Source organism: Microbacterium sp. GbtcB4, from assembly GCF_019091465.1.
In the GTDB taxonomy this organism is placed as follows: domain Bacteria; phylum Actinomycetota; class Actinomycetes; order Actinomycetales; family Microbacteriaceae; genus Microbacterium; species Microbacterium paraoxydans.
On sequence record NZ_JAGXJJ010000001.1, the window covers coordinates 57,672 to 170,889 of the forward strand.

The 113,218-nt window shown below is 71.1% G+C and carries 101 protein-coding genes (2 of these 101 only partly in view); 38 read left to right on the forward strand and 63 right to left on the reverse strand.

Annotated elements, in window-relative coordinates; all coding sequences use genetic code 11:
• From KVS71_RS00210 to KVS71_RS00240, 7 genes are all read right to left on the reverse strand, one after another.
• Window positions 1-369, reverse strand: the 5' portion of a protein-coding gene (locus KVS71_RS00210) for a Gfo/Idh/MocA family protein (protein ID WP_217582772.1). It extends 828 nt beyond the left edge of the window; 369 of the gene's 1,197 nt are visible here — the first part of the coding sequence; its start codon is at window positions 367-369; its stop codon lies off the left edge, out of view.
• A gap of 40 nt (window positions 370-409) precedes the next feature.
• Complete coding sequence (locus KVS71_RS00215; RefSeq protein ID WP_060922309.1) at window positions 410-1,465, reverse strand: LacI family DNA-binding transcriptional regulator; 1,056 nt, start codon at window positions 1,463-1,465, stop codon at window positions 410-412.
• Between the two features lie 3 nt (window positions 1,466-1,468).
• Window positions 1,469-2,359, reverse strand: a complete 891-nt coding sequence (locus KVS71_RS00220) for a carbohydrate ABC transporter permease (RefSeq protein ID WP_025104693.1) — start codon at window positions 2,357-2,359, stop codon at window positions 1,469-1,471.
• On the reverse strand, window positions 2,352-3,314 hold the full coding sequence (locus tag KVS71_RS00225) for a carbohydrate ABC transporter permease (protein WP_060922308.1): 963 nt from the start codon (window positions 3,312-3,314) through the stop codon (window positions 2,352-2,354). Before KVS71_RS00225 ends, KVS71_RS00220 begins: the two co-directional genes overlap by 8 nt.
• A 4-nt stretch (window positions 3,315-3,318) precedes the next feature.
• Window positions 3,319-4,578, reverse strand: coding sequence for a sugar ABC transporter substrate-binding protein (locus KVS71_RS00230; protein ID WP_060922307.1), 1,260 nt, complete (start codon window positions 4,576-4,578; stop codon window positions 3,319-3,321).
• A gap of 111 nt (window positions 4,579-4,689) precedes the next feature.
• Window positions 4,690-5,049, reverse strand: coding sequence for a CrcB family protein (locus KVS71_RS00235; protein ID WP_060922306.1), 360 nt, complete (start codon window positions 5,047-5,049; stop codon window positions 4,690-4,692).
• Entirely contained in the window at window positions 5,046-5,420 is a 375-nt protein-coding gene (locus tag KVS71_RS00240) for a CrcB family protein (protein ID WP_231919565.1), read from the reverse strand. Before KVS71_RS00240 ends, KVS71_RS00235 begins: the two co-directional genes overlap by 4 nt.
• Window positions 5,421-5,507: 87 nt before the next feature.
• On the opposite strand from KVS71_RS00240, the gene KVS71_RS00245 reads away from it, so the two are divergent.
• Window positions 5,508-7,037, forward strand: coding sequence for an FAD-dependent oxidoreductase (locus tag KVS71_RS00245; RefSeq protein ID WP_217582774.1), 1,530 nt, complete (start codon window positions 5,508-5,510; stop codon window positions 7,035-7,037).
• A gap of 1 nt (window position 7,038) precedes the next feature.
• Here the strand turns inward: KVS71_RS00245 and KVS71_RS00250 are convergent, their stop codons facing one another.
• The 3 genes from KVS71_RS00250 to KVS71_RS00260 form a co-directional block, all read right to left on the reverse strand.
• Window positions 7,039-7,845, reverse strand: coding sequence for a nitroreductase family protein (locus KVS71_RS00250; protein ID WP_105949170.1), 807 nt, complete (start codon window positions 7,843-7,845; stop codon window positions 7,039-7,041).
• 4 nt (window positions 7,846-7,849) lie between these two features.
• Window positions 7,850-8,242, reverse strand: a complete 393-nt coding sequence (locus tag KVS71_RS00255; RefSeq protein ID WP_217582776.1) for a hypothetical protein — start codon at window positions 8,240-8,242, stop codon at window positions 7,850-7,852.
• Between the two features lie 113 nt (window positions 8,243-8,355).
• Entirely contained in the window at window positions 8,356-9,261 is a 906-nt protein-coding gene (locus tag KVS71_RS00260) for a MerR family transcriptional regulator (protein ID WP_217582777.1), read from the reverse strand.
• 214 nt (window positions 9,262-9,475) lie between these two features.
• Between KVS71_RS00260 and KVS71_RS00265 the strand changes: the two genes are divergently transcribed.
• Both KVS71_RS00265 and KVS71_RS00270 read left to right on the forward strand, forming a co-directional pair.
• The gene (locus KVS71_RS00265; protein WP_105949168.1) at window positions 9,476-10,315 is read left to right on the forward strand and encodes a DUF4097 family beta strand repeat-containing protein; all 840 of its coding nucleotides are present in this window, start codon (window positions 9,476-9,478) and stop codon (window positions 10,313-10,315) included.
• A complete protein-coding gene (locus tag KVS71_RS00270) occupies window positions 10,312-10,938 on the forward strand; it encodes a PadR family transcriptional regulator (protein WP_060922301.1) in 627 nt (208 codons plus the stop codon). Before KVS71_RS00265 ends, KVS71_RS00270 begins: the two co-directional genes overlap by 4 nt.
• A 63-nt stretch (window positions 10,939-11,001) precedes the next feature.
• Here KVS71_RS00270 and KVS71_RS00275 read toward each other — a convergent pair whose 3' ends face one another.
• Window positions 11,002-11,544, reverse strand: a complete 543-nt coding sequence (locus KVS71_RS00275; protein ID WP_025104704.1) for a universal stress protein — start codon at window positions 11,542-11,544, stop codon at window positions 11,002-11,004.
• Between the two features lie 149 nt (window positions 11,545-11,693).
• Here KVS71_RS00275 and KVS71_RS00280 point away from each other — a divergent pair, with 149 nt between their 5' ends.
• The 4 genes from KVS71_RS00280 to KVS71_RS00295 all read left to right on the forward strand — a co-directional run bounded on the left by KVS71_RS00280 (window position 11,694) and on the right by KVS71_RS00295 (window position 15,470).
• Complete coding sequence (locus KVS71_RS00280) at window positions 11,694-11,885, forward strand: DUF3073 domain-containing protein (protein WP_025104705.1); 192 nt, start codon at window positions 11,694-11,696, stop codon at window positions 11,883-11,885.
• A 290-nt stretch (window positions 11,886-12,175) separates the two neighbouring features.
• Window positions 12,176-13,489 carry an extracellular solute-binding protein gene (locus KVS71_RS00285; protein WP_217582778.1) on the forward strand — a complete coding sequence of 438 codons (1,314 nt, stop codon included), beginning with the start codon at window positions 12,176-12,178 and terminating at the stop codon, window positions 13,487-13,489.
• Between the two features lie 89 nt (window positions 13,490-13,578).
• Window positions 13,579-14,553, forward strand: a complete 975-nt coding sequence (locus KVS71_RS00290) for a carbohydrate ABC transporter permease (protein ID WP_217582779.1) — start codon at window positions 13,579-13,581, stop codon at window positions 14,551-14,553.
• Window positions 14,550-15,470 carry a carbohydrate ABC transporter permease gene (locus KVS71_RS00295; RefSeq protein ID WP_060922297.1) on the forward strand — a complete coding sequence of 307 codons (921 nt, stop codon included), beginning with the start codon at window positions 14,550-14,552 and terminating at the stop codon, window positions 15,468-15,470. The genes KVS71_RS00290 and KVS71_RS00295 overlap by 4 nt, the downstream gene beginning before the upstream one ends.
• Before the next feature lie 296 nt (window positions 15,471-15,766).
• Here KVS71_RS00295 and KVS71_RS00300 read toward each other — a convergent pair whose 3' ends face one another.
• Window positions 15,767-20,950, reverse strand: coding sequence for an endo-alpha-N-acetylgalactosaminidase family protein (locus KVS71_RS00300; protein ID WP_217582780.1), 5,184 nt, complete (start codon window positions 20,948-20,950; stop codon window positions 15,767-15,769).
• Between the two features lie 185 nt (window positions 20,951-21,135).
• Window positions 21,136-22,953: a beta-galactosidase family protein gene (locus KVS71_RS00305; RefSeq protein WP_217582782.1), complete on the reverse strand. Its 1,818-nt coding sequence runs from the start codon at window positions 22,951-22,953 to the stop codon at window positions 21,136-21,138.
• Between the two features lie 93 nt (window positions 22,954-23,046).
• Here KVS71_RS00305 and KVS71_RS00310 point away from each other — a divergent pair, with 93 nt between their 5' ends.
• Window positions 23,047-24,081, forward strand: a complete 1,035-nt coding sequence (locus KVS71_RS00310; RefSeq protein ID WP_025104712.1) for a LacI family DNA-binding transcriptional regulator — start codon at window positions 23,047-23,049, stop codon at window positions 24,079-24,081.
• Window positions 24,082-24,090: 9 nt separating this feature from the next.
• On the opposite strand, the gene KVS71_RS00315 is transcribed toward KVS71_RS00310, so the two are convergent.
• From KVS71_RS00315 to purM, 3 genes are read right to left on the reverse strand one after another with little or no spacing between them, the layout of a single operon-like run.
• The gene (locus KVS71_RS00315; RefSeq protein ID WP_105949162.1) at window positions 24,091-25,413 is read right to left on the reverse strand and encodes a CynX/NimT family MFS transporter; all 1,323 of its coding nucleotides are present in this window, start codon (window positions 25,411-25,413) and stop codon (window positions 24,091-24,093) included.
• Window positions 25,413-26,885 (reverse strand): amidophosphoribosyltransferase, encoded by a 1,473-nt coding sequence (gene purF, locus KVS71_RS00320; RefSeq protein ID WP_105949161.1) that lies wholly within the window; start codon window positions 26,883-26,885, stop codon window positions 25,413-25,415. Before purF ends, KVS71_RS00315 begins: the two co-directional genes overlap by 1 nt.
• A 6-nt stretch (window positions 26,886-26,891) precedes the next feature.
• Window positions 26,892-28,004, reverse strand: a complete 1,113-nt coding sequence (purM, locus tag KVS71_RS00325) for a phosphoribosylformylglycinamidine cyclo-ligase (protein WP_217582783.1) — start codon at window positions 28,002-28,004, stop codon at window positions 26,892-26,894.
• Window positions 28,005-28,238: 234 nt separating this feature from the next.
• Between purM and KVS71_RS00330 the strand changes: the two genes are divergently transcribed.
• A complete protein-coding gene (locus KVS71_RS00330; protein ID WP_217582784.1) occupies window positions 28,239-29,741 on the forward strand; it encodes a DUF5979 domain-containing protein in 1,503 nt (500 codons plus the stop codon).
• A gap of 72 nt (window positions 29,742-29,813) precedes the next feature.
• On the opposite strand, the gene KVS71_RS00335 is transcribed toward KVS71_RS00330, so the two are convergent.
• Genes KVS71_RS00335 through KVS71_RS00345 form a run of 3 tightly spaced genes read right to left on the reverse strand, consistent with a single transcriptional unit; the run spans window position 29,814 to window position 31,671 of the window.
• A complete protein-coding gene (locus tag KVS71_RS00335) occupies window positions 29,814-30,380 on the reverse strand; it encodes a DUF3618 domain-containing protein (protein WP_060923664.1) in 567 nt (188 codons plus the stop codon).
• Window positions 30,377-30,799 (reverse strand): phage holin family protein, encoded by a 423-nt coding sequence (locus KVS71_RS00340; RefSeq protein WP_060923665.1) that lies wholly within the window; start codon window positions 30,797-30,799, stop codon window positions 30,377-30,379. Before KVS71_RS00340 ends, KVS71_RS00335 begins: the two co-directional genes overlap by 4 nt.
• A complete protein-coding gene (locus KVS71_RS00345; protein ID WP_217582785.1) occupies window positions 30,796-31,671 on the reverse strand; it encodes a hypothetical protein in 876 nt (291 codons plus the stop codon). Before KVS71_RS00345 ends, KVS71_RS00340 begins: the two co-directional genes overlap by 4 nt.
• A gap of 151 nt (window positions 31,672-31,822) precedes the next feature.
• Here KVS71_RS00345 and KVS71_RS00350 point away from each other — a divergent pair, with 151 nt between their 5' ends.
• Window positions 31,823-32,428, forward strand: a complete 606-nt coding sequence (locus KVS71_RS00350) for a hypothetical protein (protein WP_060922432.1) — start codon at window positions 31,823-31,825, stop codon at window positions 32,426-32,428.
• Here KVS71_RS00350 and KVS71_RS00355 read toward each other — a convergent pair.
• Window positions 32,425-32,760 carry a hypothetical protein gene (locus KVS71_RS00355; RefSeq protein WP_060922433.1) on the reverse strand — a complete coding sequence of 112 codons (336 nt, stop codon included), beginning with the start codon at window positions 32,758-32,760 and terminating at the stop codon, window positions 32,425-32,427. The two genes, KVS71_RS00350 and KVS71_RS00355, sit on opposite strands and share 4 nt — an antisense overlap.
• A 94-nt stretch (window positions 32,761-32,854) precedes the next feature.
• Window positions 32,855-36,271, reverse strand: a complete 3,417-nt coding sequence (locus tag KVS71_RS20330; RefSeq protein WP_217582786.1) for an HtaA domain-containing protein — start codon at window positions 36,269-36,271, stop codon at window positions 32,855-32,857.
• 161 nt (window positions 36,272-36,432) lie between these two features.
• Here KVS71_RS20330 and KVS71_RS00365 point away from each other — a divergent pair, with 161 nt between their 5' ends.
• From KVS71_RS00365 to KVS71_RS00375, 3 genes are read left to right on the forward strand one after another with little or no spacing between them, the layout of a single operon-like run.
• The gene (locus KVS71_RS00365) at window positions 36,433-37,542 is read left to right on the forward strand and encodes a hemin ABC transporter substrate-binding protein (protein ID WP_217582789.1); all 1,110 of its coding nucleotides are present in this window, start codon (window positions 36,433-36,435) and stop codon (window positions 37,540-37,542) included.
• Window positions 37,539-38,612, forward strand: a complete 1,074-nt coding sequence (locus KVS71_RS00370) for an iron ABC transporter permease (protein WP_217582791.1) — start codon at window positions 37,539-37,541, stop codon at window positions 38,610-38,612. Before KVS71_RS00365 ends, KVS71_RS00370 begins: the two co-directional genes overlap by 4 nt.
• Window positions 38,609-39,382 carry a heme ABC transporter ATP-binding protein gene (locus KVS71_RS00375; protein ID WP_368874526.1) on the forward strand — a complete coding sequence of 258 codons (774 nt, stop codon included), beginning with the start codon at window positions 38,609-38,611 and terminating at the stop codon, window positions 39,380-39,382. The genes KVS71_RS00370 and KVS71_RS00375 overlap by 4 nt, the downstream gene beginning before the upstream one ends.
• Here KVS71_RS00375 and KVS71_RS00380 read toward each other — a convergent pair.
• Window positions 39,379-39,747: a sterol carrier family protein gene (locus tag KVS71_RS00380; protein ID WP_217582796.1), complete on the reverse strand. Its 369-nt coding sequence runs from the start codon at window positions 39,745-39,747 to the stop codon at window positions 39,379-39,381. The two genes, KVS71_RS00375 and KVS71_RS00380, sit on opposite strands and share 4 nt — an antisense overlap.
• Window positions 39,748-39,796: 49 nt before the next feature.
• Between KVS71_RS00380 and KVS71_RS00385 the strand changes: the two genes are divergently transcribed.
• Window positions 39,797-40,471, forward strand: a complete 675-nt coding sequence (locus KVS71_RS00385) for a CoA pyrophosphatase (protein WP_217582797.1) — start codon at window positions 39,797-39,799, stop codon at window positions 40,469-40,471.
• A gap of 147 nt (window positions 40,472-40,618) precedes the next feature.
• The gene (gene purD, locus KVS71_RS00390; RefSeq protein ID WP_217582798.1) at window positions 40,619-41,896 is read left to right on the forward strand and encodes a phosphoribosylamine--glycine ligase; all 1,278 of its coding nucleotides are present in this window, start codon (window positions 40,619-40,621) and stop codon (window positions 41,894-41,896) included.
• A 73-nt stretch (window positions 41,897-41,969) separates the two neighbouring features.
• Here the strand turns inward: purD and KVS71_RS00395 are convergent, their stop codons facing one another.
• The 4 genes from KVS71_RS00395 to KVS71_RS00410 all read right to left on the reverse strand — a co-directional run bounded on the left by KVS71_RS00395 (window position 41,970) and on the right by KVS71_RS00410 (window position 46,489).
• A complete protein-coding gene (locus KVS71_RS00395; protein ID WP_217582800.1) occupies window positions 41,970-42,698 on the reverse strand; it encodes an amino acid ABC transporter ATP-binding protein in 729 nt (242 codons plus the stop codon).
• On the reverse strand, window positions 42,695-44,179 hold the full coding sequence (locus KVS71_RS00400; protein ID WP_217582801.1) for an amino acid ABC transporter substrate-binding protein/permease: 1,485 nt from the start codon (window positions 44,177-44,179) through the stop codon (window positions 42,695-42,697). Before KVS71_RS00400 ends, KVS71_RS00395 begins: the two co-directional genes overlap by 4 nt.
• Window positions 44,180-44,327: 148 nt before the next feature.
• Window positions 44,328-45,860: a DHA2 family efflux MFS transporter permease subunit gene (locus KVS71_RS00405; protein WP_217582813.1), complete on the reverse strand. Its 1,533-nt coding sequence runs from the start codon at window positions 45,858-45,860 to the stop codon at window positions 44,328-44,330.
• Window positions 45,857-46,489 carry a PadR family transcriptional regulator gene (locus KVS71_RS00410; RefSeq protein ID WP_306304911.1) on the reverse strand — a complete coding sequence of 211 codons (633 nt, stop codon included), beginning with the start codon at window positions 46,487-46,489 and terminating at the stop codon, window positions 45,857-45,859. Before KVS71_RS00410 ends, KVS71_RS00405 begins: the two co-directional genes overlap by 4 nt.
• A gap of 184 nt (window positions 46,490-46,673) precedes the next feature.
• On the opposite strand from KVS71_RS00410, the gene KVS71_RS00415 reads away from it, so the two are divergent.
• Entirely contained in the window at window positions 46,674-47,540 is an 867-nt protein-coding gene (locus tag KVS71_RS00415; RefSeq protein ID WP_217582814.1) for a phosphoribosylaminoimidazolesuccinocarboxamide synthase, read from the forward strand.
• 100 nt (window positions 47,541-47,640) lie between these two features.
• The gene (locus KVS71_RS00420; RefSeq protein WP_062766125.1) at window positions 47,641-48,996 is read left to right on the forward strand and encodes a uracil-xanthine permease family protein; all 1,356 of its coding nucleotides are present in this window, start codon (window positions 47,641-47,643) and stop codon (window positions 48,994-48,996) included.
• 532 nt (window positions 48,997-49,528) lie between these two features.
• On the opposite strand, the gene KVS71_RS00425 is transcribed toward KVS71_RS00420, so the two are convergent.
• Genes KVS71_RS00425 through KVS71_RS00445 form a run of 5 tightly spaced genes read right to left on the reverse strand, consistent with a single transcriptional unit; the run spans window position 49,529 to window position 55,636 of the window.
• Entirely contained in the window at window positions 49,529-51,244 is a 1,716-nt protein-coding gene (locus KVS71_RS00425; RefSeq protein WP_217582817.1) for a biotin carboxylase N-terminal domain-containing protein, read from the reverse strand.
• The gene (locus tag KVS71_RS00430) at window positions 51,241-52,791 is read right to left on the reverse strand and encodes an urea amidolyase family protein (RefSeq protein ID WP_083370990.1); all 1,551 of its coding nucleotides are present in this window, start codon (window positions 52,789-52,791) and stop codon (window positions 51,241-51,243) included. The genes KVS71_RS00425 and KVS71_RS00430 overlap by 4 nt, the downstream gene beginning before the upstream one ends.
• Window positions 52,791-53,591 carry a putative hydro-lyase gene (locus KVS71_RS00435; protein ID WP_217582819.1) on the reverse strand — a complete coding sequence of 267 codons (801 nt, stop codon included), beginning with the start codon at window positions 53,589-53,591 and terminating at the stop codon, window positions 52,791-52,793. Before KVS71_RS00435 ends, KVS71_RS00430 begins: the two co-directional genes overlap by 1 nt.
• 1 nt (window position 53,592) lies before the next feature.
• Window positions 53,593-54,357, reverse strand: coding sequence for a LamB/YcsF family protein (locus KVS71_RS00440; protein WP_060922869.1), 765 nt, complete (start codon window positions 54,355-54,357; stop codon window positions 53,593-53,595).
• Window position 54,358: 1 nt separating this feature from the next.
• Window positions 54,359-55,636: an NRAMP family divalent metal transporter gene (locus tag KVS71_RS00445; RefSeq protein WP_060922868.1), complete on the reverse strand. Its 1,278-nt coding sequence runs from the start codon at window positions 55,634-55,636 to the stop codon at window positions 54,359-54,361.
• A gap of 148 nt (window positions 55,637-55,784) precedes the next feature.
• Between KVS71_RS00445 and KVS71_RS00450 the strand changes: the two genes are divergently transcribed.
• Window positions 55,785-56,441, forward strand: coding sequence for a GntR family transcriptional regulator (locus KVS71_RS00450; protein WP_082750116.1), 657 nt, complete (start codon window positions 55,785-55,787; stop codon window positions 56,439-56,441).
• Between the two features lie 10 nt (window positions 56,442-56,451).
• Here the strand turns inward: KVS71_RS00450 and KVS71_RS00455 are convergent, their stop codons facing one another.
• A complete protein-coding gene (locus KVS71_RS00455; protein ID WP_060922867.1) occupies window positions 56,452-57,120 on the reverse strand; it encodes a TetR/AcrR family transcriptional regulator in 669 nt (222 codons plus the stop codon).
• A 475-nt stretch (window positions 57,121-57,595) separates the two neighbouring features.
• Between KVS71_RS00455 and KVS71_RS00460 the strand changes: the two genes are divergently transcribed.
• Window positions 57,596-58,405 (forward strand): M57 family metalloprotease, encoded by an 810-nt coding sequence (locus KVS71_RS00460; RefSeq protein WP_217582820.1) that lies wholly within the window; start codon window positions 57,596-57,598, stop codon window positions 58,403-58,405.
• Between the two features lie 83 nt (window positions 58,406-58,488).
• On the opposite strand, the gene KVS71_RS00465 is transcribed toward KVS71_RS00460, so the two are convergent.
• From KVS71_RS00465 to KVS71_RS00485, 5 genes are all read right to left on the reverse strand, one after another.
• Window positions 58,489-59,487 (reverse strand): LacI family DNA-binding transcriptional regulator, encoded by a 999-nt coding sequence (locus KVS71_RS00465; RefSeq protein ID WP_302676007.1) that lies wholly within the window; start codon window positions 59,485-59,487, stop codon window positions 58,489-58,491.
• 125 nt (window positions 59,488-59,612) lie between these two features.
• Window positions 59,613-61,043 carry a GH1 family beta-glucosidase gene (locus tag KVS71_RS00470; RefSeq protein WP_217582822.1) on the reverse strand — a complete coding sequence of 477 codons (1,431 nt, stop codon included), beginning with the start codon at window positions 61,041-61,043 and terminating at the stop codon, window positions 59,613-59,615.
• A gap of 5 nt (window positions 61,044-61,048) precedes the next feature.
• Window positions 61,049-61,939: a carbohydrate ABC transporter permease gene (locus tag KVS71_RS00475; protein WP_025103981.1), complete on the reverse strand. Its 891-nt coding sequence runs from the start codon at window positions 61,937-61,939 to the stop codon at window positions 61,049-61,051.
• The gene (locus KVS71_RS00480) at window positions 61,936-62,976 is read right to left on the reverse strand and encodes a carbohydrate ABC transporter permease (protein WP_025103982.1); all 1,041 of its coding nucleotides are present in this window, start codon (window positions 62,974-62,976) and stop codon (window positions 61,936-61,938) included. The genes KVS71_RS00475 and KVS71_RS00480 overlap by 4 nt, the downstream gene beginning before the upstream one ends.
• A gap of 178 nt (window positions 62,977-63,154) precedes the next feature.
• Window positions 63,155-64,471 carry an ABC transporter substrate-binding protein gene (locus KVS71_RS00485; RefSeq protein ID WP_060922864.1) on the reverse strand — a complete coding sequence of 439 codons (1,317 nt, stop codon included), beginning with the start codon at window positions 64,469-64,471 and terminating at the stop codon, window positions 63,155-63,157.
• Window positions 64,472-64,703: 232 nt separating this feature from the next.
• Between KVS71_RS00485 and KVS71_RS00490 the strand changes: the two genes are divergently transcribed.
• The 3 genes from KVS71_RS00490 (at window position 64,704) to purQ (ending at window position 66,328) form a co-directional block, all read left to right on the forward strand.
• Entirely contained in the window at window positions 64,704-65,234 is a 531-nt protein-coding gene (locus KVS71_RS00490; protein WP_105949140.1) for an adenine phosphoribosyltransferase, read from the forward strand.
• A gap of 141 nt (window positions 65,235-65,375) precedes the next feature.
• The gene (gene purS, locus KVS71_RS00495) at window positions 65,376-65,624 is read left to right on the forward strand and encodes a phosphoribosylformylglycinamidine synthase subunit PurS (RefSeq protein ID WP_025103985.1); all 249 of its coding nucleotides are present in this window, start codon (window positions 65,376-65,378) and stop codon (window positions 65,622-65,624) included.
• Window positions 65,621-66,328, forward strand: a complete 708-nt coding sequence (gene purQ, locus KVS71_RS00500) for a phosphoribosylformylglycinamidine synthase subunit PurQ (protein ID WP_060922862.1) — start codon at window positions 65,621-65,623, stop codon at window positions 66,326-66,328. Before purS ends, purQ begins: the two co-directional genes overlap by 4 nt.
• 97 nt (window positions 66,329-66,425) lie before the next feature.
• Here the strand turns inward: purQ and KVS71_RS00505 are convergent, their stop codons facing one another.
• Window positions 66,426-67,682 (reverse strand): hypothetical protein, encoded by a 1,257-nt coding sequence (locus KVS71_RS00505; RefSeq protein WP_217582823.1) that lies wholly within the window; start codon window positions 67,680-67,682, stop codon window positions 66,426-66,428.
• Window positions 67,683-67,896: 214 nt separating this feature from the next.
• Between KVS71_RS00505 and KVS71_RS00510 the strand changes: the two genes are divergently transcribed.
• From KVS71_RS00510 to KVS71_RS00520, 3 genes are all read left to right on the forward strand, one after another.
• The gene (locus KVS71_RS00510; RefSeq protein ID WP_105949138.1) at window positions 67,897-68,793 is read left to right on the forward strand and encodes an SDR family oxidoreductase; all 897 of its coding nucleotides are present in this window, start codon (window positions 67,897-67,899) and stop codon (window positions 68,791-68,793) included.
• Window positions 68,794-68,966: 173 nt separating this feature from the next.
• On the forward strand, window positions 68,967-70,628 hold the full coding sequence (locus KVS71_RS00515; RefSeq protein ID WP_217582828.1) for a glycoside hydrolase family 13 protein: 1,662 nt from the start codon (window positions 68,967-68,969) through the stop codon (window positions 70,626-70,628).
• A 69-nt stretch (window positions 70,629-70,697) separates the two neighbouring features.
• Window positions 70,698-71,705 carry a LacI family DNA-binding transcriptional regulator gene (locus KVS71_RS00520; RefSeq protein WP_217582834.1) on the forward strand — a complete coding sequence of 336 codons (1,008 nt, stop codon included), beginning with the start codon at window positions 70,698-70,700 and terminating at the stop codon, window positions 71,703-71,705.
• A 104-nt stretch (window positions 71,706-71,809) separates the two neighbouring features.
• On the opposite strand, the gene KVS71_RS00525 is transcribed toward KVS71_RS00520, so the two are convergent.
• Both KVS71_RS00525 and KVS71_RS00530 read right to left on the reverse strand, forming a co-directional pair.
• A complete protein-coding gene (locus tag KVS71_RS00525; RefSeq protein ID WP_217582836.1) occupies window positions 71,810-73,444 on the reverse strand; it encodes an FAD-dependent oxidoreductase in 1,635 nt (544 codons plus the stop codon).
• Window positions 73,441-73,605: a hypothetical protein gene (locus KVS71_RS00530; protein ID WP_217582838.1), complete on the reverse strand. Its 165-nt coding sequence runs from the start codon at window positions 73,603-73,605 to the stop codon at window positions 73,441-73,443. The genes KVS71_RS00525 and KVS71_RS00530 overlap by 4 nt, the downstream gene beginning before the upstream one ends.
• Before the next feature lie 93 nt (window positions 73,606-73,698).
• On the opposite strand from KVS71_RS00530, the gene KVS71_RS00535 reads away from it, so the two are divergent.
• Entirely contained in the window at window positions 73,699-73,965 is a 267-nt protein-coding gene (locus KVS71_RS00535; RefSeq protein ID WP_025103992.1) for a metal-sensitive transcriptional regulator, read from the forward strand.
• A gap of 98 nt (window positions 73,966-74,063) precedes the next feature.
• Here KVS71_RS00535 and KVS71_RS00540 read toward each other — a convergent pair whose 3' ends face one another.
• From KVS71_RS00540 to KVS71_RS00585, 10 genes are all read right to left on the reverse strand, one after another.
• Window positions 74,064-74,690, reverse strand: coding sequence for a superoxide dismutase (locus KVS71_RS00540; protein ID WP_217582840.1), 627 nt, complete (start codon window positions 74,688-74,690; stop codon window positions 74,064-74,066).
• A 22-nt stretch (window positions 74,691-74,712) separates the two neighbouring features.
• Window positions 74,713-75,249: a flavin reductase family protein gene (locus KVS71_RS00545; RefSeq protein ID WP_217582841.1), complete on the reverse strand. Its 537-nt coding sequence runs from the start codon at window positions 75,247-75,249 to the stop codon at window positions 74,713-74,715.
• Window positions 75,246-76,595, reverse strand: coding sequence for an FAD-dependent oxidoreductase (locus KVS71_RS00550; RefSeq protein WP_217582842.1), 1,350 nt, complete (start codon window positions 76,593-76,595; stop codon window positions 75,246-75,248). Before KVS71_RS00550 ends, KVS71_RS00545 begins: the two co-directional genes overlap by 4 nt.
• Window positions 76,592-76,918 (reverse strand): ferredoxin, encoded by a 327-nt coding sequence (fdxA, locus tag KVS71_RS00555; protein ID WP_025103996.1) that lies wholly within the window; start codon window positions 76,916-76,918, stop codon window positions 76,592-76,594. The genes KVS71_RS00550 and fdxA overlap by 4 nt, the downstream gene beginning before the upstream one ends.
• 155 nt (window positions 76,919-77,073) lie before the next feature.
• Window positions 77,074-79,326 (reverse strand): glycoside hydrolase family 3 N-terminal domain-containing protein, encoded by a 2,253-nt coding sequence (locus KVS71_RS00560; protein WP_217582843.1) that lies wholly within the window; start codon window positions 79,324-79,326, stop codon window positions 77,074-77,076.
• Window positions 79,326-80,474, reverse strand: a complete 1,149-nt coding sequence (locus KVS71_RS00565; protein WP_217582844.1) for an ABC transporter permease — start codon at window positions 80,472-80,474, stop codon at window positions 79,326-79,328. Before KVS71_RS00565 ends, KVS71_RS00560 begins: the two co-directional genes overlap by 1 nt.
• A 1-nt stretch (window position 80,475) precedes the next feature.
• The gene (locus KVS71_RS00570; protein WP_217582845.1) at window positions 80,476-81,564 is read right to left on the reverse strand and encodes an ABC transporter permease; all 1,089 of its coding nucleotides are present in this window, start codon (window positions 81,562-81,564) and stop codon (window positions 80,476-80,478) included.
• Window positions 81,561-82,367 (reverse strand): ATP-binding cassette domain-containing protein, encoded by an 807-nt coding sequence (locus KVS71_RS00575; RefSeq protein WP_217582847.1) that lies wholly within the window; start codon window positions 82,365-82,367, stop codon window positions 81,561-81,563. Before KVS71_RS00575 ends, KVS71_RS00570 begins: the two co-directional genes overlap by 4 nt.
• A complete protein-coding gene (locus KVS71_RS00580; protein WP_217582848.1) occupies window positions 82,364-83,188 on the reverse strand; it encodes an ABC transporter ATP-binding protein in 825 nt (274 codons plus the stop codon). Before KVS71_RS00580 ends, KVS71_RS00575 begins: the two co-directional genes overlap by 4 nt.
• Before the next feature lie 138 nt (window positions 83,189-83,326).
• Window positions 83,327-84,988 carry an ABC transporter substrate-binding protein gene (locus tag KVS71_RS00585; protein ID WP_060923336.1) on the reverse strand — a complete coding sequence of 554 codons (1,662 nt, stop codon included), beginning with the start codon at window positions 84,986-84,988 and terminating at the stop codon, window positions 83,327-83,329.
• Window positions 84,989-85,142: 154 nt separating this feature from the next.
• Here KVS71_RS00585 and KVS71_RS00590 point away from each other — a divergent pair, with 154 nt between their 5' ends.
• Both KVS71_RS00590 and KVS71_RS00595 read left to right on the forward strand, forming a co-directional pair.
• A complete protein-coding gene (locus tag KVS71_RS00590) occupies window positions 85,143-85,784 on the forward strand; it encodes a TetR/AcrR family transcriptional regulator (RefSeq protein ID WP_217582850.1) in 642 nt (213 codons plus the stop codon).
• A gap of 109 nt (window positions 85,785-85,893) precedes the next feature.
• Window positions 85,894-87,141, forward strand: coding sequence for an amidohydrolase (locus KVS71_RS00595; RefSeq protein ID WP_217582852.1), 1,248 nt, complete (start codon window positions 85,894-85,896; stop codon window positions 87,139-87,141).
• Between the two features lie 15 nt (window positions 87,142-87,156).
• Here the strand turns inward: KVS71_RS00595 and KVS71_RS00600 are convergent, their stop codons facing one another.
• Window positions 87,157-87,861 carry a GTP pyrophosphokinase family protein gene (locus KVS71_RS00600; protein WP_025104005.1) on the reverse strand — a complete coding sequence of 235 codons (705 nt, stop codon included), beginning with the start codon at window positions 87,859-87,861 and terminating at the stop codon, window positions 87,157-87,159.
• 10 nt (window positions 87,862-87,871) lie between these two features.
• A complete protein-coding gene (locus tag KVS71_RS00605; protein ID WP_060923334.1) occupies window positions 87,872-88,960 on the reverse strand; it encodes a VanZ family protein in 1,089 nt (362 codons plus the stop codon).
• 101 nt (window positions 88,961-89,061) lie between these two features.
• Here KVS71_RS00605 and KVS71_RS00610 point away from each other — a divergent pair, with 101 nt between their 5' ends.
• A complete protein-coding gene (locus KVS71_RS00610) occupies window positions 89,062-91,134 on the forward strand; it encodes an APC family permease (protein ID WP_217583879.1) in 2,073 nt (690 codons plus the stop codon).
• A 9-nt stretch (window positions 91,135-91,143) separates the two neighbouring features.
• Here KVS71_RS00610 and KVS71_RS00615 read toward each other — a convergent pair whose 3' ends face one another.
• Window positions 91,144-92,550: a PLP-dependent aminotransferase family protein gene (locus KVS71_RS00615; RefSeq protein ID WP_217582853.1), complete on the reverse strand. Its 1,407-nt coding sequence runs from the start codon at window positions 92,548-92,550 to the stop codon at window positions 91,144-91,146.
• Between KVS71_RS00615 and KVS71_RS00620 the strand changes: the two genes are divergently transcribed.
• Both KVS71_RS00620 and KVS71_RS00625 read left to right on the forward strand, forming a co-directional pair.
• Window positions 92,549-93,523, forward strand: a complete 975-nt coding sequence (locus KVS71_RS00620) for a DMT family transporter (protein WP_217582855.1) — start codon at window positions 92,549-92,551, stop codon at window positions 93,521-93,523. The genes KVS71_RS00615 and KVS71_RS00620 overlap by 2 nt on opposite strands.
• Window positions 93,496-94,089, forward strand: a complete 594-nt coding sequence (locus KVS71_RS00625) for an FMN-binding negative transcriptional regulator (protein ID WP_217582857.1) — start codon at window positions 93,496-93,498, stop codon at window positions 94,087-94,089. Before KVS71_RS00620 ends, KVS71_RS00625 begins: the two co-directional genes overlap by 28 nt.
• Window positions 94,090-94,160: 71 nt before the next feature.
• Here KVS71_RS00625 and KVS71_RS00630 read toward each other — a convergent pair whose 3' ends face one another.
• Window positions 94,161-95,309 (reverse strand): SLC13 family permease, encoded by a 1,149-nt coding sequence (locus KVS71_RS00630; RefSeq protein ID WP_217582858.1) that lies wholly within the window; start codon window positions 95,307-95,309, stop codon window positions 94,161-94,163.
• Between the two features lie 281 nt (window positions 95,310-95,590).
• Here KVS71_RS00630 and KVS71_RS00635 point away from each other — a divergent pair, with 281 nt between their 5' ends.
• Genes KVS71_RS00635 through KVS71_RS00665 form a run of 6 tightly spaced genes read left to right on the forward strand, consistent with a single transcriptional unit; the run spans window position 95,591 to window position 103,586 of the window.
• Entirely contained in the window at window positions 95,591-95,680 is a 90-nt protein-coding gene (locus KVS71_RS00635) for a potassium-transporting ATPase subunit F (protein WP_036292752.1), read from the forward strand.
• Window positions 95,680-97,356, forward strand: coding sequence for a potassium-transporting ATPase subunit KdpA (gene kdpA / locus KVS71_RS00640; RefSeq protein WP_144881477.1), 1,677 nt, complete (start codon window positions 95,680-95,682; stop codon window positions 97,354-97,356). The genes KVS71_RS00635 and kdpA overlap by 1 nt, the downstream gene beginning before the upstream one ends.
• 2 nt (window positions 97,357-97,358) lie before the next feature.
• Window positions 97,359-99,734 carry a potassium-transporting ATPase subunit KdpB gene (gene kdpB / locus KVS71_RS00650; RefSeq protein ID WP_254635338.1) on the forward strand — a complete coding sequence of 792 codons (2,376 nt, stop codon included), beginning with the start codon at window positions 97,359-97,361 and terminating at the stop codon, window positions 99,732-99,734.
• 20 nt (window positions 99,735-99,754) lie between these two features.
• Complete coding sequence (kdpC, locus tag KVS71_RS00655) at window positions 99,755-100,360, forward strand: potassium-transporting ATPase subunit KdpC (RefSeq protein WP_105949121.1); 606 nt, start codon at window positions 99,755-99,757, stop codon at window positions 100,358-100,360.
• Complete coding sequence (locus KVS71_RS00660; protein WP_217582859.1) at window positions 100,357-102,918, forward strand: ATP-binding protein; 2,562 nt, start codon at window positions 100,357-100,359, stop codon at window positions 102,916-102,918. Before kdpC ends, KVS71_RS00660 begins: the two co-directional genes overlap by 4 nt.
• Window positions 102,915-103,586, forward strand: a complete 672-nt coding sequence (locus KVS71_RS00665) for a response regulator (RefSeq protein ID WP_217582860.1) — start codon at window positions 102,915-102,917, stop codon at window positions 103,584-103,586. Before KVS71_RS00660 ends, KVS71_RS00665 begins: the two co-directional genes overlap by 4 nt.
• Here KVS71_RS00665 and KVS71_RS00670 read toward each other — a convergent pair.
• Both KVS71_RS00670 and KVS71_RS00675 read right to left on the reverse strand, forming a co-directional pair.
• Window positions 103,583-104,398, reverse strand: a complete 816-nt coding sequence (locus KVS71_RS00670) for a TspO/MBR family protein (protein WP_217582861.1) — start codon at window positions 104,396-104,398, stop codon at window positions 103,583-103,585. The two genes, KVS71_RS00665 and KVS71_RS00670, sit on opposite strands and share 4 nt — an antisense overlap.
• A gap of 85 nt (window positions 104,399-104,483) precedes the next feature.
• On the reverse strand, window positions 104,484-105,050 hold the full coding sequence (locus tag KVS71_RS00675) for a TetR/AcrR family transcriptional regulator (protein WP_102208639.1): 567 nt from the start codon (window positions 105,048-105,050) through the stop codon (window positions 104,484-104,486).
• Between the two features lie 95 nt (window positions 105,051-105,145).
• On the opposite strand from KVS71_RS00675, the gene KVS71_RS00680 reads away from it, so the two are divergent.
• A complete protein-coding gene (locus KVS71_RS00680; RefSeq protein WP_025104019.1) occupies window positions 105,146-105,988 on the forward strand; it encodes an alpha/beta fold hydrolase in 843 nt (280 codons plus the stop codon).
• Between the two features lie 69 nt (window positions 105,989-106,057).
• On the opposite strand, the gene KVS71_RS00685 is transcribed toward KVS71_RS00680, so the two are convergent.
• The 7 genes in view from KVS71_RS00685 to KVS71_RS00715 are tightly spaced (at most 25 nt apart) and all read right to left on the reverse strand, a layout consistent with a single transcriptional unit that may run on beyond the window.
• Window positions 106,058-108,133, reverse strand: coding sequence for an iron ABC transporter permease (locus tag KVS71_RS00685; RefSeq protein ID WP_217582862.1), 2,076 nt, complete (start codon window positions 108,131-108,133; stop codon window positions 106,058-106,060).
• A complete protein-coding gene (locus KVS71_RS00690; RefSeq protein ID WP_217582863.1) occupies window positions 108,130-109,161 on the reverse strand; it encodes an iron-siderophore ABC transporter substrate-binding protein in 1,032 nt (343 codons plus the stop codon). Before KVS71_RS00690 ends, KVS71_RS00685 begins: the two co-directional genes overlap by 4 nt.
• A 25-nt stretch (window positions 109,162-109,186) precedes the next feature.
• Window positions 109,187-110,026 (reverse strand): ABC transporter ATP-binding protein, encoded by an 840-nt coding sequence (locus KVS71_RS00695; protein ID WP_217582864.1) that lies wholly within the window; start codon window positions 110,024-110,026, stop codon window positions 109,187-109,189.
• A 1-nt stretch (window position 110,027) separates the two neighbouring features.
• Complete coding sequence (locus KVS71_RS00700) at window positions 110,028-110,981, reverse strand: siderophore-interacting protein (protein ID WP_060922835.1); 954 nt, start codon at window positions 110,979-110,981, stop codon at window positions 110,028-110,030.
• Entirely contained in the window at window positions 110,971-111,771 is an 801-nt protein-coding gene (locus tag KVS71_RS00705; RefSeq protein WP_025104024.1) for an ABC transporter ATP-binding protein, read from the reverse strand. Before KVS71_RS00705 ends, KVS71_RS00700 begins: the two co-directional genes overlap by 11 nt.
• Window positions 111,768-112,841: an iron chelate uptake ABC transporter family permease subunit gene (locus tag KVS71_RS00710; RefSeq protein ID WP_217582867.1), complete on the reverse strand. Its 1,074-nt coding sequence runs from the start codon at window positions 112,839-112,841 to the stop codon at window positions 111,768-111,770. Before KVS71_RS00710 ends, KVS71_RS00705 begins: the two co-directional genes overlap by 4 nt.
• On the reverse strand, window positions 112,838-113,218 hold the 3' portion of the coding sequence (locus KVS71_RS00715) for an iron ABC transporter permease (RefSeq protein WP_217582868.1). It continues 663 nt past the right edge of the window; 381 of the gene's 1,044 nt are visible here — the last part of the coding sequence; its start codon lies beyond the right edge, outside the window; the stop codon is at window positions 112,838-112,840. Before KVS71_RS00715 ends, KVS71_RS00710 begins: the two co-directional genes overlap by 4 nt.

Consider the following 113,218-nt stretch of genomic DNA (forward strand, 5'->3'; position numbering starts at 1 on the left):
CATGTTGTGGCCGATGTAGAGCCGGGTGCCGGTGCGTCGCGCGGTCTCCAGCATGCGGTCGGCGTCGGCCAGATCGATCGCGAGGGGCTTCTCGCAGAAGACGGGCACCCCGGCCTCCAGCGCCCGGATGGTCAGGGCGGCGTGCGTGTCGTCCGGGGTCAGCACCATGACCGCGTCGACACCGGATGCGAGCAGCTCGTCGAGGGAGTCGGTGATGAGCGCGTCGGGGACGAGCGCCCTGGCGTCCTCGCGAGCGCGCGGGGCGAGGTCGCAGACGGCCGTGATGCGGGAGCCGTGGCACGGCCGGTGCACCTCCTCCTGGAGGGTGGAGCGCGCGCCGAAGCCGATGATGCCGATGTGGAGGTCCAACAGAAGTCCTTCGTGACAGAGGGGGAGAAAGGAGGGAGGCTCAGCGGCCGCGAGAGGCCGGGGCGTCGAGGTCGGTCGACCCTCCGGGTACGAGAGCCCAGGGGAACTCGTGCAGCGCGCCGGGTGAGGGCTCGTTCTCGAGCGCCTTCTCGACGATGATGCGCGCCTGACGCTCGTAGAAGTCCGTGGGGCCGACGGTGGTGAGGGTGGGCGCGATGAGCCGCGCGTCCGGCGTGTTGCCGACGCCGATCACCGCGACGTCGTGCGGGACGCGGAGCCCGAGCATGTGCGCGGCGTTGATCGCGGCGATCGCGGCGAAGTCGGTCGTCGCGTACACGGCGTCCGGGCGGTTCTCCTGCGACAGCAGCTCGATCGCGGCGGTGAAGGCGCTGGCCTGGGTCTCCGCATAGGTCACGGTCCACGCCGGATCCGGGGAGATGCCGGCCGCCGCGAGCTTCTCGACGTACGGCGTGTAGCGCGTGACCTGGGTTCCCGCGAGGCGGACGGCACCCTCCGCGGCGATGCAGCCGATGGCCGTGTGCCGCTCCAGCAGGTGATCCATCGCGAGTTCGCACCCCGGGATCGCGTCCGAGCGGATGACGTCGAAGCCGTCCGGCTCCAGATGCTCCGAGAACACCACGAGCCGCTGGCCGCGCTTGACGAGGTCGCCCAGCCGTCGGGCGTCCTCCTCGTCCAGGCCGACGCCGTCGAGGTACGCCACGTCGCTCTCGACACGGTCGAGGGCCGCGTGCCAGTCGCCGTCGGCGAGGATCAGCGTCGTGAGTCCGTGCCGGTTCGCCTCGGCGTTCACGGCGTCCGCCACCGCCAGCGACCACGGATCGCTCAGCATGTGCAGGGAGAGCTGCACCATGCCGCTGCGGCCGGTGCGGATCGCCCTGGCCGCCGTGTTCGGCCGGTAGTTCAGCTCGTCCGCCGCCGCGAGCACCCGCGCCGCGGTGGCCTCGGCCACGCCCGCGCCACTCGCGCCTGCCCGCCCGGAGAACACGTACGAGACGGTCGCGGTCGACACTCCGGCACGTTCCGCCACCATCCGCAGGGTCGGCCGGCGGCTCGGGGCGTGCTCACGCTGTGCCATGTCTCAGCCCTTCGTCCCGCTGAACGCGATGCCCTGGATGAACTGCCGCTGCAGGATCATGAACGTCACCAGCATGGGCAGGGTCGCCAGCAGCGCACCCGCCATGAGCACCGGGTAGTCGGTGCCGTGGATGCCGACGAGCTGCGAGAGCCCGACCGACAGCGGCATCTTCGCCGGATCGGTCGTCACGATCAGCGGCCACAGCAGATCGTTCCAGGACCACAGCACGGTGAACACCACAAGTGCGATGATGCCAGGCTTCGCGAGCGGAACCATGATCCGCCAGAAGGTCTGCCACGGATTCGCCCCGTCGATGCGCGCCGCCTCCTCCAACTCGGCCGGCATCGAGAGGAAGAACTGCCGCATCAGGAAGGTCCCGAAGGCGCTGAAGATGCCGGGCACGATGAGCGCCTGCAGCGTGTTCAGCCAGCCGAGCGCCTGGATGATCTCGTACTGCGGCAGCAGGTAGAGCTGCGAGGGCACCATGAGCACTGAGAGGAACACGACGAACAGGGCGTTCCGGCCGGGGAAGGCGATGCGCGCGAACGCGTAGCCCGCCATGGTGCACAGGGCGACCTGGCCGACCGTGCGCCCGACGGTGAGGAGCACGGAGTTCAGGAACATCTGCCCGAACGGCATCGAGTCGAAGACCTCGGCGAAGTTGGTGAACACCCACTCGCGCGGGAGGAACGACGGCGGCACCTGCACCGAGTCCGACAGCGTCTTGAACGAGGTCAGCAGCTGCCAGACGAACGGGAACACCATGAGCGCGGCGCCGACGATGAGCACGACGTGCACGATCCACAGTCCGCGGTTCCGGGGGGTGCCCGCCCTCCGCGATCGTGCGGGGGCCGCACCGACGACCGCACGGGTGTCGAGGGAGACGTCACTCATAGTGCACCCACTTCTTCTGCAGCCGGAACTGCACGATCGTCAGGACGAGGATGATCAGCAGCAGGAGGAAGGCGACGGCGGCGGCGTAGCCGCGGTCGTTGTCGAGGAAACCCGCTTCGTAGAACAGGTAGACGACCGTCCGGGTGTTCGGCATCGCGGGGTTGCTGCGGCCGAGCATCATGTAGATGAGGTCGAACACCTGCAGCGCCCCGATCACGCTGATGACGCTGACGAAGAAGATCGAGGGCGACAGCAGCGGGATCGTGATGGAGAAGAACTTGCGCACGGGGCCCGCCCCGTCGAGGTCGGCCGCCTCCATGATCGTGTCCGGGATGCCCTGGAGTCCGGCGAGGAAGATGACGATGTTGGTCCCGAGGCCGGCCCAGATGCCGACGACGGCGATCGCGATCAGCGCGGTGTTCGGGTCGGTCAGCCAGCTCCGCCCCTCGATGCCGACCGCACCGAGGGCCGCGTTCAGCACACCATAGTCGCCGTTGTAGATCATGCGCCAGACGAGCGCGATCGCCGCGGGCATGGTGACGACGGGGATGAAGTAGAGGGTGCGGTAGGCGCTGCGGCCCTTCAGACCCGTGGTGTTCAGCAGCGCGGCGATCCCGACCGCGAGGGGGATGCCGATCAGCGCGATCACCGTGTAGACCGCGGTGTTGCGGAGGGCGCCGAGGAGCTCCGGGTCCTGGAACAGCCGCACGTAGTTCTCGAACCCGATCCACTCCGCACCGCCGAACGGCCCCGACTTCGTGAAGGAGATGATGAGCGTGCGCACGGTCGGCCACAGGTAGAACACGGCCAAGCCCAGGGCGGTGGGCCCGAGGAACACCAGGGCCCACCACGGCGAGGCACCGGGGGTGCGGCGTCGCCGACGGCCCCCGGAGGGCGGGGCCTCCGGGGTCCGTCCGGCGGCGGGGGCGACCGCGCGAGGCGCGAGGACGGTCATGCGGTCACTCCTGCTCGGCGTCCAGCGCGGTCTGCATCTGCGCGGCGAGGTCCTGCAGGCCGTCCTTCGGGGACACTGCTCCGGACCACACCTGGGACAGCACCTCGCTCTCGATGCTCGTCCACGCGGAGGTGTTCTTCGACACGGGGTACGGGACGGCCGTCTCCAGCGCGTCGATGTAGACCTGCAGGTCGTACTGCGGGAGGGCGTCGACCCACGCCTGCTGCGTGCCGTTGTACGCGGGGATCACGGTGCCGGTCTCGGCCTGGATCTTCGCGGCCTGCTCGCCGCTGGCGAAGGCGGCGAAGTCCTTGGCCTCCTCCACGTGCGCGCTCTTGGCGTTCGCGACGTTCCCGACGCCGTGGATCACGCTCTGGTTGCCCTCCGGACCCGCCGGCAGCGGGGCCACGTCGACGCTGCCGCCGATGTCCGCGTTGTCCGCGTAGGCGATGGCGGCCCAGGAGCCGTTCTGGAACATGGCGACCTTGCCCGACAGGAAGAAGTCCTCCGGGTTCGTGTCCGTCATCTGCTGCGCCGTGGGCGAGGAGCCGTCGGCGATGAGGTCGGTCCACAGCTCGATGCCCTCGAGAGCCTCGGGGGAGCCGTATCCGCTCTCGGTGCCGTCCGCGGAGATGACCTCGCCGCCGGCCTGCGCGATGGAGTTGTAGAAGTTCTCCTGGCCGTACTGGCTGGCGGCGACGCCGAACTGGCCCTTCGCGGGGTCGGTCAGCTTCGCGGCCGCGGAACGGAAGTCGTCCCAGGTCCAGCCCGCGCTCGGGTACTCCACCCCCGCGGCGTCGAACAGCGCCTTGTTGTACCAGAGCGCGACGGTGTCGAAGTCCTTGGGGGCGCCGTAGAGCGCGTCGTCGTAGGTGTAGAGGTCGACGAGCCCCTGAGGGTAGTCGGCGGCGTCCACGTCGTCGAGCGGGGCGAGCTGGCCGTTCGAGGCGTAGAGCTGGAAATTCGGGCCGTTCATCCAGAACACGTCGGCGGCCGAGCCGCCCGTCACCGCGGTCTGGAGCTTGGTGAAGTACTCCTTGTACGGCGTGACCTGGATCTCGATCGAGACGTTCGGGTGCTCCTCGGTGTACGCGGCGGCGATGTCCTCCATCGCGGGCTTCTGGTTCTCGTCCCAGATCGCGTAGCTGAGGGTGATGTCGCCGCCCGACTCCCCGGTGGCGGAGGAGGAGCAGGCGGAGAGTGCCAGGACGGCGGCCGCGGAGGCGGCGAGGGCGCCCAGGGCGCGGCGGGAGGTGCGGGGCATCGAGGTCTCCTTTGACGGCTGCACGAGAAGGCGGTGCGCGATGTTAACCGTTTAGCGTTAAACGATTAGCAGTGAGAGTAGCGCGCGCCGACGGCGCTGCGCAAGCGTCGGCTAGAGCGCAGCCCCCAGCGCCAGCCCCAGTCCCGCGGCGAGGAGACCGAGCACGAGCATGCCGACCGCGTCGAACACAGCGGCGCCGCGCTCGCCGTCTCGCCACAGAGCGACCGCGTCGAGCATCGCGGTGCTGAAGGTCGTGTAGCCGCCGAGCAGACCGGCCCCGAGCACGAACGCCGCCTCCGGCAGCGCCGTCGTCACGAGCCCCAGCGCGAAGGAGCCGGTGAGGTTGACGACGAGGATCCCCCACGGGAACCGACGGCCGACGAGCCGGGCGACTCCGACATCGACGAGATAGCGCAGGACGGCGCCGACGCCCCCGGCGAGCGCGGCGGCGAGGAACAGCAGCGGACTCACGCGGCCCCTCCCCGGCGCGGGCGTCCCACCCGGAGCCCCACGGCTGCCGCGAGGAGACCGAGGACGAGGCTGCCTGCGGCATACGCCGCAGCGAGGAGCGGTGCCGACCCCCACAGAGCCAGCGTGCCGGTCATGAAGGCGCTGTAGGTCGTGAAGCCGCCGAGGACGCCGGTGCCCAGCAGCAGCCGCAGCTCCGCCGAGGCCGGGAGCCGCGCCGCCACGACCCCGATGAGCAGGGCGCCCAGCACGTTGGCCAGCAGCACCGCGAGGGGGAAACCGCCGGGATCGTCCACGAGGAGTCCGAGGCCCAGCCGCGCCGCCGTCCCGAGCGTGCCGCCGAGCGCGACGAGCAGGACACGACGGAGACTCACGCTCGCCACTGTAGTCGCCGTATGACAGCGCGACCGTCGGATGTCAAGGCGTTGGGGTGGGGGCGGGGACAGGCGTTGACTGTCGGCATGAAGCCCCTCTGGAAGGTCGACCAGGACGCACCCCACGGCACTCCCTTCGATCCCGGCGCGCAGCACGACGTGCTGATCGTGGGGGCGGGCCTGACCGGGCTCTCGACCGCGGTGCTCCTGACCCGCGCCGGACTCGACGTCGTGGTCGTGGACGCGGGGGACGTGGCGGAGCTGTCGACGGGCGGCAACACGGGCAAGCTCTCGCTCCTCCAGGGGCAGCAGCTCGCCACCATCCGGAAGCACCATCCGGCGGCGCTCGTCCAGGCGTACGTCGACGCCAACCGGGCCGGCATGGAGTGGCTCACCGGTTTCGCCGACACCGCCGGCCTGAGCTACACCGAGCGGACCGACCACACCTACGCCCAGGGTCCGGACGGGCTCGAGGCGGTGAGAGCCCAACATGCCGCCGCGCGGGAGGCGGGACTGCCGACGCGGCTGCTCACCGCGGGCGAGTTGTCGACGCCGTTCCCCGTCGCGGGCGCGGTCGCCCTCGATTCGCAGGTGACGATCGACCCGGTCGCCGTCGCCGACGCGCTCGCGAAGGAGTTCCTCGCGGGCGGCGGCACGCTGCACACCGGCGTCCGCGTGACCGGCGCGCACGCCCTCCCGGAGCCCCGGGTGGAGACCACGGCGGGCCCGATGTTCGCCGAGCACATCGTCCTCGCGACGGGGACCCCGATCCTCGACCGGGGCCTGTACTTCTCCAAGGTCGCCGGGATGCGGTCGTACTGCGTCTCGTTCCGGGTCTCCGGCGGGGTGCCGGAGGGTTCGTTCATCTCGGCCGACGGCCCGACGCGGTCCATCCGGCCGGTGTCCGCCGCCGACGGCCCCGCCGACACCGCCCAGCTCGTGGTCGGCGGCAACGGGCATCCGGTCGGCCGCTCGGACGGCGAGACCGCGGCGATCGACGACCTGGTGGACTGGACCCGCCTGCACTTCCCGGATGCGGAGGAGACGCACCGCTGGTCTGCGCAGGACTACCAGTCACACAACCTCATCCCGTTCGTCGGCGCGCTGCCGCGCGGCCTCGGGCGCATCCGCATCGCCACCGGATATGCGAAATGGGGGCTGTCGAACGCGCCCGCCGCGGCGCTGCGACTCACGGAGGAGATCATCGGGACGAAGCGCAGCGAGCGTCCGTCCTGGATGCTGCGCCTCGGCACCCGACTCACCGTCCCCGCCGATCTCGCGCGCGGCGCCGTCGAGGGCGCGAAGGTGGCCGCCGCCGCCACGAAAGGCTGGGTCGAGGCCGAGACCACACCGGTCCCGGTTCCGCAGCCCGCGGAGGGCGAGGGCGTCGTGGCGAATCGCGGCGGTCGCCCGGTCGCCATCTCCACGGTCGACGGCGTGACCAGGGCCGTCAGCGCGGTGTGCCCGCACCTCGGCGGCATCCTCGACTGGAACGACGCCGAGTGCACGTGGGACTGCCCGCTGCACGCGTCGCGCTTCGCCGCGGACGGCACACGCATCGAGGGACCGGCGCTGAACGATCTCCCTGAGGTGCCGCGGACGGTCGGGGGCTCCTGACTCAGGTCCGCGGCGGCGGAGCGTCCCATCCCTGCTGCGGGCTGTCGCAGTCCTCGCGGAACACGTACTGCGACACGAGCTTACGCTGGCTGCTCGACCAGTCGATCGCCGGGCGACGCTGCTCGGGCGGCAGGTAACCGAGCCGGTACACGGCCATGAGCTCCAGGTCGTCGGGCACCCGCAGCAGCCGCACGATCTCGTCCCAGCGCCCCGGCACCTCCATCGGGAACGAGATGAACTGGATGCCCATGCCCAGCTCGACCGTGGTCAGCCAGACGTTCTCCATGGCCGCCCCCATGCTGAACACGGAGTAGAACGACGACAGCTGCCCGGGCCGGTACTCGCTGCGGTCGAGCATGACGCCCAGGAGCAGCGGCGATCCGGCGACGAGCTTGCGGTTCTCCGAGCCCAGCGTCTTCGGCACGCCGAACGTGTTCATGAGCGTCTGGCCGCGCTTGGTGAACACCTGGGATGTGAAGGGCCGAAGCGGCGCGGGGAGCTTGTCGAACAGCATGCCGCTGCGCTTCTCCTCCATCTCCTCCTGGCTGAAGCGGAAGTACGGCTTGTACCGCTCGAAGAACGTGCCGTTCGACATGGCCTCCGTCATGCTCTCGCCGGAGATGCGCGCGATCTCGTCGATCGTGTCCCTGTTCTCGATCACCACGAAGCGCCAGGGCTGGCTGTTGAGCTGCGAGGGCGCGCGCCCGGCCGCTTCCAGGAGGATGCGCTGGTGCTCCTCGGAGACGGGGTCGGGCAGGAAGGCCCCGTTCGTGGTCTTGCGGCGGCGGATGGCGTCGAGCAGTTCCATGCGGTCACTTCCGGTCGGAGGGGAGGCGCGAGACCACGAGGCCCGCGAGGACGAAGGGCGCCGCCGTGAGGGCGACGAGCGGGTGCCGCCGGGTGTGCGTCCCGGCGTAGGGGATCGCGGCCAGGGGGACGGCGGCGGGGAGGAGAGCGAGGGCGGCGCGATGGCTGCGCGGCGTGCGGGTGGCGAGACCGGCGACGACGGCGAGTCCGGTCGTCGCGCAGGTCAGGATGTAGAGGGCGTGGTGCACCCAGCGGAAACGACGCGTGTCGATGAGCCGCGCCGCCACCGCGAGCCCGAGGGCGCAGTTCGCCGCATAGGCCGTCGCCGCCGCCGCGAAGGCTCCGGACGCGGGGCGTTCGTCGCGCTCCCGTCGTGCCCGTCGCGCTTGCCCCGTCATGGCACGACCCTACGCCCTCCCCTCCTCCCCCGATCCACCCCCTTGCGTGCGAGCCACCCCCTTGAGTACGACCGCAGCGGGGTGGGTCGCACGCAAGGGGGCCGCTCGACGGATCAGAGGGAGGCTTCCGCGTAGATGCGGAGCGCGTCGCGGACGAACTCCGCGCCGCGCGTACCGCCCGCGGACGTCGCGTAGTTCGCACCGAAGCGCGGGTCTGCGACGTACATCTCGCCGAGGCCGATGACGTAGGCCTTGGCATCCGCGTCCGATCCCTGCCGGAGCGCGGCGGCGGGAGTGCCCGGGATGCCCGTGAGCCAGGCCACGTGGCGGCGCGCGAGCTCCTGCGCCTCGGCGGACGCGGGATCGATCCCGCTCTCCGCCGCGGCGATCCAGTCGCGTCCGAGGTCGGACACGCGCTGCTGCCACTCGGCACGCTCGGCGTCGCTCATCCCGCGCCACCAGCGGTCGCTGTCGGCGTAGGCCTTCTTCCCCCAGCGGTCCTCGACCTCCTGCTTGTACTGCGTGTGGTCGAAGCCGTCGAACATGTTCTCTGCCATGAGGTTCTCACCTCCTCTCAATGCCGTGATGGTGGACTCGACCGACGCGATCTGCCGCGCCAGCCTGGTCTGCTCCTCGCGCAGCAGCGCGAGATGCGTCTCGAGCGCCGACGCCTCCGCCGCCGAGCCCCCACCCTGGGTCCCTGAGCCCCCGCCCTGGGTCCCTGAGCCCCCGCCCTGGGTCCCTGAGCCCCCGCCCTGGGTCCCTGAGCCGCGGACCTGGGTCCCTGAGCCTGTCGAAGGGCCCAGCACCTCCGCGATCTGCGGCAGCCCGAGCCCGAGCTCCCGCAGCAGGAGGATCCGCTGCAACCGCACGAGCGACGCCGCGTCGTAGTGCCGATAGCCATTGGCTGCGATCCGCGACGGAGGCAGCAACCCGATGTCGTCGTAGTGCCGCAGCGTGCGGCTCGTCGTCCCCGCCAGTCGCGCGATCTCCTGGATCGACCAGTCCTTCTCGTCCATCCCGCCCACCCTTCCGTGTCGTTCCCCTCCACCGTAGAAGTTGCCGTTACGTCAAGGTCAACCCCGCTCGAATCGCTTGATTGGCTCGATTCCCGGCCGAAATGGGACCAATCAGGCGATTCGAAGCGAAGGCGGGTGTCCAGATCGAGATATATCGTGTTATCGTGACGGCAACACGATATATCGTGAATCCCTCGACACAGGAGAAGCAGACATGACCGAGAAGTGGCTCATCGCCCCCGGCGAGGAACGCGTCATCGACATCGCCTCCGCGACCCGGCTCAAGGTGGGCCTGGTCGGCGGACAGGTCGACGTCATCGCCCACGACGAACCCGGCATCAGGATCGAGGTGCACGGCGTCACCACGAAGGACCTCCGGATCGAGTCCCGCGACGGCGAGGTCGAGATCGACCACCCGCAGCTCGGCTGGGACAACTTCCTGGAGGTGTTCCGGAACTTCGGCTCCGGCGGTCCGCGCGCCGAGGTGAGCGTGGCCGTCCCGCGCGGCATCGCCCTGACCCTCGGCGTCGTGAGCGCCGGCGCCCTCGTGTCCGGCATCCGCAACGACACGCGTCTCAACACCGTGTCCGGCGACATCATCGTCGACACCCTCATCGGCGACCTCAGCGTGAACTCGGTCTCCGGCGACGTGCAGATCCGCAACCTCACCGGCTCGCTCAGCGCCAACAGCGTCTCCGGCGACGTGGCCGTCACGGGCGCCATCCGCAAGGCCACGGTCGACATCGTCTCCGGCGCGACGCTGGTGGACGCGGCGGGCGACGTCAACACGATCACCGTGAACTCGGTCTCCGGCGGCACCACGGTGCGGCTCGACGAGTCCCTCGCGGCGAACTACGTCATCCGTTCGCTCAGCGGCCGTCTCCTCATCGACGGCGTCGAGCGCAGCTCGTCCGGCCCGAGCACCTACAACGGCACCACCGGCGAGCTCGCGGGACGCTTCGTCGACCTCCGCGCCAACTCCGTGTCCGGAGGGGTGACGGTCCTCCGCCGCGCTCCGCAGACCATCGAGAACGACCCGGAGTGGGAAGCATGAGCCCCGCGGTCTTCTCCCACGGCGATCTGCGCCTGTACCTGCTGTCGCTGCTCGCGGAGTCCCCGCAGCACGGCTACGGCATCATCCAGTCCCTCACGGATCGGACCGGTGGCACGTACACCCCGAGCGCCGGCACCATCTACCCGCGCCTCGCGAAGCTCGAGGAGGAGGGGCTGGTCACCAAGACCGTCGACGGACGCACGACGATCTATGCGATCACCGAGGCCGGACGCGCCGAGCTGGCCTCGCGCCAGAGCGACCTCGCCGACATCGAGGCGGGCATCACCGACACCGTCCGCCTCATCGCGAACGAGGTGCGCCAGAGCGTGCAGGAGGCGATGAAGAGTCTTCGCGCCGACCTGGCGACAGCCACCAAGGACGACCGGGCGGCGGCGAAGAACAGGCCGCGCACCGCGGGCGACGATGCACGGCTGACCAGCCGCGAGGAGCTGCACCGCGCGGACGCCGTCGTGAACGCCTTCCGCGCCCGCATCCGCACCGACCTGCGCACCCATGTCGCCAAGGGCGGCGTCCTCCCGTCGTCGGTGGTCACCGACCTCGAGAACGCGCTGGATCAGGCCGCCCGCAGCGTGACCGTGGCGCTGAGTCAGCCGGACTCCTGAGCCCCTGGCATGACCGCACGAGGCCCCGTCGACATCCGTCGGCGGGGCCTCGTCGTGTCCGGATCACTCCGGCCAGATCTCCTTCTGCTCGTCCGGCACGGACTCCCCGAGGGGGACGACGAGCACAGAGCGGTGCTGGCGATGGGCGAGGCGCGCGGCGACGGAGCCGGTGAAGAACTCCCGGATGGACTCACCGATACCGCGCTTGCGGGTACCGACGACGATGAGCTGCGCGTCGAGCTTGTTCGCGAGCTGCTTGATGGCCAGCGCCGGGTCGCCGACAAGCTGCCGAGCGGTCCAGGTGACGCCCTTGCCGTCGAGCATCGTGGCCGCTGCCGCCTCGACGGCCTCGAACTCGGCAGCCCCCGCGTCGAAGTTGATGTCGATGGGAGCGGAGTGCACGTACCCGTCCGGATCCTCGTAGGTGACGAAGCGCGTGATGTCGACGTGGGCCACCACGAGCGGTGCGTTCAGCAGCCGGGCGAAGCGGACGGCCTCATCGAGAACGTGCGGGTCCTGGTCGAGCTGCATCCCGACGATCACGGCCTTCTGCAGAGCGGCGTTCTGCGTGGCCTCGTCGGACGGAGTGGAGGTGCTGTCGGTCATGGAGATCGCTCCCTTCGCCGGCCTGGCCGCGGCCAGGGTCTGTTCCCCGCGTGCTATCCTGAATGCTACTCTTACCGGCCTCGAGCCGGTGTCGTGAATGACTCGGGCGCCCGTCTGCCCGCAGCTTAACTCGTGAGGGGGTCTCAGGCATGGGCCGTGGCCGTCAGAAGGCGAAGCACACCAAGATCGCCCGCGAACTCAAGGCGTACAGTCCGTCGGTGAACTACTCGGCGCTGGAGCGCGAGCTCGCGCATTCGAGCGACTCCGACGAAGACGCCTACGTCGACAAGTGGGCCGACGAGTACGCGGACGAAGACGAAGACGAACTAGAGAAGGCGTAGCCCCTCGGTTCGAAACACCCGCACGGCTCGTGCGGGTGTTTCGTCGTTCCCGGGCGGCTGCGGGCGGGCGACGTCGCGCGCTGCCGTGATCACGCCTGCCGTCAGGAACCCGATGCCTCCGGCATGTCAGCGCTCCCTCGACGCGAGCCGAATGCGTCGCCAGACCGCTGATCCACGTCTTGTGAGCGCAAACATTTTCTGATTTGATGTGCATGTGATCGACGGCGCACCCTCGCCGCGTCCCCGCTTCGGGCGATCCGCAGGAACATGACCTCAAAGAGGAGAACAGCATGGCACCCACCTCACGCACCCCCCGCGTCGCCGCGGTCGTCGCCCTCGGCGCGGTGTCGGCGTTCGGACTCGCGGCCTGCGCCCCGGCCGCCTCCGGGGGCGGCGACGCCGGCGGTGAGCCCGTCACCATCGAGTACATGCACCGCCTCCCCGACGGCGAGGGCATGACCACGGTCGCGGAGATCGTCGACCGCTGGAACGAAGAGCACTCCGACATCCAGGTCAAGGCCACGAAGTTCGACGGCAAGGCCAGCGACATGATCCTCAAGCTCGAGACCGACATCAAGGCCGGGAACGGTCCCTGCCTCGCGCAGACCGGATACTCCGAGGTGCCCCAGCTCTACGTGAAGGGTCTGCTGGAGGACGTCGCCGCGGAGGCCGAGAAGTACGAGGACCACTACTCGGCCGGAGCGTTCAGCGGCATGCGGGTCGGCGACGCCATCGTGGGCCTTCCGCAGGACACCGGACCCCTCGTCTACTTCTACAACACCGCGGAGTTCGAGGCGCTCGGCCTCGACGCCCCGGCGACGCTCGACGACCTGACCGCCGCCTCCGCCACGGCCGCCGCCGCCGGCAAGTTCGTCACCGCCTTCACCCCGGACGAGGCGCAGAACTGGCTCTCCGGACAGGCTGCCGCCGCCGGAGACACCTGGTTCTCCACGGAGGGCGAGGAGTGGAAGGTGGACGCCGAGGGTGCGGGCTCCGAGCGGGTCGCCGCCTTCTGGCAGGGCCTGCTCGACGGCAAGCAGACGCTCGCGACCGAGCGCTGGGGCGAGGGCTTCACGGCGGCGCTGAACGACGGCAGCCTCATCGGCCACGTCGGCGCGGCGTGGGAGGCCGGATTCCTCCTCGACTCCCTGGACGGCACCCCGGCCGAGGGGCAGTGGCGCGTCGCCCAGCTCCCCGACTTCGGCGCCGGGGCGATGACCGGCCCCGACGGCGGCTCCGGCGTCTCGGTCATGAAGGGCTGCGAGAACCCCGAGGCCGCCATGGAGTTCAACGACTGGTTCAACACGCAGGTCGACGACCTCGCCTCCCAGGGCCTCGTCGTCGCCGCGAAGGGCGAGGTGGAGACGCCCGAGAAGATGCTGCGTCAGTTCGGCGGTCAGGATGTGCTCGCCGAGCTCGGCACCGCCACCGAGAACCTCAACGACGACTTCCCCTACGCCCCCGGCTTCTCGACGCTGGCGAACATGAACGAGACGGCCGCCGCGGCCGCCGCCGGCACCGCCACTGTCGCCGACATCTTCACGACGGCGCAGGACACGGCCGTCGCGTCGCTGAAGGACCTCGGCCTTCCGGTCGCGGAATGACCGGACCGGACGGCATCATCGGATGAACGACGGCGGAGTGCACGGGCGATCGTGCACTCCGCCGTCGTCGTGAGAGCGAGAGGCACATCATGGCCACAGTGACCGAGACGAGGGCAGCGGCGCCGCTCCCTCCCGCGCGCCGTCCCGTCGCCCCGTCGACCCGTCGATCGCGGATCCGAAGAGAGGGCCTGACCGGGTGGCTGTTCATGGCGCCGTTCGCGCTGCTGTTCGCCGTCGTCTTCCTCATCCCGATCATCGTGTCGGTCCGGTCGTCGTTCTTCGCCCAGGTACCCGCCGGCGGCGGCCTGTACGGCGGCGGTGAGCTCGTCGACACCTTCGTCGGCCTCGACAATTTCGCCGCGGCAGCGACCGACGGCGCCTTCTGGGCCGGCATGGGACGGGTCGTGCTCTACGCGGCGTTCCAGATCCCGGTGATGATCATCGCGGCCCTCGCCCTGGCCCTGCTGCTGGATTCGTTCATCGTGCGCCGCCCCGCCCTGTTCCGCCTCGCCTTCTTCCTCCCGTACGCGGTCCCCGGCATCATCGCGGCGATGATGTGGCTCTACCTCTACACGCCCGAGGTGTCGCCCTTCCTGTCCTATCTGCCGGAGGGGACCGACCTCATGTCGCCGCAGACGATCTTCTTCTCGATGGCGAACATGACGACGTGGACGTACACGGGCTACAACATGCTCATCTTCCTGAGCGCCCTGCAGGCCATCCCGCGCGACCTCTACGAGGCCGCCCGCCTGGACGGCGCGACGGGATTCCAGATCGCGACCCGCATCAAGGTGCCGCTCGTACGCGGTGCCGCGCTGCTGGCCGTGCTGCTGTCGATCATCGGCACGATCCAGCTGTTCAACGAGCCGGTCATCCTGGAGGCTGCGAACTCCTGGATGGGCAAGGACTTCACGCCGATGATGCTCACCTACAACACGATGATGGGCGAGCTGTCGCCGTCGGGCAGCGGTCCGGCGTCGGCGTACTCGCTGCTCATGGCCGGCATCGCGGGTGTGCTCGCGATCGTGTACGCACTGCTCCAGCGGCGGAAGGGCGACGCATGACCACCACACGACTCGTCACCGTGGCTCCGCCGACGAAGCGGCGCTCCCGCAGGCCGCAGGCGGCGGACGCCCCTCCTCCTTCGATCGCCCCCGGCCCCGCCGCGCGCACGTTCGGCATCATCGCCCTCGTCGTCGCCACCTTGTACTTCCTCGTACCGGTGTTCTGGCTCGTGGTCGCCTCGACGAAGAACAACACCGACCTCACGTCGACGTTCGGCTTCTGGTTCGCCGAGCCGAATCTCGCTGCCAACTACGACAGCCTCATGGGCTGGACGCAGGGGCTGTTCTGGCGCTGGGTCGGCAACTCCCTGTTCTACTCGCTCAGCGCCGGGGTCATCGGCACGCTGTTCGCCGTGATGGCCGGCTACGCGATCGCCAAGTTCGCCTTCCCCGGGAAGAAGCTCGCGGTCGGCATCATCATGGCGGGGCTCCTCCTGCCCGTCGCCCTCCTCACGGTGCCGCTGTACATCGAGTTCCAGGCGCTCGGCCTCACGAACACGGTGTGGGCGATCATCATCCCCTCGGCGGTCTCGCCGTTCGGCGTCTTCCTCGGCATGGTCTACGCGCAGTCCTCGGTGCCGACGGAGCTGCTGGAGGCCGCCCGCATCGACGGCGCCGGTGAGGCCCGGATCTTCTTCACGATCGTGCTGCGGCTGCTCGGCCCCGCGATGGTGACGATCTTCCTGTTCATCTTCGTGGCCACGTGGAACAACTTCCTCCTCCCGCTCATGATGATCTCCAGCCCCGACCTCAAGCCGGTCACGCTCGGCCTCTACGGCATGATGAGCTACTTCTCCCCCGACAAGGGCGCCGTCATGCTCGGGGCACTGCTCGGCGTGATCCCGCTCATCGCCCTGTTCTTCACGCTGCAGAAGTACTGGCGCTCCGGTCTCGCCGCCGGCGCCGTCAAGGGCTAGGCACCTCGACCGCGCACAGACCGGAGGCCGCCCGCGCGAGCCTCCGGTCGTGCGTGAGGAGCGGGCAGCAGAAACTCGTCCTCCAGCCGCGACCCCAGGACACCGGTCGACGTTCCGGTGCAGACCAGGTCGACGACGATCGAGGCGTCGACGACGGTCACCGCCCGGCGCGCCCCTCGTGCACCGGGACATGCTCTCCCGCCCCGGAACTGCGACCCGTGGAGAACCGGCAAACTCCCCGCCGCGTGCAGAAGAGGCCCGGGGCGAACCCCGGGCCTCTTTGTGCGCAGACGGACTCAGCTGCGTCGCCGCCGCCAGAGCCCCGCGCCGAGGGCGCTCAGCGCGAGAGCCCCGACAGCCACCGCCAGCCAGGTCATCCCCTCCGCGCCGGTCGTGGCCAGCGCCCCGCCCGCGGCGGTCGCGGCCGCGGTGACCGCGAGATCCGCACGGGCCAGCTCGGCGCCCTCGGCGTCCGTCGCAACGAGCGCATGGGCACCCGCGGGCGTGCCCGCCGGGATGAGGACGGTCGCGACCGCGCTGCCGTCGGCGGCGATCGTCACCTCCCCCACGCGGACCGGCTCCGAGTGGAGCCAGAGCTGCACGACCGCCTCGGGGTCGAAGCCGCGGAGCTGCACGCGGAGGGAGTCTCCTGCCGCCGCGGTGCCGACCGACGGGGTGAGGACGGCTTTCTTCGCAGGCTTCGCCTTCTTGACTGTGAGGGCGGCGCCGGCCACCTCCGCGCCGGAGGCGTCCTTGACGAGGAAGCGATGCTTCCCGACCGTCGCATCCGCGGGGATGAGCACGCGGGTGGTCAGCGCGCCGCGCGCATCGACCGTCGCCTCCGCGAGCCGCACGCCGTCGAGCCAGAACGAGACGACGCCGTCGGGCGCGAAGCCCGAGAGCACGGCCTCGACCGTCTCCCCCGCCCGCACGGAATCCGCGCCGAGCGTCAACGCCGGATCGGTCTCCGCAGCACAGGCCCCGAGGTCGTCCTCGGGCCGCTTCTCCGGGGCGTGCCCCGCCTGCGGGACGGTGGTGCCGTACACCGCCATCTCCGCCACGGCCGCGAACGGCGTGCCCGAGATCGACGAGGTCGCCGTCACCCGCACGTATCGCGCCGTGGTCGCGGCGAAGTCGACATCCTGCCACTCCGCGACGTTCTTCCACTCACCCGCCGCGACGTCGGTGAAGGTCTGCCCGTCGGCGGAGACCGCGACCTGGAAGCCCTTGATGGGGCCGTTCTGGTTCGCGCCGCGCCGCAGATAGGAGATGCCGTCGACCGTCTCCGCCGCCCCGAGATCGAACGTGAGCACGTGCGGATACCCGGGGGCGTCGCTGCTCCAGCGGCTGTGCCAGAACGTCCCGGCGTTGCCGTCGAGCATGTTCGCCGCCTCGCCGTCCTCACCAGCGGTCTCCTCGGAGCTCGCGGTCGCGGTGATCTGCGCGTTCGGGATGCGGGCACGGGAGGCGACAGCCGCCTCCTGCGCGGTCTGCACGGTCCGCACGTCGCAGTCGACGAGGTAGGTGGCTGCGATGCCGATGCTCACCGGAGAGCCCGCGGCCGACGCCGGTGCCGTCAGCAGCCAGTCCGTCGTCACGCTCTCGCCGGGGGCGACCTTCGCGAACAGGTTCGACGAGCCGTCTGCGACCTCGACGGTGTACCCCTCCGGGAGGTCGAGCTGCACACCGACGTTCTCCGCCAGGACGTCCTCGCTGTTGGTGAAGGTCGTGGTGAAGGGCGTCTGCGCCCCCGGGCTCAGGGTCACGGCCTCGCCGGAGACCGTGGCGCACGGGGTGCCACCCTCCGTCGGACCGAGGTCGGTGACCGTGAAGTCGTCGAGGACGAAGTCGACGTCCGGGCCGCCGACGCGCTCCAGACCGACCCATGTGTAGTCGCCGCACCCCACGATCACGTCCTCCTGGAACGCGGTGGTCTCCAGGGCCTGCACGACGGGGGTGCGACGCAGGGTCGTCGAAGAGATCTCCCCGTCGAGCACGGCGTCGGTGCCGGTCAGCCAGCGGTAGGCCCCGCTCGCACCGGCCTGGTAGTCGAACCCGATGCGATAGGTGTGCCCGGCCTGCAGCGGCACCAGCGTGGGGTCGGTCCGGTAGACGACGCCGGAGTTCTCGGAGTGGGACATCAGCGAGTGCTCGCCGGTGAGAGTGGTGTCCACCGCCAGCCCCGCGAGCGCTCCGCTGTCGAACGGCTTGGCCGTGTTGCGCCAGTCGCTCGTCGTGTACGGGTCGTGCCGCCGCGAGATGCTCGTGCGCGGGTCGTCGATGCCGTTGGCGTCGCCCTTCACGAACGGGCCCCAGCCGGGCTGATTGCCCTCGAAGTCGTTCGAGTACACGGTGCCGGACGCGGCGGGGGCCGTCGTATCCGCCATCACCCTGGCGTTGTCGATCCGTACCGTCGCGTCGCCGGCGACCGCCGAGACCGAGACGGTTACCTCGCCGGAGGCCGGGGCGACGAACGACACCGATCCGCGCTGGTAGTACTGTCCGGCCTTGGAGTCGGCGCGCATGTAGTTGTACGTCGGGGAGAGGTTCCAGGTGCGGCTCACGACGCCGCCCCCGGTGTCGACCGCGAGGCTCACGTCCCGCGTGGCCGTCGGATCGATCTGCACCTGCGCGGAGAACGCGTAGCGCTCCCCGGGGGTGAGGCCGGTGACGGTCTGCGAGATCGCGGAGGCGGACGAGCCGAACACCGCGATGTTGTCGCCCCGCGAGGCGTTCTTCGCCGCGCCGAGGTCCGTGCGCTCGATGGTCACGTCGCCCCGAGGGTTCCACCCGTCGAGCGCGCCCGAGTTGAACCCGGGATCGATCAGGCCCGCGTCGTGATACTCGATCGGCGCCCGCTGCGCCCCGCCCTGGGGCACGACGACGTAGGCCGTCCCCTTCTCACCGGACAGCGTCAGCTTCCCGTCGACCGCGGTGGCGGTGCGCACCTTCTCGCGGCCCTGGTCGCCGAGCGCGAACACGTCGAAGGTCGTGTTCCCGCGGAAGCCGTCCGTGAGGCCGAAGGTCTTCTCGCCGCCGGAGGCCGTGAAGAAGTACATCTTGTCCGCGTCGACGGGCGAACCCGACTCGGCACTCGACTCCAGCGACTGCCACGGCAGGAGGTAGGAGTCGCCGCGAAGAACGGTCGCGCCGTCCATCGTGACGACCCGCGTGCCGCCGTCGATCCGAACAGCCACGTCGTCGGTGAACGTCGCCTCGACCCCCGCCTCGTACGTCTGCAGGTCGAAGTGCTGCAGGAACTTCGTCGGCAGGCTCTGCGACCAGATGTTGCCGATGAAGCCGTCCCAGTTGCGATTGCCCACCCAGCCCTCGGCATCGACGAGACGCTGCTGGCCGAGCAGGACGTCGTCGTTCCAGACGTCCGCCTGCGCGTTCTGGATGAACCGGACCATGGTGGAGTTGATGCCCTTGTTGTCCTTGCCGCCGTAGGCGAGGTCGTTCGGCCAGTGCGACCAGACCGTGCTGTCGACGAACTTGTCGCCCCACTCGGTCGCGACCTCCAGGTCCATGGCGTTCAGTTCGTCCGCGAGCTCCTCGGCCACCCAGCCGTTGGAGTAGTACACGTCGATGTAGACGCCGCTGAGCCCGGGCACCTCGTCCCGCAGCTGCTGGAAGCGGTCGAGCACGCGTCCCGTGCCGAGGTCGGTCTGCTGATTGATGTAGTACGACTGGTCGAGCCAGTTCCAGCCCGGCTTGTAGGGCGGTGTGCCGTCGAGGATCGCGGCGTCGAACGCGTCCGCCTGGGGGTAGATCTCCGTGGCGTTGACGTGCACGCTCATGTCGGCGTTGAGCTTCGCCCCCTCGTCGACGAGGCGGTTGAGGTCGGCGAGGCCGCCCGCGCGCTCGTTGTAGTTCCCGCCGTAGTCGGTGTTCGCGGAGTCGTGGCCCTCGCTGCCGAAGCCCTTGTTGAGCACCCACTGCCCCAGGCCGTCGGTCTGGTTCGCGATGCGCTTGGTGTTGTCGAGCACGAGGTCGAAGTAGTTCGTGGCGCTGGAGGCGAAGTTGAACGGGATGCGGCTGACCACGCGGTCGGCCACCCGGTCGGCACCGAGGCGCGGGGCGTCGACCTCGCGGTAGCGGATCGCGGCGTCCTGCCAGTCCACGGTCTCGTCGCCGTTGCGGTCGGCGGTGAGGAGCACCGTGACCTTCGGCAGGGCGTAGGTCGTCACCCGGCTGTCGACGGCGGTGGTCGGATGGATGAGCCAGGTGTTCGAGCCGATCTCCGCGGTCCGGCCGTCGGCCGCGGTCACCCGCGTCGTGAGCCGGGTGTTCCACGAGGCGGTGCCGCCGGAGGCCTGCGTCGTCGCGTTCGTGATCACGCTGCCGGCGAGGGTCCCGTGGCCGAGGAACGCGAAGGCCGCGCCCTTCGTGCCGGTGGCTGTCGTCGCGCCCACCGCGATGTGCTCGTCGGCGTTCGTGGTGCTGTTCGGGCTGATGACGGTGCGGTCGAGGACGGCGCCGTCCGCGGCCGTCGCGGAGAGGAAGGCGTTGTCGGGGAGCCCCAGGGTGTTCACCGCAGCGGAGCCGTCGACTCCGGTCACGGTGAACTCGACCGTGCCGTTCGCCGCGACCCGGATGCTGCTGCGCACCGTGACGTCGATGCCGGTCAGGGTCGAGACGTAGTCGACGCCGGTCGCCGTCGCCGTGGAGGTGGTGGTCGACGCATAGGCGGTGCCGTTGACCGCCCAGGTGCGCGGGGAGCCCTTCTGCCCGCCGAGGCGCTCATCGCCCACGCGGTAGCCGAGGATCTGCGGGAACGCGGAGGAGACGGTGGCCGTGGTGCCGCCCGCGGCGATCTCGACGGTGTCCCCGGGCTCCGGCTGCTCCGGCGTCTCCGGCTCGGTCACGATCGGCGGGAGCTCCTCGTCGGAGAGCACCTGGATCTCACCGGCCCCGCCGCCCGTGGTGCCCTGCGCATCGATGATGAGGAGGGCGACGTACCGGCCGTCCTTCGCAGTGTCCAGCGTGATGCGCTGCTTCTCGTCGTTCGCGGTGGGCGCGTGCAGCGTCGCGGCCGCCGCGGCGGCGCCCCATCCCCCGTCGGCCGGCGAGGTGCGCGCGGCGTCGGCGTCATCCGTGACGTACACCTCGACGGTCTTCGCCGCGACGCTCTGGCCGCGCTTGACCGAGTAGTCCAGCGCCTTCACCGAGAGGGACCGCTGCAGATCGAGGGAGATCCAGTGCGGGAAAGGGGCGTTGGCCGAGTACCTCGACGTCCACTGGGTCGCGTAGTCGCCGTCGAAGGCACCGAGAGCCGTGCCGTCGAGCGAAGGCGGCGCCGGATACGGATCGGCTTCGCTGGACACCGCGTGCAGTCGGTAGTCCGCGTGCGGGACGGGGACGAGATCGGCGGCCTGCGCCGCGGTCGCGGGGAGGAGCGCTCCGCCGAGCGCGAGGGCCGTCGCCAGCAGGGAGCTGACGGCGACGGCGGTGCGCGGCGGTCGGGAAGATGTCGACACGTCTTGCCTCTCGAACGGTGCGACGGCCGGAGGAAGGGACGCCCCGGTGCGCCGCAGGTGGATCATCGATCGCAACCGATGTTTGCGCTATCACCGTAGAGCGACCTCGTCTCTTAAGACAAGAGTCGAGCGCGAAGTATGCGCAAACATTGGCCGAAGGTCACCACCCGATGCCCGAGGGAGGCTCAGGAGCCGATGAACTCCTCGGTCTCCCCGAAGGACGGCGCCTCCCGGATCTCCACCGTCGCCCCGAGGCCGTCGGTGTCGAGCACCACGATCTCGTTGCGTCCGGCACGCCACAGCGGCGCGGGGGCGTAGAGCGTCTCCTGCGGACCCACGCTCCAGTAGCGTCCGAGCAGGAATCCGTTGAGCCACACCATGCCCTTGCCGCCGCCGGGGAAGGCGAGCCACGCGTCCAGGGGTTCAGCGACATCGAACCCGGCGACGGCGAGGCCGTCCGTTCCGCCCGACCCGACGGCGTCCGAAGCCGGAGCCGTCTGCGGCAGGAGGCGATGCGTCCAGCCGTTCACAAGGCGGCGGCCGATCATCACCCCGCGCATGATGCCCTTGCCCTCGCCGGTGTACGGCCCGTAGTTGATGCGTCCGAGGCTCTCGACGACGAGCGTCAGCCGACCGGAGCCGCCGTCCACGGGGAGAGCGAGAGACGTCTCGCCGTCCCGTTCGAGCACACCGAGGCGGCGGTCGTCGAGGAAGACGACCGCGCGATCATGCAGGCCGTCGATGGTCAGTGTCGCCTCCTCGGGGAACGACACGTCGGCCTCATAGGCCACGAGACCGTCCTCCGCCCCGAGCTGCTCGAAGGTGAGTGGACGGGGCGAGAGCGCGCCCGCCGCAGGGGTCGCCCGGACCACGTCGAGTAGACCCGCCTGCCGCTCCAGGGGCGCGGACGCCGCGGACTGCCGCCGCGGCTGGTCGGGGACCGGCGGCAGCGCGTCCGCGTGGAAGGGAGCGAAGAGCGCGCGAAGCGCATGGAACTTCTCCCCGAGCGTGCCGTCCTCGCCGATCGGGGCGTCGGAGTCGTAGCTGGTCACCGTGGGCTGCAGCACGAGGTCGTGGTTCGCGCCGTTCCACAGGCCGAAGTTGGTGCCCCCGTGCGCCATGTAGAGGCTGACCGAGCCGCCCTCGTCGAGGAGCTCGCGGATCGTCCCGCCCATGCTGTCCGCCGACCGCACATGGTGCCGCTCCCCCCAGTGGTCGAACCAGCCGCCCCAGAGCTCGCTGCACATGAGCGCCTCCCCGTGCCGACGCAGCGAGGCCGCCACCGGCACCCCGGTGCCGAACGTGAACGTCGTCATCGCGCCCGGCACGCTCCCGTGCGCGATCATGTCCGGGGTGATCCCGTCCGCCGTCGTCAGCATCTCCACCATGCCCCGTCGCCGGAGCCCGTCGCGCAGGTGGGCGAGGTAGGCGGCGTCGCTGCCGAACGATCCGTACTCGTTCTCGACCTGGATCGCCACGATCGGCCCGCCGTACGCCGCCTGCAGGGGCACGAGCCTCGGGAGCAGCGCGTCGTACCAGGCGTCGACGGCGGCGAGGAATGCGGGATCGCTCGTGCGCAGGGCCGAGACCCGGCCGGTGAGCCAGAAGGGCAGCCCGCCGTTCGACCACTCCGCGCAGATATAGGGGCTCGGCCGGAGGAAGACGTCGAGGCCGGCCTCGCCGGCCAGCCGCACGAAGCGCTCGACGTCCCGCCAGCCGTCGAAACGGATGTCCCCCTCGACCCGCTCGTGGAAGTTCCAGGCGACGTAGGTGTCGACCGTGTTCGCGCCCATCGCGGCGAGCCGGCGTAGGCGGTCCTCCCACTGGTCGGGGTGCACGCGGAAGTAGTGGATCGAGCCGGACAGGATGCGATGCGGCACACCGTCGCGGAGGATCTCCCCGTCGCGCCAGGACAGGGCGGGGGCGCCGGGGGCAGCGGCGTCTGTCGGCGCGGCGACGGCCGTGGAGAAGCCGTCGGAAGCCGCGGCGAGAAGGTCGGACATTGCACTCCCAGCTGAATTGTTTGCGTTCACATTATCGCATCGCCGAGGTCCGCGCTCCGTGGTTTTCCGCCGATGGATCGCTACCATTGGGACATGTCCCCTCGCCGTCCGAAAGACGACCGCGCCCCCAGCCAGGTCGACGTCGCCCGCCTCGCCGGCGTCTCCACGCAGACCGTCTCGCGCGTGATGTCCGGGCAGGACAACGTGCGGCCGGAGACGGCGCGACGAGTGCTCGCCGCGGTCGAGGAGCTCGGCTACCGGGTGCACGCCGCCGCCGCATCACTCGCGTCGGGGCGCACCCGTGTGCTCGGGGTGATCGTCGTCTCGACCGATCGCTACTCCTCCGCCGCGCTCGGCGTCGGCATCCAGCAAGCCGCGGCGGCGAACGGCTACACCGTGACCACCGCCGCGGTGGCCGACCACGCCTCGGACGACGCGTTCCTCGAGGCCTTCGACCGCCTGGAGCGGCAGGGCGCAGAGGGCATCATCCTCGGTGTTCCGATCGCCCTGGACACCCCGGCGATGCGGGCGCGCACCGAACGGACGCCCGCCACCCGGAGTGAGCGCACCTCCCTCGAGGAGGACGCCCCGCTCGCGGTCGACCAGCGCGCGATCGCCCGCCTCGCCGTGGAGCATCTCCTCGACCTCGGCCACGAGACCGTGTGGCATGTCTCCGGCGACGACTACTGGACGGAGACGCAGCAGCGCAGCGAGGCCTGGGAGCAGACGCTCCGCGAGCGCGGCATCGTCCCGCCGCCCGTGATCCCGGCGGACTGGACCCCGGAGTCCGGGTACCGGGCAGGCCGCACGATCGCCGCGATCCCCGAGGCGACCGCGGTCTTCGTCAGCAGCGACGAGATGGCGTTCGGCCTCATCCGCGCCCTGCACGAGGCGGGGCGCAGCGTGCCGGAGGACATCTCCGTCGTGAGCGTCGACGACATCGCCCTCGCCGCCTACGCTTCCCCCGCCCTGACCACCGTCCGTCAGCCGTTCGAGGCCATGGGCCGCGCCGCCGCGCTACGGCTCATCACCCAGATCGAGGGCCACGACCCGGTCGGCGAGATGCCCTCCACCGACCCGCAGCTCATCGTGCGCTCCTCGACCGCGCCGCCTCGCGTCACGCGCTGACGGCCATCGTCACCAGCGGCCGTGACGCCGCTCCCACTCGTCCTCGATCGTGCGGCGGCGACCCGCGATGATCCCCGCCGGCACCGAGACGACCAGCACCCCCGCCACCACGAGAAGCGGCACCTGCCACCCCCCGCTGGTGTCGTGGAGGAGCCCGACGAGGAGCGGGAACACCGCCGCGATCGCGTAGCCGATGCTCTGCACGAAGCCGCTGAGGGCGACGGCGCTCTCCGGCGTACGGGCGCGGATGCTCAGGAGCACGAGGCTCAGCGGGAACATGATCGCGGTGAGCCCGAAGATCGCGACCCACAGCGGCAGCGCGACGGTCGGGAAGAGCAGCAGGCCGCCGAGCCCGACGAGACCGGCGACCACGGCCACGAAGAAGAGCGGGCGGGTGGCCTGGAACCGCACGACGAGCACCGGCACGAGCATGGAGCAGGGCAGCCCGACGAGAGCGAACAGCGAGAGCAGGAAGCCGGCGGTCGCCGGGGTCACGCCACCGAGGTCGACGAGGATGGTGGGCAGCCAGGCGAAGGCGACATAGGCCATGGTCGACGACGTGCCGAACACGAGGGCGAGCGCCCACGCCAACGGCAGCCGCCAGAGCCGGCCGAAGACGCGGGGGTTCGCCGACTGCGTCGTGATCGGCCCGGTCGAGGCGGCGACCGCGTCGCGCACATCGTCCACGCCGTCGGTGGGGTCAGGAACCAGGAGTTCCGTCGGCACCGCGCGCTCGTCGCCGCGGGAGCGCACCAGCAGCGTCACCCAGGGCACGAGCGCGAGGGCGGCCACCACACCCCACATGCCGAGCGAGATCCGCCAGCCGAGCGAGTCGGCGACGGGGACGGCGACCAGCGGCGGGAGGAAGGTCGAGACCGCGAGCGTCGTGGAGTACGCGGTCATCATGACGCCGAGCCGGTCGGCGAAGTACTTCTTGACCAGCGGTGGCAGCAGGACGTTGCCCGACCCCACGCCGGCGAACACGACCGCGGTCGCGGCGAGCAGACTCCACGAGTCGGGAGCGAGGCCGCGCAGCAGCATGCCCGCCGCCATCAGCACGATGGCCACCACTGCCATCCGCTCCAGCCCGAACCGGCGCTCGAACAGCGGGGTCAGCAGCCCGAACAGCGCGAAGCAGACGGGCGGAGCCGCACCGATCAGCCCCACGATCACGGGGGCCACCGGGAAGTCCTCGGCGACGTGGTCGAGGACCGGAGAGAGCGAGGCGACGGCCGACCGCAGCGAGAACGCGACCAGCACGATCCCGATCAACGCGAGGGTGCGCCCCTGCCAGAGGGGTCGGCCCTGCGGTGCGCTCAGGGACCCGGACATCAAGAGGTCTGCGACCCCTCCACCCAGGCGAGGTATTCGTCCGTGACGGTGCCGGTGACGTAGCGGCCATCGAAGCAGCTCATGTCGAGGTCTTCCAGTACGGAACCCTCGGTGATCGCGGCCTTCAGGTCGTCGACCTCCTGATACACGAGGTGGTCGCAGCCCAGCTCCTCCGCGATCTCGGGGATCGTGCGGCCGTGGGCGATGAGCTCGTGCCGCGACGGCATGTTGATGCCGTACACGTGCGGGTGCCGGACCGGCGGGGCGGCGGAGGCGAAGGTCACCGACGAGGCCCCGGCGTCCCGGGCCATCTGGATGATCTCCTTCGAGGTGGTGCCCCGCACGATGGAGTCGTCGATCAGCAGCACGTTCTTGCCCTGGAACTCCGTGGACATGGCGTTGAGCTTCTGACGGACGCTCTTCTTGCGCACCGCCTGCCCCGGCATGATGAAGGTGCGGCCGACGTAGCGGTTCTTGTAGAAGCCCTCGCGGTACTCGATGCCGAGCTTGCGGGCGACCTCCATGGCCGCGGGACGGGACGAGTCGGGGATCGGCATGACCACGTCGATCTTGTCCATCGGCACGTGCTTCGCGATCGTGTCGGCGAGCTTGTCCCCCATCCGCAGGCGGGACTCGTATACCGAGATGCCGTTCATGACGGAGTCGGGACGGGCGAGGTAGACGTACTCGAACGCGCAGGGCGCGAGGTGCGTCTCGGTGGCGCACTGCTTCGTGAACAGCTCGCCGTCGTTCGTGATGAACACGGCCTCGCCGGGCTCGACCTCGCGCACGACCTCGTAGTCGCCGTTCTCGAGCACGAGCGACTCGCTCGCCACGACCCACTCGTCCTTGCCCTCGGCTCCGGGGACCGTGGAAGGGCGGCGGCCCAGGATCAGCGGACGGATGCCGAACGGATCGCGGAACGCGAGCAAGCCGTAGTTGGCGATGACGGCGATCACGGCGTACGCACCCTCGATGCGGTCATGCGTGCGGGCGACGGCCTCGAAGATCCGGTCCGGGTCGAGGTCGACCGTGGAGGTCGTGGCCTGCAGCTCACCGGCGAGCACGTTGAGCAGCAGCTCGGTGTCGCTCGACGAGTTCAGGTGCCGGCGGTCGCGCTGCGCCATGTCGGCGGCGAGCTCACGCGTGTTCGTGAGGTTGCCGTTGTGGATGAGGATGATGCCGTAGGGCGCGTTCACATAGAACGGCTGCATCTCCTCTTCGCTGGACGCGGTGCCCTTGGTGGCGTAGCGGACGTGGCCGAGACCGACGTTGCCCAGCAGTCCGCGCATGTCGCGGGTGCGGAACGCCTCGCGCACCATCCCCTGGGCCTTGGCGTTGTGCATGACGCCGTTCGCCTCGGCGGTGGCGATGCCCGTCGCGTCCTGCCCGCGATGCTGCAGCAGCAGGAGGGCGTCGTAGATGTCCTGATTGACCGGGGCAGAGCCCACCATTCCGACGATGCCGCACATGGGCTCTTACTTCGCTCCGTCCGCGTAGGCGCCGACGAGGCGCACTGCTCCACCATCGACGCCCTTGGCGCCCTGTTCGAATTCGCCGGCCGGACGCGGGCCGAAGCCCACCGTGCCGACCTGCCAGGAGGGCATGCCCTCGGCGTTCAGCGCCGCGATCGCGGCGTCCTTCCTGTCCGCCGCCACCACGGCGAGGAAGCCGATGCCGAGGTTCCAGGTGCCCTCGGCGGACTCCAGCGTGGAACCGGCGATGTCGCTCAGCACGCGGAACACCGGGCTCGGCGACCAGGTGCTGCGGTCGACCTCGACCCAGCTTCCCTGGGGGAGCACGCGCGCAAGGTTGGCGGCGATGCCGCCGCCGGTGACGTGGCTCAGCGCGTGGACGCCGCCGGAGGCCTCGATCAGGCGCAGCAGCGGCAGCGTGTAGAGGCGCGTGGGCTCGAGCAGAGCCTCGCCCCACGTCGAGCCGAAGTCCTCGGCGTTGTCGCCGTAGGAGATCCCGGCACGGGTGATGATGTGCCGCACGAGCGAGTAGCCGTTGGAGTGCAGGCCGCTGGAGGCGACCGCGATGACCGCATCACCGTCCTGCACACGCTCCGCGCCGAGGATGGCATCGGCCTCGACCACACCCGTCGCCGCGCCGGCGACGTCGTAGTCGCGAGGGCCCAGGAGACCGGGGTGCTCCGCCGTCTCGCCGCCGACGAGCGCGGTGCCCGTCGCGGCGCACGCCTCGGCGATACCGCGCACGATATCCGCGATCCGCTGGGGAACGACCTTGCCGCAGGCGATGTAGTCGGTCATGAACAGCGGCTTCGCGCCCACCACGACGATGTCGTCGACGACCATGCCGACGAGGTCCTGGCCGATCGTGTCGTGCTTGTCGATGGCCTGCGCGATGGCGACCTTGGTGCCGACGCCGTCGGTGCTGGTCGCGAGCAGCGGACGCCGGAAGTCGCGCAGGGCGCTGGCGTCGAACAGACCGGCGAAACCGCCGACACCGCCGAGCACCTCGGGGCCGTGCGTCGCGCGCACGGACGACTTCATCAGTTCGACGGCGAGGTCACCCGCTGCGGTGTCGACGCCGGCTTCGGAATAGGGGTTGGTGGGGGAGGCAGCCACTCGAACAGCCTACCGCCCGCGGGCGCCCCGTCGGCTCGCGGCCCTCTTCGAGTGCAGGGTGGATCGAGCGATACCGAAACGTCCTCATCTGTAGCGTAATCATCCGCACATGTGAGAGTCTGTCGGCGAATCGGGCGGGCTCGACGACCGGGTGTCCCGGAAAGAACAGGAGAGGTGACTGTGCGCATACAGAAGAAGAGAACGGAGCGACGACGCAGGAGAAGCCGGGGCGCGGTGAGCAGCGCCGTCGCCCTCCTGGCCCTGGTCGGACTCGCGGTGCCGCCGGCGGCGCAGGCGGCGGAGCTGGATGCCATCACGGCGGTGAGGGTGGTGGAACCGACAGGCGACATCCACCTGTACGACACGCTCCGACTCGAGGCCGCCTGGGCCGTTCCGGACAGCGCGCAACCGGGGGACACCTTCTCGCTCGCCTTTCCCACGACGCCCCGCTTCGTCGGGGTCTCCTCGACGTTCCCGCTGCGGGATCCCGACGGAGCCGTCGTCGGCACCTGCACCGTCACGGCGACCGCGATCACGTGCACGCTGAGCGACTACGTCCTCACGCACGACAACGTCCGCGGGACGCTGTTCTTCCAGATGAAGGCGGAGGAGACCACCGACGTCGACACCGTGACCTTCACCACCGGGGACGGGGATCCGATCACCGTGGAGATCCCCGGTGGCGGCGTCGGCCCGCAGCGCCCCGAGCCGGTGCCGACGGACGCGACCAAGTCGGGCGTGCAGACCACCGACGGGACGATCGAGTGGTACATCTGGGTGCCCGGACGACTGCTCAGTGGAGAGCGCCCGACCCTCACCGACACCGCGACGCCCGGGCTGACCCTGCTGTCGGACACCGTGGCGATCGGATCGGTCGCCACCGACGCGTGGGCCGGCGGCCTCTTCGACCCGGCGGACTTGCACCCGCTCGCGGCGGGGTCGGACTTCGTCCTCACTCCGGGCACCGCGAGCTCGTCGTTCACCGTGGAGTTCACGGCGCCGGCTCAGGCCGACCGCCTGTATCGACTGTCGTATCAGACCCAGCTGCCGGCGGATGCGCACAACGGCCAGGTGTTCGCCAACACCGTCTCCGGATCGAGCGTCACCACCACCACGGCGACCGTGACCACGAGCGTGGCGGGCGGCGACGGCGAAGGGGACGGGCGCGGCGGGTTCTCGGTCGCGAAACGGATCGTCGGGGAGGGGGCACCCTTCGTCCCGGCCGATGCGACGTTCGCCGTCGACTACTCCTACCCCACCGCGGACGGCCCGGTGACCGGCACGCTCACGTTGCTCGCGGACGGCACCGCTCACGCCGTCGGGGGGATTCCGGCCGGAGCGGTCGTGACGCTGTCCGAGCACCGGGCCGATGCCGTCCCCGGCGTCGTGTGGGGAAGCCCGCAGTTCACCGGCGACGGGGTGACGGCGACCGACGGAGGCGCACAGCTCACGATCAGCGCGGAATCCGTCGTGGCCGTCGAGCTGCGCAACCCGACCACGCTCTCCCCGCCGTCCCCGACCACGCCGCCGACCACGGTCGAGCCGCCGTCCCCCTCGGCTCCCGCGACGCCGCCCTCTCCTCCCTCCCGGGGCCTCGCGGCCACCGGCGGCGACGCCGGCGGCCTGATCGGACTCGCCGCCGGGGCGGTGCTCGCGCTCGCGGCGGGGATCCTGCTCAGCCGGCGCGTCGGGACCCGCGCAGACTCCGCACCGGGACGCACCGGCATCGAGAGCTGACCCGGCCCCGGCAGGCGAGGGGCCCGGTCCGACGGATCGGACCGGGCCCCTCATGTGGTGGATGCGCGGGGATCAGTTCCCGCCGGTGACGTTGTCGCGAGCGTCCTGAGCGCTGCTCTTGACCTCGTCGACCGCGTGGGTCGCGTCGTCACGGACGTGGGCGGCGGCACCCGCGGCCTCGTCCTTGACGGCGGCGAAGGCCTCCTGTGCCGGCTCCTTGAGGTCCTGGCCGATGGTCTTGGCGACGTCGGTCGCCTCATCGACGAGAGGCTGGGCCTTCTCCTTGATGTCCTCGGCCAGTTCCTTCTCCTTCGAGGAGGCGGGGATGACGGCGGCCACGACGAGCCCCGCAGCGAAGGCCATGAGCCCCACCGCCAGCGGGTTGCCCTGCGCCTTGGCCACGGTGTGCCGTCCGGCGTCGGCGACCGAGGAGGAGGCATCCCCCAGTCGGTCCCCGGCGTCGTCGGCGGCGCCCATGACGCGGTCGACCGCCGAGCGCACGGCGCCCTTCATCTTCTGCGTCTGCCGGTGCACGACCTTCGAGGGGGTGACCTTGTCGGCGAGGGCATCGACATCCCTGCCGAACTCCGCTCGGGTCCGCTCGATGTCGGCGCGGATCGCGTCGGGTGAATCGCTCATTTGTTCTCCTCATTCCTCTTCACCGCATCAGGGATGCGCTTGAGGCTGTCCACGGTGCGCGGAGCCCCTTCGATGCTCTTCAACTGCTTGCGTCCCATCACGAACAGGACGAGCGCGATCACCGCCCAGATGACGGCGACGATCACGGCCGACCAGCCGAGGCCGGTGACATAGGCCCCGAGGGCCCACCAGAGGGCGACCGACAGGAAGAACACGGCCATCAGTGCGCCGTATCCCGCTCCGCCGAGCATCCCCGCCCCCCGGCCCGCACGCGTGGCCGACTGCTTGAGCTCGGCTTTGGCCAGCTCCAGCTCCTGCCGCATGAGGGTCGACAGATCGGTGGTGACCTCGCTGAGCAGATCGCCGAGTGACGTGGTCTCCGCCTTCTGCTCCGAGGGCGTGGGGGTGGCGTCGGTCATGGTCGCCCCTCTTCATCGGTGCCGCGGGAGGCGGCGTCCGTGCGGTCGTAGAGCGGGGTGTCCCCGTCGTCGACCGTCTCGCCGCGCGGCGTGACGCCCCACGGGGCGGTGCCGGCATCGATGCCGCTCATGCCGTCCGGCGCTCCGGGCACGGTGCCGTCGGTGGGAAGCGGCGGCTCACCGAGAGTGGTGTTCTCTGCGGTCCCCGCGCCTCCGACCACTCCCGCGGCGCCCGCGCTGCCGGGGACGGCGCCGGGCGTGGTCGCCGGGGCGACGACGGGACGCGGCGGGACCGCGGGTGCCGCCGCTCCCGCCCCCGACGGGGAGCCCGAGCCCGATGCCGCGCCGGACGAGGCGGACTCGGCGGCGCCCTCGGAGAGCGCCCTGGTCAGCCGGCCGGCGACGAGACCGGCGAGCGCGGCCACCGCGATGAACGTGCCGGGCTTCGCCCGCGCGTAGGACTTCACCTCGGTGAGCAGCGAACCGGGGTCGCGGTCGCCGATCCAGCCGGCGATGCCCTGGATACGCGTCGACGCCTGGCGCACGAGGTCGGCGGCGACACCGCCGTCGGAACGCTCCGCCATCGTGCCCAGCTCCCCGCCCACGGACCGGAGTCCGTCCGCGACGCGGCGCTGCTGCACCGCCGCCTGCTCCGACAGCTCCGTCTTGGTCTGGTGGTACAGGTCGCGCACCTGGTCCTTGGCCTCGTGGGCGACCGCCCCGGCTTTGGCCTTCGCCGTCTCGACGACGTCCGCGGCCTGGCCCTTCGCCGTGTCGGCGACACCCGCGGCCTCATGCGCGGCGGTCCGGACGGTGCCCGGAGACTCGGTCGTACCGCTGCCCGCGGCACCTTCTGCATTGCTCTGCGACATCGTTCTTCCTCTCGACTCCCGCCGACGGCCGCCGGCGTGTGAGCAGGTCTACCCCCGGGTGCGGCGATCACAGCGAGGGTTGACGCGGCTCGCGGAGGGCATTACCGTGCCGGGACTCCGCACGGCTGCCGCACCCGCCTACGATGGGGCCATGGCCGACAAGCCGCAGTGGCTCATCCGCGAAGACGCGAGCGTCCCCGTGCTCGTCGCGCTCGCCCTGCGCCAGCTGCTGGGCATCAGGGCGCCGCTGGACCTGCCGTCCCTCCGCGACCTGTCCGTGCGCGCGCCCGATGCCCCCGACGCCTCCCCCGAGGTCGAGGCGCAGTGGCAGGGCTACTGGGACATGACCGTGGAGCCGCGGGCCCACCACTCCGGCGTTCCGCTCGAGCTGATCGACGGTTTCGACACCCTGGTGGCCCTCCCGGCGACCGGCGCCGAAGCGCTCTCGACCGCGATCCGTCCGCATGCCGGCACCGCCCTCCGGTACGCCAACGCCGCGCACGACCGATACGTCGGGTCGATGAAGAGCCACACGGGCGGAGACGCTTATCGGGCGTACGCGAGCGCGATCGCGGAGTTCGAACGAGACATCGGACGACGCGCGCACTCGTTCGAGCTGAACGTACAGGTGCTGCCGCTGTCGCAGCGCGGGATCTGGTGGATCGGCGACCTCACGGTCGCGGTGACCGACGGCCTCCGCCGGGACGTCGTGGCGTTCGACTCCGCCATCCGTCCGGTGATCGCCGAGCTCGCCTAGGCGCGGTCGGTCGTCGTGTCGTCCTCGTCGACCACGGTCTCCCGGTCGACCCTCACGACGCGGTCGTGGCGGCGGGCGATCCGCTCGAGCACGAGACCGGCCACGCCACCGAGAGCCAGACCGATCGGCACGGTCCAGAGCAGCAGGAAGCCGAAGACCTGACCAGGCGGGTAGACGACATCGAGCGCCTGCGACTGCTCGAAGCTGCCGACCATCGTGAGGATGCCGGCGGCGATGACGCCCAGCACGACCCCGATGCCCATGAGCACGCCGTACCGCGGTACGCGGCGCACGGTCGCTTCGACGGTCTGGTGGGTGTCGTGGGAGGGCATGCCTCCATTGTCCCACCCTCTGCGGGCGTGCGCAGCCGCACGCGGAACCGCCCTCCCCGATCACCGGGGAGGGCGGTTCCGTTAGCCGCCGGACTCAGACCTCGGTCGTCGTCTCGGCCGGCTCCCCCCTCCGAGTGCGACGCACGATCAGCACCCCGCCCGTCGCGGCCAGCGCCACGACGACCAGCCCGCCCACGATCCAGGGCCACACCGGGGCTTCCTCCGTGGCGACCGGCGCGCTGATCGCGGTCACCGCCGCGTCCGCCTCGGCTTCCGGCTCAGACTCCTCCTCGGCGGGAGTGCCGCAGGCGCCGTCGACCGGGATCACGGCGGAGACCGGGTCGAGCTCCTCGCCCGCCTCATACGTGCCGAACGCGGAGGCCCCGGCCGGGGTCAGCGTCGTGGGGACCGCATCGAGGGTCAGCGCGCCGTCGACCACGGCGGCGTCCGCGAGGGCGAACTCGGCGAGACGCACACCCTCTTGCGCCACCGCCTCTCCCGCCTGAGTGGTCCCGGTCACATCGAACACGAGGTAGCCGGCGTCGCCCGTGAGCTCGACGCGCGCGTTCGCCAACGTCGTGTTCAGCGCCCCGTCGTGGCCCGTGAAGGTGATGCCGCCGCCGTAGGTGACCAGACCCGAGCCCGCCGCGTCATCCAGCGAACCGGTGCCGTTCGACCACACGAAGGCGGGATACTCGTAGGCCACGTCGGCGAGCGTCCAGCCGCCCCGGGCGATGCCCTCGATGTACGTGCGGAACGACTCCTTGTAGCCCCAGTGCAGGGTCGCCCCCTCGACCGTGCACACGCCGATCTCCGTGGTCGCTCTGGCGAGCGTGAACGCGAGACCGCGATCGACCGAGCCCTGGAAGGTGAGCGTGTGCTCGCCATCCGCGAGTGTGGCCGGGAGGGCACCCGACCACGTCGCGACCCCCGCCGCGTCCGCCGTCACCGTACCGAGCAGCACCGGGGTCGAGTACACGACCACCTTGATGTCCTCCTCGTTCGCACGGAAGCCGGAGGCGGAGACCGTAGCCGTCTTCCCGGCGGCGAGCGCGGCGAGGTTCTCCTCGTCGACCTCGATGCCGGCCGCCGTCGGGGCGGTCGTCGGGAGCGTGGACTTCGGGACGACCGCAGCCGCCGCGACCGTGCCCGTCGTGCCCGAGGGAGCGGCGGCGACGGAGCCGATCGTGAACGAGACGGGGTTGAGCGTGGTGCCGTACCCCGAGAGCACGCGGTCGCGTCCGGCGTCCGTGAGGGCGGCGGGTGCCGCCGTGTAGGTGACGGCGCCACCGGCCGCCGTGCGGACGGCGCGGGAGAGGTCGAGGGTCGCGAACGGCACCTGCGCACCCCCGCTCGTCACGGACAGCGTGGCGGAGGACGCCGAGGTGATCCGGATCGTCGGATCGGCGACCGTGACGTCGAGCACCCCGTGGTGGCCGGTGAAGCGCACGGCACCGCGGTAGACGACACTGCCGCGTCCGGAAGCCGCGTCGAAGTCGCCGCCCACGGTCTGCCCGAACTGGAACTGGCCGCCGGATCGGGTGGCGCCCCCGGAGACGGCGATCGTGCCCTGGGCGATCGGTCCGGTGATGTAGTTCGTGAACGAGGACGAGATGGCCCAGCGCAGCGACCCGCCGGGGACGGTCGCGGCCGGCTTCGTCGGAGTCACCGGGGGCTTAGGCGTGACCGGGGGCTTCGGCTCGGTCGGCTTCTCGCCGAGCAGTGCGCGCCACTGTGCGTCGGTGATCGTGACCGCTCCGCGCGCGTAGATGGTGTCGGCGGTCGGCATCGTGTGCTGCTGCCACACGATCGCCTCATACGCCTTCGACCGGTCGAGGTTCTTCGCCGCCGCGTTCAGGTCGACCGCGAAGGCTCCGAAGCCGATGTTCCGGACGTACTGCATGGCGAGGAAGCCGCCGCCTGCGGTCACGTCGGCCTCGGTCCCCGTCTCGATGAGCGCCACGTAGGCGCCGGTGACCGCGCCGAGGTCGGCGGCGGTGACCTTCACCGTCAGCCCGTCCGCGGCGGTGGCGCCGGTGACGGCGGTCGTGACCGTCGGTCCGGAGGAGGGCAGCAGGGCGTTCCACTGCGCGTCGGTGACGGTGACGGTGGAGCGTGCGTAGATGGTGTCCGCGTTCGGCATCGTGTGCTGCTGCCAGACGATCACCTCGTAGGTCTTCGACCGGTCCAGAGCACTCGCCGCCGCGGTCAGGTCGACGCTGAAGCCGCCGCCCGTGATGCCGCGCACGTACTGCATCGCGAGGAAGCCCCCTCCGGCCGTGACATCGGCCTCCGTGCCCTTCTCGATCAGCGCGGCGTAGGCACCGGTGACGGCACCGAGCTTCGTCGCCGCGGCCGTGACCGTGAGGCCGTCCTCGGCCGTCGCCGCCTTCACTGTGGTCGTCAGCCCCGAGGCGATGCGGTAGTCCAGAGCGACGCTGCGCTCCTGGTCGGCGTTGACGACACCGCCTGCCGGGTAGGTGTACACCCCGTAGGAGCCGGGCGTCGCCGGGGTGTCCTTCAGCGTCAGCGCGACCTGGAACGAGCCCTCGGGCGAGATGTCCACCCACTGCGCGCGGATCGCGCCCTGGTACTGCGTCGGGACCTGGGCCAGCACGCCTTCGGCGAGCGCCCAGGCCTGTGCGCCGACCGAACGCGCCGAGGACGGCGCCCCCTGTGAGGGCTGCCACGTGGACGCGAAGTTGCCGAAGACCACGTAGGTGCCCTGGGGCAGGTTCGACGGGATCGGGACGCCGCGTCCGCCGACGTTCGCGGTCGGGTCGTATCCGGTGCCCTTGACGATGATCTCGTCGCCGGCCTGGAGGCGAGCGCCCGCAGCGGGCGTGGTGCCGTCGGCGAGGAACACCTCGATGGCGGCTTCGGCGGGCGCCGGCTCGGTCTCTCCCGGGGCCGTCTCTCCCGGCTCCGTCTCCCCGGGCTCCGTCTCACCAGGCTCGGTCTCACCGGGCTCGGTCCCACCGGGCTCCGTCTCGCCTGGAGTCGTCTCTCCCGGCTCCGTCTCCCCCGGCTGGACGGGCGTCGTTCCGAAGACCGTGTCCCACTGCGCAGACGTCACCGTGACGTCGCCGCGGCCGTAGATCGTGGCGGCTGTCGGCGCGGTGTGCTGCTGCCAGACGAGCACCTCGTACGTCTTCGTCCGGTCCAGGGACGCCACGGGCGCCTGCAGCGTGAAGGACGTGGCCCCCTGCTGCACGCTCGGGAAGGGCAGCGCGAACGCGGCGTAGCCACCACCGGCGGAGATGCCGCTCTCGGTGCCCGACACGATCAGTGCGGCATAGACGCCCGTCACGTCCGGCAGACCCTCGACCCGCACCTGCACGGTGAGGCCGCTGGTGTCGGCGGACGAGACCGCCGCGGTGACGGTCGCCGCGGCCGCGTGGGCCGGCGAGCTGACCATCGCCCCAGCGGCGACGAGGACGAAGGAGACGAGGGCGGCGAGCAGGACACGCAGGCGTGTGCTCGCTGAGGGGGTATGTGCTGTGGCGTTCACGGTTCTCCGCGGCGCGCCGGGCGCGATCGATCGCGCGCCCTGCGGCGCCGCACGGCAGTCGGGCGAAGGTGGACTTTGGTTAGGCTTGGCTAAGCAAGCCGCCGATCCCGAGCGTAGAGGGGCGCCAGTGAGGGCGTCAAGTTTTAGGATAGCCTTGCCTAATGCGACGCACCCCTGCCCTGCTTCTCGCCGCCGCGCTGGCCCTCGGACTGGCCGCGTGCGCCGGGGCGGACTCCGGCCCCGGGGCGGCGGCACCCCCTGTCGACGACGCCTGCCCGCAGGCCTCGACTCCTCTCGCCGATCTCGACCTGGTCGCCGACGTGCGCGCAGCGACGGGCCCCTCGACCGCGTGCCTCGCGAGTCACGCGGTCGCGCCCGTCGAAGACGACACCGCCCCGGCGCTCCCGGTCACCGTGACCGACAGCGAAGGCCGCGAGGTCGAGATCACGGACACCGACCGCATCCTCCCGATCGACATCTCCGGCACGATCGCCGCCACGGTGTTCGCGCTCGGGCTCGGCGATCAGGTCGTCGGACGCGACGCGTCCACGCAGTTCCCCGGCACCGAGGATCTCCCGGTCGTCACCAAGACCGGGCACACGCTCAACCCGGAGGCCATCCTCGAACTGGCCCCGACCGTCGTGCTCACCGACACCACGATCGGCCCGAAGGAGGTCCGCCAGCAGCTGCGGGATGCGGGCATCGCGGTCGTCGTCATCTCCAGCGACCGCCGGATCGACACCACCGACGCGCTCGTGACGGAGATCGCCACGGCCCTCGGCGTCCCGACGCGCGGCACGGCACTCAGCGCCCGCCTCGACGCCGAGCTCGACGCCGCCATCGCGGAGATCGCCGACGTCACCCCGTCCGCGGAGACGGACCGCGCACGCATGCTCTTCCTGTACGTGCGCGGGAGCGCCAACGTGTACTACATCTTCGGCGAGGACTCCGGGGCGGACTCCCTCATCGATGCGGTCGGCGGTGTGGACGTCGCGGAGGAGATCGGCTGGGAGGGCATGAAGCCGATGACCGCGGAAGCACTCGTCGCCGCGCAACCCGACGTGCTCGTGATGATGACGGACGGATTGGAATCGGTCGGCGGCGTCGACGGGCTCATCGAACGCATCCCCGCCATCGCCGAGACCCCCGCAGGAGCGCATCGCCGCGTGATCGACATGGCCGACGCCGAGATCCTCAGCTTCGGGCCGCGGTCGGCCGACGTGATCAGCGCCCTCGCGCGGGCCCTGTACGCGCCGGAACCGGCCTCGTGACCGGCGAGGTCGTCACCCCGACGCCGACCCGGCATCGGGGACTGCGCTTCGCGACGGTCGTCGTCGCCCTCGTCATCGGCCTTCTCGTCACGGGCGTCGCGTCGATCACCAGCGGGCAGTACGACCTGTCCCCGACCGCGCTCCTGGACGTCCTGTTGCGCGGCCTCGGCATCGACACCGCCGGGACTCCGGCCGCGGCGACCGACGACGGCGTGATCTACAACCTCCGCCTCCCCCGACTGGTCCTCGGCCTGCTCGTCGGCGCCGCGCTCGCGGTCTCCGGCGTGCTCATGCAGGCCATCTTCGGCAACCCTCTCGCGGACGCCGGCGTCGTCGGCGTCTCCTCCGGCGCGGCGCTCGGAGCGGCGGCCAGCATCACGTTCGGCCTGGCCACCTTCGGCATGTGGACCACGCCCGCCTTCGCCTTCCTCGGCGGTCTCGCGGCCGTCTTCTCCGTCTACCTCCTGAGCCGCTCCGGCGGTCGCACCGAAGTGGTCACGCTGCTGCTCACCGGTATCGCGATCAACGCCATCGCCGGCGCCGGCATGGCCTTCCTCACCTTCCTCGGCACGACCTCGACGCGCGAGCAGATCGTGTTCTGGCAGCTCGGCTCGCTGAACGGCGCCCTCTGGTCGAACATCCAGCTCGTCGCGCCGCTCGTGGCGGTCGGGATCGTCGTCGCCCTGATCGTGGCGCCGGGTCTGGATCTCTTCGCCCTCGGCGAGCGCACCGCCCGGCATCTGGGCGTGCCGGTCGAGCTGCTGCGGATGGTCGTGATCGTCACGGTGGCACTGCTCGTCTGCGCCGCGGTCGCCTTCGCGGGGATCATCGGGTTCGCGGGTCTCGTCGTGCCCCACCTCATGCGCATGCTGATCGGCCCCGCACACCTCCCGCTCGTGATCGCCTCCGCCCTCGGCGGCGCCCTCCTCATCGCGGCCGCCGACCTCGTGGCGCGCACGGCCGTACCGCTCGCAGACCTCCCCATCGGCATGATCACGTCCCTCGTGGGCGGGCCGTTCTTCCTCTGGCTCCTCGTGCGGACGCGGCGGCGGTCGGGGGGATGGGCGTGAGTCCGCGCCTGCGGGGCCAGGGGCTCACGGTGCGCGTCGGGGACGGACGCGCCATCCTCGACGACGCGGCCATCGACATCCACGCCGGCGAGGTGCACGCCCTCGTCGGGCCGAACGGCGCAGGCAAATCGACCCTGTTCGGCGTGCTCGCGGGGGACGTCGCTCCGGCGTCCGGCACCGTCCTCCTCGACGGCCGCCCCGTCGCGGGGACGCGTCCCCGCGATCTCGCCCGGCAACGCGCCGTGCTGCTGCAGGAGAACGCCGTCACCTTCCCCTTCACGGTCGAGCAGGTTGTGCGGATGGGGCGCACGCCGTGGGCGCGGAGTCCGGCCGCCGAGGAGGACGACAGCGCCGTGGCGGCGGCGATGGCGACGACCGAGGTCACGGCGCTGCGGGAGCGCTCCGTCCCCTCGCTCTCCGGCGGTGAGCGCGCGCGGGTGGCGCTGGCCCGCGTGCTCGCCCAGGACACCGGGATCCTACTGCTCGACGAGCCGACGGCGGCGCTGGACCTCAAGCATCACGAAGACGTGATGCGCGTGGTCCGCACCCAGGCGGAGGCCGGGGTCGCGGTCGCGGTCGTGCTGCATGACCTCAACGCCGCGCTCGCGCACGCCGACCGCGTCACTCTGCTCACGGGCGGTCGGGTCGCCGCCACCGGCACGCCGGACGAGGTCCTCACGGCCGCACGGATCGAGGAGGTCTACGGACAGCCCGTCGATGTCTTCCCGCACCCGCTGACCGGGGTGCCGCTCGTCGTGGCCCGGCGCTAGGGGCGCAGCGGGAGGACCCCGGTGAGATCCGCACGCGTGCCCGAGGCGTGGATGCGCCCGGCCGTCGCGGCATCCGCCCATGCCTCCGCGCCGGTGGCGACCGCGATCCACGTGGCGGCGTCCATCTCGACCACGTTCGGCGGAGTCCCACGCGTGTGCCGCGGGCCCTGGATCACCTGCACGGCTCCGAACGGCGGGACCCGCACCTCGACGCTGTTGCCCGGCGCCTTCTCGTCGAGCAGCTGCAGCAGGTAGCGCACCGCGGTGGCGAGCTCCGGCCGCGCCGGCTTCGTCCCCGCGGCCTCGGCGTCGCGCACGGCACCGAGCGCCGCGCGTCCGTCGACGATGTCGATCTTCCTGGCCATCCCCCCACCCTAGATCCGCCGCGGCGGCTCCGGTCATAAGCTCGATGGCATGAGCATGCATCCCCAGGGCGCCCGCGCCGAGCTGCTCGCCGCCGCGGCTGACCACTCCTGGAGCGTGCCGATCCCTCCGCTCGCGGATCCGGGCCGCGCCCACGACGCCTCGGTGCTCATCCTCTTCGGCGTCCTCGACCGCATCCCCGCACCGACCGTCGACGCGGCCGTCGCGCGCGACCTCGACGTGCTGCTGCAACGCCGCGCGCCCACGCTCTCCTCGCACCCGGGGCAGGTCTCCTTCCCCGGCGGGCGCGCCGAAGCGGCCGATGCCGACGCGGTCGCCACGGCGCTCCGGGAGGCCGAGGAGGAGACCGGCCTCGATCCCGCGGGAGTCGAGGTGCTCGCCACGCTTCCCGTGATCCCCCTCGCCGCGAGCAACCACCTCGTCACCCCTGTGCTCGCCTGGTGGCAGTCGCCGTCCCGCGTCGTCGCGGTCGACCACGCGGAGACCGTCGAGGTGTTCCGCGTCCCCGTCGCGCAGCTCCTCGACCCGGCGACCCGCTTCACCTCGACCATTTCCCGTGCCGGCCGCACGTTCCGCGGACCTGCGTTCGACGTCGACGGCACGATCGTGTGGGGTTTCACCGCCATGGTGCTCGACGCCCTGTTCGACGCCACCGGGTGGACCGTGCCCTGGGACACCGCGGCCGAGCGGCCGATCGCGCTCTGACCCCGCCGACCTCCGTGCACAACTCAGGAGAACCGCGGCGGATCGGTCCGGATATGCCGTCGGATCCCGGCTGCCGCGCCGATCGTCCTGAGTTGTGAACGCGGGACCGGCCGAAACCCCGCGCACGTGCCTCGATAGGCTGGACGGGTGAAGATCCTCGTCCTCGGTTCCGGTGCCCGTGAGCACGCGATCATCCTGGCGCTGCGCGCCGAGTCCACCGCGCACGAGATCCTCGTCGCCCCCGGCAACGCCGGCATCGCGCAGGACGCGACACCCGTCGCCCTCGACCCGCTCGACGGCGCCGCGGTCACCGCCTTCGCGAACGAGCACGCGATCGACCTCGTCGTCATCGGCCCGGAGGCCCCTCTCGTGGCAGGCGTCGCGGACGAGCTCCGCGGTCGCGGCATCCCCGTGTTCGGTCCGGGCAAGGCCGCCGCGCAGCTCGAGGGCTCCAAGGCCTTCGCCAAGCGCGTCATGGACGCCGCCGGTGTGCCGACGGGCCGCGCGGTCCGCGCTGCCACGGTCGGCGAGGTCGAGGCCGCGTTCGACGAGCTGGGCGCCCCCTATGTCGTCAAGGCCGATGGGCTCGCCGCGGGCAAGGGCGTCATCGTCACCTCCGACCGCGCCGAGGCCCTGGCGCACGCGGAGCAGTACCTCCCGGCCGGCCCCGTCCTCGTCGAGGAGTTCCTGTCCGGCCCCGAGGTCTCACTGTTCTTCCTCAGCGACGGCGACACCGTGCGCGCCCTCAGCCCGGCACAGGACTTCAAGCGGGCCCTCGACGGCGACGCCGGCCCCAACACCGGCGGCATGGGGGCGTACTCGCCGCTGCCCTGGCTCGCGGAGCAGTTCGGCAGCGAGCAGGCGTTCGTGGAAGAGGTCACCCGCGACGTCGCCCTCCCGGTCGTCCGGCAGCTCGACGCGGAGGGGACCCCGTTCATCGGACTCCTCTACGCCGGTCTCATCCTCACCCCGCAGGGCGTGCGCGTGATCGAGTTCAACGCGCGCTTCGGCGACCCGGAGACCCAGGTCGTGCTCCCGCGGCTGGAGACCCCGCTGTCCCAGCTCCTCTTCGCCGCCGCCTCCGGCACCCTCGAGGACCAGCCGGAGCCCGTGTTCCGCGATGAGGTCGCGATCACCGTGGTCCTGGCGAGCGAGGGGTATCCGGAGGCGCCGCAGACCGGGCGTCCGATCGAGGGTCTGGACGAGGCCGCCGCCGTGGAGGGGGTCCGCCTTGTGCACGCCGCGACCGCGAGCCCCGACGTCCCGGGGGGTTCGCTCATCGCGACGGGTGGCCGTGTGCTGAACGTCGTCGCCGTGGCCCCGGACTTCCGCACCGCCCGCGACCGCGCCTACGACGCCCTCGGCCGCATCCGCCTCGAGGGGTCCCACCACCGCACCGACATCGCTGCCCGCGTCGCTGACTGACCGTCCCCGTTGAAGTAACGCAAATGGCTGCATCCCGACCGGGAATGCAGCCATTTGAGTGACTCGAACGGGGTCAGAGGACCTTGGACAGGAAGTCCTGGAGGCGCTCGTTCTTGGGGGCGCCGAACAGGTCGGCGGGGGTGCCCTCCTCGACCACGACGCCGCCGTCCATGAAGACCGTGCGGTCGGACACCTCGCGCGCGAAGCCCATCTCGTGGGTCACGAGCACCATGGTCATGCCGCCCTCGGCGAGGTCGCGGATGACCTGCAGCACCTCGCCGACCATCTCCGGGTCGAGGGCGCTGGTGGCCTCGTCGAACAGCATGATCTCCGGGTCCATCGCGAGTGCACGGGCGATGGCCACGCGCTGCTTCTGACCGCCGGAGAGCGACGCGGGCTTCGCGTCCGCCTTCTCCGACAGGCCGACGCGCTCGAGCAGCGAGCGGGCGCGGTCGCGGGCCTCGGCCTTCGTCATGCGGCCGAGCTCGACCGGGGCGAGCGTGATGTTCTCCAGCACGGTCATGTGCGGGAACAGGTTGAAGTGCTGGAACACCATGCCGATGCGCTGGCGCACCTCGTCCAGCTTCACGCTCTTGTCGGTGAGGTCGACCCCGTCGATGATCACGTGCCCCGACGTCGGCTCCTCGAGCTTGTTGAGACAGCGCAGCAGCGTCGACTTGCCCGAGCCGGAGGGGCCGATCACGGCGATGACCTCACCGTCCTCGACCGTGAGATCGATGCCCTTGAGCACCTCGTTGTCGCCGAACGACTTGTGCAGGTTCCTGACCTCGATCTTGCTCATGCGTTGGCCTTCCTCTCCAGGCGGTTCGCGAGCAGCGTCAGCAGCGTGATCACGACGAAGTAGATGATGGCGACGATCGTCAGCACCTGCGCCGAGAGATACGTCGAGGCGATGATCTGTCGCGAGACGAACGTCAGCTCGGCGAGACCGATGACGCTGATGAGCGAGGTGTCCTTCAGCGTGATGATGCCCTGGTTCACGAACGACGGGATCATGATCCGGAACGCCTGCGGCAGCACGACCTTGCGCATCGTCTTCCAGTGGCTGAGGCCGAGCGAGCGCGACGCCTCCGCCTGACCGGGGTCGACGGCCTGGATTCCGCCGCGGATGATCTCCGTCATGTACGCACCGGTGTTCAGCGACAGGGTGATCGCACCGGCCACGAACGGGTCGAACTTGAGGTCCGGAATGAGCTGCGGGATGGCGAAGAACACGAAGAACGCCTGGATCAGGATCGGGGTCCCGCGGAAGACGTAGACGTAGGCGGTCGCGATCCAGCGGAACGGCGCGAACTTCGACAGGCGTCCGAAGCCGAAGATGATCCCGAGGATGAAGGCTGCGATCACCGCGACGATCGTGGCGAGGATGGTGAGCCACAGACCCTGCATCAGGGCCGGCCAGTACTTCACCGCGACCGAGATGATGTCGGTGGGCTGCGCCTCCTGCGCGTCGTCACGCGTCGCGAGGTAGGTGTCCACGATCTCGTCGTACGCGCCGGAGTCCTGCAGGTTGGCGAGGCCGGCGTTGAACATCTCCAGGAGCTCGGCGTTCTCGCCCTTGTTCACCGCGAAGCCGTACTCGCCACCGAGCGCCGGCTCGCCGACGAGACGGAAGCCGGACCCCTGCTGGATGCCGTAGGCGAGCACGGGGAAGTCCTCGAAGTAGCCGACGGCCTGACCCGCCTTGACCGCGTCGACCATGTCGGTCGTGTCCTGATAGGGCGTGATGCGGAAGCCGTACTCGTCGGCGTTCTCCTCGGCGAAGGTCTGCCCCTGGGTGCCGGTCTTCACCGCGACGGTCTTGCCGTCGAGGTCGTCGAGGGACTCGATGTCGCTGGACTCGAGCACGCCCAGCTGCACGCCGCTCGTGAAGTACGGGTCGCTGAAGTCGAAGGTCTGCTGGCGTTCCTCGGTGATCGACATCCCGGCCATGACGGCATCGACCTGGTTCGACTGCAGCGCCTGCACCGCGGCGTCGAAGCCGAGCTGGCGGATCTCCACGTCGAAGCCCTGGTCCTCCGCGATCGCGCGCAGGAGGTCCATGTCGATGCCGACCAGGTCGCCGGACTCGTTCGTGAACTCGAACGGCGCGAAGGTCGTGTCGGTGCCGATGACGTAGGTCTCGCCGTCGTCGGCCGCGGTGGCGGGCGCGGATCCGGCGAGCAGCGCCCCGGCGGCGACGAGCGCGGCGAGAGCGGTCGCACCGGCGGTGCGGCCGAACCGCCGCAGACGGCTCGGCGGAGAGGATGGATGGCGGCTCACGTCGAGTGCTCCTCGGGGGTTCGGAAGGGCGGCCCGGCGGCCGCCGACCATCCACCCTAACCCTGCACCTCCCGCGCACCGGAATCTCGGAGAGACGCCCGACACTGCCGGAAGCCGCGTGGATACCGGCGTGTCGGGGTCATCGCGGTCACGCCGGAGGGGTCGCGGCGACGGCCTCGTCCTTCCGATCCTGCCCACGGAGGAACAGCGAGGCGACCAGCGCGATGAGGATCACACCGGCGGGGAGCAGCAGCGTCTCGGACATGCCGGCCGCGAAGCCCTCCGCGACCTGCGGGGGCAGCGCGCCGCTGCCCGTGCCGGCCGGAGCGTCGGCCAGACCGGGGAGGTTCGCCTCCAGCCGCGACTGCATGAACGCGGCGATCGAGGCGGAGCCGATGACCGAGCCGATGGTGCGCGTGGTGTTGTAGATGCCCGCGCCGGCACCGGCCTGCCGCGGCGGCAGCTTGCGCGTGGCCGTGGTCGCCAGCGGCCCCCACATGCCCGCGTTGCCGATGCCCATCAGCGCGGACGGCAGCAGGAACATCAGGATCGGGGTGTCCATCGTGGTCAGGGCGGAGTACCAGACCAGGGCACCCGCAACGCAGAGCAGGCCGGGCACGAGGATGATGCGTGGGTCGACACGGTCCAGGATCTTCCCGGCGACCGGGGCGAGCACGCCCGACAGCACGGCCATCGGGATGAGCAGCATCGCGGCCTCGGTGGGGGTGAGGCCACGCGCCGTCTGCAGGAAGAACATCATCGGCAGCGACATGCTCGTGACTGTGAAGCCGACCGCCGCGATCGCCACGTTCGCGCCGGAGAAGTTGCGGTCGCGGAAGAGGGCGAGCGGGACGAGGGGTTCGCTGCGGGTGCGGGCCTGCTGCACGATGAAGAGCGCGAGCACCACGACGCCGGCGATGATGAGGCCCCAGACCGAGATCGGGCCCGCGATGGTCCCCCAGTCGTACTTCTCGCCCTCCTGCAGCCCGAAGACGATGAGGAACAGCGCGACGGCGCTGAGCACGACGCCGACGAGGTCGAACCGGTGCGGGTGCGTCTTCAGCTTCGGCACGAGGATCCAGGCGAGCACGAAGGCGACCACGCCGACGGGCAGGTTCACGAAGAAGATCCACGCCCAGCCGAAGCCGTCGACGAGCAGACCGCCGGCGAGCGGGCCGACGAGCGTGGCCACGCCGGCCGTGGCACCCCAGAGGCCCATCGCCGCCCCGCGGCGGTTCGGCGGGAACGTGCGGGTGATCACGGCCATGGTCTGCGGGGTCATCAACGCGGCGCCGAGCCCCTGGACCGCGCGGGCCGCGATCAGGCCCTCGAGCGTCGTCGAAAGTCCGCACCAGAGCGAGGCGAGGGTGAAGACCGCGAGCCCGATGAGGTAGATGTTCTTCGGCCCGAAGCGGTCGCCGAGGCGCCCGGTGATGAGCAGCGGCACCGCGTAGGCGAGCAGGTAGGCGCTGGTGACCCACACGACGTTGTCGAGGTTGTTCGTGTCGGGGTCGAGGGCGGCCTTGATCGCCGGGTTCGCGACGGAGACGATCGTGGTATCGACGAGGATCATGAAGAACCCGATGACGAGCGCCCAGAGCGCGGGCCACGGACTCTTCGGCGCGTGACCGGCGGCGAAGGGCCCCGTCTCGGGCCCCGAGGTCTGACGGGAATCGGTCATTGCTGTGCAGCCTTTCGCTGGGCGCGGTAGCGGTCGGTGTCGTCGAAGGCGTCGGGGCCCCAGCGGAGCTCGTCGCCGTCGAGGCGGGTGAGGAGGGAGTCGAGCCAGCGGAGCTCGGCGTCGAGCAGCGCCTCCTGCCGTTCGATCTCGACGAGGACCTGCGGCGGGACGCCCTTGGCGCGGGCGGAGGCGAGGCCGTCGTGGTGCAGCGCGTACGAGGCGACGAGGGCCTCCCGTCGCTCCTGCAGCAGCGCGACGGCGTCGTCGCGGTCGAGGTTGTGCGACTCGGCGAGCGCGACGCGGGCGTCGGTCTCGCGGTCGATGCGGGGGAGGGCACGACGCACCCAGGCGACCACCGCCTCCCGGCCGGCGTCGGTGAGGGTGTAGGTCGTCCGCTCCGGTCGGTTGCCCTCGCGATCCGTGCCGACCTCGTCGAGCAGACCGGCACGCTGGAGCCGGGCGACCGTGTGGTAGAGCGTGCCGTTGGTGACGGTGATGAGGCGGTCGTCGTGACGCGCGCGGAGCAGGCGCACCATCTCGTACGGGTGCATGTCGCTCTCGCGGAGCAGCGCGAGCACCATCACCCCGAGCGGCGTGAGTCCCGCCACCACATCCCCGCTCTTCCCCACGCCTCTCCCCCGATCTGCTGTCGCCCCAGCTAAATAGTCCACATGGACTATACACCCGCCCCTCCCCCGACGAGACCCCGGTTTTCCGGCGAGACCCCGGGGTCCCGACGCACTCACCCCGGGGTCTCGACGCGAACACGGGGCCTCGGCGCGGAAGAGGACGCATCACCGGGATAATGGGCGGGTGAGCACACCAACCGCGCAGGCCATCCCCGGGTGGCGACACCTCTACTCCGGAAAGGTCCGCGACCTCTACGCCTCGGAGGACCCGGCCGACACCCGCATCCTCGTCGTCGCGTCCGACCGGGTGAGCGCCTTCGACGTCGTGCTCTCCCCCGGCATCACCGACAAGGGCGCTCTGCTGACGCGCCTCAGCCGCTGGTGGTTCGCCCAGCTCGACGTGCCGAACCACCTCACGGACGGCGACCTGCCGGAGGAGGTTGCGGATCGCGCCATGCTCGCCCAGTCGCTCGAGATGCTGCCGATCGAGTGCGTCGTGCGCGGGTACATCACCGGCTCCGGCTGGGCCGAGTACCAGGAGCACGGCACCGTGTGCGGCATCGCCCTGCCGGCAGGCCTGCAGAACGGCGACCGCCTGCCCGAGCCGCTGTTCACCCCGGCCTACAAGGCGCCGATGGGCGAACACGACGAGAACATCACGTTCGACCGCGTCGTCGAGCTCGTCGGGGCGGACCGGGCGGCCGAGCTCCGCGACGCCTCGCTCGCGATCTACCGTCGTGCCGCGGCCATCGCCGAGGAGAAGGGGCTCATCCTCGCCGACACGAAGTTCGAGTTCGGGACCGACGCCGACGGCATCCTCCGCCTCGCCGACGAGGTCCTCACGAGCGACTCCTCCCGGTATTGGGACGCCGAGGCCTGGCGCACGGGGTCGACCCCGGCGGAGCGGATGGCGAGCTTCGACAAGCAGATCGTGCGCGACTGGCTCGCGGCGAACTGGGACAAGCAGGGCGAGCCCCCCGTGCTGCCCGAGGAGGTCGCGGCTCGGACGGCCGCCCGGTACCGGGAGCTCATCGACCGCCTCGGCGCCTGACGTCGCGCTCCCCGCGGCCGCGGGACGCACAGGGAAAACTCAGGAATCGGTAGTGTTGCTCCAGCACTCCGCCCCCGATCCCGAACCCTGAGGAGCCCGCATGGCTTTGTGGAAGCTGCACGGAAACGGCCGCACCGTCGAGCCCGGCGCCGTCGTCACCCCCGAGGAACGTCTGTCCTGGCCCGCGACCATCGCCATCGGCGCGCAGCACGTCGTCGCGATGTTCGGCGCCACGTTCCTCGTGCCGACGCTCACCGGCTTCCCGGTGTCGACGACCCTGCTCTTCAGCGGCATCGGCACGCTGCTCTTCCTCCTCATCACGAAGAACCAGCTGCCGAGCTACCTCGGCTCCTCGTTCGCCTTCATCGCCCCCATCACCGCGGCCGTCGCGGCGGGCGGCACCGGCTCCGCCCTCGCGGGCGTGGTCGCCGTGGGCGTGCTCCTCGCGGTCGTCGGTCTCGTCGTGCAGTTCGTCGGCCTCCGCTGGGTCGACGCCCTGATGCCCCCGGTCGTCGCCGGTGCCATCGTCGCGCTGATCGGCTTCAACCTCGCCCCCACCGCCTGGAGCAACTTCGCGCTCGACCCCGTGACCGCCACGATCACCCTCGTCGCGATCATCCTCTTCGCCGTGCTCTTCCGGGGCTTCCTCGGCCGGATCTCGATCTTCCTCGGCGTCGCCGTCGGCTTCATCTGGGCCGCCTTCAACGGCTCGTTCGAGGTGCCCAACCCGCTCCGTGGCGACAAGACCCCCGCCGAGCTCATCGCGGACGCCCCGTGGATCGGCCTCCCGCACTTCCAGTTCCCGGACTTCGTCGAGCCAGGCACCTGGTCGACCATCGCGATGTTCCTGCCCGTCGTGCTCGTGCTCATCGCGGAGAACGTCGGTCACGTGCGCGGCGTCGCGACCATGACCGAGGACCCCGCGATCAACCGCCACACCGGTCGCGCCCTCATCGCCGACGGTGTCGCCACGACCATCGCCGGTGGCTTCGGCGGCTCGGGCACCACGACCTACGGCGAGAACATCGGTGTCATGGCCGCGACCCGTGTGTACTCCACCGCCGTGTACTGGGTGGCGGGTCTGTTCGCGATCCTCCTCGCGTTCTCCCCCAAGGTCGGCGAGGTGTTCAACTCGATCCCCGCGGGCGTGCTCGGCGGTGCGACGACGGCGCTCTACGGCCTCATCGGCATCATCGGCATCAAGATCTGGGTGGACAGCCGGGTCGACTTCTCGCGTCCGGTCAACCAGTACACCGCAGCGGTCTCGCTCGTGATCGGCATCGCCGGGTTCACGATGCAGCTCGGCGACTTCGCCTTCGGCGGGATCGTGCTCGGGACGGTCGCGGCGCTGCTGATCTATCACCTGGGCAACCTCATCGCCCGCGCGCGCAAGACGGGTGCCGACGACCCGAAGCCTCTCGAGCCCGTCGGCCCTCTCGGCGGCGACCCCGCGTAACGCTCACATGCGGGACGGGTTTCGCCCCTCCCGCACCCCGCGGAGGCCCGCTTTCGCACTCGCACCCGGTGCCGGAAGGGGGCGCGCTCCCGAGGCATTCACGGTCCGGATGGAAAACGCCCCCCTCTCACGACGAGGGGGCGTTTTCGCACTCGCTCGGCCTTGGTCGCCGCGTCGCGTGCGGGATCGAAATGGGGCCTTCCGGGTCTCCGGAAGGTGCACTTTCGCACTCTCCAGACAGGAACGTCCCGGCCCGCGCGGTGTCCGCGGGTCCGGCCCCTACGGTGCAGGGTCGAAAAGGGCCGCCCCCGGCGGGCGGGAGGGGCGTATTCGCACTCGCACGCGGGGGACGTCCCCCGGTCGGAGCGCGCGGGATCGAAAACGGGCGTGCCTGGCGGGCGGGAGGACCGTATTCGCACTCTCACGCGGGGGGCGCTGGCGGGATCAAAGCGTGCGGGATCGGAAAGGGGCGTCTGAGGGGTGCGGGAGGGGTGTTTTTGCACTCCGCACGCGGAGGGAGACCGGGCGGGGGTCAGGCGATCGTGGCGAGGAGGGCGTCGGCGGAGAGGGTCGCGCCGGTGTCCGCGCGCGGGGTGAGCGTGCCGGCGCGGTGCGCGGTGACCGTGGTCTCCATCTTCATCGCGTCGAGCACGGCCACCGGGTCTCCCTCGGCCACCTCGGCCCCGTCGTCGACGAGCCAGCGGACGAGCGTGCCCGGCGCGGGGACCCGCAGCTCGGAGGGATCCGCTGAGGACACGGGGGCCGCGACCTCTCCCGCCGGACGGCCGATGCCGGCCAGCAGTTCTGCGGGCAGACCGAGCATCACGCGGCGGCCGTCGATCTCCACCGAGAACCGCTGCAGTCCGGACACCGGAGCGACCGCGGGCCGAGGCTGCGCCTCCAGGGCCGGGAGCAGCACGGTCTCGATCCACTGGGTGTGCACGGCGAAGGTCGCGGTCGCGAACGCGGGGTCGTCGATGGCGCGGAGGTCGAACGGGATCACGGTCGCCGGACCCTCGACCGCGAGCTCCCGCAGCGCCCGACGCGCACGGACGAGAGCCGCGTCCCGGGTGTCCGCGTGCACGATGAGCTTCGCGATCATCGAGTCGAACGCGGGCTGCACGGTGTCTCCGGCCTCGATGCCGCTGTCCCACCGCACGCCGGGTCCACCGGGGATGCGCAGACCGTCCACCCGTCCGGGGCTGGGCAGGAACCCACGGCCGGGGTCTTCGGCGTTGATGCGGAACTCGAACGCGTGCCCGGTCGGCGCCGGGGTCTCGGTGAACGACGGCCCCTCGCCGAACGCGATACGGAATTGCTCGCGGACGAGGTCGGTCCCGGTCACCTCCTCGGTCACGGGGTGCTCCACCTGCAACCGGGTGTTCACCTCGAGGAAGGAGATCGTGCCGTCCGCGGCGAGGAGGAATTCGACCGTGCCGGCGCCGCGGTACTGCACCTCGGCGCAGATCGCGCGCGCCGCGTCGTGGAACGCCGTCCGCTGCGCCTCCGTGAGACCGGGCGCGGGCGCCTCCTCGATGAGCTTCTGGTTGCGGCGCTGCATCGAGCAGTCGCGGTCGCCCACGACGACCACGCCGCCGCGCCCGTCGCCGAGCACCTGCACCTCGATGTGCCGCGGGCTCTCCAGGAAGCGCTCCACGAAGCACTCCCCGCGGCCGAACGCGGCGGTCGCCTCGCGGGTGGCCGCGTCGAACGCGTCGGCGACCTCCGACAGCTCGCGGACGACCTTGAGCCCGCGACCTCCGCCGCCGAACGCGGCCTTGATCGCGATGGGTAGACCGTGCTCCTCGGCGAACGCCACCGCCTCCTGCGGTCCGGACAGCGGCTGATCCGTGCCCGCGGCGAGCGGAGCCCCGACGCGCTGCGCGATCCGGCGCGCGGTCATCTTGTCACCGAGCGCGTCGATGCTCTCCGGGGAGGGCCCGATCCAGACGAGTCCGGCGTCCTCGACGGCCCGCGCGAAGGCGGCGCTCTCGGACAGGAAGCCGTAGCCGGGGTGCACGGCGTCGGCGCCGCTGCGGCGAGCCGCGTCGATCAGCGCCTCGATGGACAGGTATGTCGTCGCCGCGGTGTCGCCGCCCAGGCCGATCGCCTCGTCCGCGAGCCGCACGTGCAGGGCATCCGCGTCCTGATCGGCGTAGACGGCGACCGACGTGTAGCCGGCCTCGGCGCACGCACGGATCACGCGGACCGCGATCTCGCCGCGGTTGGCGATCAGCACAGTGGTCATGAGGTCTCCTTGACGGTGAAACGCACCCGCACGCCCGGCGGAAGCTGGGCGGCGAGATCGAGGCTGCGGTCGGTGAGGGCACCGATGATGGGGTAGCCGCCGGTGAGCGGATGATCGGGGAGGAAGAGCACGGGCTGGCCGTCCGGCGGCACCTGGATAGCCCCGGTCACGGCGCCTTCGCTCGGCAGCTCACCGCCGACCTCGCGTTCCAGGGGCACGTCGCCGTGCAGGCGGATGCCCACACGGTCGGAGCGCGGCGTGACCGTCCACTCCTGCGCGGTGAGCGCGTCGATGCCGGCGGCCGTGAACCAGTCGTCGCGCGGGCCGAGCGTGATCTCCAGCGCGACCAGCTCCCCGGCTGCGGGAAGGGGGCGCGGCACCGGGTCCGGCTCGACGGCGGCCACCGCGGCAGCCCCGATCGGAAGGAGATCGCCCGCGGTCAGCGGCGCCGGGCCCAGTCCGGCGAGCGTGTCGGTCGCGCGGCTGTCGAGCGCCGCGGCCGGAGCGAGACCGCCGCGGACGGCGATCACGGACCGGAGTCCGCGCTCCGGGTGCCCCAGCGTGAGCTCGTCGCCGTCAACGGTCGCGAACGGCACGCCGGGGAGAAGCGTGCGCTTCGTGCCGTCGGCGTCGGTGAGCGTGAGCGTGCCCGTGGCCCCGGTGACGGCGGCCACACCCGCGCCGTGGAAGCGCAGCACGGCCCCGCCGACGCTCTCCAGCACGGCTGCGGCAGGCACGTTCCCCACCGCCCGGTTCGCCGCATGCATCGCGACGCGATCGGCGACGCCGGAGGCCGAGACGCCCAGCGCCGCGAAGCCGGGGCGACCCGCGTCCTGCACGAGGAGCTGCAGCGACGGTCGCACGACCTCGACCGCCGGACCGTCCTCACGGCGGTCGATGCGCGTCGCGGCGGCCGATGCCGGCGACGCCGCGACCGACTCCCGCTCCGCACGCACGAAGCGCACGCGGCGACCCGGCGCGAGCAGCGCCGGCGGGTCCCGGTCGATGTCCCACATCTCCAGGGCGGTCCGGCCGATGAGCTGCCAGCCGCCGGGGCTCTCCCGCGGGTACACGCCGCTGAACGCCCCGGCGAGCGCGACGGAGCCGGCGGGCACCCGGGTGCGGGGCGACGACCGCCGCGGCACGTCGAAGAGGGGGTCGCCGCTCACGGCATAGCCGAAGCCGGGAGCGAAGCCGGAGAAGGCCACCCGCCAGTCGGCGGCGAGGTGACGGGCCACCAGCTCCTCCGCCGAGACGTCGAGGAGCGCGGCCGCCTCGTCCAGATCCTCCCCGTCGTAGCGGACCGGGATGGTGACCTCGCCCGCATCGGGCAGCGCCGCGGCGTCGACCTCGGTCGCGGCCAGCACCTCGGCGAGCGCGGCGGCCGAGGTGCGGTGCGGATCGAAGCGCACGAGCACCGTGCGGGCGCCGGGGATGCGCTCGAGCACGCCGGGCACGTCGCTCCACGCGAGGTTCAGCCGCATAGCCTGCTCGAGGTCGTCCGCCTCGACGAGCAGCGCGCTGTCGGAGGCCGTGAGGATGCGCATCAGACCCGGTACTCCGCATCCGGCACATCGGTGACGAACATGTAGCCCGGGGCGTGGGTGACCGCGAACGGCGGCTTCGACGCCATGATCGCCGCCTGCGGGGTCACGCCGCACGCCCAGAACACGGGGATCTCGCCGGGGCGGATCTCGGGGGCGTCCCCGAAGTCCGGCGCCATCACATCGGCGATACCGAGCGACGCCGGGTCGCCGATGTGCACGGGCGCACCGTGCACGGCCGGGGTGCGCCCGGAGATCTGCACGGCATCGGCCACGCGGTCCGCGGGGATCGGACGCATCGAGACCACCATCTCGCCGCGCAGCCGTCCGGCCGGGGTGCAGTCCACCGCCGTGCGGTACATCGGCACGTTACGCCCGAGCTCCTGATGACGGATCGGGATCCCGGCCTCGACGAGACCCGTCTCGAACGTGAAGCTGCAGCCGATGAGGAAGGCGACGAGGTCGGGATGCTCGTCCCACGCCGCCGTCGCGTCGGACACCTCCTCCACGAGCGCGCCGTCCCGCCAGATGCGGTACCGCCCGATATCGGTGCGGATGTCGCTGCCCGGCGCGAGCCGCGACTCCACCTCCCCCTGCTCGATCACCTCGAGGACGGGGCAGGGCTTCGGGTTGCGCTGCGCGTAGAGGAGGGTCTCGAAGGCCCAGTCCGCGGGCACCGCGATGAGGTTCGCCTGGGTCAGCCCCGGGGCGGCGCCGCTGGTCGGCGCGGAGTGGCCGGCCCGGTGCGCCACACGGGCGGCCCGGGCGTCGGCGAGCTGTGCGGGAGTCGCGAGCACGGCCATGTCAGACTCCGGCGAACGGGGCGATGGTGATGCCCTCCGCCTGCAGCAGGCGCTTCGTCTCCGCGGCCATCGCGACCGAGCCGGGGCTGTCGCCGTGCACGCAGATCGACTGCGCGGACACGGCCACGTCGGTGCCGTCGATCGCCCGGATCACGCCGTCCGCGGCCAGGCGCACCATCCGCTCGGCCACCGCGGTGGGGTCGTGCAGCACGGCCCCCTCCTCGGTGCGCGAGACGAGCTGACCGTCCGGCTGGTACGCGCGATCCGCGAAGGCCTCCGCGGCGACCGCGAGTCCGGCCCGCTCGGCGACGTCGAGCACGACGCCGCCGGCGAGACCGAGCAGCACGAGCGAGGGGTCGACCGCCTTGATGGCCGCCACGACGTCCTTCGACTGCCGCTCGTCGCGGGCGATGGTGTTGTAGAGCGCCCCGTGCGGCTTGACGTAGGAGACCCGCCCGCCGACCGCCGCGGTGAGCCCGAGGAGAGCACCGAGCTGGTACTCCACGTGCGCCTGCAGCGTGGCCGAGTCGATGTCGACCTTCGTGCGCCCGAAGTTCTCGTAGTCGCGGTACCCGGGGTGGGCGCCGATCACGACGCCGCCGGCGACGGCCGCGGCCAGGGTCTCGCGGATCCCCTCCGGGCTGCCCGCGTGGAACCCGCACGACACGTTCGCACTCGTGACGATCTCGAGCATGCTCGCGTCGTCGCTGACGATCCGGTCGGGGACGTTCTCGCCGAGGTCCGAGTTCAGGTCGATGGTCGCCATGTCACGCTCCGATTCCGAGGAAGGCGAAGATGGGGCCGATCGAGACGGCGCCCATGTACCAGGTGAGCGCGGTCACGACGGTGCCCGCGATGAGCAGCCACATCGGGTACTTCCGGTCGCCGAGCAGGTCGCGGCGGAACCAGCCGATGTACATGAACACCGTGAGGCCGATGGGGAGGATCAGGCCGTTGAAGCCGCCGACGAAGACGAGGATCGCGGCCGGGGCCGTGCCGATCGCCAGGTAGACCGCCAGCGACACGACGATGAACGCGACGGTGGCGAGCTGCAGCGGCCAGCCGCCGCGGAGCTTGGCGGTGAACGTCGAGAGGAACGTCGCCGAGGTGTACGCGGCACCGATGACCGAGCTGATCGCGGCGGCCCAGAAGATCGCGCCGAAGACCCGGAGCCCCGCGTCGCCGAGCACCGCACCGAACGCCTGCCCGGCCGGGTTCGCGGCCTGCGAGGAGAGGTCGAGCGCCACGCCGGAGGCCACCACACCGAGGATCGCGAGGAACAGCACGTAGCGCATGATGCCGGTCACGAGGATGCCGTTGGCGGCGGCGCGCATGACGGGCTTCGCGTACTGCGGGCCCACGTGGCCGGAGTCGAGGTAGCGGTGAGCGCCGGAGTAGGTGATGTAGCCGCCGACCGTGCCGCCGACGATCGTGGTGATGGTGGCGAAGTTGAGCTGGTCGGGCACGAAGGTCTGGCGCAGGGCGTCGCCGACCGGCGGCTGGGCGATGAACGCGACCACGAGGGTCATCACGATCATCCCGATGCCGAGGACGATCAGCACGATGTCCATCACCTTGCCGGCCTTCTTCACGAGGAAGATGATGATCGCGAGGGCCGCCGTGAGCGCGCCGCCGAGTTTCGGGTCGAGCCCCAGGAGGGCGTTCAGACCCAGGCCGCCACCGGCGATGTTGCCGATGTTGAACGCGAGTCCGCCGATGACGACGAGGACGGCGATGACGTGGCCGGAGAACGGGATGGCGCTGTTGGCGAGCTCGCCGGCCCGCTTGCCGGACGAGGTGATCATGCGCCAGATGTTCAGCTGCACCGCGATGTCGACGAGGATCGACACGAGGATGGCGAACGCGAAGGCGGCGCCCATTTGGGCCGTGAACGTCGCGGTCTGGGTGATGAAGCCGGGGCCGATGGCGCTCGTGGCCATGAGGAAGATGGCGCCGATGACGGCACTGCGGCCGGCGCGCTTCTTCGCGTGGGCGGCGCGGGCTTCGTCCTCGGGGGTGAGGGCGGGGGCGGACTGCTCGGACATAGGGGGGTCCCATCGTCGTTGGTGGGTGTCGGGTGACCCCCAGTGTAGAACGGACAGAACCCGATTGTTCAACAATTATGTTTCCGTCGTGCTACAGCGCGATTGCTTTTCGGTAATGATCGGCGTGATGCCGCCCTACGATGAAGGCATGAACCAGCAGGGCCCGCTCGCCGACGTGCTCCGTCAGCGCATCATCGACGGCGACGTCGCCCCGGGCTCCCGGCTGTCCGAATCGGCTCTGGCCGAGCGCTTCGACGTGTCGCGCAACACCCTGCGCGAGGCGTTCCGGGTGCTCGCGGAACAGGGCCTCGTCGAGCACATCCCGCACCGCGGCGTCTCGGTCGCCTCTCCCTCGATCGCCGACGTCATCGACATCTACCGCGCCCGCCGGGTCATCGAGTGCACGGCTCTGCGGCAGTCCGAGCCCGAGCATCCCGCCGTCCAGCGCATGACCGACGCGGTCGCCGCGGCCGAGGCCGCCGTGGCCGGGGTCTCGGCAGACGACACGTCCGCCTGGCGCGCGGTCGGCAGCGCGAACATGGCCTTCCACGTCGCCCTCGTCGATCTCGCCGACAGCCCTCGTCTCGCCCGCACCTACCGGAACGTCGCGGCGGAGCTGCGGCTCGCTTTCCTCAAGATCGACGACCCCCGCGCCCTGCACGAGCCGTTCGTCCGGAAGAACCGCGCCGTCCTCGACACGTTCCTCACCCGCGGCGCGGAGGCCGGCGCAGCCGAGTTGGAGCGGTACCTCGTGCAGTCGGAGCGGGTCGTGCTCGGCGCGTTCGCGCGGATGCAGCTCGACTGAACGCGGCGACTCAGGACGCGTCGGTCCGCAGCGCCGCCGTGGCGCGGGGTCGGGGTTCGCCCCGGGGCGAGGCCGGCAGCCCAGGCAACGCGGCGGTCGGCTCCGGGAGACCGTACCGGCGGTGCAGCCAGCGCCGCGCGTCCTCGAGCGGATACGTGTCGCCGAAGACGCAGTACTTCACGAACACCCCCTCCAGGGTGCTGCGGAGCATGACCTCCTCCAGGGCCGGGTCCTCGGCGCCTCGGGCGCGGAAGACGGCGCGCACGGCATCCTCCGCGGCCGCCGCACCCTCGGCGTAGCGCTGCTCCGACTCCGCGAACAGCCGATGGGTGAGCGGCTGCTGCTGCATGGCGAGCACCGCGCGCTGCAGAGGCATCGCGAAGGCGGTCGCCCCGATCGCCCCGTCGATGATCGCGGCCAGCATCTCGTCGGGCGTGCCCTCGACCTGCGCGAAGGCCAGGACCGTCTCGAACCAGCGGTCGATCACCGCGCCGACGAGCTGGTCCTTGCCGCCGAAGTGGTAGTTCACCAGCCCCTGGGCGACTCCGGCGCGACGCGTGATCTCGGCGATGCCCGCCCCGGCGACGCCGCGTTCGCTGAACACCTCGATCGCCGCCTGGAGGATGTTCTCCCTGGCGCGCTCTCGCGCCAGACGATTCTGCGCATCCGATCGCGCCATGCGGTGTCCACCTCCCGGGTCGTCCGGCGGAATTCCCTCACGGGCCGTCTCGGGATAGATTAATCACTGAATGCTCGTTCAACCTATGGAGGGTGCGAGCACTCGCGGCGCGGGGGTTCGCCGCAGCGGGCCACGGACGCGTCTCACGCCGATGGAGGGGGTGGCGGAGACGCGTCCGTGGTCATCCTCGACCTCCGGCCTACGACGAGGGACCGACGACCAGGCCCGGTCGTCGACCGCCGGTGCCGACGTCCGGCCGAGCCGTGGCGACACCTTCGACGGCGACCGATCCAGCCGATTCCTGACCTGAGTGCAGAAAGCGGGCGACGGGCCGTGTCGCGCCTTGACCCCGTCGAAATCGCGCGGTTAGCGTGAGCGGGCTTCGGCCCCTCGGTGGCAGCGATGCTCACCGTTCCGGCCGGAGTCCGCTCGCTCACCGGGCGCGCGGCACCGCTCAGATCGAAGAGGATCTTCCATGCGATTCACCAGAAAACTCGCGCTCGCCGCCACCGCGGCGGCCGCGCTCAGCCTCAGCGCGGTCATCCCCGCCACGGCCGCGTCCCCCGACGACTCCGCGCCCTCGTACCAGGAGTTCGCGGCGTCGACCTATCGGGACGTCGACGGCGCCTACGTCGTCAACGGCGATGAGGTGATCTCGAACAAGAAGGAGCTGCGCGCGTTCTACGACCGGCTCGTCGCCCCCGAGACCCTCAACGATGGCCTCATCGTCAACACGGTCAACAACATCGATGACAAGTGGTCGGCCTCACAGGTGGCCAACCTCACCTACTGCGTGAGCACGAAGTTCGGCAGCCGGCACGCCGACGTCGTCCGGGCGATGGAGGGCGGCGCGGCGCTCTGGGAGTCCGCGTCTTCGAAGGTCGACTTCCGCTACGTGAGCAGCGCCGACGCCAACTGCACCACGCGGAACAACGCCGTCGTCTTCTCCGTCGAGCCGGTGGCCACGACGCAGTACATCGCCCGCGCCTTCTTCCCCAGCACGCCGGCCCGCCAGCAGAACGTCCTCATCGACGACTCGATCTGGAGCGCCGGAGCGTGGACCCCGACGAACGTGCTCGGCCATGAGCTCGGCCACGTCCTCGGCTTCCGCCACGAGCACACCCGCCCGGAGGCGGGCACCTGCTTCGAGGACAACAACTGGCGTCCGCTCACGCCGTACGACTCGTCGTCGATCATGCACTACCCGCAGTGCAACGGCAGCTCGGCCGATCTGTCGATGACCAGCGTCGACCGCAGCGGCGTCGTCTCGCTCTACGGGAACTGACGCCCTCGTCAGACGCGCTCCGGCACCACCGAGGCCCGGTCGTTCCGCGACCGGGCCTCACCCGTGTCCGCGGTCGGTGCGGCTCAGGCGGAACCGCGGACGACGAGCTCCGTCGGCAGGATGGTCGTCCGAGGCGGGTCCTCCCCCGCGAGCCGGGAGAGCAGCACCTGCGTCATCGCCTCGCCCTGGGCGTACATGGGCTGGCGCATGGTCGTCAGAGGCGGATCGGTGGTGAGGGCCACCGAGGAGTCGTCGAAGCCGACGAGTGCGATGTCCTCAGGCACCCGCACCCCGGCACCCCGCAGCGCCGTGAGCGCTCCGCGGGCCATGAGGTCGCTGGCCACGAAGATCGCGTCCGGTCGCCCTTCCGCGAGCAGACGGCGGGCGGCATCGGCTCCGCTCGCCTCGCTGTAGTCGCCCTCCTCCTCCGCGAAGGGAGACAGCCCCGCGGCGGCGAGCGCGGCGCGGAACCCCTGCACGCGGTCGGTCGACGAGGGCATCGTGAGCGGACCGGAGATCGTGGCGATGCGCGTGCGTCCGATGTCGACGAGGCGCTGCGTGGCCGCCCGTGCGCCGGCGACGTTGTCGACGTCGACCACGTAGTCGCCCTCGGCCCGCCGCACCGGACGGCCGCCGTAGACCACGGGGACCGCGTCGGCGATCCGGTCGACGAACGCGTCACTCGTGTGGTGCGACACGATGAGCGCGCCGTCGACGCCGCCATTGCGCACGAAGCTCGTCATCTTGTCGCCGGGGTCGTCGCTCGCGATCAGAAGGTTCAGCAGGTAGTCGGAGCTGCGGAGGGCGCCGGTGATGCCGGCCACGATCGCCGCGAAGAACGGGTCGCCGAAGAATCGGGTCGTGTCCTCGGGGACGATGAGGGCGATCGCGTGCGTCTGCCGGGAGGCGAGCGAGCGAGCGGCGCGGTTCGGCACGTAGTTGAGCTCGTCGATCGCGGCGCGCACGGCGGCGAGCGCTTCCGGGCTGACCGCGGTCGACCCGTTGACCACCCGCGACACGGTCGACCGGGACACGCCGGCGGCGGCCGCGACCTCCTCGATGGTCGCGCGGGGCGACATCATCGCTTGCTCTCTTTCATCGCCCCATTCTCATCCACCCGGCGCCAGGCCGTGAAAACCCCCGCTTCGAATCGCCCGATTGGTCCCATTTCGGCCGCAGATGGGACCAATCGGGCGATTCGAACGGGTCAGAGGGACCGGGCGGCGATGATCCGGGCGTACTCGCGGCCGGAGTCCTTGACCGTCCGCTCCTGGGTGTCGTAGTCCACGCGGACGATCCCGAAGCGCTTGTCGTAGCCCCAGGCCCACTCGAAGTTGTCGAAGAGGGACCAGTAGAAGTAGCCGCGGACGTCCACGCCACTGTCCCTGGCGTCGAGCACGGCGTCGAGGTGCGCGCGCAGGAACGCGGTGCGGTCGGCATCGGGCACCCGCGTCTCCCCGTCCTCCACCACGACGGTGTCGTCGTAGGCCGCGCCGTTCTCCGTCACCGAGAGCACCACGCCCGCGGGCTCGGCGTACTCGGTCCAGAGCCGCTGCAGCAGTCGCGTGAGTCCCTCCGGCTGGACCTCCCAGCCCTGGGCGGTCCGCGGCAGTCCGCGCTCGACGGCATGGATGCCCTCGTGCGAGGGGTACGGGCTGCGCGTCACGTGCGCCGTCTCCGGGCCGCTGGACACCGCCGCGTCCTCGGGACCGGTGCCGGACACGAGGTCGCCGTGGTAGTAGTTCACGCCCTGCGTGTCGATGGGCTGGGCGATGGTGTCGAGGTCACCCTCGTGCACCGCCGCCTCGAACCGCGCCACGGCCTCGGGGTCCACTGCGCGGATGTCCTCCACGGTGTCGGCGGGGTAGGCGCCGCGGTAGATGGGGTCGAGGAACCACCGGTTGAACTGGCCGTCCAGCCGCCGGGCCGCATCGACATCCGCGGGGTTCTGCGGGTCGGCGGGGTCGGCCACCGTGTGGTTCAGCGTGATGCCGAGGTTGAGGGAGGCGTCGCGGCCGCGGAGCTCCCGTACCGTCGCGCCGTGCGCGAGGAGCAGGTGGTGCGAGGCCAGCAGTCCCTCGGCGACGCTCGTGTGCCCCGGGGCGTGCTCGCCCCCGGTGTAGGAGAGGAAGGACGAGCACCACGGCTCGTTGAGGGTCGTCCACACGTTCACGCGGTCGCCGAGGGCGTCGTGCATGGTGCCCGCGTACTCCAGGAAGCGGTCGACGGCGTCACGGTTCGTCCAGCCGCCGACCTCCTGCAGGGCCTGCGGCATGTCCCAGTGGTACAGCGTAAGCCAGGGCAGGATGTCGGCCGCGAGGAGCTCGTCGACGAGGCGGCTGTAGAAGTCGACCCCCGCCCGGTTGACCGCGCCACCGTCCGGGCGCACCCGCGACCACGAGGTGGAGAAGCGGTACGTCTGCAGCCCGAGCTGCTTCATCAGCGCGACGTCCTGCGGATACCGGTGGTAGTGGTCGCACGCCACATCCCCGTCGTCGCCGCCGACCACGGCCCCCGGCACTCGGCAGAAGGCGTCCCAGATGGAGGCCGTCCGCCCGTCCTCGAAGGCGGCGCCCTCGATCTGGTAGGCCGCGGTCGCCGCGCCGAAGAGGAAGTCCGAGGGGAAGGCACGCGTCATAGGTGTCATCCTTTCACCGCGCCCGCCATGATGCCACTGACCAGCTGCCGCCCCGCGATCACGAAGAGCACGAGGAGCGGAAGGGTCGCGAGCACTGCGCCGGTGAGCACGATCGAGTAGTCGATGTAATAGCCGGACTGCAGCTGGCTGAGCGCCGTCTGCAGCGTCGGGTTCTGGGGGGAGAGCACGATCAGGGGCCAGAGGTAGTCGGTCCAGGCGGTCATGAATGTGAAGAGTCCGAGGATCGCCATGGCCGGCCGCGCCGCGGGCACCCCGACGGTGAGGAAGGTGCGGAACTGGTTCGCGCCGTCGACCCTGGCGGCCTCGATGAGCTCGTCCGGGATCACGTCCACGAGGTACTGCCGCATGAAGAACACCCCGAAGGCCGTGACGAGGGTCGGCACGATCACCGCACCGATCGTCCCCGTCCAGCCGAGTTCGCGCATCAGCATGAACAGCGGGATGATGCCGAGCTGCGTGGGGATGGCCATGGTCGCGATCACGAACACCATGAGGCCGTCGCGCCCGCGGAAGCGGAGCTTCGCGAACGCGTAGCCGGCGAGGGTCGAGAACGTGACGACGGAGATCGTGATGATCGTCGAGATGAGGAACGAGTTGCCCAGGGCGAGCCAGAACGGGATCGCGTCGAACACCTTCGCCGCGTTCGCGAGGAAGTTGCCGCCGGGGATGAGGGGCAGGGTCTCGCCGCGGGTCGCGTTGGTCCCGCTCGCGACGACGAACGACCACCACAGCGGGTAGGCGCCGCCGATGACGAAGGCCGCGAGGAGCCCGTAGGTGAGGAAGCCCGGGCGGCTGCCGAGGCCGGCGCTCCCGCTCGCGGTGCCGCGCCGGCGGCGGATGCGCTCCGGCACGCTGAGGGCCTGGGTGGCGGTCATCGCGCCTCCTCCTTCCCGGTCGGGCGGATGCGGCGTCGGGCCGCGCGATTCTTCGGGGCGTCTCCGGTGGCGATGCGCCGGGAGATCAGGAAGTTGATGAGGCCGATCGCGACGATCAGCAGGAAGAGCAGGATCGCGACGGCCGAGGCCTCACCGAGGTTGCGGCGGAAGAACGCCAGCTCCCAGAGGAACAGCACGGTCGTCTGGAACTGCCGGTCGCTGCCGCCGATGCCGCCCGCGGTGGAGACGTCGAACAGCCGCGGTTCGGCGAAGATCTGCAGGCCGCCGATGGTCGCGGTGATGATGACGAAGATCAGCGTGGGACGGATGGTGGGGATCGTGATGGCGAAGAACCGCCGCACTGCCCCGGCACCGTCGAGTGCGGCCGATTCGTAGAGGTCGCGCGGCACGGCCTGCATCGCGGCGAGGAGGATGAGGGCGTTGTAGCCGGTCCAGCGGAAGTTCACCATGACCGCGATCGCGATGTGCGACAGGACCGTGTCGTGCTTCCACTGCTGATCGGCGATGCCGACGAGGTTGAGGAGGTTGTTGGCCAGACCGTCCGCCTCGTTGAAGATGCTGGAGAAGATGATCGCCACGGCGACCGGGGTGACCACGAAGGGGATGAGGACGCTCATGCGCCAGAACGTCGGCGTCCGCAGTCCGCGGTCCAGCAGGTAGGCGATCACCAGAGCGACGGCGAGCTGCGGGATGGCGGAGAGCAGGAAGATGCTCAGCGTGTTGCGGATGGAGTTCCAGAACATGCCGTCGCCGAGGATCGCCGCGAAGTTGCCGAAGCCGACGAACGGTCCCTCGCCCTTCAACAGGTCCCACTCGTGGACCGCGACCCACACCGTGTACAGCAGCGGGAAGAGGCCGATGAGCCCGAAGAGGAGGAAGAACGGGGAGATGTAGAAGTACGGCGAGGCGCGGTGGTCGAAACGGGAGACGCGGGTGCGCCAGGAGCGTCGCGGCGGAGCATCCGCCGCTGCGGGGGCGGCGGCCTGCGGCTCCGCCGGCGGGGCGGTGAGGGTCATGGGCGTGTCCTTTGCCGGGCTTCGACAGGCTCAGCCACCCACTCGGGGCGCTGAGCATCCCCTCTGGGGCGCTGAGCATCCCCTCTGGGGCGCTGAGCATCCCCTCTGGGGCGCTGAGCATCCCCTCTGGGGCGCTGAGCGTCCCCTCTGGGTCGCTGAGCCTGTCGAAGCGAGATGATCAGCCGACGAGGTCGTTCAGGAGGCCGATCGCCTGGTCCCAGGCGCCCTGCGTGTCGGTCTCGCCGCGGTCGAGCGCGCTCAGCGCCGGCCCGAAGACGTTCTCCTGGATCACCGAGTCATCGGCACCCTTGAACTGTGCGACGACGCCCTTGGCACGCTCGGCGAGGATGGCACCGGTCGGCGCGTCGTTGAAGAACTCGTTGGGCGTGGCCTCCTCGGCGAGGGACTCCTGCGCCTTGATGGTCGACGGGAAGTTGCCCGCGGCGGCGGACTGCTTCACCTGCTGCTCGGGCTGCGTCAGCCAGTCGGCGAGCTCGGCCGCGGCCTCCTTGTGCTCCGACGACTCCGGGATCGAGAGGAACGCGCCGCCCCAGTTGGCCGCGCCGCCGGGGAAGACGTCGGCGAAGTCCCAGCCGGTCGACGCGTCGCCGCCACCGGCCTCGACCTGGCCCTGCACGACGCCGAGCATCCAGCCGGGGCAGACGAAGGTGGCGAAGGTGCCGTCGACGAACGACTTGCCGCCGTTCCAGTCCCACGCGGTCTGCGCCGCGGACTGGCCGCCCTCGGTCGCGGCGCCGAGGAGCTCGAAGCGCTCCTGGAGCTCGTCGTTGCCCTCGACGTTCAGCTCGCCGTCGGCGGTGTAGTAGCCCTCGTCGAGCTGGTTGACCATGGCGTTCCAGACGAAGCCGGAGTGGTCGTACCAGGCCTTGCCGGTCTTGGCCGTGTAGTCGGCGCCGACCTGGAAGTAGTTCTCCCAGTCGCCGTTCAGCAGCTCGGCGACCGACTCGCGGTCGCTGGGCAGGCCGGCGGCCTCGAACGCGGCGCCGTTGTAGCAGATGCCGCTCGGGCCGATGTCGGTGCCGTAGCCGATGACGCGGCCCTCGGCGTCGGTCGCCTGGCCGTACTTCCAGTCGACCCAGTCGTCCTTGCGGTCCTCGATGCCGTAGTCGCGCAGGTCGACGAAGGTGTCCGAGACGTCCATGATGGCGCCGAGCCAGCCCTCCTCGATCGCGACGATGTCGCTGAGTCCGGAGCCGGCGGCGATCTTGGTGAAGGCATCGGTGCGGGCGTTGCCACCGGTGTCGATGTTGGTCGCCTCGATCGTCACGTTCGGGTGCGCCTTCTCGTACTCCTTGTAGAGGTCGTCGTAGCCGAAGGTTCCGAAGGTGGTGACGGTCAGTGTGACCTTCTCGTCGGCGCTGGCGCCGGAGTCGCCGTCGCCGCCGGTGCTGCCGGAGCAGCCGGCGAGGGCGAGAGCGGAGACGGATGCCACGGCGGCTGTCGCCAGGATCCGGGTGCGGGCACGTGAGTTCACGGTTCACTCCTTTGTGGGTTCGTGCGGGTGGTGGTGCGTGGGGGCTTGTGGGAGCGCTCCCACAAGGTTGTCGTGAACTCTATGGGAGCGCTCCCACGATGTCAAGGGTGCGGGATGGCCGCCGGTCCCCGTTCACAACTCAGGAGAACTGGGATCCGACGCCGCTGCTCGAGCGCCGCCGGCCCGGAGCCCGCGAATTCTCCGGAGTTGTGAACCGGCGTACCCTTGTCCGGTGCCCGAAGCCACGCTCTCCCCTGCCCTCGCCCGCGCCGAATCCCTGATCCGCAGCATCCCGGACTACCCGGAGCCCGGCATCATCTTCCGCGACATCACGCCGCTCCTCGCCGACGCCGAGGCCCTCCGCGTGACGACCGAGGCGATCATCGAGCCCTTCGCGGGGCAGTTCGACGTGGTGGCCGGCATCGAGGCGCGGGGCTTCATTCTCGCCGGGGCCGCCGCCATCGCCGCGGGCGTCGGGCTGATCCCGATCCGCAAGGCCGGCAAGCTCCCCCGCCCCGCCGCCTCCGTCGACTACGCCCTCGAGTACGGCACGGCGACCATCGAGATGCACGACGACCTGCCCGTGGGCTCCCGCGTCCTCCTCATCGACGACGTGCTCGCCACCGGGGGCACCCTGGCCGCCGGTCGGCAGCTCGTGGAGCGTCTCGGCAGCCACGTCGCCGGCATCTCGGTGCTCTTCGAGATCGACGGCCTCGGCGGCCGCGACACGGTCGGCGACCTCCACACCGTCTTCCACTCCTGACCCGAGACCCCGGTTTCTCGCCGACACCCCGGGATAGCGGCGCGCGCAGGACCGGGTGTGGGCGAGTGCCCGGGGTCTCAGCGGAGCATCGACGAGCGGTAGACTGAACCCGCCCGTCCGCCCGCGACTCTTGGAGCCGTCATGCCCACCATCGTCGTCGACGTCATGCCCAAGCCCGAACTGCTCGACCCGCAGGGGAAGGCCGTCTCCGGCGCCTTCGCCCGCCTGGGCGTCGAGGGCTTCACCGACGTCCGCATCGGCAAGCGCTTCGAGCTCACGGTCGAGGGCGAGGTCACCGACGAGGTCCTCGCCGAGGCCCGCCGCATCGCCGACGAGGTCCTGTCGAACGCCGTGATCGAGGACGTCGTGGGCGTCGAGGTGGCGGAGTGACCGTCCGCATCGGCGTCGTCACCTTCCCCGGCTCGCTGGACGACGTCGACGCGCAGCGCGCCGTCCGCATCGCGGGAGCCGAGCCGGTCGCCCTGTGGCACGGCTCGCACGACCTCGAGGGCGTCGACGCCCTCGTCCTCCCCGGCGGGTTCAGCTACGGCGACTACCTCCGCGCCGGAGCCATCGCGGCCCTCTCGCCCATCATGAACGAGGTCAAGGACGCCGCCGCGAAGGGCATGCCCGTCCTCGGCATCTGCAACGGCTTCCAGATGCTCGTCGAGGCGCACCTGCTGCCCGGCGGACTGATCCGCAACAACCACCAGCACTTCGTGCGCCGCGACCAGAAGCTCACGGTCGAGAACTCCGACACCGCCTGGACCAACGCCTTCCGCACCGGCCAGGAGATCGTGATCCCGCTGAAGAACGCGGACGGCGGCTACATCGCCGACGAGCAGACGCTCGACCGCATCGAGGGCGAGGGTCTCGTGGCGTTCCGCTACGCCGGCGTGAACCCGAACGGCTCGCTGCGCGACATCGCGGGGCTGACGAATGAGGCGGGCAACGTCGTGGGGCTCATGCCGCACCCCGAGCACGCCACGGAGCCCGGATTCGGTCCGGACACCGCTGTCGCGATGCGCAGCGGCGTGGACGGCCTCGACTTCTTCACGAGCGCGATCGCCGCCGTCGCCCGCGTCGCCGCCTGACACCTCCCTCGACCCACCCCTCTGCGCGCTTCCCACCCCGTTGTGGGCGGGCGGAACGGGCCGGGGCGACCGTAAGGGGCCGGGTCGATAGGCGAGGTCAGGGGAGACGGAACGGGTTGTCGCCCACGGCCGCGAGCAGGTACCAGGCCGTCGTGCCGGTGTGCAGGCTCGCGTAGTAGAGGTCGCCGAAGCCGGAGTCGAGTCCGTCCGTCGAGGTCGCCACGATGCCCTTGCCGTCGCCGTTGGGTGCGTCGCGCTGCACCAGCCGGATGCCGGCCAGCAGCTCCTCCACGCGCTCCTGGTCGCCGGCGGCTCCTCGCTCCTGCAGCGCGAGGGCGAGGTGCCCGCTGCCCTCGAACCAGACCTTCGACACGTCCGCGTCGCTGATCGACGGACCGCGGTACGGACCGTCCCGGGCTACGAGGTGCGCGAGCGTCCAGTCCACGGCCGAGCCGTATCGGGCGTCCCCGGTGCCGAGCAGGCTCCACGTCTGCGCGTCGAGCGGGATGGGACGGGTGTTGATCGTGCTGCCGTCGAGCAGCGTCCCGGTGTCCACGTGCCCATCGGCGCTCTGCATCGCCGCGACGAATCCGGCCGCCACCGCCGCGCGCTCCGCCCACACCCCGTCGTCCGTGAGCTGGGCGAGCTGCGTGAAGAACCCCGCGATGTCGCTGTTGTGCTCGGTGGACTTCCACTCCAGCGGCACCCCGGCATCGGTCTGCCCGCCGGTGTAACCGTAGGGTGCCCGCGTCATGTCGGCGGTGTTGTCCTGGATCCACTCCGCGATGCGCACCGCGCCGTCGAGATACCGTGCCTCCCCCGTGGCGTGGAAGAGGCGGGCGAGCGCCATGCCCACCCAGGCCTGATTGCCGGTGAAGGTGCCGGGCCCGGTGATCTCCATCCGGCCCTGACGGATGCCGTGCGGCTCGTACGAGGTGCGGACGCGGCCGTCGCTGACGGGGTCGTTCTCCTGCACGAAGAGGAGGGTGTCCGCGACGGCCCGCGCGCGGCGCAGGTCCTCCGGCAGGCCGCGGGCCGTGTAGGCGATCACGACGAGGGCGTCGTCGTACACGAAGGAGGGGGTGAAGTCCCACGACGGCGTGGTGAAGAACCCGCCCTCGTAGCTGCGCGGCAGGCAGCGGCCCTCGCCGTCGCAGAACTCGTCGACCCGCGCGTCGAGGAACTCGTACGCGAGCGCGACCGAAGCCGCGGGGTCGTTCACCGGGTCGGCCGGGGGCTGCGCGCGGGCACCGAACGCGTCGGACACGGCGGGGGCGGCGCCGACGAGCACGGCGCCGACGACGAGCGCGGCGACGACCGCCCAGGGCGCGGATCGGCGGGCGGAAGCGGACATCACGACCTCTCGACGGCAGGACCCCCGGGGGACATGCCGCGAGCGACACGGGGGATGCTCGTCACCCTGTCATGACAAGAGGCACCAGGGGAAGTGTCTTTCGGCCACATGCGCGTGTACCAAAGCGACCGGATGCGTGCAAGGCGTTTGCCGCACCCGGAGCACGGCGCGCACGATGGTCATCCCGTCCCCGACCTCCCGGAAAGGACACCCCATGTCCCGCGACCAGTACACCTTCACCAACCCGGTCGAGCTCTACGCCGACATCCAGCCGCAGAAGCAGCACATGCGCGAGCCCGGTCTCGACGCCGACCTCACTCCGAAGGCCGACCTCGGCGAGGAGTCGTACCGCGGCACCGGACGGCTGACCGGGCGCAAGGCACTCATCACCGGCGGCGACTCGGGCATCGGCGCGGCCACCGCGATCGCGTTCGCCCGCGAGGGCGCCGATGTCGCGATCTCCTACCTCCCGGAAGAGGAGGAGGACGCGAGCCGCATCGCCGGCATCCTCCGCGACGCGGGAGCGACCGTCGCCACGATCCCCGGCGACCTGCGCGACCCGGAGTACTGCCGCACCCTGGTGGCCGAGGCCGTCGCGGCGCTCGGCGGACTCGACATCCTCGTCAACAACGGCGGCAAGCAGGTCTTCCAGGAGTCCCTCACCGATGTGACCGACGAGCAGTTCGACGACACGTTCAAGACCAACGTGTACGCGATGTTCTGGATCACGAAGGCCGCCCTGCCGCACCTCCCCGCAGGGTCGACGATCATCAACACGACGTCGATCCAGGCCTACTCGCCATCGGACATCCTCGTCGACTACGCCTCGACGAAGTCGACCATCAACGCGTTCACGAAGGGCCTCGCCCAGCAGCTCGCGCCGAAGGGCATCCGCGTGAACGCCGTGGCTCCGGGACCGATCTGGACCCCGCTGCAGCCGAGCGACGGGCAGCCGCAGGAGAAGATCGCGCAGTTTGGCCAGGACACTCCGCTCGGCCGGATGGGTCAGCCCGCCGAACTCGCCCCCGCCTACGTCTTCCTCGCCTCCCCGGAGTCGAGCTACGTGCTCGGCGAGACCCTGAACGTCAACGGCGGCATGCCCACCCCCTGACCCTCATCCCCCGTCGACCCACCCCCTTCCGTTCCTCCCGGCCCGTTCCGGTCGTCCGCAAGGGGGTGGGTCGGACGGAAAGGGGTGGGTCGGCGGAGAGGGGGAGAGAGGACTCCGAACCGTTTCGATACCTGTGGTGGCGGGACTGTAAGCGTTTGCAGTAGCCTGATCGCATGGCACAGCTCGAACAGATCGCAGCCCCCGGTTCCGAGTGGTGGCGCAGCGCCGTCATCTACCAGATCTACCCCCGCTCCTTCGCGGACGCGTCGGGCGACGGCATCGGCGACCTGCCGGGCATCACGAGCCGCCTCGACGCCCTGCAGGAGCTCGGCGTCGACGCGATCTGGCTCAGCCCGTTCATGACGAGCCCGCAGCGCGACGCCGGCTACGACGTGGCCGACTACCGCGACGTCGACCCGTTGTTCGGCACGCTGGCCGACTTCGACGAGATGCTGGCATCCGCCCACGCCCGCGGCATCCGGGTGATCGTCGACCTCGTCCCCAACCACTCCTCCGACCAGCACCCGTGGTTCCAGGAGGCGCTCAAGGCGGCGCCCGGCAGCCCGGAGCGCGCGCGCTACATCTTCCGCGACGGCCGCGGCGAGAACGGCGAGCTGCCCCCGAACAACTGGGAGTCGGTGTTCGGCGGCGGCATGTGGCAGCGCGTCACGGAGGCCGACGGCACCCCCGGCCAGTGGTACCTGCACATCTTCGACGCGACGCAGCCGGACTTCGACTGGAACAACGAGGAGGTGCAGGAGGAGTTCCGCTCGATCCTGCGCTTCTGGCTCGACCGCGGCGTCGACGGCTTCCGGGTCGACGTCGCCCACGGCATGATCAAGACCGAAGGGCTGCCTGATTACACGCCGCCGACCGACGCCGACTCCATGGGCGGCGGCGAGTCGAACGTGCCGTACTGGGGTCAGGACGGCGTGCACGAGATCTACCGGGACTGGCACAAGGTGCTCGCCGAGTACGACGGCGACCGCGCCCTGTGCGGCGAAGCCTGGATGCCGACACTGAAGGAGACCGCGCTCTGGGTGCGTCCGGACGAGATGCACCAGACCTTCAACTTCCCGTACCTGATGACGGCGTGGGACGCGAAGGCGCTCGGCGACGTGATCCGCGAGTCGCTGGACGCGTTCGGCGCGGTCGGCGCCCCCAGCACCTGGGTGCTGTCCAACCACGACGTCGTCCGGCACGCCACGCGCCTGGCCCTCACGATCGACAACCCGCAGGGCGAGGGCATCGGCCCGAACACGCCGGACAAGCCCGACACCGCCATCGGCCTCGCCCGCGCCCGCGCGGCCACCACGCTGATGCTCGCACTCCCCGGATCGGCCTACCTGTACCAGGGCGAGGAGCTCGGGCTGCCCGAGGCCATGGAGATCCCGGACGAGTACCGCCAGGACCCGACGTGGTTCCGCACGAACGGCGAGCGCTACGGCCGTGACGGCTGCCGCGTGCCGCTGCCGTGGGAGGCGGAGGCTCCCGCCTTCGGCTTCAACGACACCGGCCTCTCGTGGCTCCCGCAGCCCGCGGACTGGGCGGCCTACGCCCGGGACGTCGAGGAGGTCGACCCGGCGTCGACCCTGGCCCTGTACAAGCGTCTGCTCGCCGGCCGTCGCGAGTTCGGATTCGGCACCGGGTCGCTGGTGTGGGAGGACGCCGGTCCCGGTGCCGTCGCCTTCCGTCGCGGCGAGGTGCACGTGCTGGCGAACCTCGGCACGGCTCCGCTCGACCTCCCGGAGGGCGCGGTCGTCTTGCTCCGCAGCCAGCCGTTCGACGGCCCCGAGGTCCCCGTCGACACCGCCGTCTGGTACACCAAGGCCTGACACCCGCTGCGCCCGTGACGCGCTCCACCCGGGGCGTGTCACGGGCGTCTCCGATCCGAAGGACAGACGATGGCGAGCATCGACGAGGTCGCCCGGCTCGCCGGCGTCTCCACCGCGACGGTCTCCCGCGCACTGAGCGGCCGCGGGCACGTGTCCGAGTCGGCGCGCGAGCGCGTGCAGGCGGCCGCCGCGTCCCTCGGGTACGTGGTGTCCTCCCGCGCCTCGAGCCTGGCGTCGGGGCGCACGCGCAACATCGGGGTCGTCGTGCCGTTCCTCGACCGCTGGTTCTTCAGCACCGTGCTGTCCGGGGTGTCCGCCGCGCTCATGCGCGCCGGGTACGACATCACGCTCTACAACATCACCGCCGACAAGGACGTGCGCCGCCACGTCTTCGACACGTTCCTGCGCCGCCAGCGCGTGGACGCCGTGATCGCCGTGTCCATCGAGCTGGACGAGGACGAGACCCAGCAGCTCCTCGACCTCGGGCTCCCCGTGATCGCGATCGGGGGCCCGAACCCGAAGCTCGACACCCTCACGGTCGACGACGTCGCCGTGGCCCAGCTCGCGACGGAGCACCTGCTCGGGCTCGGACACACGGAGATCGCCCACATCGGCGCGAATCCCGAGTTCGACATCGACTTCCACATCCCCACCAACCGACGACTCGGCTTCGAGCGGGCGCTGGCCGCGGCCGGCATCCCCCTGAACCCCGCGTTCCTGGAGCCGGCGGACTTCACGGTCGAGGGCGGCTATCGCGCCGCGAAGCAGCTGCTCGGACGCCCGGGGCCTCGCCCCACCGCGGTGTTCGCCGCCTCGGACGAGATGGCGATCGGAGCGCTCCTCGCCGCCCGCGACCTCGGCTTCGCGGTGCCGGGCGATCTGTCCATCGTGGGCATCGACGGCCATGAGCTCGGCGAGTTCTTCCGCCTCACCACGGTCGACCAGTTCCCGCTCGGGCAGGGCGAGCGGGCGGCCGATGCGGTCCTCGCGAAGCTCACCGACCCGGAAGCCGTGCGCCCGCCCGCCGCCCTTCCGTACGAGCTCAACGTCCGCGGCACGACCTCCCGGCTCGTCTGAGCCGGGCGGCGTTCACAACTCAGGAGTACGGCGCGCGGAGACCGCGGTTCCGGCCCTGACGGGCGTAGGTGCGCCGGTTCTCCTGAGTTGTGAACGCGTCGAGCTCAGGAGCCTACGGTCGCGTCCCGCCAGGTGCGGTAGCCGCCGTCGAGATTGCGCACCTCGCGCCCGTGCTGCCGCAGCAGCCGGGTGGCGATGTGCCCCCGCAGGCCGACCTGGCAGTGCACCACGAGGGGGCCGTCCGGCAGTTCGTCGAGACGGTCGCGCAACTCGTCCAGCGGGATGTTCCGCGCGCCGGGGATGGCGCCGTTCGCATGCTCGGCCCCGGAGCGGACGTCGATGAGGGTCGATCCCGCCTGCAGGGCGTCGTCGAGCTCGTGCCACTGGACGGTCGGCGTGGTGCCGTTGCGGGTGTTCTCGGCCACATAGCCGAGGATGTTCACGGCGTCCTTCGCGGAGCCGAACTGCGGAGCGTACGCGAGCTCCAGGTGCGCGAGACCGGAGGCGGTGACGCCCGCCTGCAGCGCCGTCGCGATGACGTCGATCCGCTTGTCCACGCCGTCACGACCCACGATCTGCGCCCCGAGGATGCGGTCGCTGGCGGGGTCGGCGAGGAGCTTCATCGACAGGGTCTCCGCGCCCGGGTAGTAGCCGGCGTGCGATGCCGGGTGCACGTGCACGGCGAAGAAGTCGCGGCCCGCGGCACGGAGCTGCTTCTCGCTCCATCCGGTCTTCGCGGCGGCGAGGCCGAACACCTGCACGATGCCGGTGCCGAGGGCGGGGCGCGCCGACGCCTCCCGACCCGCGATGACGTCGGCCACCATGCGGCCGTGGCGGTTGGCGAGACCGGCCATGGTCACGAGCACCGCACCGCCGCCGATGAGGTCGGCCTTCTCGACGCCGTCGCCGACCGCGAAGACGTCCGGGGCACTGGTGCGGCAGGCCTCGTCGACGGCGATCCCGCCGGTCTCGCCGAGACGGATCCCCGCGGCGCGGGCGAGTCCGGCCTCGGGCACGACCCCGGAGGCGTCCACGAGGAACTCCGCGGGGAGGGTGGCACCGTCGCTCAGGGTCACGGAATCCGCGGCCGTGGCCACGACCTCGACGCCGAGTCGCACGTCGACCCCGCGGCGCCGGACCTCGGCCGCCAGGGGGGCGGCCATCTCCGGATCCAGCGGGGCGAGCAGCTGGGCACCGCGTTGCACCAGGGTGACCGCGGCGCCCCGGGCGACGAGGTTCTCCACCGCTTCGAGCCCCGTGTATCCGCCGCCCACCACGACCACCGGCAGCCCGGGGCGGAGGGCTGCGTCGATCGCATCGGCATCGGCCACGGTCCGCAGGCTCCGCGCGGGGAGGGCTCCGGTCGGCTCGTCGCCGCGGGGCCGGGCACCGGTGGCGAGCACGAGGCGGTCGTACGGGTGGGCGCTACGACGGCCGCTGTCGAGATCGACGACCTCGACCCTCTTGCGCTCGGTGTCGATGCCGACGACGTCGTGACGGACGCGGACGTCGAGCCGGAAGCGGCGGTGCAGCGACTCCGGGGTCTGCAGCAGGAGGGCGTCGCGCTCCTCGATCACGCCGCCCACGTAGTAGGGCAGGCCGCAGTTGGCGTAGGAGACCTCGGGCCCGCGCTCGAAGACGACGATCTGCGCGGACTCATCGAGCCGCCGGAGCCGGGTCGCCGCCGACATGCCGCCGGCGACGCCTCCGACGATGACGACGCGGAGCGGCGCGCTCATCGGCCGAACAACCGGGACAGGAGACCGCCCTTGGCCTCGTCCTTCGGGTGGCCCGCGCACCAGTCCGACGCCGGCACGGTGCGGCGGACGGCGTCGACGTGCTGGCCGCACCCCGCCCAGGTGGTCTTCCCGCAGGTACGGCAACGGGCTGCTCGACACATGTGTTCACTCCTCACTCGATACCCCGGTGGGTATGCAGACACTATACCCCCGGGGGTATAGTGAAGCGCACAGCCGGCCTTCAGGGAGTGACCATGACCACCGTCGACACCGACACGCAGCGCAAGATCGCCAACCGCCTCAAGCGCGCGCAGGGACAGCTCGGCGCCGTGATCGCCGCGGTCGAGAGCGGCGGCGACTGCCGGGCCGTCGTCACGCAGCTGGCCGCCGTGACCTCCGCGTTGGACAAGGCCGGGTTCCAGATCATCGCCTCCGCCATGAAGACCTGCCTGGAGGACCCCGCGCAGGACGACGCCGTCCCGCTCCCCGACCTGGAGAAGCTCTTCCTCACCCTCGCCTGAACGCGACCCGGCCCCTTGCGGCCACCCCGGCCCGTTGCGGACGATCGCAACGGGCCGGGGCGCACGCAAGGGGCCGGGTCGGCGAGGGTGGGGTGGGATCAGGGGACGAGGAGACCCGCGGTCGCGGTGCGCGCCGTCTCGAAGCGGCGCTGCACGTCGGGCCAGTTCACGAGGTTCCAGAACGCCTTGACGTAGTCCGCCCGCACGTTGAGGTAGTCGAGGTAGTAGGCGTGCTCCCACACGTCGAGCTGCAGCAGCGGGATGACGCCGAGCGGCGCGTTGCCCTGCTGGTCGAAGAGCTGGAAGATCACCGGGCGTGCGCCCACCGAGTCCCAGGCGAGCACGGCCCAGCCGGAACCCTGCACGCCGAGGGCCGTCGCGGTGAAGTGCGCGCGGAAGCCGTCGATCGACCCGAACGAGTCCGCGAGAGCCGCCGAGAGCTCGCCCTCCGGAGCCCCGCCGCCCTCGGGCGAGAGGTTCTGCCAGAACACGGAGTGGTTGATGTGGCCGCCGAGGTTGAACGCGAGGTCCTTCTCGAGCTTGTTCACCGCTCCGAGGTCGCCGCTGTCGCGGGCCGCCGCGAGCTGCTCCAGCGCCGTGTTCGCGCCGGTCACGTAGGCCTGGTGGTGCTTGGAGTGGTGCAGCTCCATGATCTTGCCGGAGATGTGCGGCTCCAGCGCCGAGTAGTCGTAGGGCAGCTCGGGGAGCGAGTACGGAGTGGACATGGTGGTTCCTTTCGTGACGGGGTCAGAGGGCGGTGTCGTGGGACAGGGCGTGGAATCGGCGGTCGATGTAGACGAGCGGGCGGGCGGGGCGGCCGGTGAGCACCTCGAGCACGTCGGCGATCACCACGGTCGACGAGCCGACGGGCACGGTCTGGATCGCCCGGCAGCGCAGGGCCACACGGGCCTCGGCCAGGTGCGGCTCGCCGGTCGGCAGCGTCGTCCAGCCCTGCTCGGGCGTGAAGCGCTCGGAACCGCTCACCGCGAAGCTCTGGGCGAGCGCGGAGTGCTCGTCGTCGATGAGGTGCACGACGAAGGTCTCGGCGCCGAGGATGGCCCCGGCGCTTCCGGTCGCCCTGGTCACCGAGAACACGATCGCCGCCGGGTCGACCGCGACCGACGACACGCTCGACGCCGTGAGGCCGACGGGGCCGTCCGGACCCTGCGCCGTGATGATGGCGACACCGGCGGGATGGGTGCGGAACGCCGCCTTGAGTCCCTCCCCGACCGGCGTGGGCACCGGAGCGGCGGGGTGCGGGGTGGTGTGCGGGTCGGGGGTCATCGGGTGCTCTCCTCGAGAGGGATGGGGGTGGGGGTCGCGTGGGCGCGCATGGCCGCGCGGTCGACGAGCTTCGTGCGCTCCCGACCGCGGACGGCTCCGGCGCGGCGCTCGGCCTCGTCGATGCGCAACCAACCCTCCCAGTCCACCACGCCGGGGAGGTCCACGGGCGGGTCGCGGTCGATGCGGGCGGACGGCGTCGCGGCGAGGTCCTCCACGAGATGCTGCACGGTCTGCGCGGCGTCGGACTTGGTCGAGCCGATGAGCCCGATCGGCCCGCGCTTGATCCAGCCGGTCGCATAGAGGCCGGGGACGGGCGTGCCGTCGGCATCGAGCACCCGTCCCTCCGCGTTCGGAACGATGCCCCGCGCCGCGTCGAACGGCACGCCGGGCACGGGCGAGGAGAGGTAGCCGATTGCCCGGTAGACGGCGCCGACCTCGTACCGCACGAGCTCGCCGGTGCCGATCATGCGGCCGAGCGAATCGGAGGCCGTGCGCTCGAACTCGATGCCCTCCACACGGTCCGTGCCGAGGACGCGGACGGGTCGATGCCGGAAGTGCAGGTGGATGCGCCGGGAGGCTTCGGTGGACGGACGCTGCGCCCATTCCGTGAGGGTGCGCACGATGATGCGGCGCTGCGAGAACTGCTCCAGCATGCGGGCGGCGTGGTCGTCGAGCTCGAGGTCGGCGGGATCGACGATCACCTCCACGTCGTGCTGCTCCCCGAGCTCGCGCAGCTCCAGGGCCGAGAAGCGCACATCGGCCGGACCGCGACGGGCGAAGAGGTGCACGTCGCGGACCCGGCTCGCGGCGAGCGCGTCGAGGATGTGATCGGGGGTGTCGGTCGATTCCAGCGCCGCGGCGTGCTTCGCGAGGATGCGCGTGACGTCGAGGGCGACGTTGCCCGCGCCGATCACGGCCACGGACTCCGCCTCCAGGCCCCAGCCCCGCGCGACGTCGGGGTGCGCGTCGTACCAGGCCACGAAATCCGCGGCGCCGAACGATCCGGGAAGCTCCGCTCCCGGCACGTCGAACGTCACGTCACGGTCGGCTCCGGTCGCGATCACGACGCCGTCGTACGCCCGGCGGAGCTCGTCGACCGTCACATCGACGCCGACCTCGACGTTGCCGAGCAACCGGATGCCGGGCTGGAGGAGCACGTCGTGCAGCGCATCGATGATCTTGCGGATGCGCGGGTGGTCGGGGGCGACGCCGTAGCGGACGAGCCCGTACGGAGCGGGGAGCTTCTCGTACAGGTCGATGGCCGCCTCCGGCACCTGCGCCCGGAGGAGGTCGGCGGCGTAGATGCCTGCGGGTCCCGCGCCGACGATCGCGATGCGCGGAGTCACTCGTGCACCTCCTGCGGCGGGAGCGCGGCGATGAGCGGGTGGTCGTGCCGGATGAGTCCGGTGCGGGCGGCGCCTCCGGGCGAGCCGATCTCGTCGAAGAACTCGACGTTGGCCTTGTAGTAGTCCTGCCACTCGTCTGGGAGGTCGTCCTCGTAGTAGATCGCCTCGACGGGGCACACCGGCTCGCACGCTCCGCAGTCCACGCACTCATCCGGGTGGATGTAGAGCGACCGCTCCCCTTCATAGATGCAGTCGACCGGGCATTCGTCGATGCAGGCCTTGTCCTTGAGGTCGACGCATGGCAGTGCGATCACGTACGTCATCGCGACTTCTTCTCTGTCCCACTCACGCCCTCCACCGTAAAACCTCAAGCGCACTTGAGGTCAAATCGAGGCCGATCCCCCCGCCTCTCGCCGAGACCCCGCCTCCGCCGCGCGGACACGACGAGGTCTCGGCGGGAAAGCGGGGTCTCGGGGAATCAGGACGGGGAGATCTCGAAGGAGGCGGGGAGGAGGTGCTCCTCGCGGGAGCTGGGGCCGACGAGGAGCGTGAAGGTGCCCGGCTCCACCGTCCGGACACCGGCGGCGGTCACGATCGTGCAGTCGGCGACGGGGACCTCGATCCGCACGCGCGCGCTCTCCCCCGGCGCGAGGTCGACCTGCCGGAAGGCCTTGAGCTCGCGGTCGGTCCAGCTCACGCTCGTCACCTCGTCCCGCACGTACGCCTGCACGGTCTCGCGGACGGGCCGGTCCCCCGTGTTCGTCACGGTCACGTGCCCCACCACGGTGTCGCCGAGGCGCAGCTCCGTCTGCTCCAGCTCCAGCTCCGCGTACGCCACGGTCGTGTACGACCGGCCCTCGCCGAAGGCCCACGCCGGCGCCTGGGTGAGGTCGGCGTAGCGGTCGCCGTGCTGACCGCGGATCTGGTTGTAATAGGTCGGCTGCTGCCCGACGTGCCGCGCGAACGAGATCGGCAGCCGTCCCGAGGGCTCCACGGCACCCGTGACGATGTCGGCGAGCGCCCGCCCGCCCTGCATGCCGGGATTCGCGGCCCAGACCACCGCCGCCGCCCGCTGCACCGAGGGCGGGAGCACGAGGGGCTTGGACGCCAGCAGCACCACGACGACGGGCTTCCCGGTCTCGATGAGAGCGTCGAGCAGGGCGTTCTGGCCGCCGATGAGCTCCAGCGTGGCCGTGGACCGCCCCTCGCCCACGAGCTCGATGCGATCGCCGACCACCGCGACCACGACGTCGGCGGCCTCGGCGGCGGCCACCGCCTCCGCGATGAGCGCAGGATCCGGCAGGCACGGCTGCACCACGGGAGGACGCGGCTGGTTGTCCGGGAAATGCGTGCCGCGGGGGTCGTCGGCGAGCGTGAGGATGTCGGCGCCGCGTGCATGCGTGACCGTCCACGCGTCCACCGCACGGAGGCCGTCGAGCACGGTCGTGATCATCTCGCGGGGCTGTCCGTCGAGCCAGCCCGCCTGGCCCGAACCGCCGGCCCAGTCGCCGAGCTGCGTCTGCGCGTCGTCCGCGAGCGGCCCGGTCACCGCCACCCGCAGGGGTGCCGCGGCATCCAGCGGCAGCACGCCGTCGTTCTCGAGCAGCACGAGGGAACGGCGCGCGATCTCGAGGTTGAGGTCCGCGTGCGCGGCGCTGCCGACCACGGCGGACACGTCGTCGCGGGGCAGCCGCGGGTCTTCGAAGAGTCCGAGCTCGAACTTCAGCGTGAGGATGCGGGAGACCGCGTCGTCGAAGGCGTCCTCCGGCAGCAGCCCCCGGGCGACCGCGTCCAGCGCCCCCTCGAAGAACCCTGGCGTGGTCATCACCATGTCGTTCCCGGCGCGCACGGCCGCGGCCGCGGCATGGGTGAGGTCGGGCTGCACCCGCTGCTCCCACACCATCCGGCCCACGTTGTCCCAGTCGGTGATGAGGGTGCCGGTGTAGCCCCACTCGCCGCGGAGCACGTCGCTGAGCAGCCACTCGTTCAGCGTGATCGGCACCCCGTCGGTCGTCTGGTAGCCGAGCATGAACGTCCGGCAGCCCTCGCGGGCGACCCGCTCGAACGGCGGCAGGAACCAGGAGCGCAGCTTGCGCGGGGAGATGTCCGCCTCGCTCGCGTCGCGGCCGCCCTGCGTCTCCGAGTAGCCGGCGAAGTGCTTGGCCGTCGCGAGGATCGCCGTGGGGTCGTCGAGCCCGTCGCCCTGATAGCCGCGCACCATGGCCGAAGCCAGCTCCCCGATGAGGAACGGGTCCTCGCCGAACGTCTCCCCGACCCGCCCCCAGCGCAGATCGCGGGCGATGCACAGCACCGGCGAGAACGTCCAGTGGATGCCGGTCACGGCGACCTCCTCGGCCGTCGCCCGCGCCACGCGCTCGACGAGCGCCGGGTCCCAGGACGCCGCCATGCCGAGCTGCGTGGGGTAGATCGTGCCTCCGGGCCAGAACGAGTGGCCGTGGATGCAGTCCTCGCCCACGAGCAGCGGGATGCCGAGCCGGGTCTGCGCGACCAGGGCGGCGGCCCGCCGCAGACGCTCGTCCGAGGCGTGCAGGATCGATCCCGCGTGCCGCCGGAGGACGTGGTCGTCGATGTCGTCGCGGGCGTCGAGCTGGAGCATCTGCCCGACCTTCTCCTCCACCGTCATCCGGCTGAGGAGGTCGGCCACGCGTTCGCGGATCGAGAGAGAGGGGTCCTGGTACGGGAGCTGCGTGGTCAGAGTCTGAGAGGTCATCACTTCGTGTTCTGGTTCGTGTGCGGTGTGGCGGTGTTCGAGGAGTCGGTGGCGCCGGAAGCGGCAGGCGAGGTCGCCGACGATACGGGATCGGGGCTCTTCTCCGGCAGGGGCACGCTGCGGACGACCGTGACGGCGTCGTTCACGTTCAGCCCCTTCTTCTTCATCGCCCTGGCCCGCTCACCGGCCGAGCGCAGTCGCGGGTTGACGTACTCGTCGATGCCGAAGTTGATGAGCGAGAGCGCGACGCCGATGATCGCGATGCACAGCCCTGCCGGCACGTACCACCACCACAGCCGCGGGAAGGCGCCGTTCTGCTGCGCCCAGAACAGGATCGTCCCCCAGTTGAGGTTGCTGACCGGGATCACCCCGATGAAGGCCAGGGTCGTGAGGCCGAGGATCGCCGCGGTCACGGTGCCGACGAAGCTCGACGCGATGAGCGCCATGAGGTTCGGGAGCATCTCGACCGTGATGATGCGGCGCAGCGGCTCACCGTTCGCTCGGGCGGCCTGGATGAAGTCGCGGTTGCGCAGCGACATGGTCTGCGCTCGGAGCACGCGGGCGCCCCACGCCCATCCGGTGATCCCGAGCACCGCGGCGATCACGATCAGCGGCGGGTTCTCGAACTGCGAGGCGATGATGATGATCAGCGGGATGCCGGGGATCACCAGGAACACGTTGGTCAGCGCCGACAGCGATTCGCTCTTCCAGCCGCGCACGTAGCCGGCGATCACACCGATCGTGATCGCGATGATCGTGGCGATGAACGCCGCGAGGAAGCCGACGACGATCACGCCGCGGGTGCCGTAGATGATCTGGCTCAGCACGTCTTCGCCCATGTGCGTCGTGCCCAGCCAGTGCTCCCAGGAGGGCGGCTGACGCAGCGCCGTGCGGTCCTTCTGGGTCGGCCCGTACGGGGCGATCCACGGGGCGAAGATCGCGATGAGCACGAACGCCCCGAGGATGAGGAGCCCGGCGATCGACTTGGGGTTGCGGAACATCGCGAACGCCTGCGCGAGCTGCGACCAGAAGGTCGTGCGCGGCGGCGTTCCCGCCGGCGGGGTGCGCAGCGTGGCGGTCTCGGGCATGCCGGAGACGACGGCCGATCCGTCCGGCGCCGTGTTCGCTGCGGTGGTGGGAACGGTCATGTCAGGACTCCATCTGGCGCGTGCGCGGGTCGAGGTAGGCGTAGACGACATCGGCGAGGATGTTGGCCACGAGCACCGAGAGCGTGATCACGAGGAACACGCCCTGCATGAGGGCGAAGTCCTTGGCGTTCGTCGCGTCGAGCAGCAGCTTGCCGACACCCGGATAGCTGAACACCATCTCCATGACGATCGTGCCGCCGACGATGAAGCCGATCGACAGCGCGAAGCTCTGGATCTGCGGCAGCACCGCGTTGCGCGCGGCGTAGCCCCAGAGCACCCGCTTGTTGGGCATGCCCTTCGCCTGCGCGACCGTGATGTAGTCGTCGTCGAGCACCGTCAGCATCATGTTCCGCATGCCGAGCACCCACCCGCCGAGCGAGGCGACCACGATGGTCAGGGCCGGGAGCGTGCCGTGCATGATGACCTGACCGATGAAGTCGAGACTCCATTCCGGTGACTGCCCCTTGTCGTAGGCGTGCGAGGACGGGAACCACTTCAGGGTCGAGGAGAAGATCGCGATCGCGATGAGCCCGAGCCAGAAGTACGGGATCGTGTTGAAGAAGGTCGTCACCGGGATGATCGCGTCGAGCTTGCTGCCGCGCTTCCACCCCACGACGGCTCCGAGCAGCGTGCCGAGCGCGAAGGAGATGATGGTCGCGATGCCGACCAGCCCGAGCGTCCAGGGCAGGGCGGCGGCGAGCACCTCGGCGACCGGCCGCAGACCGTGCAGGGTCGAGATGCCGAGGTCGCCGCGCAGCAGCATCCCCCAGTATTCGAGGTACTGCTGCCAGATGGACTTGTCGGTGTCGATACCGAGCAGCACGCGCAGGGCCTCTGCCGCCTCGGGGCTCACGGTGCGGTTGCGCGCGAGGTACGAGCTGACCGCGTCGCCCTTCATGAGGCGGGGCAGGAAGAAGTTGATCGTGATCGCCGCCCACAGCGTGAAAAGGTAGAACGCCGCGCGACCGGCGAAGAAGCGCCACGGCACCGGCCGCCTGGTGCGCTCCGCCGTGGTCGCCGTGGTGCCGACCTCCAGGGCATCGCGGGCGACGAGGTCGTCGTCGTCGAGCTGGGGGAATGCGGTGCTCACAGCGCGCCTCCGTTCGATGCCGCCGCAGCGAAGTGCTTCTCCGGATCGGGAGAGGCCGCGCGCAGCTCGCGGGTGTACGGATCCTGCGGGTTGAGGATCACATCGTCGGCGGTGCCGTACTCGACCACGCGCCCCTGGTTGAGGACCATGATCTCGTCGCTGAAGTGCCGGGCGGTCGCCAAATCGTGCGTGATGTAGAGCACTCCGAGTCCCTCTTCACGCTGCAGGTCGGCGAGCAGGTTCAGCACGCCGAGCCGGATGGAGACGTCGAGCATCGACACCGGCTCGTCGGCGACGAGGAGCGAGGGACGCGAGGCCAGGGCACGGGCGATGGCCACACGCTGCCGTTGTCCGCCCGACAGCTCGTGGGGGCGGCGGTCGATCACCGCGTCCGCATCGAGGCGCACCCGGTCGAGGAGCCGACGCACCTCGTTCTCGGTCTCCTTCTTCGGCACCACGTCGTCGAGGCGGATGGGACGCTCCAGGTGGTAGCGGATCGAGTGGTACGGGTTGAGCGAGGCGAACGGGTCCTGGAACACCATCCGCAGCTGCTGGCGATACTTGCGCAGGCCCCTGCCGCGGCGCGGGATGGGCTTGCCGTCGAGCAGCACCTCGCCGCTGGTCGGGGTCTCGAGCTGGGTGAGGATCTTCGCGATCGTGGACTTGCCGCTGCCGGACTGGCCGACCAGGCCGATCGTCTGACCCGACGTCAGGGTGAAGCTCACGTCGTCGAGGGCCTTGATCTGCCCGGCGCCGCGGACGTTGTACGCCTTCGTGACGTGGCGGAACTCGAGGGTGGTCATCGCACCAGCACCCCTCTCTCCCCGGTGAGCCGGGGGAACGACGACAGCAGGGTCTTCGTGTACTCGTGCTCCGGCTGCGTCCAGATGCGCTCTGCCGTATCGAGCTCGATGATCTCTCCTTCGCGCATGATCGCGATCCGGTCGCTGATCTCCAGCAGGAGCGGCAGGTCGTGGGTGATGAAGATCACGGAGAAGCCGAACTCATGGCGCAGCTGGGAGATCTGCTTGAGGATCTCCCGCTGCACCAGCACGTCGAGCGCGGTCGTCGGCTCGTCCATGACCATCAGCTGCGGACGCAGCGCCAGGGCCATGGCGATCATGACGCGCTGGCGCATGCCGCCGGAGAGCTCGTGCGGGAAGGAGCGCACACGCTGACGGCCGACCTTGACGATCTCGAGCAGTTCCTCGGCCTCGGCACGCCGCTGCCTGCGGTTCATGTCGGGGCGGTGGATCTCGAACACGTCCTCCAGCTGCGAGCCGATCGTCGCCACGGGGTTGAGGGCGTTCATCGCGCCCTGGAACACCATCGACACCCTGTCCCAGCGGAACCGCTGCATCGCGCCGACGTCGAGCGCATTGATGTCGATGTCGATGCCGGTCACGTCGTGGAACGTCACGCTGCCGCCGGTGATGACGGCCGGAGCGCGCAGCAGGCGCTGCACCCCGTAGGCCAGCGTGGTCTTGCCGCACCCGCTCTCCCCGGCGAGGCCGAGGATCTCGCCGCGCTGCAGTTCGAGGGTCACGTTCTTCACCGCCTCGACGGGCGGATCGACGTCGTACACGACGGAGAAGTCACGCACGGTGAGCAGGGGATCTGGCATGGGGTGTCCTTTGTGGGGGCGGGCCCTTCGACAGGCTCAGGGTCCCAGAAGGGGTGGCCCTTCGACAGGCTCAGGGACCCAGAGGGGTGGCTGAGCCTGTCGAAGTCCCGGCTGTGGGTGGCTGAGCCTGTCGAAGTCCTACTCGGCGGGCTTCAGCTTCGTGAGGATCTGCACGATGTTCGGCTGCGTCGGGTCGGCGGACGCGTAGGTGTCGGTCTCCGACGGCCAGCCGACGTAGTTGCGCGTGTTGAACTCGCCCAGCAGCGGGTGGGCGCCCAGCGGGATGGCCGGCACCTGCTCCGAGAAGATCGTCTGCAGCGTGTCGATCGCGGTGGTGCGCTCCTCGTCGGACGAGGCGTTGGCGTAGGTGTTCAGCGCGGCGGTCGCCTCCGGGTCGTCGAAGCGGCCGAAGTTGAAGCCGGCCTTGCCCTCGGGCGAGATCCAGCGCGGATCCATGGTCGAGGTGTACAGGCCGTACGCCGTACCGCTGTCCTCCAGCCAGTGGATGATCGCGGAGAACGTGCCGTTGTCGCGGGGATCGGCCCAGCCGCCCCAGTCCGGCATATCGATCTTGACCTCGGCGCCGATGCCGTCCTTCACGTCCTCGGCGATGAGCTCCTGCGCCGTGTTCCAGTCGCTCCAGCCGGAGGGGACGGAGAGCGTGAACGAGACGGGCGTGCCGTCGGGGTCGATCAGGGCGTCGTCCTTCCAGGTGTACCCGGCGGTCTCCAGCAGATCACGCGCCTTCTCGGCGTCGACCGTGTAGTCGACGCCCTGGAACTCCGGCTGGATCTCGTCTTCGAGGATCGACGACAGCCCCGTGACCGACCAGACCGGCTCGCTGGCACCTTCGCGCGCGATGTCGACATAGGCGTCGCGGTCGATCACCCAGGCGAGCGCCTGACGGAAGGCGGGGTCGTCGAACGGCTTCTGCTGCAGGTTCATGAACAGCGTGGCGGAGCCGGTGGTCGGGGAGGCGAGGAACTTGTTGTGCTCGGGGTCGGCCGAGAGGAACTGCTCCTCGATCTGCGGGATGAACGCCTGCGCCCAGTCGGCGTCGCCGTTCGCGAGGGCCGTGGTGAGGGCGGTGTTGTCGCCGTACGAGACGTAGTGCAGCTCCGGCACGGCGAGGTCGCCGCCCCAGTAGTCGTCGCGTGCGTCGAGCGTGACCGACTCGGTCGACCAGTTCGCCATCGCGTAGGGGCCGGTGCCGACGAGGTCGTCGCCCTTGACGGGGTCGGTGGCGGGGTCGTCGAAGTTCTCCCAGATGTGCTTGGGGACGATCGGCACGTGCAGCACGCGGGCCTGGTTCACGTACTTGGAGTCACCGAAGCTCAGCACGACCTTGTCGCCGTCGACCTCGGCACCCTCGAACTTGAGGCCGGCGGTGTCGAGGGCGGGGATCGAGGCGGTCTCGAAGGAGAAGACGATGTCGTCGGCCGTGAACGGCTCGCCGTCGCTCCAGGTCACGTCCGCGCGGGGGACGACGGTGAGCTGCGTATAGTCGTCGTTCCACTCGAGGCTCTCGGCGAGCCACGGCGTCACACCGCGGTCACCCGTCTGGTTCACCAGTGCCAGAGTCTCGAACACCACCTTGGCGTAGCCGTACTTCGACGCCGCGGAGTCGCCGACGAACGGGTTGTTCGACTCGGTGCTGATCGCGCCGTCGGGCTTCGCGATGGTGAGGGAGGCGGAACCGGCGCCGTCGCCGGAACCACCGCCCGCCGAGCATCCGGCGAGCGCCGAGACGCCGAGGACGGCTACCGCGCTGGCGGCGATCAGGGTTTTCGTGAGCTTCATTGCTTCTCCTTGGGCACGGGTCCTTGTGCGGCGTCGCGGCCGAGGGATCACCGCCGGCCGCCGCTTTTGCTTACTGTCGAGAAAGTAAGCTGTGGAGAGGTTACCGAGGAGTAAGTTGGTTGGCAAGCAGAGCGGGATGAGGGGAGGTGGGCTCATGACGGACGACGTGCACGCGGTGCGGGTGCGCCCGGCGACGCGGGAGAAGCGCGAGCAGATCCTCAAGGCGGCCGTGGAGATCTTCGGCAACAAAGGCTCCACGAACGGCACGCTCGCCGACGTCGCCGAGCAGGTCGGCATCACCCATGCGGGCGTGCTGCATCACTTCGGCTCGAAGCAGAAGCTCCTCCTCGAGGTGCTCGCCTACCGCGATCAGGCCGACGTCGCCGACCTCGCCGAGAAGCACATCCCCGACGGACCGGAGCTGTTCCTCCACCTCGTCCGCACGGCGTTCGCCAACGAGAAGCGGCCGGGCATCGTGCAGGCCTACACGGTGCTCTCCTCCGAGTCGGTGACCGACGACCACCCCGGTCGCGAGTACTTCGAGGAGCGCTATACGACCCTGCGCCGGGAGGTGACGGCGGCGTTCGGGGAACTCTGCGCCCAGGAGGGTGTGACCGAACCCGCGACCATCGCCGCCGCTTCGGCCGCCATCCTCGCCGTGATGGACGGCCTGCAGCTCCAGTGGCTCCTGCATCCCGAGGTGATCGGACTCGGCGAGACGAGCGAATTCGCGATCCAGGCGATCGTGAACGCCGTGCTGCGTCCCGGACCCGAACTGTCGACCTACGTGCACTGACCCTGCCGAGACCCCACGTTCCCGTCGAGACCCCGCCCTCCCGGCGCGGCGAAGCGGGGGTCTTGGCGGAACGCCGGGGTCTCGGCGCACACCCGGCTAGGCTCTGGCCATGACGATCGACCTCGAAGCGCTCTACATCGACCTGCACCAGCACCCCGAGCTGTCGTTCCAGGAGACCAGGACCGCGGGCATCGCCGCCCAGCACCTGCGCGACCTGGGCCTCGAGGTCGAAGAAGGCGTCGGGGTGACCGGCGTGGTCGGGGTGCTGCGGAACCCTTCGACAGGCTCAGGGACCCAGGATGAGGAGTTCCCGCAGCCGGTGGTGTGGGTGCGCGCCGACATGGACGCGCTCCCGGTCGAGGAGCAGACGGGCCTCGCATATGCGAGCACCGCGAGAGGCGTCGACCCCGCAGGCACGACTGTTCCCGTCATGCATGCCTGCGGTCACGACATGCACGTCACCGCGATGATCGGCGCCGTGGAGAAGCTCGTGGCCACGCGCGCGGAGTGGTCGGGCACTCTCGTCGTGCTCATCCAGCCTGCCGAGGAGTACGGCGCGGGGGCCAGGGCGATGCTCGACGACGGTCTGCTCGACCGCTATCCGAAGCCCGACGTGGTGCTCGGTCAGCACGTCACCCCGCTCCCCGCCGGGATCATCGGCGTGCGCAGCGGCACCCAGATGGCCGCGTCGGACGGCCTCACCGTCACCCTGCACGGCCGCGGCGGCCACGGCTCCCGCCCGCACGCCACGATCGACCCGGTCGTGATGGCGGCCGCGACCGTGATGCGCCTGCAGACGATCACCTCGCGCGAGATCGACCCGCAGGGCGTGGCCGTGGTGACGGTCGGCTCGATCCACGCCGGACTCAAGAACAACATCATCCCGGCCGAGGCGAAGCTCGAGCTCAGCCTCCGCTACCCGAATGAGGACGTGCGGGAGAAGGTGCTGGCGAGCGTCGAGCGGATCGTGCGCGCCGAGGCGATGGCCTCCGGCGCGGAGCGCGAGCCGGAGATCCACACCCAGCACACGCTCCCCGCCACGATCAACGACGAGGAGGCGACGGCGCGGGTCTCGTCGGCGCTGCGTCGGGCGCTCGGCGATTCGGCCGTCGTCGACCCCGGCATGTTCACCGGCAGCGAGGACGTCTCCTGGTTCGCCCGCGACGCCGAGGTGCCGCTCGTGTTCTGGTTCTGGGGCGGCGTCGACCCCGCCCGGTTCGCCGAGGCCGTCGCGGCGGGCACCGTGGAGAAGGACATCCCCACAAACCACTCGCCGTTCTTCGCGCCGGAGATCCATCCGACGATCGAGGTCGGGGTCACGGCGATGTCCGCCGCCGCCCGCGAGTTCCTGGCCTGACCCGGTTCGGGGTGCTCAGACCTCGACGATCCCCGGCGCGGGCGGAGGCGGCGGCGCGAGCTGCCGCTGCGGCACGCCATGGGCCTCGCGGTGCAGCCGCTCCATGCGGGTGTCGAGTTCGGCAGCGGCGTCGGCGGCGTCGCTGAGGCTGTCGACGAGGTGCGCGGGCACCTGGTTGGAGAACTTGTAGTAGATCTTGTGCTCCAGGCTCGCCCAGAAGTCCATCGCGATGGTGCGGAACTGCACCTCGACCGGCACGGACAGCGCGCCCGTCGAGAGGAAGACGGGGACCTCGATGATGGCGTGCAGGCTCTTGTACCCGTTCGGCTTCGGGTTGGCGATGTAGTCCTTCACCGTGCGGACGGTCACGTCGTCCTGCGCGGTCAGCAGATCGAACAGCCGGTAGACGTCCGCGACGAAGCTGCACGTCACCCGCACTCCGGCGATGTCGGTGATCTCGGCACGGATGCGGTCGAAGTCCGGGTCGTCGATGCCCTTCCTGGCGATCTTCTCGACGATGCTGTCCGGCGACTTCAGCCGGCTCTTCACGTGCTCGATGGGGTTGTACGCGTGATCGTGGGTGAACTCGTCGCGGAGGATCGAGATCTTCGTCTCCACCTCGCGCATCCCGAACTCGTACTCGCGGAGGAAGCGCTGCAGCTGGTCGCGGAGCTCCTTCGCCTCGGAGATCAGGTGCTCGTCGACGGGGATCACGCTCATGAGGACGACGTTATCGATCCGTGATCGGAAACCCCTGTGGATTCGAGAGCGCGACGCGGGCGTCCTCGAGGTGCTGGCCGGAGAGGAGACCGGGGAGGCCGCGCCCCTGGCGGGTGGTGAACAGCAGCACGATCGCGACGAGGATCAGCACCGAGGAGAGCGCGTCGAACACCCCGCCGAGCATCCCGAGAGCCGTGAGTCCGCCGATGCCGCCCGCCCATCGCAGCAGCCGGGCGAGCGCGGCCGGCAGCCGCGACCCGGTGTAGCGCAGCTGCACGGCGAGGTCTCCCACCGAGCGGCCGGTGACGAGGATGACCACGAGCCACAGCGCACAGGCGGCCGCCGTGCTCACCGTGCCGGCGAGGGTGCCGTCGAGAACGGCCTGACGGTCCTGCACGACGTACTCGAGCCAGAGCTGCACCGCGACGCCCCCGGCGAGCACGACGAAGCCGTTCGCGAGTCCGTCGCACAGCATCGCCAGCGCGCGGCGACCACGGGTGACAGGGCGCGGCTCGTCGGCATCCGCCCGGGCCTGGAGACCGCGCAGCGAGCGGGGCACGACGAGCGCGAGCACCGAGCCGAGCACGGCTCCGGTCGTGTTCGTCATCAGGTCGCCGACGTCGAAGAAGCGGTAGGCGCACGGGTACAGACCCCAGACCCCGGTGAGCTGCGTGGTCTCCACGAGCAGCGAGAGCCCGAAGCCGGCGAGGAGCGCGGTCGGCAGGCCGCGGCCGCCCAGCACGCGGAGGAACGCCCCGAGCGGGACGAACAGCAGCACGTTGAACACGAGCTGGAGCAGTGCGGGCTGGCGCAGCGGGTTGCCCGGCGCCGCGAACGCTTTCTGCACATCGCGCACCACGGACATCGGGTCGGTGATCGCCCCCACGCACCGGATGGCGTCCGGGTCGGGCAGCGGCAGCAGCGTGTACGTCCAGATGGCCCAGAAGTAGACGAGCGCCGCGAGCCAGAGCAGCGTGCGGCCGAGCGAGAGGCGTCCGCGGCGGCGGTAGCTGATCGCGACGAAGGGCACGAAGAGGACGACGCCCGCGGCCAAGCCGATCGCCACGGCGATGACCCCCAGAACCACCTGATCCCCCACCGACGCAAGGATACCGGGAGGCCGTGAGGATTCCGTGAGGGAGCGCCACCGGGCCGTAGGGATTCCGTGAGGATCGCGTGAGGGCGCCTCCGGTCGGCGTAGTGTCGCCGGACGTGTCAGAACAAACGAGGCCGACCCCGGACGCGCCGCCGCGCGCCAAGCGCATCCTGCTCGGCGACCCGCTGACGAGCGCCCAGGTCGACGAGCAGCTCCTGCCCAAGCGCATGGCGCTGCCGATCTTCGCCTCGGACGCGCTGAGCTCGGTGGCCTACGCCCCGCAGGAGCTCGTGATGATCCTGCTCATCGGCGGCCTCACGTTCCTGTCGTTCACCCCGCTCGTCGCCGCGGCCGTCGTCGTGCTGCTGCTCGTGGTGGTGCTCAGCTACCGGCAACTCATCAAGGCGTACCCCTCCGGCGGCGGCGACTACGAGGTCGCGTCGAAGAACCTCGGCGAGGTCCCCGGGGTGATCGTGGCCGCGGCCCTCCTCGTCGACTACGTGCTCACGGTGGCCGTGTCGGTCGCGTCCGGCGTGGACAACATCATCTCGGCGGTGCCGGCGCTCGACCCGCTCCGCGTGGAGCTCGCGGTCGGCTTCGTCGTGCTCATCATCATCGTGAACCTCCGCGGCGTGCGGGAAGCGTCGCTCGTGTTCGCCATCCCCACCTACGTGTTCATCGGCTCGGTCGGCATCATGATCGTCACCGGGCTCGTCCGGACGGCACTCGGCGACGCCCCGATCGCCTCCAGCGCGGAGTTCGCCGTGCAGGCCGAGAGCCTCAGCCAGGCGGCCGTGCTGCTGCTCATCCTCCGGGCGTTCTCCAGCGGCTGCTCCGCGTTGACCGGGGTCGAGGCCGTGTCGAACGGCGTCCCGGCGTTCCGGGCCCCGAAGGTGCGCAACGCCCAGTCGACCCTCGTGCTCATGGGGACCATCGCGATCTGCCTGTTCTCCGGACTCACCGCCCTCGCCCTCATCGCCGGCGTGCACTACGCCGAGAACCCCTGCGACCTCATCGGGTTCGACTGCACGAACCCGCAGCCGAGCCTCATGGCGCAGATCGCCGCGGCGACGTTCGGCGGCGGCAGCATCCCGTTCTTCATCGTGCAGGCGGCCACGGCCTGCGTGCTGCTCCTCGCGGCGAACACCGCCTTCAACGGCTTCCCCCTGCTCGGCGCCGTGCTCGCCCGCGACGGCTACGCCCCGAAGTCGCTGAACACCCGCGGCGACCGGCTCGTGTTCTCCAACGGCATGATCCTCCTCGGGATCGCCGCGATCGCCGTGCTCGTGGTGTTCCAGGCCCGGCTGACGACGCTGATCCAGCTCTACATCATCGGCGTCTTCGTCTCCTTCTCCCTCGGCCAGATCGGCATGGTGCGGCACTGGCGACGGCTGCTCCGGACACCCGCCCCGCCGAACGGCGACGGCGCCGCCGACCGGCGTTCTGCACGCGTGGGGCTGCTCATCAACTCCGCCGGGGCGACGCTGACCGTCCTCGTGCTCGTGATCGTGACGATCACGAAGTTCACGCACGGCGCCTACCTCGTGTTCTTCGCCATCCCGGTGCTCGCGTTCCTCATGATCGGCGTCAAGCGGTACTACCGGGACGTCGAGCACGAGATCGCCATCGACGACACCACCCGCTTCGGCGCCTCCGGCGACGTCGCCATCGTCCTCGTGAACCACCTGCAGAAGCCGGTCATGAAGGCCATCGACTACGCGATCGCCGCCAAGCACGACAAGACCCTCGCCGTGCACGTGGCCGTGTCGCAGGACGACGCCGCGCGCCTGCAGCAGGAGTGGACCGACCACCTCGTGCCGGTGCCGCTCGTGATCGTCGAGTCGCCGTACCGCTCGTTCGCGCAGCCCGTGACGCAGTTCATCCGGCAGTACCGCGAGAAGCACGGCTCCTCCGTCGTCACGGTCTACCTGCCGCAGTACATCGTGGGGCACTGGTGGGAGAACTTCCTGCACAACCGGCGCGCCCGCCGCCTCGCGAACCAGCTCATGCTCGTGCACGGGGTGTCCATCACCCTGGTGCCGTGGCTGCTCGACTCGTCCGAACTCATCTACGGCCGGCGCTCCCGTCCGCTGCCCGGTCAGGAGCGGGCGGGGCGGCCGGTCGTGGTGGCCGGACGCCGGGCGCACCGCCCCGCCGGGCCGCCGTCCGAGTCCTGATGGCGGCGGTCAGGTTCCGGCGAGGACCGCACCGAGGATCGTCGCGGCCTCGGGGAAGCGGGACGGGTCGGCGCTCGCGTAATTGAGCCGCACGTAGGAGCCGGAGGGCTCCGCGGGGAACCACTCGCTCCCCGGCGCGATGACGAGGCCGCGCGCCGCGCACTCCCGGACGACGGCTGCGGCGTCGGTGCCGTCGGGCAGCCGCAGCCAGAGGTTCAGCCCGCCGACCGGCACGGCCTCCACCAGCGCAGTCGGCGCCTGCGCGGCCAGGCACGACAGCAGCAGGTCGCGCCGCGAGCGCAGCTGCTCCCGGAAGCCGCGGAGGTGTGTGCGCCACGCCGGCTGCGTCACCACGTCGAGGGCGGCGGCCTGCAGCAGACCGCTGACGTACATCGACTCCGCCGCGCGATCGGCGAGGATGCGATCCCTGGCCGGACCGCGGGCGATCACCGCCGCCACCCGCAGGGACGGAGACACGCTCTTCGTCAGCGAGCGCAGGTACACCACATGGCCGTCGTGGTCGGAGGCGGCCACGGGGCGGGGGCCGGCGTCGATGCCGAGGTCGTGCGCCCAGTCGTCCTCGATGAGGAAGGCGCCGTGGCGACGGACCGCGTCGAGCACGGCCTCCCCCGTCGCCGCCGGCCACTGCGCGCCGGTGGGGTTCGCGAACGTGGGCTGCGCGTAGAACGCGCGGGCTCCGGTCTCGGCGAGCGCCCTGTCGACCGCGTCCGGATCCGGTCCCTGCGGGCCGGAGGGGACGGGAACGAGCACGACCCCCGCCTGCTCCGCCGCGAGCAGGGCGCCCCAGTAGGTCGGCGACTCGATGAGCAGCGGCCGGCCGACACCGACGACCGCCCGAAAGATCGAGCTCAGTCCGCTCTGGCTTCCGGAGATGACGACGGCGTCGCGGGCGGTCGGCACCGTGATCCCCGCCGGCGCCGCGGCGGCCAGCTCCGCCGCGAACCACTCCTGTAGCCCGGGCTCGCCGGCCGCGGGCGAGCGGGTGAGGGCGGACGCGGTCCGGGAGGCGCGCACGAGGGCCTGCCGGACGAGCCGCTCGGGGAGGAGATCCGGAGCCGGATACCCGGAGTGCAGCCCGATCGCGTCCGGCGAGGTCGGGCGCTGCGCCGAGGAGAGACCGTCCAGGCGCACGGCGGCCGCTCCCAGGGCTCCGGACTGCCAGCCGTAGTCCGCCGGAAGGACCGTGCGCGCGGCGCGGACGAAGGTGCCGACCCCGGGTCGCGCCTCGACGAGCCCGAGGCGGACGAGCTGCTGCACCGCCTTCTGCACGGTCACGGGGCTCGCGGCGTACTCGGCCGTGAGCGCGCGGTTCGAGGGGAGGCGGGCACCGGGAGCGGCCGTGGCGATCCACGCCCGCAGGCCGGCCACGATCCGCGCGGTGCTATCCTGACTCATGAAAGAACACAGTAGCGTTATCCGTCCGAACGGAACACTGCTATCCCGCGCCGCCGGTCCCGGTTGGGGGCTGCTGGGCGTCGTCGCCTTCTCGTTCACGCTCCCGTTCACGCGGGTCGCCCTCGGCGGCGGACTCTCGCCGCTGTTCATCGGCTCCGCGCGCGCGGTCGTCGCCGCCGTGCTCGCCGCTCTCGTCCTCCTCGCCACCCGTCAGCAGCCGCCGAGCCCGGTCCAGTGGGCACGACTCGCGATCGTCGCCCTCGGCGTGGTCGCGGGCTTCCCGCTGTTGACCTCGTTCGCGATGACCACGACGCCGGCGAGCCACGGGGCGGTCGTGATCGGCCTCCTCCCCGCCGCGACCGCCGTGGCCGTCGTGCTGCGCACCCGCGAGCGCCCGTCCGCCTCGTTCTGGGTCTTCGCGCTCCTCGGGTCCGCGGCGGCCCTCGTCTTCGCGACCCTGCAGAACGGCACCTCCGGCGCCCTTCGCCCCGCCGACCTCCAGCTGTTCGGCGCCGTCATCGCGGCGGCGGTCGGCTACGCGGAGGGCGGCCTGCTCGCCCGCGAGCTCGGCGCCTGGCAGACGATCTCGTGGGCGCTGGTGCTCGCCGCCCCCGTGATGCTCGCGGTGGCCGTGGCCGCCGGGGTCGCCGCCCCGCCCATCGCCACCCCGACCGCGTGGCTCGCGTTCGCCTACCTGGCCGCGGTCAGCATGTTCCTCGGATTCTTCGCCTGGTACCGCGGCCTCGCCATCGGCCCGATGGCGCAGGTAAGTCAGATTCAGCTCGTCCAGCCCGTCATGGGCATCACCTGGGCCGCCTTCCTCTTCCATGAGGACGTCGGTGGGGCCACGGTGCTCGGCGGGCTCGCCGTCGTCCTGTGCGCCGGACTCGCCGTCCGCACCCGCAGCTCTTCTCCCACCCCCACCCCCACCCGACAGGAGGCGCCATGCGTCACACCCCCCGCTACCTCATGACCGACCCCGACGAGGTGAAGCGCCTCATCCGCGCCCACCCGTGGGCGACGTTCGTCTCACCGGCCTCCGCCGGCCTCGTCGCCTCGCACTACCCGGTGCTGCTCGAGGAGGACGAGGAGGACATCGTGCTCGTGAGCCACTTCGGGCGTCCGGACGACGAGCTCCACGAGCTCGGTCGACACGAGGTCCTGGTGATCATCCAGGGGCCGCACGACTACGTGTCCTCGAGCCTCTATGCGCCGGGGGACCTCGTGCCGACCTGGAACCATGTCACCGCGCACCTCTCCGGCACCCCCGAGATCCTCACCGCGGAGGAGAACTACGCCATGCTCACCCGGCTCACCGACCACTTCGAGGGTGGGCAGCCCCACGGGCGGAGCCTCGCGGAGGACGAGCCCGGCACCCGACGAGCCGCGAAGGGCACGGTGGGCCTGCGGCTCCGGGTCACCCGGTTCGATGCGCGTGCCAAGCTCAGCCAGAACAAGGCCCCCGAGGTGCGCGAGCGCATCGCCGCCCGGTTCGACGCCGTCCACCCCGCCCTGGCCGCCGAGATGCGTCGCGTCTGACCCCCGTTCGAATCGCGCACTTTGCTCCATCTCGGGCGGATTTGCAGCAAAGCGCGCGATTCGAAACGGGGTCAGAGGACGAGCGTGGCCAGGACGACGGTGGGCACCGCGGCGACGGCCCCCCAGAGCGCGAAGCGGCCCCAGCGGATCTCGACCCCGAGCGCCGTCACGCGATGGTGCCAGAGGAGCGTCGCCAGCGAGGCCCACGGCGTGATGAGCGGACCGAGGTTCACACCGATCAGCAGGGCCATCAAGGCGACCGGGTCCCCTGCAGCGGGTTCGAGCACGAGGTAGGCCGGGAGGTTGTTGATCGCGTTCGCGCTCACGGCTCCCAGCGCCGCGAGCCCGAACAGGTCGCCGAGAGAGTCGCCCCTCGCGGTCGGTGAGGTCAGGAAGTCGAGCAGCCGCTGCGCGTGCGCGGACTCGACCAGGACGAACAGCGACGCGGCGAGCGCGAGCGCCTGCCACGGGACGAGGGACAATCGCAGGGCGTGGCGACGACGGACGGCGAACAGCGCGATCAACGCGAGAGCCGCGACCGTAGCGGGGATCCACACGTCGTGGGTGAGCGCGAGCAGCGGCATCAGCACGACGAGGACGCCGGTGGCGCTCCAGAACAGCGTCGGGTCGGCGGGGCGTCGGGGCTCGGGCATCTCATACGTGCCGAAGACCGTGCGCCGCTGCAGGACCGTGAGGATCGCGACCGGCACCAGGATCCCCACGAGCGTGGGCGCCCAGCTCAGCGCGATGAACGCCCCCGGCCCTTCCCCCATCGCGGGCGCGGCGAGCAGGTTCGTGAGGTTCGAGACCGGGAGCGCGAGGGACGCGGTGTTGGCGAGCCAGACGGTGGCCAGGGCGAACGGCAGCGGGGAGACGCCGATGCTCTGCGCCAGCACGACGACGACCGGTGTGACGATCACGGCGGTCGTGTCGAGCGAGAGGAACACGGTGCTCACCACGGCGAGCACGACCACCAGCGCCCACAGCACCACCACGCGGCCGCGACCCCAGCGCGCGAGGCGCTGCGAGACGACGTCGAACACCGCCGCGTCACGGGCGAGCTCGGCGACGATCGTGATCGCGACGACGAACCCCAGCACGGGCGCGATCCGTTCCCCGAGCGCACCGGCGTCCGTGGGCGGAAGGAACCCGGTGAGCACGCACACGAGCGCGGCCACCACGAGCCCGGCGACGATCCCCGTCCCCGTCCCGATCCGCATCCTTCTGATCCCCACCTCGTGAGCATAGGGCCGGCGCCCCCTTTCGAATCGCGCACCTGGCTGCATCGGCGGCGGGTTTGGGACCAGGTGCGCGATTCGAAGGCCGTCTCCGTGAGCAACCCGCATGCATCCGAGGGGGTGGGCGTAGGGGAAACGTGAGGATCGACGGATGCGGCCGGGCGGCGCAGTTGGATCGAGGACGTGCTCGACATCATCTACCTCGCGCTGACCCTGGCGCTGTTCGCCCTCGTGTCCCTCATCGCCAAGGCGGTGGACCGCGCATGATCGTCTTCGAGATCCTCGCCGCGGTCCTCGCCGTCGCCGCGGTCGTCTACCTGGTCGTGGCGCTCGTCGCCCCGGAGCGCTTCTGATGGACGCGACGGTCCTGTACGGCGTCCTCCAGATCACGGCCGTCGTGGTCGTGCTCGTGCTCCTCTACCGCCCCCTCGGCGACTACATCGCGCACGTCTACACCTCCGGACGCGACCTGCGCATCGAGCGCGGGCTCTACCGGGTGATCGGCGTCGACCCCCGCTCCGAGCAGACCTGGCGCGCCTACGCCCGCAGCGTGCTGCTGTTCTCGCTCGTCGGCCTCCTGCTCGTCTACGGGCTGCAGCGGCTCCAGGCCTTCCTCCCCGCGTCGCTCGGCCTGCCCGCCGTGCCGGAGGGACTCGCGTTCAACACCGCCGCGTCCTTCGTCGCGAACACCAACTGGCAGTCGTACTCGCCCGAGCAGACCATGGGCTACACGGTGCAGCTCGCGGGCCTCACGGTGCAGAACTTCGTCTCCGCCGCCGTCGGCCTCACCATCGCCATCGCCCTGATCCGCGGTCTCGCGCGCCGTGGCTCCGCGACGATCGGCAACTTCTGGGTCGACCTCACCCGTGGCCTGGGGCGGCTGCTGCTCCCGCTCGCCCTGATCGGCGCGGTGGCCCTGCTCGCGGGCGGCGTGATCCAGAACGTGAACGGCTTCACCGACGTCGCCACGGTCTCCGGCGGCACGCAGACGATCCCCGGCGGTCCGGTCGCGTCGCAGGAGGCCATCAAGCTGCTCGGCACCAACGGCGGCGGCTTCTTCAACGCCAACTCCGCCCACCCCTTCGAGAACCCGACCGGGTGGACCAACCTCCTCGAGGTGCTGCTGATCCTGGTGATCCCGTTCGCCCTCCCCCGCACGTTCGGCCGACTGGTCGGCGACCACCGCCAGGGGTACGCGATCGTCGCGGTCATGGGCACCCTGTTCCTCGCCTCGCTCGCCGCACTCTCGGCCCTGGAACTGGCGGGACGCGGGGCCGCGCCCGAACTCGCCGGGGCCGCGATGGAGGGCAAGGAGCAGCGCTTCGGCATCCTCGGCTCGACCCTCTTCGGCAGCGCGAGCACCCTCACCTCGACCGGGGCGGTGAACTCGATGCACGACTCGTACACCGCGCTCGGCGGCATGATGCCGATGCTGAACATGATGCTCGGCGAGGTCGCTCCGGGCGGCGTCGGCTCCGGTCTGTACGGGATGCTCGTGCTCGCGATCGTCGCGGTCTTCGTCGGCGGGCTGCTCGTCGGCCGCACCCCGGAGTGGCTCGGGAAGCGCATCGGACCGCGGGAGATGACCCTCGCGAGCCTCTACATCCTCGTGGTCCCGGTGCTCGTCCTCGGCGGCACGGCCCTGAGCTTCGCGATCCCCGGCATCCGCGAGGACGTGGAGTCCACGAGCATCCTCAACCCGGGCGTGCACGGCATGAGCGAGGTGCTCTATGCGTTCACCTCCGCCGCGAACAACAACGGCTCCGCGTTCGCCGGCCTCACGGCGGACACCCCGTGGTTCAACACCGCCCTGGGCGCCGCGATGCTGCTCGGGCGCTTCCTCCCGATCGTGCTCGTGCTGGCCCTCGCGGGATCGTTCGCCGCACAGGAGCGGGTGCCGGCCACGACCGGCACGCTCCCCACCCACCGGCCGCAGTTCGTCGGCCTGCTCCTCACCGTGACCGTCGTCGTGACGGCCCTCACCTACTTCCCCGTGCTCGCACTGGGACCGCTCGCCGAAGGACTCTGACCATGACCCTCCTGACCACCCCTCCCGAACAGCAGGACGCCCCCGCCGTCGCGGCCCGTCCTCCGCGCTCCTTCGGCGGCGCCCAGCTCGCTCAGGCGCTCCCCGGCGCGCTCCGGAAGCTCAACCCCGCGACGCTCGTGCGCAACCCCGTGATGCTCCTCGTCTGGGTCGGCGCCGCGTTCACGACCGTCCTCGCGATCGCGGAGCCCTTCCTCGGCGGACCCGCCCCGTCCGGCGGCACCCCCGTCCCGGCGGCGTTCACCTGGGGCATCGCGATCTGGCTCTGGCTGACCGTGTTCTTCGCGAACGTCGCGGAGTCGGTGGCCGAGGGGCGCGGCAAGGCCCAGGCCGCGAGCCTGCGGAACACCCGCACCCAGACGATGGCGCGGCGGGTGGTGGGCCCTTCGACAAGCTCAGGGACCCAAGGCCTCGGCTCAGGGACCCGGGGCCTCGGCTCAGGGACCCGGGGCCTCGGCTCAGGGACCCGGGGCCTCGGCTCAGGGACCCAAGGCCTCGGCTCGCGGACCCAGGGGGGCGCGGAGTGGGTCGCTGAGCTTGTCGAAGCGCCGACGGAGACGGTGTCGTCGGCGGAGCTGCAGCGCGACGACCTCGTGATCGTCAGCGCGGGCGAGCTCATCCCGGGCGACGGCGACATCGTCGCGGGCATCGCGACGGTCGACGAGTCAGCCATCACCGGTGAGAGCGCCCCCGTCGTCCGCGAGTCCGGCGGCGACCGCAGTGCCGTCACCGGCGGCACGCGGGTGCTGTCGGACCGGATCGTCGTGCGCATCACGTCGAAGCCCGGCGAGACGTTCGTCGACCGCATGATCGCCCTCGTCGAAGGGGCGAGCCGACAGCGCACCCCGAACGAGATCGCCCTCAACATCCTCCTCGCGAGCCTGTCGATCGTGTTCGTCGTCGTGGTCCTCGCGCTGAACCCGATCGCGTCGTACGCGGCGTCGCCGGTGAGCATCCCCGTCCTCATCGCCCTGCTCGTCTGCCTCATCCCGACCACGATCGGCGCGCTCCTCTCCGCCATCGGCATCGCGGGCATGGACCGGCTCGTGCAGCGGAACGTGCTGGCGATGTCGGGGCGGGCGGTGGAGGCCGCGGGCGACGTGACCACGCTGCTCCTCGACAAGACCGGTACCATCACCCACGGCAACCGCCGCGCCCACGCCGTGCTGCCGCTCACCGGGGTGGACGCCGCGGAGCTGCTGCGCACGGCTGCCCTCTCCTCCCTCGCCGATCCGACGCCGGAGGGCGCATCGATCGTCGAGCTCGCCGCCGCCCGCGGGATCCGGGTCCAGGCCCCGGCGGACGCCGTCGTCGTCCCGTTCACGGCGCAGACGCGCATGAGCGGTCTCGACCTCGCCGACGGCACGCAGATCCGCAAGGGCGCGGCCTCGGCCGTGGCGGCCTGGCTGGGGCAGACCCCCGATGACGAGCTCACGACCCTCACCGACGACGTCGCCTCGGGCGGCGGCACGCCCCTCGTCGTCGCGGTGCAGGGCCCTTCGACAGGCTCAGGCCCTTCGACAGGCTCAGGGACCCAGCCGGACTCAGGCCCTTCGACAAGCTCAGGGACCCAGCCGGACTCAGTCCCTTCGACAGGCTCAGGGACCCAGCCTGTGGAAGCGCGGATCTTGGGGGTCGTGCACCTCAAGGACATCGTCAAGGACGGCCTCCGAGAGCGGTTCGACGAACTGCGCAGCATGGGCATCCGCACGGTCATGATCACCGGAGACAACCCGCTCACCGCGAAGGCCATCGCGGCCGAGGCCGGCGTCGACGACTACCTCGCCGAGGCCACCCCGGAGGACAAGCTCGACCTCATCCGCCGCGAGCAGGAGGGCGGGCGCCTCGTCGCGATGACCGGGGACGGCACGAACGACGCCCCGGCACTCGCCCAGGCCGACGTCGGCGTCGCGATGAACACGGGCACCTCGGCGGCCAAGGAGGCGGGCAACATGGTCGACCTCGATTCCGACCCGACCAAGCTCATCGACATCGTCCGCATCGGCAAGCAGCTGCTCATCACCCGCGGCGCGCTGACGACGTTCTCGCTCGCGAACGACATCGCGAAGTACTTCGCGATCATCCCGGCGATGTTCATGGGCGTGTTCCCCGGACTCGCGGCGCTGAACATCATGCAGCTGCACTCGCCGGCCTCGGCGGTCACGAGCGCGATCATCTTCAACGCCATCGTGATCGTGTTCCTCATCCCGCTCGCGCTCCGTGGCGTGACCTACCGGCCGGCGAGCGCCTCCCAGATCCTGCAGCGCAACCTGCTCGTCTACGGCCTCGGCGGGGTCATCGCCCCGTTCGTGGGCATCAAGCTCATCGACCTCCTCATCAGCCTCCTCCCCGGCTTCTGACCGGGCTCGAAAGGAACGCCATGTCGTCCACCACCCGCACCACGATGCGCACCGCCGGTGTCGCCGTCCGCGCGATGCTCGTCCTCACCCTCGTCCTCGGCGTCGGGTACACGCTGCTCGTCACCGGCATCGGCCAGCTCCTCCTCCCCGCACAGGCGAACGGCTCGATGCTCCCCGGCGACCGGGGCAGCGCGCTCATCGGCCAGTCCTTCACGGATGCCGAGGGCGAGGCCCTGCCGGAGTACTTCCAGTCCCGCCCCTCGGCGGCCGGCGACGGGTACGACGGGGCCTCGTCGGGCGGCAGCAACCTCGGGCCGGAGAATCCCGACCTCGTCGCCGAGATCGCCGCGCGGAAGGCCGAGATCGCCGCGAGGGAGGGGGTCGATCCGTCCGCGGTGCCCGCGGATGCCGTGACCGCGTCCGGCTCCGGTCTCGATCCGCACATCAGCGTCGCGTACGCAATGCTCCAGGTGCCGCGGGTGGCCGCCGCCCGCGACCTGCCGGAGGACGACGTCCGGGCGCTGGTGGAGTCTAGGATTCAAGGGCGGGACCTGGGGTTCCTCGGCGAGGAGCGCATCAACGTCGCGGAGCTGAATCTCGCACTCGACGACCGGGAGGGTGCATGAGCGCAGAGCGGCCGCTGCGCCCCGCGACGGACCGGAACCGCCGCGGGCGACTGCGCGTCCTCCTCGGCGCCGCGCCGGGCGTCGGGAAGACCTTCGAGATGCTCGTCGAGGGCCGGAGGCTCCGTGACGAGGGTCGCGACGTCGTCATCGCGATCGTCGAGACCCATGGCCGTGCGGCCACGGCCGCCCTCACGTCCGGGCTGCCCGAGGTGCCGCGCCGGGAGGACGCCCACCGCGGGGTCGTCCTCTCCGAGCTCGACCTCGACGCGGTGCTCGCCCTCGGCCCGGAGATCGCGCTCGTGGACGAGTTCGCGCACACGAACGCCCCCGGCTCGCGGAACCCCAAGCGGTGGCAGGATGTCGAGGAGCTGCTGGACGCGGGGATCGACGTCGTCACCACCGTGAACGTGCAGCACATCGAGTCGCTGAACGCGGTCGTGGAGAAGATCACCGGCATCGCCCAGCGCGAGACCATCCCGGACGCGGTGGTCCGCGCCGCCGACGAGATCGAGGTCGTCGACCTGGCGCCGCAGACACTCCGCGACCGCCTCGCCGCGGGTCTCGTCTACCCCGCGGAGCGCATCGACGCCGCGCTCTCGCACTACTTCCGCCTCGGCAACCTCACCGCCCTGCGGGAGCTCGCCCTGCTGTGGCTCGCCGACGAGGTCGACAGCGCGCTCCGCAGCTACCGCGCCGAACAGGGCATCGCCGGAGCGTGGCAGGCGCGCGAACGCGTGGTCGTCGCCCTCACCGGCGGCCCGGAGGGCGAGACGCTGCTGCGCCGCGGGGCCCGCATCGCCGCCCGGTCCGCCGGCGGGGAGCTGCTCGCCGTGCACGTGACCGCCCAGGACGGACTGCGCGACGAGACCCCCGGTGCCCTCGCCGCGCAGCGCTCCCTCGTCGAGTCGCTCGGCGGGACCTACCACCAGGTGGTCGGCGACGACATCCCCGCGACGCTCGTCGAGTTCGCCCAGGGCGCCGACGCGACGCAGCTCGTGATCGGCGTGAGCCGCCGCGGCCGCCTCGCCGCCGCGCTCACCGGACCGGGGATCGGCGCCGAGGTCATCCGCCGCTCGGGCGACATCGACGTGCACATCGTGACCCACGCCGCGGCGGGCGGCCGTCTCGCACTCCCCCGCATCACCGGCGGCGCGCTCGGCTGGCGGCGTCAGGCGCTGGGGTTCGGCGTGGCCCTGGTGTTCGGTCCGCTGCTCTCCTGGCTGATGTTCACGGTCCGCAGCCCGGAGTCGATCACGGCCGAGGTGCTCGCCTACCAGCTCCTCGTCGTGGTGGTCGCCCTCATCGGCGGCATCCGCCCCGCGGTATTCGCCGCCGTGCTCTCCGGCATCACCCTCGACTTCCTCTTCGTCGCCCCGCTGTTCACGATCACGATCGCGCACCCGCTGCACGTGCTCGCCCTCACCCTCTACGTCATCATCGCGATCCTCGTGAGCCTCATCGTCGACCAGGCCGCCCGCCGGGCACGGACTGCGCAGCGGGCGACCGCCGAGGCGGAGCTCCTCGCGGCCGTCGCCGGGAACGTGCTCCGCGGCGACAACGCCGTGCTCGCCCTCGTCAGCCGCACCCGGGAGGCGTTCGGGCTGAGCGGCGTGCGGCTGCTCACCCCGTCCGGGGACGTGCTGGCGAGCGACGGCGAGCCCGTGCCGGACGGCCGCGCCACGACCATCCCGGTCGGGGTCGCGTCCGGTGGGGGCCCGCGGGCCGTACTGGAGCTCAACGGCGAGCCGATCGCCGGTCCGGAGCGCCGCCTGCTCGACGCGATCGTCGCCCAGCTCGCCGCCGCCATCGAGCACACCGACCTGCGAGCCACGGCGCGGGAGGCGGAGGCCCTCGCCGAGACCGATCAGGTGCGCAGCGCCCTGCTCTCCGCCGTCAGTCACGATCTCCGGCGGCCGCTCGCCTCGGCCGTCGCGGCGATCGGCGGGCTCCGGGGCGCGCACGGCCTGTCCGCCGAGGACCGTGCGGAGCTGCTGGAGACCGCGGACGAGAGTCTCGCGACCCTCTCCACCCTCGTCACTGACCTCCTCGACGTGAGCCGCGTGGAGGCGGGGGTGCTCGCGGTCTCGGCTCAGCGGATCGACGCGGCCGGCCCGGTGCTCGCCGCCGTGGACGAGCTCGGCCTCGGCCCCGCCGACGTCGAGCTCACGCTCGATCCCGACCTCCCGCCGCTGCACGCCGACCCGGTGCTGCTCCAGCGGGTGCTCGTGAACGTGCTCGCCAACGCCCACCGGCACGCGCCGGCGGGCAGCCGTGTGCTCGTGTCGAGCAGCCGGCTGGGCGATCGGGCGGAGATCCGGATCGTCGACCGCGGCGAGGGGATCGCCCCCGAGCGGCGCGATGCGATCTTCCAGCCGTTCCAGCGCTTCGGCGACACCGACAACACGACCGGGCTGGGGCTCGGGCTCGCCCTCTCCCGCGGATTCACCGAGGGCATGGGCGGTAGCCTGACACCGGAGGACACCCCCGGGGGCGGACTCACCATGGTCATCTCCCTGCCGCTCGCCGCAGGGACCGCCGACACGGAGGGCACGGAGTGAAGCTCCTCATCGCCGACGACGACCCCCAGATGGTGCGGGCGCTGCGGATCACCCTCGCGGCCCACGGCTACGAGGTCGTCGTGGCCGCCGACGGCGCCGCCGCGATCGCCGCCGCGGCGCAGACCCACCCCGACCTCATCATGCTCGACCTCGGCATGCCCCGGCTCGACGGCATCGAGGTGATCCAGGCCCTCCGCGGCTGGACGAGCGTGCCCATCATCGTCGTGTCGGGGCGGACGGGCTCGGCCGACAAGGTCGAGGCGCTGGATGCGGGGGCGGACGACTTCGTCACGAAGCCCTTCCAGGTGGATGAACTGCTGGCCCGGCTCCGGGCGCTCTCCCGCCGCGCGGTCGCCGCGAACGGGGAGTCCGTGGTCGCGTTCGGGGACGTCGTCGTCGACCTCGCGACGAAGACCGTGACCCGTGCCGGCACCCGCGTGCACCTCACGCCGACCGAGTGGGGGATGCTGGAGCACCTCGCGCGGCACCCGGGCGCGCTGGTGACCCGGCAGGATCTCCTCAAGGAGATCTGGGGCAGCGCGCAGGTGTCCGACTCCGGCTATCTCCGGCTGTACATGTCGCAGCTCCGCAAGAAGCTGGAGCGGGAACCCTCGGCGCCCGTCCACCTCCTCACCGAGTCGGGGATGGGCTACCGACTGGTGCTCTAACGACCGAGCGGCGCGCGGTCGTGCGTGCCGGCGCGGCGCCGCCGGCGGAGGACGGCCACGACGCCGACGACGACGAGCAGGACGGCGACGATGATCGCGGTGACGGCGGTCGGCGTGCTCTCCGGCTCGCCCGTGAGACGCCCGATCGCGAGCCAGCTCAGCCCCCAGGCCGTCGCCAGCGCCGGGGCGAGGCGGCCGGTGAACCAGGCCGATGCGGCGCCGATCACCAGCACGACGACGAGCACGGCGACGGCCCAGGCGTCGGGGGCATCCGCCCCGATCTCCCGGACGGTCTGCGTGAGCCAGGCGGCGGTGTTGGCGACCGTCGCGATCGTGACCCAGCCGAAGTGCAGGCCGTTCGCGCCGTCGGTGAGGAGGCGGTCGGCGAGGGAGCGGGCGGGGTTCCGGCCGAGGAGCACGATGATGCGCGCGAGCGTCGCGAGCAGCAGCGCGATCACGAGCACGGTGAGCCACAGCGTCAGGTACCGCGCGGTCACCAGCCAGAGGCCGTTGAGGACCAGGGAGAGGGCGATCCAGCCGCCGACCGCCTGCTGACGCTCGTCCTGGCGCTGCGCGGGGAGGGCCTGCCACACGGTGTAGGCGAGGAGTCCGAGGTAGATGAGCGACCAGATCGAGAACGCCGGTCCCGCGGGGGCGAGGTACGACCCCTGGGCCGAGAGCGCGCCGTTCTGCAGCTCGTCGACGGAGTCACCGCCGAATGCTCCGGCGCCGACGGCCGCGGCGATCAGCATGAACACGGCGGCGGCGATCACGAGGCTCTGGCGGGCGATGCCCTTCGTCGAAGTCTCCATGCCGGCACCCTACGCGGGGCGGGAGCGGAAGGCAGTGGCCTTGACAGGGCCTCGCGGTTTCGCTAACCAAGTTAGCGAATGGGCATCAGGCCGGAGCGAGGGCGGCGTCGATCAGGACCTCGGCGGCGCGGCGTGCGTGCACGGCGGCCTCCGGGTCGGCGCCGATGGCCGCGGTGCTCTGCGCGCCCTCCGCGAGGAGAGAGAGCTGGGCGGCCAGACCCGCCGGGGCACCGGTGGCCGCGACGAGCTCCGCCATGTACTGCTGGAACGAGGCCTTGTGCGCGCGGACGATCGCGGCGACCTCGGGACTCGTCCCCCCGAGCTCGCCGAACGCGTTGATGAAGGCGCAGCCCCGGAACCCGTCGCTGCAGAACCAGTCCTCCAGGTAGCCGTAGACCGCGAGGAGGCGGGCGCGCGGGTCGTCGCCGCTCTGCGCCACGGCCGCCGTGAGCCCCTGCTCCCACTCGGCGTGCTTCCGGGTGAGCACCGCCGCGACGATGTCGGTCTTCGCCGGGAACAGCGAGTACACGCGCCGCAGCGACACCCCGGCGGCAGCCCGCAGCTCGTCCATGCCGACCGCCGCGTAGCCCTTGCGGTAGTACAGCTCCTCCGCGGCGGAGAGGATGCGTTCGCGGGCCTCGTCTTCGGTCATGTCCAGAAGTCTACTTGACACGAGAACGAACGTTCTCTAGATTGATCACATCAGGCGAGAACGATCGTTCTCACCGGCACCGAAAGGAACACATCATGGGTTACATCACCGTCGGCACCGAGAACACCACTCCGATCGAGCTCTACTACGAAGACCAGGGCAGCGGCCAGCCCGTCGTCCTGATCCACGGCTATCCGCTCAACGGCCACAGCTGGGAGCGCCAGACCCGCGAGCTCCTCGCCCAGGGGTACCGCGTCATCACCTACGACCGCCGCGGCTTCGGGCAGTCCTCCAAGGTCGGCTCCGGCTACGACTACGACACCTTCGCCGCCGACCTGAACACGGTGCTCGAGACCCTCGACCTCCGCGACGTCGTGCTCGTCGGGTTCTCCATGGGCACCGGGGAGCTCGCCCGCTACGTCGGCCGCTACGGCCACGAGCGCGTCGCGAAGCTCGCCTTCCTCGCGTCGCTCGAGCCCTTCCTCGTGCAGCGCGACGACAACCCCGAAGGCGTGCCGCAGGAGGTCTTCGACGGGATCGAGGCCGCCGCCAAGGGCGACCGCTACGCCTGGTTCACCCAGTTCTACACGGACTTCTACAACCTCGACGAGAACCTCGGCACGCGCATCAGCCAGCAGGTCGTCGACGCGAACTGGAACCTCTCCGTCACCAGCGCCCCGGTCGCCGCGTACGCCGTGGTCCCGACCTGGATCGAGGACTTCCGCGACGACGTGAAGGCCGTGGCCGCCGCCGGCAAGCCCACCCTGATCCTGCACGGCACGAAGGACAACATCCTGCCGATCGACGCGACCGCCCGCCGCTTCCGCCAGGCCGTCCCCGAGGCCGAGTACGTCGAGGTCGAGGGCGCCCCGCACGGCCTCCTCTGGACCCACGCCGACGAGGTCAACGCCGCGCTGACGCAGTTCCTGGCCCGGTAACCCCGTTCGAATCGCCTGAATGGCCCCATTTCCTCCGGAGATGGGGCCATTCGGGCGATTCGAAGCGGGTCAGCGGGAGCGCCAGAGCAGCCAGACGAAGTACGGGGCGCCGATCAGCGCGACCACGAGACCCGCCGGAAGCTGCGCGGGGGCGATCACCGTCCGGCCGATCGTGTCCGCGATGCCGACGAGCAGCCCGCCGAGGAGCACCGCCGTCGGGATCACCCGCGAGTGCCGTGCGCCCACCAGCGCCCGCGCGGCGTGCGGCGCCACGAGCCCCACGAAGCCGATGACCCCGATCGCCGTCACGCTCAGCGCCGCGAGGACAGCCGCCACCAGCAGCAGCGTCAATCGGACGGGCTCCAGCCGGATGCCGACCAGTCGCGGCGTGTCCTCGTCGAGCGACAGCACGTCGAGCTCCCGGCGACTCATCACCACGAACGGCACCGCGATCACGAGGACGATCGCCAGCGGGATGACCTGCTCCCACACCCGTCCGTAGGTCGTCCCGGAGAGCCAGGTGTAGATCTTCGGGGTGTCCCACGGGTTCGACCGCAGCAGGAGGAAGGTCGTGAGCGAGACCGTGAAGTACGACACCCCGATGCCGATCAGCAGGAAACGGTCCGCGTTCAGGCCGCCCCGCCACGACAGCAGGTAGACGAGGGCGAAGGCGAGCAGCGAGCCCGCGACGGCCCCGACGATCATCCCGCCCGTCGACGACGTGATGCTCGTGATCACCAGCACCGCACCGAGCCCGCCGCCGCCGGTGACGCCGAGGATGCCCGGGTCGGCGAGCGGGTTGCGGCTCACCCCCTGGATCACGACGCCGGAGAGCGCGAGCGCGGCGCCGGCGACCACGGCGGCCACGATCCGCGGCGCCCGCTCGTCGAGGGCGAAGGCGATGGGCGCGGGAGCCTGGCCCTGCAGCCACAGCGCGATGTCGCCGGTGAGCAGCCACGTGTGCCCGGCGAGCAGTCCGAGCAGCAGCACCCCGACCACGCCGAGGGCGACGAGGGCGAGGGTGATCCGGAAGCGCAGGCGGCTGCGGACGCCGAAGCGCACCCGCGGAGGCTCGCGCGTGGGCCCGGGGTCGCGGAGGCGTCGGGCCATGAGCACGAGCACGATCGCACCGAGCAGCGTCGTCGCGACGCCGGTCGGGATGAGGATCGCGGCCTCCGCGCCGATCACCGCGCGCAGGAGGGCGTCGGACAGGATGACGACGAGGGCGCCGAGGAGCCCCGCCGCGGGGATCAGCAGCACATGGCGGTTCAGGCTCGGCACCACCCGCGTCAGCAGCCGCGCGAGCACCGGCGCACACAGCCCGACGAAGCCCATCGGCCCCGCGAGGGTCACCGCGACCGCCGTGAGAGTGACCGCGAGGAGGATCCCGATGGTCCTCGTCGACCGGATCGGCACGCCGAGCGACGAGGCGGTGTCGTCCCCCAGCGACAGGATGTCGAGGCGCCGTGCGAGCAGGAGCGCGAGCACCGTGACGACCACGACGACCGGTGCCGCCTGGAGGAACGCGGTGAGTCCGAGCTGCGACAGGCTCCCGCTTCCCCAGGCGAGCAGTCCCTTGGTCTCCTCGTCGAACAGGATGAGCAGCGTCGAGGTCGCGGCCTGGAAGGCGAGCGCGAGCGCGGTGCCGGCGAGGATGAGGCGCGTCGTGGACGACCCCGCCCCTCCGGCCAGCCCGAGCACGATGCCCGCGGCGACGATGCCGCCCGCGAACGCCACCGCCCCGGAGGCCCACACCGGCACGGCGATCCCGAACGCGGCGAGCGCCGTGACGGCGAGGTAGGCCCCGGCTGTCACGCCGAGCGTGTCCGGCGACGCGAGGGCGTTGCGGGCGAGGGACTGCAGCAGCATGCCGGCGACCCCGAGGGCGATGCCCACCGCGACGCCGGCGGCGAGCCGCGGCACCCGCGACCCCCAGAGGACGTCGGTGTCGGCGAACACCGCGCCGCTCGTGCCCTGGGTGAGGTGCCAGCAGGCGACCGCGACCAGCACGACGGCGAGAGCGACGAGCACGCCGACGCCCGTCCACACCCCGGGCGTGCGACCCTCCGCCCCCACGGAGACGGCGGACGGGGCGTCGGGCTCCGCGGTCGTCGTCGTGTCGTCGAGGCGGAGGGTCTCGGTCACTTCGAGAGCACCTCGAGGTAGCCGTCGATGATCTGCGCGGTCGAGCGCGGGCCGCCGAAGGTCCAGATACCGGCCGGGAACGCGGTCAGGCGGTCCTCCGCCACCGCGGGGAGCGAGGTCCAGGCGGGGTTGTCGGCGAGGGCGTCGACGAAGCTCTCCGAGTCCGGGTCCGCGGTGCCGGTGTAGAACAGGTTCGCATCGCCGACCGTCGTCATGCCCTCGACATCCGTCTGACCGAGGCCGTACACGGGGTCGACCTCGCCGGTCCAGGCGTTCGTCAGCCCGAGCTCCTCGCCCACCTCGCCGACGAGCGAGCCCTGGCCGAACGGACGCAGCGCCACGTTGCCGCCGTCGACCCAGCCGTCGAAGAACACGAAGTCGGTCGTGGCGAGGTCGCGGTCGGCGAGCTCGGCCTTCGCGGTGTCGAGGTGCTCCTGGAACTCCTCGGTGACGACGTCGGCCCGCTCCTCGCGGCCGGTGACCTGGGCGATGAGGTCGAAGGTGTTCAGCATCTTGGCGATCGGGTCCTTCGCATCGGCGCCGATCGTCGCGAGCACGGGCACGTCGTAGGCCTCGAGCTGCGCGACGATGGGGTCGTCCGCGGCCCTCACCTCGACGATCACGAGGTCGAGATCGGTGCCGAACAGCGTCTCCAGATTCGGCTCCTGGCGGGTGCCCACGTCCACGACGCCCTCCGGCAGCTCCTCGGCGGTGACCCAGGTGCTGTAGCCCTCGGCGTCGGCCACCGCGACCGGCGTCACGCACAGCGACAGGGCGTCCTCGACCTGCTGCCACTCGAGCACCGCGATGCGCTCGGCCGGCTTGTCGAGCTCGACCGTGCGGCCGAGGTCGTCGGTGACGGAGACCGCCCCGGTCGAGGTGCTCGTGGTGTCGTCCGTGCAGCCCGCGCTCGTCGAGGTCGGGGCGTCGGACCCCTCGGCGGACGGCGTCTGCGTGGTGCCGCAGCCGGCGAGCGCGAGGGTGAGGGCGCCGCCGAGGGCGAGCACGGCGAGGGGGGTCTTCTTCATCGGTAATTCCTTCAGGGGGTCGGGATCAGGGGGCGGAGGGGGCGCGGAGGCGACCGTGGTGGCGACCGCGCGGACGAACCCGCACCAGGCCGGTCTCCTCGTCGAGGGCGGTGTCGATGCGCAGGCCGTACACGTGCGACAGGTTCTCGCCGGTGAGGACCTGGGCGGGAGCCCCCGCCGCGTGCACCCGCCCTCGGTGCATCAGCACGACGTCGTCGGCGACCGAGGCGGCGTGGTCGAGGTCGTGCAGCACGACGCCGAGCGCGGTGCCGTGGTCGTCGGCGAGCTCCCGCACCAGGTCGAGGGTCTCCACCTGGTAGCGCAGGTCGAGGTGGTTGGTCGGCTCGTCGAGCAGCAGCACCCCGGTGTCCTGGGCGAGCGCGGTCGCCAGCCAGACGCGCTGCAGCTCGCCGCCGGAGAGCTGGTCGACCGGACGGGCGGCCATCGCGGACAGGCCGGTGAGGGAGAGGGCGCGCGCCACGGCGGCGCGGTCGGCGTCGCTCACGCCGGAGAACCGTCCGCGGTGCGGGTGCCGGCCGTAGGCGACGACGTCGGAGACCTCGATCCCGGAGGGGTGCGGCCGGGACTGCGACAGCATCGCGACGGTCTTCGCAAACTCCTTGGCGGAGAGGGCGGCGGCGTCACGCGGCTCCGCACCGCCCACGCGCACGGTTCCGGCCTCGATGCGGTGCAGCCGTGCGAGAGCGCGGAGGACGGTCGACTTGCCGCTGCCGTTCGGTCCGATGAGCGCGGTCACTCGTCCCGGCGCGAGGCGCAGGGAGACGTCGTGCACGACCCGCGTGCGGCCGTAGCCGAGGACGAGGGATTCCCCCGCCAGGCTGCGGTGATCGATGGCCTCGGTCATCTCAGCCCCGCATCGCGACGCCGCGGCGCCAGTAGCCCATGAACGCGACCTGCGCGCGGTCGATCCCGAGGTCCTTCACGAGGTGCCGACGCAGCGTCGTCACGACACCGCTCTCCCCCGCGATCCAGAAGTAGCGGCCGGCGGCGGCGTCGGGCGCGATCTCCTCCCCCAGGCTCGAGTACTCGGGGGTCTCCCAGAGGAGGTCCTCCCCCTCGATGTCGGTGACGCGGATCTCGTCCCCGGCGTCGTCGTCGCCCAGGTGCTCGAGCACCGCGGGGATGAGGCGGAGCCCGTGCGGTTCTCCAGCGTCGCGCGGCAGCCAGTGCACGTCCACCCCGGCCGGCACGTCGATCGCGAGCACGTCCGCGGGCGACGGCACCTCGATGAACGCCGTGCCGCGGAGGTCGCGCGGGGCGTCCTCCAGGATGCGGGCGATGGCGGGGGCCGCGGTCTCATCCCCGACCAGGACCACCGAGGTCGCCGCCCCCGGGGCGTACTCCGCGCCGCCGTGTGCGACGACCCCCCGACGCGGGCCGACCAGCCACAGCTCCTGACCCACCGCGGCCGTGCTCGCCCACCGAGAGGCCGGACCGGTGAGCCCGGGCTCCAGGTGCAGCACGAAGTCGATGTCGACCTCGGTCTGGCCGTCGCCGTCGACCCGCAGGTCCCGGACGGAGTAGGTGCGCATCGAGCCGCGCTCCTCCTCCGGGACGGCCAGGTACGAACCCCACCAGTCGTGCGTCGACCGGTCGATCTCCGCGAGCACGCCGGACGCGGGTGGGAAGACGAGCTTCACCCGGCTGTCGTACACCTCCCCCGGCGTCCCCAGCTCGCTGAGCTCCTCGCCGCCGAGCGTCACCCGCACGAACGACGGGGAGACGCGGGCGACGGCGCGCACCTCGGCGCGGGTGAGGATGTAGGTCGGGCGCTCGGTCGTGGTGGATTCAGCGGACATGATGCCTTCCGATGGGGGTGACCATCGGCTTGCCGGAGACCGGGTCGATGGTGATCTGGTTGGGGAGGCCGAAGACCTCCTGCACGAGCTCGGCGGTGACGACGTCCTGGGGGGCGCCGATCGCGTGCACGCGGCCGTCCTTCATGGCGACCAGCTCGTCGGCGTAGCGCGCCGCGAGGTTGAGGTCGTGCAGCACCATGACGATCGTGGTGCCGCGCGCGACGCTGAGGTCGGTGAGGAGGTCGAGCACCTCGACCTGGTGGGCGACGTCGAGGAACGTCGTCGGCTCGTCCAGCAGCAGGATGTCGGTCTCCTGCGCGAGGGCCATCGCGATCCAGACGCGCTGCCGCTGGCCGCCGGAGAGCTCGTCCACGCTGCGGTCGGCGAGGTCGCTGATGCCGGTCGCGTCCAGGGCGTCGGCGACGACCTCGTAGTCGTGCGCGCTCCACCGCGACAGCGCCCGCTGATGGGGATGACGCCCGCGACCGACGAGGTCCGCGACGGCGATGCCCTCGGGGGCCACGGGCGACTGCGGCAGGAGGCCGAGGATGCGCGCGACCTCCTTCGTGGGCCGGGCATGGATCGACTTCCCGTCGAGCACGACCTCCCCGTCCCCCGGGGACAGCAGACGGGCGAGGGCGCGCAGCAGCGTCGACTTGCCGCAGCCGTTGGCGCCGACGATCGTGGTGATCTTCCCCGGCGCGATCTGCAGGTCGAGACCCTCGACCACGGTGCGGTCGCCGTAGGAGAGGGTGACCCCCTCGGCGGACAGGCGGTGGGCGGCGGTCACAGCGAGCCTCCGGTGCGGTTGGTGCGGATGAGCAGATAGATCAGGTAGGGCGCGCCGACGACGCCGGTGACGACGCCGACCGGGTAGCGCGCGCCGAGCGCGAACTGGGCGATGAGGTCGCCGCCGAGCACGAGCACCGCGCCGACGAGACCGCTGGGCAGCAGCAGCGTGGCGCCGGGACCGGTGAGCCGCGCGGCGATGGGTCCGGCCATGAACGCGACGAACGCGATCGGCCCGGTGGCGGCGGTCGCGAAGGCCAGGAGGGCCACGGCGCCGAGGATGAAGACGAGGCGCGTGGCGGTGACCCGCACGCCGAGCCCCGCGGCGGAGTCGTCGCCGAGCTGGAGCGTGCCCAGCGCCCGCCCCTGCGAGAGCAGCAGCGGCACGAGGATCGCGGCGGCGATCGCCATCGGCAGCACCCGCTCCCACGACGCGTTGTTGAGGCTGCCGGTGAGCCACTGCATCGCCGTCTGGATGTCCCAGTTCGCGGCCCGGGACAGCAGGTAGGAGATGACGCTCTGCAGCATGGCCGCGACGCCGATCCCGATGAGGATGAGGCGGGTGCCCGCGAAGCCGCCCTTGATGGCGAGGAGGTAGATCGCCAGCGCCGTCACGAGCGCGCCGACGAGAGCGAGGAGCGAGACGGCAGGGCCGTTGAGCGAGAGCACGACGATGCCGAACACCGCGGCGGCGCCGGCCCCGTTCGAGATGCCGATGATGTCCGGCGAGGCGAGCGGGTTGCGCAGCATGGTCTGGAAGGTGACGCCCGCCATGCCGAACGCGAGGCCCGTGAGGATCGCGAGGACGGCGCGCGGCAGGCGCAGATCGCCGACGGTGAACGACGCACCGGGCACCGTCTCGCCGAGGATCACGCGGATGACCTCGTCGAGCGGGTAGAACGTGTTGCCGACCATGAGTGCCACGACGAACAGCACGATCACGACGACTCCGAGCGCGACGGTCACCGCGGCATGACGGCGGTGACGTGCCCGGCGGCCGGCGATGATGCGCGCGGTGCGGGCGGCGGCGGTCTCGTCGCCGCGGACGAGGGTGTGCTCGGTCGTGCTCACAGCTCCCGCACCTTCTGTCGGCGGACGATCCAGATGAAGAACGGCGCCCCGATGATCGCGGTGATGATGCCGACCTGGATCTCCTCGGACGACGGCGAGATCACGCGGCCGACGATGTCGCTCGCGGTGAGCAGCGCCGCGCCGGCGAGGGCCGAGAAGGGCAGCAGCCACCGGTGGTCGGTCCCCACGAGCATCCGGCACATGTGCGGGACGATGAGCCCGACGAACCCGATCGGTCCCGCGATCGCCGTGGCCGCGCCGGCGAGGATGACCGCACCGAGGGCCGACAGCATCCGGGTGCGCAGCACGTGCTCGCCGAGGCCCTTGGCCATGTCGTCGCCGAGGGCGAGGGAGTTCATCCCTCGCGCGCACAGGAA

What these genes read in the sequence shown, in the direction of transcription:
- KVS71_RS00215 (WP_060922309.1), bottom strand. Translation starts at nt 1,465, where the DNA reads ATGGCACAGCGTGAGCACGCCCCGAGCCGCCGGCCGACCCTGCGGATG.
- KVS71_RS00220 (WP_025104693.1), bottom strand. Translation starts at nt 2,359, where the DNA reads ATGAGTGACGTCTCCCTCGACACCCGTGCGGTCGTCGGTGCGGCCCCC.
- KVS71_RS00225 (WP_060922308.1), bottom strand. Translation starts at nt 3,314, where the DNA reads ATGACCGTCCTCGCGCCTCGCGCGGTCGCCCCCGCCGCCGGACGGACC.
- KVS71_RS00230 (WP_060922307.1), bottom strand. Translation starts at nt 4,578, where the DNA reads ATGCCCCGCACCTCCCGCCGCGCCCTGGGCGCCCTCGCCGCCTCCGCG.
- KVS71_RS00245 (WP_217582774.1), top strand. Translation starts at nt 5,508, where the DNA reads ATGAAGCCCCTCTGGAAGGTCGACCAGGACGCACCCCACGGCACTCCC.
- KVS71_RS00250 (WP_105949170.1), bottom strand. Translation starts at nt 7,845, where the DNA reads ATGGAACTGCTCGACGCCATCCGCCGCCGCAAGACCACGAACGGGGCC.
- KVS71_RS00255 (WP_217582776.1), bottom strand. Translation starts at nt 8,242, where the DNA reads ATGACGGGGCAAGCGCGACGGGCACGACGGGAGCGCGACGAACGCCCC.
- KVS71_RS00260 (WP_217582777.1), bottom strand. Translation starts at nt 9,261, where the DNA reads ATGGACGAGAAGGACTGGTCGATCCAGGAGATCGCGCGACTGGCGGGG.
- KVS71_RS00265 (WP_105949168.1), top strand. Translation starts at nt 9,476, where the DNA reads ATGACCGAGAAGTGGCTCATCGCCCCCGGCGAGGAACGCGTCATCGAC.
- KVS71_RS00270 (WP_060922301.1), top strand. Translation starts at nt 10,312, where the DNA reads ATGAGCCCCGCGGTCTTCTCCCACGGCGATCTGCGCCTGTACCTGCTG.
- KVS71_RS00275 (WP_025104704.1), bottom strand. Translation starts at nt 11,544, where the DNA reads ATGACCGACAGCACCTCCACTCCGTCCGACGAGGCCACGCAGAACGCC.
- KVS71_RS00280 (WP_025104705.1), top strand. Translation starts at nt 11,694, where the DNA reads ATGGGCCGTGGCCGTCAGAAGGCGAAGCACACCAAGATCGCCCGCGAA.
- KVS71_RS00285 (WP_217582778.1), top strand. Translation starts at nt 12,176, where the DNA reads ATGGCACCCACCTCACGCACCCCCCGCGTCGCCGCGGTCGTCGCCCTC.
- KVS71_RS00290 (WP_217582779.1), top strand. Translation starts at nt 13,579, where the DNA reads ATGGCCACAGTGACCGAGACGAGGGCAGCGGCGCCGCTCCCTCCCGCG.
- KVS71_RS00295 (WP_060922297.1), top strand. Translation starts at nt 14,550, where the DNA reads ATGACCACCACACGACTCGTCACCGTGGCTCCGCCGACGAAGCGGCGC.
- KVS71_RS00305 (WP_217582782.1), bottom strand. Translation starts at nt 22,953, where the DNA reads ATGTCCGACCTTCTCGCCGCGGCTTCCGACGGCTTCTCCACGGCCGTC.
- KVS71_RS00310 (WP_025104712.1), top strand. Translation starts at nt 23,047, where the DNA reads ATGTCCCCTCGCCGTCCGAAAGACGACCGCGCCCCCAGCCAGGTCGAC.
- KVS71_RS00315 (WP_105949162.1), bottom strand. Translation starts at nt 25,413, where the DNA reads ATGTCCGGGTCCCTGAGCGCACCGCAGGGCCGACCCCTCTGGCAGGGG.
- purF (WP_105949161.1), bottom strand. Translation starts at nt 26,885, where the DNA reads ATGTGCGGCATCGTCGGAATGGTGGGCTCTGCCCCGGTCAATCAGGAC.
- KVS71_RS00335 (WP_060923664.1), bottom strand. Translation starts at nt 30,380, where the DNA reads ATGAGCGATTCACCCGACGCGATCCGCGCCGACATCGAGCGGACCCGA.
- KVS71_RS00340 (WP_060923665.1), bottom strand. Translation starts at nt 30,799, where the DNA reads ATGACCGACGCCACCCCCACGCCCTCGGAGCAGAAGGCGGAGACCACG.
- KVS71_RS00345 (WP_217582785.1), bottom strand. Translation starts at nt 31,671, where the DNA reads ATGTCGCAGAGCAATGCAGAAGGTGCCGCGGGCAGCGGTACGACCGAG.
- KVS71_RS00350 (WP_060922432.1), top strand. Translation starts at nt 31,823, where the DNA reads ATGGCCGACAAGCCGCAGTGGCTCATCCGCGAAGACGCGAGCGTCCCC.
- KVS71_RS00355 (WP_060922433.1), bottom strand. Translation starts at nt 32,760, where the DNA reads ATGCCCTCCCACGACACCCACCAGACCGTCGAAGCGACCGTGCGCCGC.
- KVS71_RS00365 (WP_217582789.1), top strand. Translation starts at nt 36,433, where the DNA reads ATGCGACGCACCCCTGCCCTGCTTCTCGCCGCCGCGCTGGCCCTCGGA.
- KVS71_RS00380 (WP_217582796.1), bottom strand. Translation starts at nt 39,747, where the DNA reads ATGGCCAGGAAGATCGACATCGTCGACGGACGCGCGGCGCTCGGTGCC.
- KVS71_RS00385 (WP_217582797.1), top strand. Translation starts at nt 39,797, where the DNA reads ATGAGCATGCATCCCCAGGGCGCCCGCGCCGAGCTGCTCGCCGCCGCG.
- KVS71_RS00395 (WP_217582800.1), bottom strand. Translation starts at nt 42,698, where the DNA reads ATGAGCAAGATCGAGGTCAGGAACCTGCACAAGTCGTTCGGCGACAAC.
- KVS71_RS00405 (WP_217582813.1), bottom strand. Translation starts at nt 45,860, where the DNA reads ATGACCGATTCCCGTCAGACCTCGGGGCCCGAGACGGGGCCCTTCGCC.
- KVS71_RS00420 (WP_062766125.1), top strand. Translation starts at nt 47,641, where the DNA reads ATGGCTTTGTGGAAGCTGCACGGAAACGGCCGCACCGTCGAGCCCGGC.
- KVS71_RS00425 (WP_217582817.1), bottom strand. Translation starts at nt 51,244, where the DNA reads ATGACCACTGTGCTGATCGCCAACCGCGGCGAGATCGCGGTCCGCGTG.
- KVS71_RS00430 (WP_083370990.1), bottom strand. Translation starts at nt 52,791, where the DNA reads ATGCGCATCCTCACGGCCTCCGACAGCGCGCTGCTCGTCGAGGCGGAC.
- KVS71_RS00435 (WP_217582819.1), bottom strand. Translation starts at nt 53,591, where the DNA reads ATGGCCGTGCTCGCGACTCCCGCACAGCTCGCCGACGCCCGGGCCGCC.
- KVS71_RS00440 (WP_060922869.1), bottom strand. Translation starts at nt 54,357, where the DNA reads ATGGCGACCATCGACCTGAACTCGGACCTCGGCGAGAACGTCCCCGAC.
- KVS71_RS00445 (WP_060922868.1), bottom strand. Translation starts at nt 55,636, where the DNA reads ATGTCCGAGCAGTCCGCCCCCGCCCTCACCCCCGAGGACGAAGCCCGC.
- KVS71_RS00450 (WP_082750116.1), top strand. Translation starts at nt 55,785, where the DNA reads ATGAACCAGCAGGGCCCGCTCGCCGACGTGCTCCGTCAGCGCATCATC.
- KVS71_RS00455 (WP_060922867.1), bottom strand. Translation starts at nt 57,120, where the DNA reads ATGGCGCGATCGGATGCGCAGAATCGTCTGGCGCGAGAGCGCGCCAGG.
- KVS71_RS00460 (WP_217582820.1), top strand. Translation starts at nt 57,596, where the DNA reads ATGCGATTCACCAGAAAACTCGCGCTCGCCGCCACCGCGGCGGCCGCG.
- KVS71_RS00465 (WP_302676007.1), bottom strand. Translation starts at nt 59,487, where the DNA reads ATGATGTCGCCCCGCGCGACCATCGAGGAGGTCGCGGCCGCCGCCGGC.
- KVS71_RS00470 (WP_217582822.1), bottom strand. Translation starts at nt 61,043, where the DNA reads ATGACGCGTGCCTTCCCCTCGGACTTCCTCTTCGGCGCGGCGACCGCG.
- KVS71_RS00475 (WP_025103981.1), bottom strand. Translation starts at nt 61,939, where the DNA reads ATGACCGCCACCCAGGCCCTCAGCGTGCCGGAGCGCATCCGCCGCCGG.
- KVS71_RS00480 (WP_025103982.1), bottom strand. Translation starts at nt 62,976, where the DNA reads ATGACCCTCACCGCCCCGCCGGCGGAGCCGCAGGCCGCCGCCCCCGCA.
- purS (WP_025103985.1), top strand. Translation starts at nt 65,376, where the DNA reads ATGCCCACCATCGTCGTCGACGTCATGCCCAAGCCCGAACTGCTCGAC.
- KVS71_RS00505 (WP_217582823.1), bottom strand. Translation starts at nt 67,682, where the DNA reads ATGTCCGCTTCCGCCCGCCGATCCGCGCCCTGGGCGGTCGTCGCCGCG.
- KVS71_RS00510 (WP_105949138.1), top strand. Translation starts at nt 67,897, where the DNA reads ATGTCCCGCGACCAGTACACCTTCACCAACCCGGTCGAGCTCTACGCC.
- KVS71_RS00515 (WP_217582828.1), top strand. Translation starts at nt 68,967, where the DNA reads ATGGCACAGCTCGAACAGATCGCAGCCCCCGGTTCCGAGTGGTGGCGC.
- KVS71_RS00520 (WP_217582834.1), top strand. Translation starts at nt 70,698, where the DNA reads ATGGCGAGCATCGACGAGGTCGCCCGGCTCGCCGGCGTCTCCACCGCG.
- KVS71_RS00525 (WP_217582836.1), bottom strand. Translation starts at nt 73,444, where the DNA reads ATGAGCGCGCCGCTCCGCGTCGTCATCGTCGGAGGCGTCGCCGGCGGC.
- KVS71_RS00530 (WP_217582838.1), bottom strand. Translation starts at nt 73,605, where the DNA reads ATGTGTCGAGCAGCCCGTTGCCGTACCTGCGGGAAGACCACCTGGGCG.
- KVS71_RS00535 (WP_025103992.1), top strand. Translation starts at nt 73,699, where the DNA reads ATGACCACCGTCGACACCGACACGCAGCGCAAGATCGCCAACCGCCTC.
- KVS71_RS00540 (WP_217582840.1), bottom strand. Translation starts at nt 74,690, where the DNA reads ATGTCCACTCCGTACTCGCTCCCCGAGCTGCCCTACGACTACTCGGCG.
- KVS71_RS00545 (WP_217582841.1), bottom strand. Translation starts at nt 75,249, where the DNA reads ATGACCCCCGACCCGCACACCACCCCGCACCCCGCCGCTCCGGTGCCC.
- fdxA (WP_025103996.1), bottom strand. Translation starts at nt 76,918, where the DNA reads ATGACGTACGTGATCGCACTGCCATGCGTCGACCTCAAGGACAAGGCC.
- KVS71_RS00560 (WP_217582843.1), bottom strand. Translation starts at nt 79,326, where the DNA reads ATGACCTCTCAGACTCTGACCACGCAGCTCCCGTACCAGGACCCCTCT.
- KVS71_RS00565 (WP_217582844.1), bottom strand. Translation starts at nt 80,474, where the DNA reads ATGACCGTTCCCACCACCGCAGCGAACACGGCGCCGGACGGATCGGCC.
- KVS71_RS00575 (WP_217582847.1), bottom strand. Translation starts at nt 82,367, where the DNA reads ATGACCACCCTCGAGTTCCGCCACGTCACGAAGGCGTACAACGTCCGC.
- KVS71_RS00580 (WP_217582848.1), bottom strand. Translation starts at nt 83,188, where the DNA reads ATGCCAGATCCCCTGCTCACCGTGCGTGACTTCTCCGTCGTGTACGAC.
- KVS71_RS00585 (WP_060923336.1), bottom strand. Translation starts at nt 84,988, where the DNA reads ATGAAGCTCACGAAAACCCTGATCGCCGCCAGCGCGGTAGCCGTCCTC.
- KVS71_RS00590 (WP_217582850.1), top strand. Translation starts at nt 85,143, where the DNA reads ATGACGGACGACGTGCACGCGGTGCGGGTGCGCCCGGCGACGCGGGAG.
- KVS71_RS00595 (WP_217582852.1), top strand. Translation starts at nt 85,894, where the DNA reads ATGACGATCGACCTCGAAGCGCTCTACATCGACCTGCACCAGCACCCC.
- KVS71_RS00600 (WP_025104005.1), bottom strand. Translation starts at nt 87,861, where the DNA reads ATGAGCGTGATCCCCGTCGACGAGCACCTGATCTCCGAGGCGAAGGAG.
- KVS71_RS00620 (WP_217582855.1), top strand. Translation starts at nt 92,549, where the DNA reads ATGAAAGAACACAGTAGCGTTATCCGTCCGAACGGAACACTGCTATCC.
- KVS71_RS00615 (WP_217582853.1), bottom strand. Translation starts at nt 92,550, where the DNA reads ATGAGTCAGGATAGCACCGCGCGGATCGTGGCCGGCCTGCGGGCGTGG.
- KVS71_RS00625 (WP_217582857.1), top strand. Translation starts at nt 93,496, where the DNA reads ATGCGTCACACCCCCCGCTACCTCATGACCGACCCCGACGAGGTGAAG.
- KVS71_RS00630 (WP_217582858.1), bottom strand. Translation starts at nt 95,309, where the DNA reads ATGCGGATCGGGACGGGGACGGGGATCGTCGCCGGGCTCGTGGTGGCC.
- KVS71_RS00635 (WP_036292752.1), top strand. Translation starts at nt 95,591, where the DNA reads ATGATCGTCTTCGAGATCCTCGCCGCGGTCCTCGCCGTCGCCGCGGTC.
- kdpA (WP_144881477.1), top strand. Translation starts at nt 95,680, where the DNA reads ATGGACGCGACGGTCCTGTACGGCGTCCTCCAGATCACGGCCGTCGTG.
- kdpB (WP_254635338.1), top strand. Translation starts at nt 97,359, where the DNA reads ATGACCCTCCTGACCACCCCTCCCGAACAGCAGGACGCCCCCGCCGTC.
- kdpC (WP_105949121.1), top strand. Translation starts at nt 99,755, where the DNA reads ATGTCGTCCACCACCCGCACCACGATGCGCACCGCCGGTGTCGCCGTC.
- KVS71_RS00660 (WP_217582859.1), top strand. Translation starts at nt 100,357, where the DNA reads ATGAGCGCAGAGCGGCCGCTGCGCCCCGCGACGGACCGGAACCGCCGC.
- KVS71_RS00670 (WP_217582861.1), bottom strand. Translation starts at nt 104,398, where the DNA reads ATGGAGACTTCGACGAAGGGCATCGCCCGCCAGAGCCTCGTGATCGCC.
- KVS71_RS00675 (WP_102208639.1), bottom strand. Translation starts at nt 105,050, where the DNA reads ATGACCGAAGACGAGGCCCGCGAACGCATCCTCTCCGCCGCGGAGGAG.
- KVS71_RS00680 (WP_025104019.1), top strand. Translation starts at nt 105,146, where the DNA reads ATGGGTTACATCACCGTCGGCACCGAGAACACCACTCCGATCGAGCTC.
- KVS71_RS00690 (WP_217582863.1), bottom strand. Translation starts at nt 109,161, where the DNA reads ATGAAGAAGACCCCCCTCGCCGTGCTCGCCCTCGGCGGCGCCCTCACC.
- KVS71_RS00695 (WP_217582864.1), bottom strand. Translation starts at nt 110,026, where the DNA reads ATGACCGAGGCCATCGATCACCGCAGCCTGGCGGGGGAATCCCTCGTC.
- KVS71_RS00700 (WP_060922835.1), bottom strand. Translation starts at nt 110,981, where the DNA reads ATGTCCGCTGAATCCACCACGACCGAGCGCCCGACCTACATCCTCACC.